This is a genomic window from Pseudomonas monteilii NBRC 103158 = DSM 14164 (genome assembly GCF_000730605.1).
Taxonomy (GTDB): domain Bacteria; phylum Pseudomonadota; class Gammaproteobacteria; order Pseudomonadales; family Pseudomonadaceae; genus Aquipseudomonas; species Aquipseudomonas monteilii.
In genome coordinates this window covers 1-110,013 of the sequence record NZ_BBIS01000002.1, presented here as the reverse complement: position 1 = coordinate 110,013, position 110,013 = coordinate 1, and the positions used below count along the sequence as shown (strand labels likewise).

103 protein-coding genes, 2 tRNA genes, 2 pseudogenes and 1 riboswitch are annotated in these 110,013 nt (G+C 63.1%); of the genes and pseudogenes, 51 read left to right on the top strand and 56 right to left on the bottom strand.

From position 1 onward, the window contains the following. Positions 1–130 precede the first annotated feature (130 nt). From PM2_RS00620 to PM2_RS00575, 10 genes are all read left to right on the top strand, one after another. Positions 131–1,030 carry a chemotaxis protein gene (locus PM2_RS00620; RefSeq protein WP_028699516.1) on the top strand — a complete coding sequence of 300 codons (900 nt, stop codon included), beginning with the start codon at positions 131–133 and terminating at the stop codon, positions 1,028–1,030. An 88-nt stretch (positions 1,031–1,118) separates the two neighbouring features. Continuing rightward, positions 1,119–1,430 (top strand): hypothetical protein, encoded by a 312-nt coding sequence (locus PM2_RS00615; protein WP_016713246.1) that lies wholly within the window; start codon positions 1,119–1,121, stop codon positions 1,428–1,430. Then, the gene (locus tag PM2_RS00610; protein WP_028699515.1) at positions 1,427–2,161 is read left to right on the top strand and encodes a YkgJ family cysteine cluster protein; all 735 of its coding nucleotides are present in this window, start codon (positions 1,427–1,429) and stop codon (positions 2,159–2,161) included. The genes PM2_RS00615 and PM2_RS00610 overlap by 4 nt, the downstream gene beginning before the upstream one ends. Positions 2,162–2,328: 167 nt before the next feature. Further along, positions 2,329–3,492: an efflux RND transporter periplasmic adaptor subunit gene (locus tag PM2_RS00605; RefSeq protein WP_016713248.1), complete on the top strand. Its 1,164-nt coding sequence runs from the start codon at positions 2,329–2,331 to the stop codon at positions 3,490–3,492. Next, the gene (locus tag PM2_RS00600; RefSeq protein WP_028699514.1) at positions 3,489–6,581 is read left to right on the top strand and encodes a multidrug efflux RND transporter permease subunit; all 3,093 of its coding nucleotides are present in this window, start codon (positions 3,489–3,491) and stop codon (positions 6,579–6,581) included. Before PM2_RS00605 ends, PM2_RS00600 begins: the two co-directional genes overlap by 4 nt. A gap of 9 nt (positions 6,582–6,590) precedes the next feature. Then, on the top strand, positions 6,591–7,265 hold the full coding sequence (locus PM2_RS00595; protein WP_012270545.1) for a heavy metal response regulator transcription factor: 675 nt from the start codon (positions 6,591–6,593) through the stop codon (positions 7,263–7,265). Next, positions 7,240–8,655 carry a heavy metal sensor histidine kinase gene (locus tag PM2_RS00590; protein WP_028699513.1) on the top strand — a complete coding sequence of 472 codons (1,416 nt, stop codon included), beginning with the start codon at positions 7,240–7,242 and terminating at the stop codon, positions 8,653–8,655. The genes PM2_RS00595 and PM2_RS00590 overlap by 26 nt, the downstream gene beginning before the upstream one ends. A 156-nt stretch (positions 8,656–8,811) precedes the next feature. Continuing rightward, positions 8,812–9,036, top strand: a complete 225-nt coding sequence (locus PM2_RS00585; RefSeq protein ID WP_016713251.1) for a hypothetical protein — start codon at positions 8,812–8,814, stop codon at positions 9,034–9,036. Between the two features lie 205 nt (positions 9,037–9,241). Beyond that, positions 9,242–10,576, top strand: a complete 1,335-nt coding sequence (locus tag PM2_RS00580; protein WP_028699512.1) for an OprD family porin — start codon at positions 9,242–9,244, stop codon at positions 10,574–10,576. 214 nt (positions 10,577–10,790) lie between these two features. Continuing rightward, positions 10,791–12,281 (top strand): sensor domain-containing diguanylate cyclase, encoded by a 1,491-nt coding sequence (locus PM2_RS00575; RefSeq protein WP_016713254.1) that lies wholly within the window; start codon positions 10,791–10,793, stop codon positions 12,279–12,281. Here the strand turns inward: PM2_RS00575 and PM2_RS00570 are convergent. Beyond that, positions 12,278–12,754, bottom strand: coding sequence for a ferritin-like domain-containing protein (locus tag PM2_RS00570; RefSeq protein WP_016713255.1), 477 nt, complete (start codon positions 12,752–12,754; stop codon positions 12,278–12,280). The genes PM2_RS00575 and PM2_RS00570 overlap by 4 nt on opposite strands. A gap of 203 nt (positions 12,755–12,957) precedes the next feature. On the opposite strand from PM2_RS00570, the gene PM2_RS00565 reads away from it, so the two are divergent. Then, positions 12,958–13,179, top strand: a complete 222-nt coding sequence (locus PM2_RS00565) for a DUF3820 family protein (RefSeq protein WP_016713256.1) — start codon at positions 12,958–12,960, stop codon at positions 13,177–13,179. A gap of 60 nt (positions 13,180–13,239) precedes the next feature. On the opposite strand, the gene PM2_RS00560 is transcribed toward PM2_RS00565, so the two are convergent. The 3 genes from PM2_RS00560 to ptsP are packed head-to-tail and all read right to left on the bottom strand — an operon-like array spanning position 13,240 to position 18,776. After that, entirely contained in the window at positions 13,240–14,979 is a 1,740-nt protein-coding gene (locus tag PM2_RS00560; RefSeq protein WP_028699511.1) for a PTS fructose-like transporter subunit IIB, read from the bottom strand. Continuing rightward, positions 14,976–15,923, bottom strand: a complete 948-nt coding sequence (gene pfkB, locus PM2_RS00555) for a 1-phosphofructokinase (protein WP_016713258.1) — start codon at positions 15,921–15,923, stop codon at positions 14,976–14,978. Before pfkB ends, PM2_RS00560 begins: the two co-directional genes overlap by 4 nt. After that, positions 15,924–18,776: a phosphoenolpyruvate--protein phosphotransferase gene (gene ptsP, locus PM2_RS00550; protein WP_016713259.1), complete on the bottom strand. Its 2,853-nt coding sequence runs from the start codon at positions 18,774–18,776 to the stop codon at positions 15,924–15,926. Positions 18,777–19,060: 284 nt separating this feature from the next. Here ptsP and cra point away from each other — a divergent pair, with 284 nt between their 5' ends. Beyond that, entirely contained in the window at positions 19,061–20,056 is a 996-nt protein-coding gene (gene cra / locus PM2_RS00545) for a catabolite repressor/activator (RefSeq protein WP_028699510.1), read from the top strand. A gap of 2 nt (positions 20,057–20,058) precedes the next feature. Then, positions 20,059–20,835 (top strand): TatD family hydrolase, encoded by a 777-nt coding sequence (locus tag PM2_RS00540; protein ID WP_028699509.1) that lies wholly within the window; start codon positions 20,059–20,061, stop codon positions 20,833–20,835. 63 nt (positions 20,836–20,898) lie between these two features. On the opposite strand, the gene ampE is transcribed toward PM2_RS00540, so the two are convergent. From ampE to PM2_RS00525, 3 genes are all read right to left on the bottom strand, one after another. After that, positions 20,899–21,729 carry a regulatory signaling modulator protein AmpE gene (gene ampE / locus PM2_RS00535; RefSeq protein ID WP_028699508.1) on the bottom strand — a complete coding sequence of 277 codons (831 nt, stop codon included), beginning with the start codon at positions 21,727–21,729 and terminating at the stop codon, positions 20,899–20,901. Next, complete coding sequence (gene ampD, locus PM2_RS00530; protein ID WP_016713263.1) at positions 21,726–22,298, bottom strand: 1,6-anhydro-N-acetylmuramyl-L-alanine amidase AmpD; 573 nt, start codon at positions 22,296–22,298, stop codon at positions 21,726–21,728. The genes ampE and ampD overlap by 4 nt, the downstream gene beginning before the upstream one ends. Before the next feature lie 88 nt (positions 22,299–22,386). After that, entirely contained in the window at positions 22,387–24,543 is a 2,157-nt protein-coding gene (locus PM2_RS00525; protein ID WP_028699507.1) for a DUF1631 domain-containing protein, read from the bottom strand. Positions 24,544–24,786: 243 nt separating this feature from the next. Here PM2_RS00525 and nadC point away from each other — a divergent pair, with 243 nt between their 5' ends. Beyond that, a complete protein-coding gene (gene nadC, locus PM2_RS00520) occupies positions 24,787–25,635 on the top strand; it encodes a carboxylating nicotinate-nucleotide diphosphorylase (protein WP_016713265.1) in 849 nt (282 codons plus the stop codon). Between the two features lie 60 nt (positions 25,636–25,695). Here nadC and trxB read toward each other — a convergent pair whose 3' ends face one another. Beyond that, positions 25,696–26,658, bottom strand: coding sequence for a thioredoxin-disulfide reductase (gene trxB / locus PM2_RS00515; RefSeq protein ID WP_028699506.1), 963 nt, complete (start codon positions 26,656–26,658; stop codon positions 25,696–25,698). A 331-nt stretch (positions 26,659–26,989) separates the two neighbouring features. Between trxB and cysZ the strand changes: the two genes are divergently transcribed. Beyond that, on the top strand, positions 26,990–27,718 hold the full coding sequence (gene cysZ / locus PM2_RS00510) for a sulfate transporter CysZ (RefSeq protein ID WP_016713267.1): 729 nt from the start codon (positions 26,990–26,992) through the stop codon (positions 27,716–27,718). A 39-nt stretch (positions 27,719–27,757) separates the two neighbouring features. Here cysZ and PM2_RS31965 read toward each other — a convergent pair. Both PM2_RS31965 and PM2_RS31960 read right to left on the bottom strand, forming a co-directional pair. Beyond that, a pseudogene (locus PM2_RS31965) lies at positions 27,758–28,174 on the bottom strand (methyl-accepting chemotaxis protein); the annotation flags it as partial. A 171-nt stretch (positions 28,175–28,345) separates the two neighbouring features. Then, positions 28,346–28,945: pseudogene (locus tag PM2_RS31960) on the bottom strand (PAS domain-containing protein); the annotation flags it as partial. Positions 28,946–29,252: 307 nt separating this feature from the next. Here PM2_RS31960 and PM2_RS00500 point away from each other — a divergent pair. Continuing rightward, on the top strand, positions 29,253–30,443 hold the full coding sequence (locus PM2_RS00500) for a glycosyltransferase family 4 protein (RefSeq protein WP_016713269.1): 1,191 nt from the start codon (positions 29,253–29,255) through the stop codon (positions 30,441–30,443). 64 nt (positions 30,444–30,507) lie between these two features. Here PM2_RS00500 and PM2_RS00495 read toward each other — a convergent pair whose 3' ends face one another. Beyond that, complete coding sequence (locus PM2_RS00495) at positions 30,508–30,990, bottom strand: glutathione peroxidase (protein WP_016713270.1); 483 nt, start codon at positions 30,988–30,990, stop codon at positions 30,508–30,510. A 145-nt stretch (positions 30,991–31,135) separates the two neighbouring features. Continuing rightward, positions 31,136–31,621, bottom strand: a complete 486-nt coding sequence (locus PM2_RS00490; RefSeq protein WP_016713271.1) for an FKBP-type peptidyl-prolyl cis-trans isomerase — start codon at positions 31,619–31,621, stop codon at positions 31,136–31,138. On the opposite strand from PM2_RS00490, the gene PM2_RS00485 reads away from it, so the two are divergent. Beyond that, positions 31,620–31,922 carry a DUF3565 domain-containing protein gene (locus tag PM2_RS00485; RefSeq protein WP_025754816.1) on the top strand — a complete coding sequence of 101 codons (303 nt, stop codon included), beginning with the start codon at positions 31,620–31,622 and terminating at the stop codon, positions 31,920–31,922. The two genes, PM2_RS00490 and PM2_RS00485, sit on opposite strands and share 2 nt — an antisense overlap. A 31-nt stretch (positions 31,923–31,953) precedes the next feature. Further along, entirely contained in the window at positions 31,954–34,041 is a 2,088-nt protein-coding gene (gene pta / locus PM2_RS00480; RefSeq protein WP_019098137.1) for a phosphate acetyltransferase, read from the top strand. A gap of 34 nt (positions 34,042–34,075) precedes the next feature. Here pta and PM2_RS00475 read toward each other — a convergent pair whose 3' ends face one another. The 8 genes from PM2_RS00475 to PM2_RS00440 form a co-directional block, all read right to left on the bottom strand. After that, a complete protein-coding gene (locus tag PM2_RS00475) occupies positions 34,076–34,798 on the bottom strand; it encodes a YiaD family glycine zipper/OmpA-like lipoprotein (RefSeq protein WP_016501466.1) in 723 nt (240 codons plus the stop codon). A gap of 109 nt (positions 34,799–34,907) precedes the next feature. Then, positions 34,908–35,552, bottom strand: a complete 645-nt coding sequence (locus PM2_RS00470; protein WP_028699505.1) for an MBL fold metallo-hydrolase — start codon at positions 35,550–35,552, stop codon at positions 34,908–34,910. 298 nt (positions 35,553–35,850) lie between these two features. After that, positions 35,851–36,543: a sensor histidine kinase gene (locus tag PM2_RS00465; protein WP_016713275.1), complete on the bottom strand. Its 693-nt coding sequence runs from the start codon at positions 36,541–36,543 to the stop codon at positions 35,851–35,853. Further along, entirely contained in the window at positions 36,540–38,147 is a 1,608-nt protein-coding gene (locus tag PM2_RS00460; protein ID WP_028699504.1) for a tetratricopeptide repeat-containing response regulator, read from the bottom strand. The genes PM2_RS00465 and PM2_RS00460 overlap by 4 nt, the downstream gene beginning before the upstream one ends. Positions 38,148–38,306: 159 nt before the next feature. Next, positions 38,307–41,024 (bottom strand): winged helix-turn-helix domain-containing protein, encoded by a 2,718-nt coding sequence (locus PM2_RS00455; RefSeq protein ID WP_028699503.1) that lies wholly within the window; start codon positions 41,022–41,024, stop codon positions 38,307–38,309. A 264-nt stretch (positions 41,025–41,288) separates the two neighbouring features. Continuing rightward, positions 41,289–42,653 carry a DUF1329 domain-containing protein gene (locus tag PM2_RS00450; protein ID WP_016713278.1) on the bottom strand — a complete coding sequence of 455 codons (1,365 nt, stop codon included), beginning with the start codon at positions 42,651–42,653 and terminating at the stop codon, positions 41,289–41,291. Positions 42,654–42,678: 25 nt separating this feature from the next. Beyond that, positions 42,679–44,565, bottom strand: coding sequence for a DUF1302 domain-containing protein (locus PM2_RS00445; RefSeq protein WP_016713279.1), 1,887 nt, complete (start codon positions 44,563–44,565; stop codon positions 42,679–42,681). Between the two features lie 332 nt (positions 44,566–44,897). Continuing rightward, positions 44,898–46,580: a fatty acid--CoA ligase gene (locus tag PM2_RS00440; protein WP_016713280.1), complete on the bottom strand. Its 1,683-nt coding sequence runs from the start codon at positions 46,578–46,580 to the stop codon at positions 44,898–44,900. Positions 46,581–46,799: 219 nt separating this feature from the next. On the opposite strand from PM2_RS00440, the gene PM2_RS00435 reads away from it, so the two are divergent. The 3 genes from PM2_RS00435 to PM2_RS00425 all read left to right on the top strand — a co-directional run bounded on the left by PM2_RS00435 (position 46,800) and on the right by PM2_RS00425 (position 49,671). Then, positions 46,800–47,765, top strand: a complete 966-nt coding sequence (locus tag PM2_RS00435; protein WP_016713281.1) for a 2-hydroxyacid dehydrogenase — start codon at positions 46,800–46,802, stop codon at positions 47,763–47,765. Between the two features lie 54 nt (positions 47,766–47,819). After that, positions 47,820–48,818, top strand: a complete 999-nt coding sequence (locus PM2_RS00430; RefSeq protein WP_028699502.1) for a methyltransferase — start codon at positions 47,820–47,822, stop codon at positions 48,816–48,818. Between the two features lie 40 nt (positions 48,819–48,858). Further along, a riboswitch (yybP-ykoY riboswitch) is annotated at positions 48,859–48,999 on the top strand. 90 nt (positions 49,000–49,089) lie between these two features. Continuing rightward, entirely contained in the window at positions 49,090–49,671 is a 582-nt protein-coding gene (locus PM2_RS00425; RefSeq protein WP_174442266.1) for a TMEM165/GDT1 family protein, read from the top strand. Positions 49,672–49,711: 40 nt separating this feature from the next. On the opposite strand, the gene PM2_RS00420 is transcribed toward PM2_RS00425, so the two are convergent. The 4 genes from PM2_RS00420 to PM2_RS00405 form a co-directional block, all read right to left on the bottom strand. Then, a complete protein-coding gene (locus tag PM2_RS00420; RefSeq protein WP_016713284.1) occupies positions 49,712–50,527 on the bottom strand; it encodes a M48 family metallopeptidase in 816 nt (271 codons plus the stop codon). Positions 50,528–50,616: 89 nt separating this feature from the next. Continuing rightward, on the bottom strand, positions 50,617–51,237 hold the full coding sequence (locus tag PM2_RS00415; protein ID WP_028699501.1) for an SOS response-associated peptidase: 621 nt from the start codon (positions 51,235–51,237) through the stop codon (positions 50,617–50,619). A 15-nt stretch (positions 51,238–51,252) separates the two neighbouring features. Next, the gene (locus PM2_RS00410; RefSeq protein ID WP_016713286.1) at positions 51,253–51,513 is read right to left on the bottom strand and encodes a putative signal transducing protein; all 261 of its coding nucleotides are present in this window, start codon (positions 51,511–51,513) and stop codon (positions 51,253–51,255) included. Next, positions 51,513–51,695: a CPXCG motif-containing cysteine-rich protein gene (locus PM2_RS00405; RefSeq protein ID WP_012270508.1), complete on the bottom strand. Its 183-nt coding sequence runs from the start codon at positions 51,693–51,695 to the stop codon at positions 51,513–51,515. Before PM2_RS00405 ends, PM2_RS00410 begins: the two co-directional genes overlap by 1 nt. 122 nt (positions 51,696–51,817) lie before the next feature. On the opposite strand from PM2_RS00405, the gene PM2_RS00400 reads away from it, so the two are divergent. Then, positions 51,818–52,987 (top strand): 1-acyl-sn-glycerol-3-phosphate acyltransferase, encoded by a 1,170-nt coding sequence (locus PM2_RS00400; protein WP_161751628.1) that lies wholly within the window; start codon positions 51,818–51,820, stop codon positions 52,985–52,987. A 35-nt stretch (positions 52,988–53,022) separates the two neighbouring features. Here the strand turns inward: PM2_RS00400 and PM2_RS00395 are convergent, their stop codons facing one another. After that, a complete protein-coding gene (locus tag PM2_RS00395; RefSeq protein WP_016713288.1) occupies positions 53,023–53,283 on the bottom strand; it encodes a hypothetical protein in 261 nt (86 codons plus the stop codon). Between the two features lie 159 nt (positions 53,284–53,442). On the opposite strand from PM2_RS00395, the gene PM2_RS00390 reads away from it, so the two are divergent. Then, on the top strand, positions 53,443–53,649 hold the full coding sequence (locus tag PM2_RS00390) for a hypothetical protein (RefSeq protein WP_003247353.1): 207 nt from the start codon (positions 53,443–53,445) through the stop codon (positions 53,647–53,649). Between the two features lie 65 nt (positions 53,650–53,714). On the opposite strand, the gene PM2_RS00385 is transcribed toward PM2_RS00390, so the two are convergent. Then, positions 53,715–54,299 carry a YajG family lipoprotein gene (locus tag PM2_RS00385; protein WP_016713289.1) on the bottom strand — a complete coding sequence of 195 codons (585 nt, stop codon included), beginning with the start codon at positions 54,297–54,299 and terminating at the stop codon, positions 53,715–53,717. A 145-nt stretch (positions 54,300–54,444) separates the two neighbouring features. On the opposite strand from PM2_RS00385, the gene PM2_RS00380 reads away from it, so the two are divergent. Both PM2_RS00380 and mqo read left to right on the top strand, forming a co-directional pair. Further along, the gene (locus tag PM2_RS00380; protein ID WP_016713290.1) at positions 54,445–54,678 is read left to right on the top strand and encodes a hypothetical protein; all 234 of its coding nucleotides are present in this window, start codon (positions 54,445–54,447) and stop codon (positions 54,676–54,678) included. Between the two features lie 600 nt (positions 54,679–55,278). Continuing rightward, positions 55,279–56,787: a malate dehydrogenase (quinone) gene (gene mqo / locus PM2_RS00375; RefSeq protein WP_016713291.1), complete on the top strand. Its 1,509-nt coding sequence runs from the start codon at positions 55,279–55,281 to the stop codon at positions 56,785–56,787. Between the two features lie 57 nt (positions 56,788–56,844). On the opposite strand, the gene PM2_RS00370 is transcribed toward mqo, so the two are convergent. From PM2_RS00370 to PM2_RS00355, 4 genes are all read right to left on the bottom strand, one after another. After that, a complete protein-coding gene (locus PM2_RS00370; protein WP_003247360.1) occupies positions 56,845–57,135 on the bottom strand; it encodes a PA4642 family protein in 291 nt (96 codons plus the stop codon). 68 nt (positions 57,136–57,203) lie between these two features. Next, positions 57,204–57,674 carry a hypothetical protein gene (locus tag PM2_RS00365; RefSeq protein WP_019099799.1) on the bottom strand — a complete coding sequence of 157 codons (471 nt, stop codon included), beginning with the start codon at positions 57,672–57,674 and terminating at the stop codon, positions 57,204–57,206. Positions 57,675–57,725: 51 nt separating this feature from the next. Continuing rightward, complete coding sequence (locus PM2_RS00360) at positions 57,726–58,199, bottom strand: WbuC family cupin fold metalloprotein (RefSeq protein ID WP_016713293.1); 474 nt, start codon at positions 58,197–58,199, stop codon at positions 57,726–57,728. Between the two features lie 2 nt (positions 58,200–58,201). Next, positions 58,202–58,759 (bottom strand): hypoxanthine-guanine phosphoribosyltransferase, encoded by a 558-nt coding sequence (locus tag PM2_RS00355; protein WP_016713294.1) that lies wholly within the window; start codon positions 58,757–58,759, stop codon positions 58,202–58,204. A gap of 161 nt (positions 58,760–58,920) precedes the next feature. On the opposite strand from PM2_RS00355, the gene upp reads away from it, so the two are divergent. Then, entirely contained in the window at positions 58,921–59,559 is a 639-nt protein-coding gene (gene upp / locus PM2_RS00350) for a uracil phosphoribosyltransferase (protein WP_011532223.1), read from the top strand. A gap of 2 nt (positions 59,560–59,561) precedes the next feature. After that, positions 59,562–60,836, top strand: a complete 1,275-nt coding sequence (locus tag PM2_RS00345) for a uracil-xanthine permease family protein (RefSeq protein WP_016713295.1) — start codon at positions 59,562–59,564, stop codon at positions 60,834–60,836. Positions 60,837–60,906: 70 nt separating this feature from the next. Here the strand turns inward: PM2_RS00345 and hemH are convergent, their stop codons facing one another. After that, complete coding sequence (hemH, locus tag PM2_RS00340; protein ID WP_016713296.1) at positions 60,907–61,920, bottom strand: ferrochelatase; 1,014 nt, start codon at positions 61,918–61,920, stop codon at positions 60,907–60,909. A 13-nt stretch (positions 61,921–61,933) separates the two neighbouring features. Beyond that, on the bottom strand, positions 61,934–62,839 hold the full coding sequence (locus PM2_RS00335; RefSeq protein WP_016713297.1) for a TIGR01777 family oxidoreductase: 906 nt from the start codon (positions 62,837–62,839) through the stop codon (positions 61,934–61,936). 187 nt (positions 62,840–63,026) lie between these two features. Between PM2_RS00335 and PM2_RS00330 the strand changes: the two genes are divergently transcribed. The 5 genes from PM2_RS00330 (at position 63,027) to PM2_RS00310 (ending at position 68,104) form a co-directional block, all read left to right on the top strand. After that, positions 63,027–64,013, top strand: coding sequence for an NAD(P)/FAD-dependent oxidoreductase (locus tag PM2_RS00330; RefSeq protein WP_016713298.1), 987 nt, complete (start codon positions 63,027–63,029; stop codon positions 64,011–64,013). Positions 64,014–64,113: 100 nt separating this feature from the next. Next, positions 64,114–65,082: a YbgA family protein gene (locus PM2_RS00325; RefSeq protein ID WP_028699500.1), complete on the top strand. Its 969-nt coding sequence runs from the start codon at positions 64,114–64,116 to the stop codon at positions 65,080–65,082. Continuing rightward, entirely contained in the window at positions 65,072–65,971 is a 900-nt protein-coding gene (locus PM2_RS00320; protein ID WP_028699499.1) for a MerR family transcriptional regulator, read from the top strand. Before PM2_RS00325 ends, PM2_RS00320 begins: the two co-directional genes overlap by 11 nt. Continuing rightward, positions 65,962–67,389, top strand: coding sequence for a deoxyribodipyrimidine photo-lyase (gene phrB / locus PM2_RS00315; protein WP_028699498.1), 1,428 nt, complete (start codon positions 65,962–65,964; stop codon positions 67,387–67,389). The genes PM2_RS00320 and phrB overlap by 10 nt, the downstream gene beginning before the upstream one ends. 13 nt (positions 67,390–67,402) lie before the next feature. Then, entirely contained in the window at positions 67,403–68,104 is a 702-nt protein-coding gene (locus PM2_RS00310; protein WP_028699497.1) for an SDR family oxidoreductase, read from the top strand. A gap of 16 nt (positions 68,105–68,120) precedes the next feature. Here the strand turns inward: PM2_RS00310 and PM2_RS00305 are convergent, their stop codons facing one another. From PM2_RS00305 to PM2_RS31105, 7 genes are all read right to left on the bottom strand, one after another. Beyond that, on the bottom strand, positions 68,121–68,639 hold the full coding sequence (locus PM2_RS00305; protein ID WP_033724065.1) for an acyloxyacyl hydrolase: 519 nt from the start codon (positions 68,637–68,639) through the stop codon (positions 68,121–68,123). Between the two features lie 106 nt (positions 68,640–68,745). Beyond that, complete coding sequence (gene murI / locus PM2_RS00300) at positions 68,746–69,543, bottom strand: glutamate racemase (RefSeq protein ID WP_016713304.1); 798 nt, start codon at positions 69,541–69,543, stop codon at positions 68,746–68,748. Next, positions 69,536–70,291, bottom strand: coding sequence for a molybdopterin-synthase adenylyltransferase MoeB (locus PM2_RS00295; protein ID WP_028699496.1), 756 nt, complete (start codon positions 70,289–70,291; stop codon positions 69,536–69,538). Before PM2_RS00295 ends, murI begins: the two co-directional genes overlap by 8 nt. Beyond that, complete coding sequence (prmC, locus tag PM2_RS00290; protein WP_028699495.1) at positions 70,285–71,115, bottom strand: peptide chain release factor N(5)-glutamine methyltransferase; 831 nt, start codon at positions 71,113–71,115, stop codon at positions 70,285–70,287. The genes PM2_RS00295 and prmC overlap by 7 nt, the downstream gene beginning before the upstream one ends. Continuing rightward, positions 71,115–72,197: a peptide chain release factor 1 gene (prfA, locus tag PM2_RS00285; RefSeq protein WP_016713307.1), complete on the bottom strand. Its 1,083-nt coding sequence runs from the start codon at positions 72,195–72,197 to the stop codon at positions 71,115–71,117. The genes prmC and prfA overlap by 1 nt, the downstream gene beginning before the upstream one ends. Next, on the bottom strand, positions 72,194–73,471 hold the full coding sequence (gene hemA / locus PM2_RS00280) for a glutamyl-tRNA reductase (RefSeq protein ID WP_028699494.1): 1,278 nt from the start codon (positions 73,469–73,471) through the stop codon (positions 72,194–72,196). Before hemA ends, prfA begins: the two co-directional genes overlap by 4 nt. 94 nt (positions 73,472–73,565) lie before the next feature. Continuing rightward, on the bottom strand, positions 73,566–73,712 hold the full coding sequence (locus PM2_RS31105) for a hypothetical protein (protein WP_016713309.1): 147 nt from the start codon (positions 73,710–73,712) through the stop codon (positions 73,566–73,568). A gap of 769 nt (positions 73,713–74,481) precedes the next feature. Here PM2_RS31105 and PM2_RS00275 point away from each other — a divergent pair. The 10 genes from PM2_RS00275 to PM2_RS00230 all read left to right on the top strand — a co-directional run bounded on the left by PM2_RS00275 (position 74,482) and on the right by PM2_RS00230 (position 83,751). Further along, positions 74,482–76,203, top strand: coding sequence for a tetratricopeptide repeat protein (locus tag PM2_RS00275; RefSeq protein WP_016713310.1), 1,722 nt, complete (start codon positions 74,482–74,484; stop codon positions 76,201–76,203). 4 nt (positions 76,204–76,207) lie between these two features. After that, the gene (gene lolB / locus PM2_RS00270) at positions 76,208–76,825 is read left to right on the top strand and encodes a lipoprotein insertase outer membrane protein LolB (protein ID WP_016713311.1); all 618 of its coding nucleotides are present in this window, start codon (positions 76,208–76,210) and stop codon (positions 76,823–76,825) included. 4 nt (positions 76,826–76,829) lie between these two features. Continuing rightward, the gene (gene ispE / locus PM2_RS00265) at positions 76,830–77,690 is read left to right on the top strand and encodes a 4-(cytidine 5'-diphospho)-2-C-methyl-D-erythritol kinase (protein WP_016713312.1); all 861 of its coding nucleotides are present in this window, start codon (positions 76,830–76,832) and stop codon (positions 77,688–77,690) included. A gap of 20 nt (positions 77,691–77,710) precedes the next feature. Then, positions 77,711–77,785, top strand: a tRNA-Gln gene (locus tag PM2_RS00260). Positions 77,786–77,833: 48 nt separating this feature from the next. After that, entirely contained in the window at positions 77,834–78,775 is a 942-nt protein-coding gene (locus PM2_RS00255; protein ID WP_003247410.1) for a ribose-phosphate pyrophosphokinase, read from the top strand. 118 nt (positions 78,776–78,893) lie between these two features. Then, positions 78,894–79,487, top strand: coding sequence for a 50S ribosomal protein L25/general stress protein Ctc (locus PM2_RS00250; protein ID WP_016713313.1), 594 nt, complete (start codon positions 78,894–78,896; stop codon positions 79,485–79,487). 79 nt (positions 79,488–79,566) lie between these two features. Next, on the top strand, positions 79,567–80,151 hold the full coding sequence (pth, locus tag PM2_RS00245; RefSeq protein WP_012270476.1) for an aminoacyl-tRNA hydrolase: 585 nt from the start codon (positions 79,567–79,569) through the stop codon (positions 80,149–80,151). 24 nt (positions 80,152–80,175) lie between these two features. Beyond that, positions 80,176–81,276 (top strand): redox-regulated ATPase YchF, encoded by a 1,101-nt coding sequence (gene ychF / locus PM2_RS00240; RefSeq protein ID WP_016713314.1) that lies wholly within the window; start codon positions 80,176–80,178, stop codon positions 81,274–81,276. Between the two features lie 202 nt (positions 81,277–81,478). Continuing rightward, the gene (locus PM2_RS00235) at positions 81,479–81,949 is read left to right on the top strand and encodes an OsmC family protein (RefSeq protein ID WP_016713315.1); all 471 of its coding nucleotides are present in this window, start codon (positions 81,479–81,481) and stop codon (positions 81,947–81,949) included. Positions 81,950–82,038: 89 nt separating this feature from the next. After that, positions 82,039–83,751, top strand: coding sequence for a SulP family inorganic anion transporter (locus PM2_RS00230; protein WP_016713316.1), 1,713 nt, complete (start codon positions 82,039–82,041; stop codon positions 83,749–83,751). Here the strand turns inward: PM2_RS00230 and PM2_RS00225 are convergent. The 7 genes from PM2_RS00225 to ycaC form a co-directional block, all read right to left on the bottom strand. Further along, a complete protein-coding gene (locus PM2_RS00225) occupies positions 83,748–84,758 on the bottom strand; it encodes a DUF2955 domain-containing protein (protein WP_016713317.1) in 1,011 nt (336 codons plus the stop codon). The two genes, PM2_RS00230 and PM2_RS00225, sit on opposite strands and share 4 nt — an antisense overlap. After that, positions 84,748–85,845: an HlyD family secretion protein gene (locus PM2_RS00220; protein ID WP_016713318.1), complete on the bottom strand. Its 1,098-nt coding sequence runs from the start codon at positions 85,843–85,845 to the stop codon at positions 84,748–84,750. Before PM2_RS00220 ends, PM2_RS00225 begins: the two co-directional genes overlap by 11 nt. Next, positions 85,842–87,356: an efflux transporter outer membrane subunit gene (locus PM2_RS00215; protein WP_028699493.1), complete on the bottom strand. Its 1,515-nt coding sequence runs from the start codon at positions 87,354–87,356 to the stop codon at positions 85,842–85,844. The genes PM2_RS00220 and PM2_RS00215 overlap by 4 nt, the downstream gene beginning before the upstream one ends. Before the next feature lie 13 nt (positions 87,357–87,369). Further along, positions 87,370–88,467 (bottom strand): AI-2E family transporter, encoded by a 1,098-nt coding sequence (locus tag PM2_RS00210; RefSeq protein WP_016713320.1) that lies wholly within the window; start codon positions 88,465–88,467, stop codon positions 87,370–87,372. A gap of 39 nt (positions 88,468–88,506) precedes the next feature. After that, the gene (locus PM2_RS00205; protein ID WP_019098864.1) at positions 88,507–89,703 is read right to left on the bottom strand and encodes a monovalent cation:proton antiporter-2 (CPA2) family protein; all 1,197 of its coding nucleotides are present in this window, start codon (positions 89,701–89,703) and stop codon (positions 88,507–88,509) included. Positions 89,704–89,739: 36 nt separating this feature from the next. Then, positions 89,740–90,558, bottom strand: a complete 819-nt coding sequence (ppk2, locus tag PM2_RS00200) for a polyphosphate kinase 2 (protein WP_016713322.1) — start codon at positions 90,556–90,558, stop codon at positions 89,740–89,742. 108 nt (positions 90,559–90,666) lie between these two features. Then, a complete protein-coding gene (ycaC, locus tag PM2_RS00195; RefSeq protein WP_016713323.1) occupies positions 90,667–91,287 on the bottom strand; it encodes an isochorismate family cysteine hydrolase YcaC in 621 nt (206 codons plus the stop codon). 227 nt (positions 91,288–91,514) lie between these two features. On the opposite strand from ycaC, the gene PM2_RS00190 reads away from it, so the two are divergent. The 4 genes from PM2_RS00190 (at position 91,515) to PM2_RS00175 (ending at position 96,284) form a co-directional block, all read left to right on the top strand. Then, positions 91,515–91,904, top strand: coding sequence for a YybH family protein (locus PM2_RS00190; RefSeq protein ID WP_028699492.1), 390 nt, complete (start codon positions 91,515–91,517; stop codon positions 91,902–91,904). Positions 91,905–91,997: 93 nt separating this feature from the next. Then, a complete protein-coding gene (locus PM2_RS00185; RefSeq protein WP_016713325.1) occupies positions 91,998–93,497 on the top strand; it encodes a purine-cytosine permease family protein in 1,500 nt (499 codons plus the stop codon). A gap of 13 nt (positions 93,498–93,510) precedes the next feature. Then, a complete protein-coding gene (locus PM2_RS00180) occupies positions 93,511–94,941 on the top strand; it encodes an aldehyde dehydrogenase family protein (protein ID WP_016713326.1) in 1,431 nt (476 codons plus the stop codon). Between the two features lie 125 nt (positions 94,942–95,066). Continuing rightward, positions 95,067–96,284 carry a DUF3422 domain-containing protein gene (locus tag PM2_RS00175; protein ID WP_016713327.1) on the top strand — a complete coding sequence of 406 codons (1,218 nt, stop codon included), beginning with the start codon at positions 95,067–95,069 and terminating at the stop codon, positions 96,282–96,284. A 28-nt stretch (positions 96,285–96,312) separates the two neighbouring features. Here PM2_RS00175 and PM2_RS00170 read toward each other — a convergent pair whose 3' ends face one another. The 3 genes from PM2_RS00170 to PM2_RS00160 form a co-directional block, all read right to left on the bottom strand. Next, complete coding sequence (locus PM2_RS00170) at positions 96,313–98,715, bottom strand: DUF3772 domain-containing protein (protein ID WP_028699491.1); 2,403 nt, start codon at positions 98,713–98,715, stop codon at positions 96,313–96,315. Between the two features lie 56 nt (positions 98,716–98,771). Beyond that, complete coding sequence (ada, locus tag PM2_RS00165; protein ID WP_016713329.1) at positions 98,772–99,824, bottom strand: bifunctional DNA-binding transcriptional regulator/O6-methylguanine-DNA methyltransferase Ada; 1,053 nt, start codon at positions 99,822–99,824, stop codon at positions 98,772–98,774. Positions 99,825–99,909: 85 nt separating this feature from the next. After that, entirely contained in the window at positions 99,910–100,536 is a 627-nt protein-coding gene (locus tag PM2_RS00160) for a DNA-3-methyladenine glycosylase family protein (RefSeq protein ID WP_016713330.1), read from the bottom strand. A 171-nt stretch (positions 100,537–100,707) separates the two neighbouring features. Between PM2_RS00160 and PM2_RS00155 the strand changes: the two genes are divergently transcribed. Beyond that, complete coding sequence (locus PM2_RS00155) at positions 100,708–101,223, top strand: sigma-70 family RNA polymerase sigma factor (protein ID WP_016713331.1); 516 nt, start codon at positions 100,708–100,710, stop codon at positions 101,221–101,223. After that, complete coding sequence (locus tag PM2_RS00150; RefSeq protein WP_016713332.1) at positions 101,210–102,166, top strand: FecR domain-containing protein; 957 nt, start codon at positions 101,210–101,212, stop codon at positions 102,164–102,166. Before PM2_RS00155 ends, PM2_RS00150 begins: the two co-directional genes overlap by 14 nt. Positions 102,167–102,173: 7 nt before the next feature. Here PM2_RS00150 and PM2_RS00145 read toward each other — a convergent pair whose 3' ends face one another. From PM2_RS00145 to PM2_RS00140, 3 genes are all read right to left on the bottom strand, one after another. Beyond that, positions 102,174–103,331, bottom strand: a complete 1,158-nt coding sequence (locus PM2_RS00145; protein WP_016713333.1) for an MFS transporter — start codon at positions 103,329–103,331, stop codon at positions 102,174–102,176. Positions 103,332–103,414: 83 nt separating this feature from the next. Beyond that, a complete protein-coding gene (locus PM2_RS31100) occupies positions 103,415–103,552 on the bottom strand; it encodes a hypothetical protein (protein ID WP_016713334.1) in 138 nt (45 codons plus the stop codon). A 100-nt stretch (positions 103,553–103,652) separates the two neighbouring features. Further along, positions 103,653–104,867: an MFS transporter gene (locus PM2_RS00140; protein WP_028699490.1), complete on the bottom strand. Its 1,215-nt coding sequence runs from the start codon at positions 104,865–104,867 to the stop codon at positions 103,653–103,655. Between the two features lie 190 nt (positions 104,868–105,057). Between PM2_RS00140 and PM2_RS00135 the strand changes: the two genes are divergently transcribed. Together PM2_RS00135 and PM2_RS00130 are read left to right on the top strand one after the other, a co-directional pair. After that, complete coding sequence (locus tag PM2_RS00135; protein WP_028699489.1) at positions 105,058–105,981, top strand: FecR family protein; 924 nt, start codon at positions 105,058–105,060, stop codon at positions 105,979–105,981. A 95-nt stretch (positions 105,982–106,076) separates the two neighbouring features. Continuing rightward, positions 106,077–106,153 (top strand) — tRNA-Met (locus tag PM2_RS00130). A 246-nt stretch (positions 106,154–106,399) separates the two neighbouring features. Here PM2_RS00130 and PM2_RS00125 read toward each other — a convergent pair. After that, complete coding sequence (locus PM2_RS00125) at positions 106,400–107,014, bottom strand: LysE family translocator (protein ID WP_016713337.1); 615 nt, start codon at positions 107,012–107,014, stop codon at positions 106,400–106,402. Positions 107,015–107,197: 183 nt separating this feature from the next. On the opposite strand from PM2_RS00125, the gene PM2_RS00120 reads away from it, so the two are divergent. Beyond that, the gene (locus PM2_RS00120; RefSeq protein WP_025754690.1) at positions 107,198–108,115 is read left to right on the top strand and encodes a LysR substrate-binding domain-containing protein; all 918 of its coding nucleotides are present in this window, start codon (positions 107,198–107,200) and stop codon (positions 108,113–108,115) included. On the opposite strand, the gene PM2_RS00115 is transcribed toward PM2_RS00120, so the two are convergent. The 3 genes from PM2_RS00115 to PM2_RS00105 all read right to left on the bottom strand — a co-directional run bounded on the left by PM2_RS00115 (position 108,055) and on the right by PM2_RS00105 (position 109,933). Further along, the gene (locus PM2_RS00115) at positions 108,055–108,630 is read right to left on the bottom strand and encodes a D-Ala-D-Ala carboxypeptidase family metallohydrolase (protein ID WP_016713339.1); all 576 of its coding nucleotides are present in this window, start codon (positions 108,628–108,630) and stop codon (positions 108,055–108,057) included. The two genes, PM2_RS00120 and PM2_RS00115, sit on opposite strands and share 61 nt — an antisense overlap. A gap of 65 nt (positions 108,631–108,695) precedes the next feature. Continuing rightward, on the bottom strand, positions 108,696–109,151 hold the full coding sequence (rimI, locus tag PM2_RS00110) for a ribosomal protein S18-alanine N-acetyltransferase (RefSeq protein ID WP_016713340.1): 456 nt from the start codon (positions 109,149–109,151) through the stop codon (positions 108,696–108,698). Then, on the bottom strand, positions 109,148–109,933 hold the full coding sequence (locus PM2_RS00105; RefSeq protein ID WP_016713341.1) for a hypothetical protein: 786 nt from the start codon (positions 109,931–109,933) through the stop codon (positions 109,148–109,150). The genes rimI and PM2_RS00105 overlap by 4 nt, the downstream gene beginning before the upstream one ends. Positions 109,934–110,013: the final 80 nt, after the last annotated feature.

The window sequence follows — 110,013 nt, the reverse complement described above, 5'->3', positions numbered from 1 at the left end:
GCGCGGGCGGCGCTCGGTCGAATCGACAACAACCAAACCAAGGCGAACCCATCAACTTCCATCACCACCCTAAAGCCATCCACCAAAGGGCCGATAACCGGTTATCCCCTCTTCCCCACCGAAGGTCACCATGGCCACGCAAAATGCCCGCGCGGACTCGCTGTCCCTGCTGCTGTTCACCCTGCGCAGCGGCAAGCTGATGGCAATCAACCTGCTCAAGGTCAGCGAGATCATCCCCTGCCCGCCGCTGACCAAGCTACCCGAGGCGCACCCCCACGTAAAAGGCGTGGCGACCTTGCGCGGCCATTCGCTGTCGGTCATCGACCTGTCCCGCGCCATTGGCGAGCGGCCCCTTGCCGACCCGGACGGCGGCTGCCTGATCGTCACCGAGATCAGCCGGTCGCGCCAAGGCCTGCATGTGCAGGGGGTCAGCTGCATCGTGCACTGCCTGAGCACCGACATCAAACCGCCGCCCTTTGGTTCAGGCAACCGCTCGTTCATCACTGGCGTAACCCGCGTGGACAACACCCTGGTGCAGGTGCTGGACATCGAAAAAGTCATCCATGCCATCGCCCCACCGGTGGCCGAGCCGCATCACGGCACCTTGAGCGAAGAAGACGCCAGCCTGCTGGCCGCCGCCAATATCCTGGTGGTGGACGACAGCCAGGTAGCCCTGCAGCAGTCGGTGCACACCCTGCGCAACCTGGGCATCGAATGCCACACCGCGCGCAGCGCCAAGGACGCCATCAATGTACTGCTGGAGCTACAAGGCACCGTGCAGGAGATCAACATCATCGTCTCCGACATCGAAATGAGCGAAATGGACGGCTACGCCTTCACCCGTACCCTGCGCGAAACCCCCGATTTCCAGCACCTGTACGTGCTGCTGCACACCTCGCTGGACAGCGCCATGAGCAGCGAAAAGGCAACCCAGGCCGGGGCCAACGCCATCCTTACCAAGTTCTCCTCACCGGAGCTGACCGATTGTCTGGTGGTGGCCGCGCGTACCGTGGTGTTCACCGAGCGCTGATATATTCAGCGACAACTTCCCCGGCTTGCCGCCGGGGGTGAGTCGGGCATAATTTGTGCCCCTCGTAAGAAAACTGCCGGAACCGCGTATGAAGTTTTTCAGCTCCATCCTGATCAGCTGCGCCCTTTTCAGCGGTATCGCACAGGCCTCCAGCAGCAAGGCCTGGAACGAGCAGCGCCAGCAGATGCTCAAGGCCTGCCTGGCCGCCAGCCAGTTCAAGGACGCCCACGCCCGTGGCAAGCTCGCCGAGTTCGATGACCAGGTGGGCATGAGCGCCCTGCTGATCGAAGGCGTCTACCCACAGAAGCACATGCAGCAGCGCACCGGCACGGAGTTGTGCCTGTACGATCGCCAGCACCAGCGTGCCTTTGTCAGCGAGTGGAGCCCGGAGGCCAAGTGACCGACAGCTTGCGATTCGGCTGTACCGGTTGTGGCAAGTGCTGCACGGGCCACCATGTACCGTTGACGCTTGATGAAGCGCGACGCTGGGCGGACGATGCAGGCCAGGTAGTGGTACTGATCGAGGCGTTCATCACTGACGGCCCCGGCATGCCGGCTGAACAGCGCGAGCATGTCATGCGCCGCTCCCATCCCGTGCACTGCGGCGACGCTGAAGCACGCGTGTCAGTAACCTTTGCCGCCTTCAACACCGGGCGCTGCCGCAACCTCGACGACAACGACCTTTGCACGATCTACGACCAGCGCCCGCTGGTCTGTCGCATCTACCCGGTAGAGATCAACCCACACATTCCGCTGCGCCCGGACAACAAGGACTGCCCGCCAGAAGCCTGGCAGCAGGGGCCGGAACTGATCCACGGTACGCAACTGGTCGATGCGGAGCTGGAAGCGCTGGTGCAAGCCTCACGGCAGGCCGACCGGGATGACATTGCTGCCAAGGTGGCGGTGTGCCAGGCGCTGGGCATGACCACCAGTGCCCTCAAGGGAAATGGTTTTACAGCTTACCTGCCGGATATGGGGGCGTTTGCCACTGCGCTGGCGCAGGTGCAGGGGGATGTCGGGGGGCAGTGGACCTTGCATGTGCAGGATGAGGCGCTGGTCGCGAGCTTGCAGGGGCTTGGATTGCACACCACCAGCGAAACCCCGCTTTACTACGCCTTTATTGGTTTCTAGGCCGGCATCTGCCCTGCACAAAATCTGAAGTCTGACGCTCCTACAGGGATCGCTGCGAAACTGACAGCGCTGTCAGCCAGCGGTCACGCTGCCGCCCCGGTCCGGGGGCTATAAGATTGAGTACAGACAACCGTTTTCCTCCCCCTCTGGCCAAGGTGCCCGCACCGATGCGACGTCCGTCCCGCTCTGTCATCTTCGCCGCCCTGGCGCTTCTTGTCCTGGTAGTAGCGGGCAGCTGGTACAGTCAGCGCCAGCCCGCACCCGCTGCCCGTGCGCAGGCGGCCATCCCCGTGCGCGTGGTCAGCGTCGCCCAGCAGGACGTGCCGCGGTACGCCAGCGCCATCGCGACAGTTCAGTCGCTGCACAGCGTCGAGGTGCGGCCACAAGTCGAGGGCGTGCTCACCCAGGTGCTGGTCAAGGAAGGGCAATGGGTCAAGGAGGGCGACCTGCTCGCCACCCTCGACGACCGCAGCATCCGCGCCAGCCTCGACCAGGCCCGCGCCCAGCTCGGCCAAAGCCAGGCTCAGATTCAGGTGGCCGGCGTCGACCTCAAGCGCTACCGCCTGCTCAGCAGCGATGACGGCGTATCCAAGCAGACCCTCGACCAGCAACAGGCGCTGGTCAACCAGTTGCAGGCCACCGTCAAGGGCAACCAGGCCGCCATCGCCAACGCTGAAGTGCAACTTTCCTACACACAGATCCGTTCACCGGTTACCGGGCGCGTCGGCATCCGCAATGTCGACCCAGGCAACCTGGTACGCACCAGCGATACCCAAGGCCTGTTCAGCGTCACCCAGATCGACCCCATCGCCGTCGAATTCGCCCTGCCGCAGCAGATGCTGCCAACCCTGCAAAGCCTGCTCAAGGCACCTACCCCGGCGCTGGTGCAGGCCTTCATGGACGCCGACGGCGACCGCAGCCTGCTCGGCGAAGGCCACCTGGCACTGATCGACAACCAGATTTCCGGCACCACCGGTACCGTGCGGGTAAAGGCCGAGTTCGACAACAAGGACGGCCACCTGTGGCCGGGCCAACTGGTCACCATCCGCCTGCGCACCGCCGTGGAAGAAAACGCCCTGGTGGTGCCGCCGCCGGTGGTTCAACGCGGCGTCGACGGGCACTTCGTCTACCGACTGGACGGCGACAAGGTCACCAGCGTGCCGGTGAAGGTGCTGTACCAGAACAGTGAGCTGAACATCATTGCCGGGGTCAAGCCGGGCGAGCGCCTGGTGCTCGATGGCCAGTCAAGGCTCAAGCCGGGCGCGCGGGTCGAGGTCACGCCTGATGCTCCCGCGCCGTCGGAAATGGCCGACCGCCGGAGCCAGCCATGAACACGCGCAACGGTGTTTCCGCCTGGTGCATCGACCACCCCATCGCCACCCTGCTGCTGACCTTCGCCCTGGTGCTGCTGGGGGCCATCGCCTTCCCACGCCTGCCGGTGGCGCCGTTGCCGGAGGCGGACTTCCCGACCATCCAGGTGACCGCCCAGTTGCCCGGTGCCAGCCCGGAAACCATGGCCTCATCGGTGGCTACGCCGCTGGAGGTACAGTTCAGCGCCATCCCCGGCATGACCCAGATGACCAGCAGCAGCGCGCTGGGCTCGACCACCCTGATCCTGCAGTTCACCCTCGACAAGAACATCGACACCGCTGCCCAGGAAGTGCAGGCGGCGATCAACACCGCCACTGCGCGCCTGCCGCAAGACCTGCCCAACCCGCCAACCTGGCGCAAGGTCAACCCGGCCGACAGCCCGGTGCTGGTGCTGACGGTCAGCTCCGACCAGATGCCCGGCAACGACCTCAGCGACTACACCGAAACCCTGCTGGCCCGCCAGCTGAGCCAGATCGACGGGGTGGGCCTGATCAACATCACCGGCCAGCTGCGCCCGGCAATCCGCGTGCAGGCGCAGCCCGAGAAGCTGGCCGCCATCGGCCTGACCTTGGCCGACCTGCGTCAGGCCATCCAGCAGACCAGCCTGAACCTGGCCAAGGGCGCGCTGTACGGCGAGCACAGCGTGTCGACCATCGCCGCCAACGATCAGCTGTTCCACCCCGAGGACTACGCGCAACTGATCGTCTCGTACCGCGATGGCGCCCCGGTACACCTGAAGGACGTGGCCAAGGTGATCAACGGTGCCGAAAACGCCTACGTCAAGGCCTGGTCCGGCGACCAGCCGGGGCTGAACCTGGTGATCTTCCGCCAGCCCGGGGCCAACATCGTCGATACCGTAGACCGGGTGCTGGCCGCCCTGCCCCGGCTGCAAGAGATGCTGCCAGCCTCGGTCGAAGTGTCGGTGCTGCAGGACCGCACCCAGACCATCCGCGCCTCACTGCACGAAGTGGAACTGACGCTGATGATCGCCGTGGCCCTGGTGATCGGGGTAATGGCACTGTTCCTGCGCCAGTGGTCGGCAACCATGGTGGTATCCAGCGTGCTGGGCGTGTCGCTGATCGCCAGCTGCGCGTTGATGTACATCCTGGGTTTCAGCCTGAACAACCTCACCCTGGTGGCCATCGTCATCTCCGTGGGCTTCGTGGTCGACGATGCCATCGTGGTGGTGGAGAACATCCACCGCCACCTGGAGGCCGGCGACGACAGCCGAACGGCGGCGCTCAAGGGTGCCGGGGAAATCGGCTTTACCGTGGTGTCGATCAGTTTCTCGCTGGTTGCCGCATTCATCCCGCTGCTGTTCATGGGCGGTGTGGTCGGGCGGCTGTTCAAAGAGTTTGCCCTGACCGCCACGGCCACCATCCTGATTTCGGTGGTGGTTTCGCTGACCTTGGCGCCAACCCTCTGCGCGCTGTTCATGCGCCGCCCACCCGGTGAACACAAAGGCGGCTTTGGCGAATGCCTGGTCGGGTGGTACGAAAAGGGCCTGAACCGCGCCCTCGCCCACCAGCGCCTGACCCTCGGTGTGTTTGGCGTGACCCTGGCGTTGGCGGTGGCCGGCTACGTGGCCATCCCCAAGGGGTTCTTCCCGCTGCAGGACACCGGTTTCGTTCTGGGCACCAGCGAAGCAGCGGCGGATGTCTCGTACCCGTCGATGATCGAGAAGCACCAGGCGCTGGCCAAGATCATCGGGGCAGACCCGGCCGTGCGCGCGTTCTCCCATTCGGTGGGCGTTACCGGCAGCAACCAGACCATCGCCAACGGCCGTTTCTGGATCGCCCTCAAGCCACGCGGCGAGCGCGATGTGTCGGCCAGCGAACTGATCGACCGGCTACGGCCCAAGCTGGCCCAGGTACCGGGCATTGTCCTGTACATGCGCGCCGGCCAGGACATCAACCTCAGCTCAGGCCCGTCCCGCACCCAGTATCAGTACGTGCTCAAGAGCAACGACGGCGAGGCCCTGAACCTTTGGACCCAGCGCCTGACCGACCGGCTGCGGGAAAACCCGGCGTTCCGCGACCTGTCCAACGACCTGCAACTGGGCGCCAGCGTCACCCGCATCGACATCGACCGCCAGGCCGCCGCGCGCTTCGGCCTGACCACCACCGATGTCGACCAGGCCCTGTACGACGCCTTCGGCCAGCGGCAGATCAGCGAATTCCAGACCGACACCAACCAGTACAAGGTGATCCTTGAACTGGATGCGCAGCAGCGTGGCAAGGCCGAGAGCCTCAACTACTTCTACCTGCGCTCGCCGCTGAGCAACGAGATGGTGCCGCTGTCGGCAGTCGCCCACGTGGCGCCGCCCAGCACCGGCCCCTTGTCGATCAGCCACGACGGCCTGTTCCCGGCGGCCAACCTGTCGTTCAACCTGGCCCCCGGCGTGGCCCTGGGCGATGCGGTGAGCATCCTCGACCGCACCCAGCGCGAGCTGGGCATGCCCGACTCCATCAGCGGCAACTTCCAGGGCGCGGCCCAGGCCTTCCAGAGTTCGCTGTCGAGCCAACCGTGGTTGATCCTGGCCGCGCTGGTGGCGGTGTACATCATCCTCGGCGTGCTGTACGAAAGCTTCGTCCACCCGCTGACCATCATTTCCACCCTGCCCTCGGCCGGCCTGGGTGCGCTGATATTGCTATGGGCCATGGGCCAGGACTTCAGCATCATGGGGCTGATCGGCGTGGTGCTGCTGATCGGCATCGTCAAGAAAAACGGCATCCTGCTGATCGACTTTGCCCTGGAAGCCCAGCGTCATCAGGGCCTGACGCCAGAGCAGGCGATTCATCAAGCGTGCCTGACGCGCTTCCGTCCGATCATCATGACCACCCTGGCAGCCTTGCTGGGCGCGGTGCCGCTGATGTTCGGCTTCGGCACCGGCGCCGAGTTGCGTCAGCCACTGGGCATTGCAGTGGTGGGCGGCCTGCTGGTGAGCCAGGCCCTGACGCTGTTCACCACCCCGGTCATATACTTGGCCCTGGAGCGCCTGTTCCACCGCCGCCAGGCTGCCCGTGCGGCAGCGCCAAGTGCCAGCTAGGACAAGACCATGCGTGTGCTGATCATCGAAGACGAAGAAAAAACCGCCGACTACCTGCATCGTGGCTTGAGCGAACAGGGCTTTACCGTGGACCTGGCGCGGGACGGCATCGACGGCCTGCACCTGGCCCTGGAGGGCGATTACGCGGTGATCGTGCTGGATGTGATGCTGCCCGGCCTGGACGGCTATGGCGTGCTGCGCGCCTTACGCGCGCGCAAGCAGACGCCGGTGATCATGCTGACCGCCCGCGAACGGGTCGAAGACCGCATCCATGGCCTGCGTGAGGGTGCCGACGACTATCTCGGCAAGCCGTTCTCGTTCCTTGAACTGGTCGCCCGTCTTCAGGCCCTTACCCGCCGTAGCAGCAGCCACGAACCGCTCCAGGTGCAGGTGGCAGACCTGTGGATCGACCTGATGGCGCGCAAGGCCACCCGCGCCGGCCAGCGCCTGGACCTGACTGCCAAGGAGTTCTCGCTGCTGAGCGTACTGGCCAGGCGGCAGGGTGAAATCCTGTCGAAGACAGCAATTGCCGAGCTGGTCTGGGACATCAACTTCGACAGCGATGCCAACGTGGTTGAAGTGGCGATCAAGCGCCTGCGCGCCAAGCTGGACGGGCCTTTCGACAACAAGCTGCTGCACACCATCCGAGGCATGGGCTATGTCCTGGAAAACCGTGCGGGGTAATTCCATTGCCCTGCGCCTGTCGGCGCTGTTCATCCTGGTAGCACTGGGCGTGTTCGTGTTGATCGGCTCGGCACTTTACCGCCAGGTCGACCACAGCCTGGACTTGCTGCCGCAAGCCGAACTCGACGCACGCTTCAGCGTGCTCGAATCCACCCTCAACCGATTCGGTACGCCAGACCACTGGGCCAAGATCAACAACAAGCTCAACCTGCTGAGCGAAGAAGACAAACGCATCCGCTTCTGGGTGGTCAGCAGCAACCCGGCCTACGAGTACGGCCACCCCAGCGAGCTGGTACGGGCGTTCGCCGAAGGCCCGCAGGGTATGCGCGACCTGCGCCTGCCCGACCGCCCCTACCCTTACAAGGTGCTGGTAAGCGAACTGCCAGCGCTGGGCGAGCGGCCACCGCTACGCTTTCTGATCGGCATCGACACCGAAACCTTCTGGCAGGCGCAGCACAGCCTGCTGGTGGCGATTGTCGGGTTGGCAGTGCTTGGCGTACTGCTGGCCTCAGTGCTGGGCTACTGGGTGGCGCGCATTGGCCTACGCCCGTTGCTGGCGTTGTCCAACGAGGCCCAGGCCTTGGCCCCGCCACGCCTGGACGGGCGCTTGAAGACCCACGCGCTGCCCCCGGAACTGGCGCAGTTTGCCGACGCCTTCAACGCTGCGCTAGACCGCGTGAGCCAGGCCTACTCGCGGCTGGAAGCCTTTAACGCTGACGTTGCCCATGAACTGCGCTCCCCGCTCACCAACCTGATAGGCCAGACCCAGGTAGCACTCACCCGAGGCCGCAGCGCCGAGCATTACTTCGAAGTGCTGCAATCCAACCTGGAAGAGCTGGAGCGCCTGCGCAGCATCATCAACGACATGCTGTTTCTGGCCAGTGCCGACCAGGGCAGCAAGGCCACTGCCCTGACCCAGGCCTCGCTGGCCGAAGAAGTGGCGACCACGCTCGACTACCTGGACTACATCCTCGAAGACGCGCAGGTCAGCGTGAACGTAAGCGGCGATGCCCACGCCCCCATCGAAAAAGCCCAACTGCGCCGGGCGTTGATCAACCTGCTGAACAACGCCGTGCAACATACGGCGCCACACCAGGTGATCCAGGTGCAGATCGATGCCGGGCCGGAGCAGGTCAGCATCGCTGTGAGCAACCCGGGGCCGGCGATTGACGATGAGCACCTGCCGTTGCTGTTCGAGCGCTTCTACCGAGTCGATGCGGCGCGCAGCAACAGCGGTGGGGGTAACCATGGGCTGGGGCTGGCCATCGTCAAGGCGATTACGCTGATGCATGGGGGTGAGGTGTTCGTGCGCAGTGGTGCAGGTGCCAATACTTTCGGTATCCGCTTGCCAGCGCTGAGGCCTGCGCGCTCGGTGCAGGACCGTGTCTAGGACGGGGGTTTGCGGCGAAAGTCCTATTGCTTTTCCATGGATCGTTACCTTTTGCGCAACAGTGCTTATCGCACTCAGGTCTGTTTCCAGTGCATTGAAAGGACTAACTTTACCCCCGTCCTCATTAGCACTTGCACCGCAAGAAGGTAGTTTCAAATGTCCAACAGTATGGGTATTGCCAGCGTCTTCATCCTGTCTTCCCTGTTGTTGTCGCCCCTGGCCATGGCCGAAGAATCCAGCGCTTTCGTCACCCGTAATGCAGAGCTCGCCGCCGTCCACCAAGAGGCCCGCGACGCTGTAGCTGCAAACAAGGCTGACGCCGCGAAAGACGCAAAACAGACAGCTTCCAAAGTTTCTGTCGATGCCAATGCCGACAGCTGATCAAGCGCTGTTGCTGCTCCCGATTTCCCTTGGCTACGCCATGGGCACCACCGGTGCCGATATGTTAGCCTTTTAAAGCCGCTGCCGATCAGCGGCTTTTTTTATGTGCTTTAACACTCAGCCCGGCTGTAATGTCTACTTATAAGAAAGACGCACATTCAAAAATAAAAACTGCCCCACCGTCACACCAAAGGAGCTAGTACCGGTGCCTTCCGCGTTTCTTTTTACCCCGCTGTTCATTGCGTTGACTGCAACGATCCCTTTCGCCGCCCAGGCAGATGAAGACAAGGCTGATGGCTTCATCGAAGGGTCGTCCTTCAACCTGCATTTCCGTAATGCCTACTTCAACCGCGACAACCACAACGCCGGCGTGCGCGACACCCGCGAGTGGGGCCAGGGCGCAGTCGCGCGCTTCGAGTCGGGCTACACCCCGGGTGTGATTGGCTTTGGCCTGGACGCCCATGCCATGCTGGGCCTTAAGCTCGACGGCGGTGGCGGCCATGCCGGCACCAGCATCCTGCCCGAGCACATCAAGGACGACGGCGAGCTGGGCGCTGCCCCGCACTCGTTCTCCACGGCTGGTGCTGCAGTCAAGCTGAAAGCCTTCGACACCGAGCTGAAAGCCGGTGACCTGTTCCTCACCAACCCGGTGATCGCTGGCGGCGAAACCCGCATGCTGCCGCAGACCTTCCGTGGCGTGAGCCTGACCAACACCAGCATCGACGGCCTGCTGCTCGAAGGCGGCCAGGTGAGCTTCACCCACCCGTACAACCAGAGTGGCCACCGCCGTATCGACACCTACTACGGCGCGCTGAACGAACACGACAAGAGCAAGCACCTGAACTGGGCCGGCGCGTCGTGGAGCGGTATCCCGAACATCACCGCCAACCTGTACGCCGCCGAGCTGAAGGACATCTGGAACCAGTACTACGCTGACTTCGACTACACCTATGTGGTCAACGACCTGGTCAGCCTGAACCCGGGCGTGCACTTCTACCACACCCAGGACACCGGCCAGGCCCTGCTGGGCAAGATCGACAACAACACCTACAGCGTTCACTTCACCGTCAACGCCGGGTTCCACAGCGTCACCGCCGCCTACCAGCGGGTAAACGGCAACACGCCGTTCGACTACATCAACCTGGGCGACAGCGTGTACCTGGACAACTCGCGCATGTACTCGGACTTCAACGCGCCGAACGAGCGTTCGTGGAAGCTGCAGTACAACTATGACTTCGCCGGGCTCGGCGTGCCTGGCCTGACCACCTCGCTGTCGTACTCACGCGGTGAAGCCGACCTGACCAAGGCGGTGCAGGACACCACGCACTACGACTATTACCGTGAAGATGGCAAGAACGCCATGCACTGGGAACGTGACCTGGACGTGAAGTACGTGTTCCAGGAGGGTGACCTGAAAGACCTGTCGGTGCTGGTGCGCTATGCCACCCACCGTGGTAGCCAGGGCTATGCATCGATCGACAGCAACAGCGACAACGATGAAGTGCGGGTGATCGTGGATTACCCACTGAACGTGTTCTGATCCCGTTTTGTAAGCTTCACACATCACTCCTGTGGGAGCGGGTTTACCCGCGAAGAAGGCACCGCGGTGTTCGCGGTTGAATCCGCTCCTACAGGGTCTGGTGTGAACCTGAAAATGCAGCACACCGTGATTCCGTCGGACAAATCTTGTCCGACAATCCGCGCTTCCCTAAAATGTCGCCGCCGCGAATGGCCCTGCCCACGCAGTAGCGAGCATGCCCACCCGATTACCGCGTTTCGCATTCCTCAGGTCGCACCCCGAGCTGACCCTCAATCTGGGCAGCTGCCTTGCCGTGCTCGCCATCGTCGCCATCGTCAGCTACTTGCTGGCGCGGGAACGCGATAGCGTCGAGCTGTCGGCCATTCGCTCGTCCAACAACATCGTTCAGTTGATCGAAAGCGACATCCTGCGCAACGCCGAACTCTACGATCAGTCCCTGCAGGGACTGATCTGGGCTGTCGGACGCAAGGAACTGCCGGAAATCCCCGGCCCGCTACGCCAGCGCCTGCTATTCAATGAAGCCTTCGTCGACCGCAAACGTGGAGATGTGCTGTGGCTGGACAAACAAGGCAACGTAGTGGGTGACTCCACCAGCAGCGTGCCGCGCAAGGCCAACTTCGGCGATACCGGGGTGTTCAAGGCGCATCAGAACAACGCCAACCTCGGTTTGCTGGTAGGCCCGCCGTTCAAGGCCAAACTGGGCGACCTGGACTGGTGTATCAGTTTCAGCCGGCGTATCTCTGGCCCCAATGGCGAATTCGCCGGCCTGGCGGCAGGGGCATTGCGCCTGTCGTACTTCAGCGAGCTGTTCCAGCGCCTGGACATCGGTGACGACAGCAGCATCAACCTGTTCAACACCGACGGGCAGTTGCTTGCCCGCCAGCCCTCGCGCACGCAAGACCCACTGATCGGCACCAACTATGCCGAGCGGCCCAACTTCAAGCGTATTCTCAGCGAACAGAGTGGCAACTTCACCGCACGCTCCGGGAGCGACGGCAACTCACGCATCTATACCTTTGCCCGTGTCGCGCAGTTGCCGCTGATCGTACTGGTGGTTCACTCGGCAGACGAGGTGTTCCAGTCGTGGCGACGTACCGCAATTCTGGTCAGCGTCGCTACCGGCGTGCTCTGCGTGGGCATTCTCTGGCTGACCCTGCTGCTGGGCCGCGAACTGCGCCGCCGCCAGGAAGCCGAGCAAGGCCTGGCAACCCTGGCTGCCACCGACAGCCTGACGGGTCTGGCCAACCGGCGCCGCCTGGACCAGGTGCTGCGCCAGGAATGGGCTCGCGCGCAACGCAACCGCAAGCCGCTGGCCGTGCTGATGGTGGATGTGGACCATTTCAAGGCGTTCAACCAGCGCCATGGCCATGCCGGTGGCGACCATGCTCTGCGTGAAGTGGCCAAAGCCATCGAAGCGTGCATCCGACGCCCGGCCGACCTGGCTGCGCGTTATGGTGGGGAGGAGTTTCAGGTGGTGCTGCCGGAAACCGACCTGGCCGGCGCCCGACTGCTGGCAGAGCGCATACGCGCCAGCGTCGAGGCGCTAGCGCCGTTTGCCGATGATGCCCACGCAGTAACGGTGAGCATCGGTATCGGCCTGTCCGGTACCCAGCACGACCTGGCCAGGGTGCTGGGTGCTGCGGACGAAGCGCTCTACCGGGCCAAGGCCATGGGCCGCAACCGGGTAGAGGGGCCTGAGGCTTAAGAACGGGCGCGGGCAGCGTTGCGCAGGGCCTTGACCTGGTCATGGTTGCGCTGCACGCCTTGCAGCTGTTTTTCCACCAGGCTGTAGGTCATGTCACTGGCGGTGCGGCCCAGTTTCACCAGCTTTTCGCGGGCTTCCTTGTAGGCTTTAAGCGCGTGGTCCTCGCCCCGCTCCACCTCGTTGAGTACCGCTTCTTCATCTTTGCCGGTGACCATCGACTTCAGGTTGACCCAGCCACGGTGCAGGTCGCCGCTGATGCTGGTGGAGGTTTCCGGGTCGCCGCCCAGGCGGCGCACTTCGCTTTGCAGTTCGCCTGCGGCATTGGCGCACTCGCCGGCACGCTGGACGAAGAACGCTTTCAACTCTGGGTTCTTCACATCATCGGCCGAGGCCTTGAAGCCTTTCTCGCCATCCTTACTGTACTCGATCAGGTCGTTGAGCACATCGATCACGTCTTTGTTGGGGTTGCTCATGGTACGAACTCCTTGACAGGTGATAGTCATCTGTAAAGGAGCAGTGTTCGTGCCAAGCCTTAATCAAAAAAGAAATCCATTATTTTCAATAACTTATGTAATTGAAGATGCACGCTGATGAGGGCGTTCTGCATGATTGCCGCTTGGGCGCTCGTGCAGATTGCAGTATGGTCGGCGCTTTTCCACACCCAGGTGCATCGAAGATGAAGCCGGAAACCCTCGAACTGCTGGTGACCCGGACCATGCCGTTTGGCAAGTATCAGGGACGGATCATTGCCGACCTGCCGGGGGACTACCTGGCGTGGTTTGCGCGCAAGGGCTTTCCGGCGGGGGAGCTGGGTGGATTGCTGGCGTTGATGCACGAGATCGACCACAACGGGTTGGGTGATCTGTTGGTGCCGTTGCGGCAGAAGCATCGGCGGTGACCTGCTCCGGCCTCTTCGCGGGCAAGCCCGCGAAGAGGCCAGTAATGCCTCCAGAAGTCTCTAGCCTTTTACGGGTGCCACCGCCAACTCCACCCGCTCGCTCTTCTTGATCACCGCATACACCACCGCCGTCACCAGGCTACCCGCCACAATCGCCAGCAGGTAAAGCAGTGCATGGTTGATCGCATTGGGAATCAGCAGCACGAACAAGCCGCCATGGGGCGCCATCAGCTTGCAGCCGAAGTACATCGACAGCGCCCCGGTCAATGCGCCACCCACGACACTGGCCGGAATCACCCGCAGCGGGTCTTTGGCTGCAAACGGGATCGCCCCTTCGGAGATGAAGCACAGCCCCAGCGCCAACGCCGCCTTGCCTGCCTCGCGCTCGCTCTGGGCGAATTTGCGCCGGGCCAGGAAAGTGGCGATACCAAGGCCTATAGGCGGCACCATGCCGGCGGCCATGGTCGCCGCCATCGGTGCGTAGCTCGACGACGCCAGCAACCCCACCGAGAAGGCATAGGCGGCCTTGTTGATCGGCCCGCCAAGGTCGACGCACATCATGCCTCCCAGCAACAGCCCCAACAGGATGGCATTGGTGGTGCCCATGCTGTCGAGGAAGTGCGTAAGCCCTTCGAGCATGGCCGCCACCGGCTGGCCCACCACGTAAATCATCACCAGGCCTGTGAACAGGCTGGCCAGCAGCGGAATGATCAGGATCGGCTTCAGCGCTTCCAGGCTGGTGGGCAGACGCGCCCAGCGGGCAATGGCCTTGGCGCTGTAACCGGCAAGAAAGCCCGCGACGATGCCACCGATGAAACCGGCCCCCAAGGTGCTGGCCAGCAGGCCACCGATCATGCCCGGCGCAAGCCCCGGGCGGTCGGCGATGGACCAGGCGATATAGCCCGCCAGCAGCGGTACCATCAACTTGAACGCGGCCTCGCCGCCGATCTGCATCAACGCCGCCGGCAAGGTGCCCGGTTGTTTATACGCCTCGATGCCGAACACGAACGACAGGGCAATCAGCAGCCCACCGGCCACCACCATGGGCAGCATGAACGACACCCCGGTCAGCAGGTGCTTGTACACACCGGTCTTCTCGCCCTTTGTCGTACTGGCAGCCGCTGCGGCATCGGCGCTGCTTTGCACTTTGGCTTCGACCAGGGCCTTGTCCAGCGTGGCGCGGGCTTGCTTGAGGGCGATGCCAGTGCCACAACGGTAGATCCGTTTGCCGGCAAACCGCGCAGTAGGCACTTCGATGTCAGCGGCCAGCAGCACCACATCCGCCTCTGCGATGGCCTCGGCTGACAAGGGATTGCGCGCCCCGACCGAACCCTGGGTTTCGACCGTGAGTTGGTAGCCCATCTGTTGTGCCGCTTGCTGCAAGGCTTCTGCGGCCATGAATGTGTGCGCGACGCCGGTCGGGCAAGCAGTGACCGCAACGATTCGCGTGACAGCGCCGCCAACAGCGACTGGGGCGTCTGATGCCGCCACCAACGGCTGGGCATTGGCTGCTGCCTCATCGAGGAAGCCTTCACGGTCGGCCAGCGCCTGGGAGGGTGTGCTCTGGTACACGCGCTTGCCGACGAAGCGGGCCAGGTCCACTGCGCCAGTGCTGACTACCAGCACCCAGTCGGCCTCGGCGATCTGCTGCGCACTCAGTTGCCGCTCGGGGTGCCCAGCTTCCTGCACTTCGACGCTGGTACTCCAGCCACGCCGCTGGGCAGCGGCGGACAACAAACGTGCGCTCAGCACACTCGACACCTGGCCGTTGGGGCAGGCGGTGACAATGGCAATGTTCATCGGCAACCCTCTTGTTGTTCTGTCAGTTGCACGGCCGCTTCCAGACGCGCCAGTTGCTCGCGGTCACGGATGCCGAAGCCAACCTGGGTGACGGCCTGGGCGGCAATCGCGGTGGCACGGGTCAACGTCTGCGCAGGCAGCTCGCCCTGCAGCAGGCCATGGACCATGCCGGCTACCAGCGAATCCCCCGCCCCCACCGTGCTGGCGACCCGCACCTTGGGTGGGCTTGCGTGTACGGCCAGATCGCGGGCGAACCAGCTGACCCCTTGCTCACCTGCAGACACCACCACATGTTCGACGCCGCTGGCCAGCAGGTGCTCGGCGGCTGCACGTTGCTGCGCCGGGTTATCCACAGCCAGGCCGAGTACCTCGCCCAACTCTTCGGTATTGGGCTTTACCAGCCAAGGCGCGCTTTGCAGGCCCGCACGCAAGGCTTCGCCGCTGCTGTCCAGGGCTACCCTGAGGCCTTGGGCCTTCAGTTGGTCAAGCAACTGGCGGAACCATTCGGCACTGATGCCACGCGGCAGGCTACCGGCCACCACCACCGCATCATGGCCTGGGGCGACCTGTTCCAGGCGGCGCAGCAACGCACTACGCGCCGCCTCATCGACCTCTGGGCCCTGGCCGTTGATATCGGTGACGCGGCCATCGGCCTCGACCAGCTTGATGTTGCTGCGGGTTTCGCCCGGCACGCGAACAAAGCAGTCGGCAAAGCCTCGCCACTGGATCAGTGCTTCGAACGGCTGCAGGTTGTCCTGCCCGAGAAAGCCGCCGACGGTCACGCTGTGCCCCAGGTCGGCCAATACCTGGGCAACGTTCAGCCCTTTACCCGCTGCGTGGCTTTGTTGTACCTGGCTGCGGTTGACTTGCCCCGGGCGCAGGGTGTCCAGGCCGATGGTGATATCCAGCGCCGGGTTCAGGGTGAGGGTGAGGATCTTGGCCATTCAGGAACGCTCCACCAGCGCGCGAACCGCCGCAGCGCTGTCTTGTTGCAGGGCCTCGCGCGCCAGGGCGCGGGCCGTCTGGTGATCGGCCTGGCGAACCAGAGCCTTGACTTCGGCGATGCTGCGCGCAGACACGCTGAGCTCGTCAACGTCCAGCCCCAGCAGCACAGGCACCGCCTGCGGGTCGGCCGCCAACTCGCCGCACACGCCTACCCACTTGCCATGGGCATGGGCGGCGCGCACGGTCATGTCGATCAGGCTGAGCACGGCCGGGTGCAGGCCATCGGCCTGGGCCGAAAGGCTTGGGTGGCCACGGTCGATGGCCAGGGTGTATTGGGTCAGGTCGTTGGTGCCGATGCTGAAGAAGTCCACTTCACGCGCCAGTTGCGGCGCCAGCAAGGCCGCCGAGGGCACTTCGACCATGATGCCCAGTTGCAAGTCGGCCACGGGAGTTTCTGCACGCAAGCGCTCGACCATGGCCCGCGCCTCGCGCCACTCGTGTACCTGGCCAACCATTGGGAACATGATTCGCAGCGGGCGATTGTCGGCAGCCTGCAACAAGGCACGCAGTTGGTCTTCCATGATCTGTGGGCGCTGCAAGGTCAGGCGTACGCCGCGCACGCCAAGGAAAGGGTTTTCTTCGGCGGCGATCGGCCAGTACGGCAGCGGCTTGTCACCGCCGACATCGAGGGTGCGCACCACCAACGGGCGCCCGTCCAGGCCATCGAGCACGCGGCGATACTCGGCTTCCTGGGTCGCCACGTCCGGGGCCTGGGGGTGTGCCATGAAAATCAGTTCGGTGCGTAGCAGGCCGACGCCTTCGGCGCCCTGCTCCACCACCTTGGCGATGCCGTTGCTGTCCCCAATGTTGGCGAACACCTCGACAGCGTGGCCATCACGGGTCACGGCGGGTTCGAGGCGATTGGCCCAGGCGGCCTGCAGGCGTTGCTCGCGGGCATCACGCTCGGCCAGGGCGCGTTGCAATTCTTCTTTCGGCGGCGCCACGTTGACCACGCCGCGCTGGCCATCGAGCAACAGTGGCGTGCCGGACTCAAGCAGCAGGACCGCTGCCCCCGCGCCAACCACTGCAGGAATGCCCAGCGCACGGGCGACGATGGCACTGTGGGCAGTGGCGCCTCCTTGAGCGGTAACGATGCCGGCGACCCGGCTTGGGTCCAGCCGCGCCACATCGGACGGGCCGACTTCGGTCATCACCAGTACGTAAGGTTGCTCCGGCTCAACCTGGGCCTGCACACCGCACAATTGCGCCAGCACGCGGCGGCCGATGTCGCGCAGGTCGGCAGCGCGTTCGGCCAGCAAGGCATCGTGCAACGCCTCTTGCTGACGGGCTGCGGCTTCTATTACCGCCATCCAGGCTGCCGCAGCACTTTCGCCTTGGGCAAGGCGTTGTTCGACATCGTCGGTCAGGGCCGGGTCGGCGAGCATTTCCTGGTGGGTGACGAAGATCTCGCCAATGGCTTTGTCGCTACGCTTGACCAAAGCCTGCAGATCGCTGTCCACCGCCGCTATGGCCTGACGCAGCTTTTGCCGCTCCAGAGCACTGGATTCGCCACGTAGCGGATAATCGAACTCACGCTCGACACACACATGCGCCGGGCCGCTGGCAATGCCGGGGGCAGCGCCCACGCCCTGGATACGGCTACCGGCCACGGGGGCTTGCAGCACGTCGGCCGCAACGCTGGCAACGGGTGTTGCACGTTGCGCCAGCGGCTCTACCTCTTCGCCCAGGCCCTGTTCGATGGCCGCCAGCAGCACCGGCAAGGCATCGGCGGCGATGCCCGGTTCGGCCACCAACTCCAGCGTCTGGCCACGGCGAGCGCCGAGGCTGAGCAGCTTGCTCAGGCTCTTCACTGACACCGCCGGCTGCGCACTGTCAACCACGCGCACGCGGAGCTCGCCCTCGAAGCCTTTGGCCAGTTGCGCCAGCACCTTGGCCGGGCGCGCATGCAAGCCATGCGGGTTGGCCAGCACGATGCGCGCACTGGGCCAATCTGATGGCGCCTCGCCCCCCAGCACTTCCAGTACCGCACGGCTGCTGGTGGCCTGGTAGAGCATTTGCCCACGCCCCTCGATCAGCACTTCGCACAGGCGCTCAAGCAAGGCCTGGTGGGCAGCGCCGAGGCTGGCCAGGCAGAACAGGCCGTTGAGCGGCTGGTCACGGTAACGCAGTGGCTGCTGCGGGGTGATGAAGGCCAGGCCCGGTTGGCGCACCTGACGCTCGCTGTGCAGCCACCACAGGCCCTCGCCCAATGGCAGCGGCTCGGCCTGCTGCAGCACGGCGGCAAAACCGCTGTCGACACAGTCGGCACGCTGCAGCAGGCGGGCACCCCGCCATGCCAGTTCGTCGAAATCCTCAGCGGGAACGTTCAGGCCGACCAACTGCGCATCCAGCGCCAGTTCCTGAGGCGCACCTTGCAGCAACTTGAGCAGCGCTTCGGCAGAGCTGGCCCGGCGTAGTGCTTCGGCCAGGTCGGTCTCACCCAGGGCACGGGTGAGCAGCTGCAGCAGGCGCAGGTGTTCATCGGAGCGTGCAGCAATGCCAATGGCCAGGTAGACCATTTGCCCATCACCCCAGTCTACGCCCTCGGGAAACTGCAACAGGCGCACGCCGGTGGCATGCACTAGATCGCGGGTTTGTGGCGTGCCATGGGGGATGGCGATGCCCTGGCCAAGGAACGTTGAGCCTTGGGCCTCACGGGCCTGCAGCCCTTGAAGGTAACCCTCGGCGACCAGGCCGTCAGCGACCAGACAGTCCGCCAGCAGGCACAAAGCCTCGGCCTTGTCGGCGGCCGTCTGGCCCATGGCTATCTGCTCCTTGGCGAGCTCGAGCATGACCTTCTCCTTTTGCAGTTCCCGGTCGGGTACTGGAGTATTGTTGTGAAATTCACATGAAGGGCCAGTTCAACAGCCTTGCACAGATGGCGGCCGAGGCAGAAAATTCGGCGGCTGAAACGTTTAATCTGACCAGACGGCCACGTTACTCGATAATCTGCCCGGTAAAAAGCCCCATCCTGTCGGACAATTGCGACAATGGTCGTCTGCGCGTGATGCCTGCGCTGGGTCAAAATGCCCGGTCCGGCATTACAGCCAGCCCCGGAAATAACAAGGAAAATTCGGTGAAACTCAGCGATATCGCCCGCCTGGCCGGTGTGTCCGTGACCACAGCCAGCTATGTCATCAACGGCAAGGCTGAACAGCAGCGCATCAGCAACACCACCGTCGAGCGCGTGCGTGCAGTGGTCGAAGCCCATGGCTTTACCCCAAACCCACAGGCCGCTGGCCTGCGCAGTCGGCACACCCGCACCCTGGGCTTCATTCTCCCGGATCTGGAGAACCCCAGCTACGCCCGCATTGCCAAGCAACTGGAGCAAGGCGCCCGCGCCCGTGGCTACCAGTTGCTGATCGCCAGCAGCGACGACCAGCCCGACAGCGAGCGCCAGCTGCAACAATTGTTCCGTGCCCGCCGCTGCGACGCGCTGTTCGTCGCCAGCTGCCTGCCACCGGAAGACGACAGCTACCGTGACTTGCAGGACAAAGGCCTGCCGGTGATCGCCATCGACCGCCGCCTGGACCCTGCGCACTTCTGCTCGGTGATCAGCGACGACCGTGATGCCAGCCGCCAACTGGCCGCCAGCCTGCTCAGTGCCGCCCCGCGCAGCATTGCCCTGATCGGCGCCCGCCCTGAGCTGTCTGTCAGCCAGGCGCGTGCCGGCGGCTTCGACGAAGCGCTGCAAGGCTATGCCGGTGAAGTGCGCCGCTATCAGGGTGAAGCGTTCAGCCGCGAGTGCGGCCAGCGCCTGATGCAGCAGCTGATCGACGACCTGGGCGGCCTGCCGGATGCCTTGGTGACCACCTCGTACGTACTGCTGCAAGGGGTGTTCGATACCCTGCAGGCGCGCCCTGCCGATTCGCGCCAGCTGCAGCTGGGCACCTTTGGCGACAACCAGTTGCTCGACTTCCTGCCGCTGCCGGTCAATGCCATGGCCCAGCAGCATGGCCTGATTGCCGCCACCGCGCTGGAGCTGGCGCTGGCCGCCATCGAGGAAAAGCGCTACGAGCCGGGTGTGCATGCCGTTGGTCGTACCTTCAAGCAGCGCATCACTGCAGCCTGACCATGCGCCTGATCGACACCCACACCCACCTGGACTTCCCCGACTTCGACGCCGATCGCCCGCGCCTGCTGGCCAATGCGGCGGCGCTTGGGGTGGAACGTATGGTAGTGCTGGGGGTGTACCAGGCGAATTTCCAACGGGTGTGGGACCTGGCCTGCACCGATCAGCGCCTGTTCGCGGCACTCGGCCTGCACCCGGTCTACCTCGACCAGCACCGCCCGGAGCACCTCGTTCAGTTGCGCGAATGGCTGGCACGCCTGCACGGCGATACGCGGCTGTGCGCCGTGGGTGAATTTGGCCTGGACTACTACCTTGAAGACCTGGACAAAACCCGCCAGCAGGACCTGTTTGAAGCGCAACTGCAGATGGCCTGCGACTTCGAACTGCCTGCGCTGTTGCATGTACGCCGCAGCCATGCGCAGGTGATTGCCACGCTCAAGCGCTACAAGCCGGCGCGGGCGGGGGTGATCCATGCGTTTGCCGGCAGCTACGAAGAGGCCCGCGAGTACATCAAGCTGGGCTTCAAGCTCGGGCTTGGCGGTGCCGCGACGTGGCCACAGGCACTGCGGCTACGCAAGACCCTGGCGCGGCTGCCGCTGGAGAGTGTGGTGCTGGAGACTGATGCGCCAGATATGGCACCGGTGATGTACCCGGGGGTGCGGAACAGCCCGGAGCATTTGCCGGAGATTGCCGGGGCGTTGGCCGAGGTAATGGGGATTGATGTCGGGGAGCTGGCTGAGGCTAGCAGCCGCAATGCTTGCGAGTTGTTTGGCTGGTAGATGTTTTGCTGCCTGTCATGGCCTCTTCGCGGGCGCGCCCGCGAAGAGGCCAGCCAATTCAGTTCAGACCAGCACTGTCCACAGCGCAAACCCGGCATACCACAGCACCGCACAACGCAGCAGCAGCTCCCACAGGCTGTCCAGCCGCCCCAACCCACGCTGGCTGTCTTCATCGTCGGGAATGTCATCGGCAATGCGCCCGACACGGGCCACCAGGTGCCCGGCACTGATGTGCCAGTTGAGCACCTCGTGCAACATCACCCGGGTGACCGAGAGGAAGTTGCCCACCAGGGCAAAGCTCAACGCCAGTACCCGCACCGGCAGCCAGTCCATGATGTGCCGCAGCTGTTCGGCCCGCGCCTTCAGCGCAGGCTGCTTGCTGTGCTCACCGCACAGCGCCAGCAGGCGATAAGCCAGCGCCGCCCCAGGCCCCAGCACGAAATACCAGAAGATCACCGCGAAAAAGCCCTGGTACACCTGCCACAGCAGGTTGCCCTGCACCCTTACCAGCAAGCTGTGCGGCTCGTCGGCGGCCAGGCCCAGGTCACGCTCTGCAACATGCAGCGCCGCCTGGTCATCACCTCGCCGCCAGGCATCGCGGAACGGCCCAAGCGAGGCCTTGGCATCACCACGGCCCAAGCTATAGACCAGCACCAGCAGGTGCATCGGCAAGGCCAACAGCCCATACGCCACCGGCTCCAGCACATGCAGCAGCAACACCAGCAGCATTACCGGTGCCAGCACCAGAATGGCCAGCGTCCACCACGGGTGTACTTTGCCGCTGCGCTCCAGGCGCACCAGTTCGCCAAGGAAGAACCCGTCGCGCTGCACGCGGTGGCGCAGGGCCGAGAACTTCTCGACCCACAATGCCAGCAACAACACCAGAAAACTCATGCCTTGTCCTCTTTGTACAACAACGCTTCGCGGTACCGCTGCCAATCGAAGGACGGGCCGGGGTCGGTCTTGCGTTGCGGAGCAATGTCGCTGTGGCCCTGGATGCGACCCAGGTCGATGGCCGGCCAGGCGCTACGAATGTGCCGGGTAAGCCGTTCCAGCACGGCGTACTGGGCATCGGTGTAGGCCAGGTCGTCAGTGCCTTCCAGTTCGATACCGATGGAGAAATCGTTGCAGCCTTCACGCCCGTCAAAACACGAAACGCCAGCGTGCCAGGCGCGATCGAGCAACGACACGAACTGGGTCACCGCCCCGTCACGCTCGACGAACAGATGCGCCGACACGGTCAGGTGCTTGATGCTGTCGAAGTAAGGATGCTCATCGGGGTCCAGGCGATTCTGGAAAAACTGCTGGACCTTGCCGGTGCCAAAACAGGCTGGCGGCAGACTGATGTTGTGGATCACCAGCAGGGAAATCGATTCGCCTTCAGGGCGGGCATTGAAGTTCGGCGAGGGGCAGTGGGTGATTCCGGTTCCGTGAAACCAGCCAGTGGCACGGTCCAATTGCATGGGGTAGATCCTGAAAACGCCGTGAACAGGTCAACAGTATGCCCTGCGCTCAACACCGTTTGCATGTGAATGATTGTAATGTTGCCGCCTACTGCACCCAAGGTTGCCGCAACCCATCGATCACCGCCTCCAGCGCCCGCTCGAACAACAAACCGTCATCCAGCATCCGTACGTCACCTCGGTGCAATGCCTGGGCCAGGGCGGTGCTGTTCCACTCACGCACTTTCATGCCGGTACGGTTGGCGAATACCAGCCTGTCGTTACTACCGACGTGCGCCACCAGTTTGCAACGCAGCGGTTCGCCGTCATCCATGACTTCAACCCAGCTGCCGATGCGCAAGCGCTGCACGTGCTGCAGCGTTGCCGCCTTCCCATCGACAAATTGCCGCGGTGCACAGGCCGGTTCTTCGGCCATCGCCAGCACGATGTCCTCGTCCACCAGCACTTCGGCAAAGGGCTTGTCATGGCCAGCCGGTAGCTCAGTGCCCGCACAGGCATGCAGGTGCAACTGCTCCAGTTGCAGGAAGAATTCTCGGGTTGCTGCCGAATCCAGCGCCACGCTGGCCAGGCCATCGCGCAGCGCCTTGAGCAGGCCCGGCACCTGCTGCAAAAGTGCTTGCGGCTCATGCCCCGGGGTGATGCTGGCCAGTAGCGCATCCACAGTTTGCAGGGCATCGCGCCAGCCCTGGGAGGCTTCACCCTGCTTCAGCCAGGCCAACTGCAGTACCTGGCTCCAGGCTTGCACCAGCATTTGCACCACCACCAGGGGCAATACCCGACCGCGCAGGCGCTGGTTGAGCACCTGCTGCACCTGGTGCCGCGCCTGCAAGGCACGGGCACGCCCCTCTTCGGCGTCGCGGGTGCGCTGTTCAAGCAACTCGTTGCGCCGCCGTTCCTCTTGGTTGGATGCAAGAAAATCATCGAGAAGCTCGGCAAACAGACCAGCATCTTCGGCAAAATCATTGAGCAGGCGCTGGACTGTGCATTCTACCCGCAGGTGAAGGCTGTCACGCAGGCCTTCGCTGCCGCACGCCCAGCCAATGGCCGCGCCCGCAATCTCGTTGATCAGCCGGCGCCCCGGGTGGCTGGCCCGACTGAACAGCCCCTTGTCCAGCAATGCTACCTTGAGCAAGGGAATATGCAGGCGCGCAAGCAGTGCGCGCAGGCTGGCGGGCAGGTTGTCATCACGCTGGATGAAGGCGAACACCAGGCCGACCAGGTTGATCACGTCCTCATCGTCCACGGCGATGCGCCGGCGCGTGCCGCTGCGCACACTGACCCGCAACAGCAGTTGCTCAAGCTGCTGGCCGAGCTCGAAGTCATCTGCCTCGTGAGTTGCGGGTACATAGTGTTGCAAGTGCGTCAGCAGGCGTATCAGGTCGGCCGTGCTGATCGGCTGGGCAGCAGCCACCGCCTGCAATCGCGGTGCGAACTGCCCGCGCAGCGGGGCCAGCAAGGTTTGCAATGAGGCGAAATACGCTTGCCCTGCCGCGTCTGCCCCAACGTCCTGGCCTTGGCTCAACGGCCCTCGTCGTGTGCGCAAGCGCCTGTCTTCGACGCGCCGGCGCGGTGCCGGCTGCAACTCCGGCAGTACACCGGCTGCGGCCAACAGCTGGTTGGCGTCGGCATAGAGGATGTCGGCATCACGCAGCACATAGCGCTCGAACAGCTTGAGCAGCACCAGCTTGACCCGTAAACCAACCCCCAGGTTGCGCCCGGCGTCCAGGAAGTACCCGCACAAAGCGGCCGGGCCCAACGGGTTGTGCTGCTCATGCAGGGGGCGATCGAGCAGCGCCTGCAAGCGCAGGCCCAGTTGCTGCAGGCCAATACCATCGCGTGACAGCACCCGCGCAACCATGCCTTCCATGGCCGCAGCCCGTTCCCGTTGGGCCTTGCTCCGCAAGCTGCCCGGTTCGGCCAGATGCGCCAGCGGGTCGGGCTGGCCGATGCGCGCGAAAGTGTCATGGAAGGTATCAAGAAAGCCGCGTTCGATGCTTTTGCGCTTGAGCCTCAGATCACGCATGGCTTCGAAGTACAGATGCTGGTCATAACGGTCGAAGGCCTTGTCAGCCATTTCGAAGAGCGTGTCATCGGCGTTGTCGAACAAGTCCTGCAAGCCTTGACGCAACTGCAAGGCGGACTTGTCGCGCACCTGCAGCAACAATACCGGAAGGCAAGGAAGAGGCGTGCGCCCCCCTCGGTCGATGGCAGCCGCCAAGGGCACCACCTTGCCTTCTTTCTGCATCCTGGACTCCTTGCAGGGTGTCTTGCCCGACAGGGGCTGATAATCGTCAAAGCTATGACGCCAAATACTGGGCGCTATTATCGGTAAAAAATCGCATCGCTGCCAGCGCCGTTTCGCCGACCGGTGAATGACCCGAATGGGCTTGAATGGCTCACGATGCCCGACCAACGGACTTCGCCAAGGCGGCTGTACACACCGGCCCCCTGCCCTATAATCGCGGGCATCTAGCTAGTGGAGCCGAACATGCCGAACCTACGCCTCGCCGACCTGACCGCTGAAATCGAAGCCAATGTGCGCCGTGCACTGTTGGAAGACATCGGCAGTGGCGATATCACCGCGCAGTTGATCCCGGCCGAGCGCCTCGCCAAGGCGACCATCATCACCCGCGAAGACTGCGTGATCGCCGGCACCGCCTGGGTCGACGCCGTTTTTCGTCAGCTCGACCCACGCGTGGCGGTGCACTGGCAGGTGGCGGACGGTGAGCGGGCGACTGCCAACCAGCCGCTATTCCACCTGGAAGGCCCGGCCCGTTCGCTGCTGAGCGGTGAGCGCAGTGCGCTGAACTTCCTACAGATGCTGTCGGGGGTGGCCACCCGTGCGCGCTTCCTGGCCGACCTGGTGGAAGGCACCCAGGTGCGCCTGCTGGACACCCGTAAAACACTGCCGGGCCTGCGCCTGGCGCAGAAGTACGCGGTAACCTGTGGCGGCTGCGACAACCACCGCATCGGCCTGTACGACGCGTTCCTGATCAAGGAAAACCACATCGCTGCCAGCGGCGGCGTGGCCGAAGCCGTGGCCGCTGCACACCGTATTGCGCCAGGCAAGCCGGTTGAGATCGAAGTGGAAAGCCTGGATGAACTGCGCGAGGCGCTGGCCGCTGGCGCGGACATCATCATGCTTGATGAGCTGAACCTTGAAGAAATGCGCGAAGCAGTGCGCATCAACGCGGGCAAGGCCAAGCTGGAGGCCAGCGGTGGGGTCAACGAAACGACCCTGCGTGTGATTGCTGAAACCGGCGTGGACTACATCTCGATTGGTGCCATGACCAAGGATGTGAAGGCGGTTGACCTGTCGATGCGCTTAAGCCTGTAAGCTGGTTGCGGGCAATAAAAAACCGGCTTTTCAGCCGGTTTTTTTAGGGGTGTTATCCAATCACAACGAGGCGTTGGCCAGGCCGTCCAGATAACGCTCTACGTCCAGAGCAGCCATGCAGCCAGCGCCGGCCGAGGTAATTGCCTGGCGGTAAACGTGGTCAGCCACGTCACCTGCAGCGAACACACCCTCAACGTTGGTGGCAGTAGCGTTGCCTTCACGGCCGCCGTTGACCACCAGGTAGCCGTCTTTCAGGGTCAGCTGACCTTCGAACAGCGAGGTGTTCGGGGTGTGGCCAATGGCGATGAACACGCCGTCGACCTTGATTTCGTCGCTGCTGCCGTCGTTGTTCTTCAGGCGCGCACCGGTCACGCCCATGTTGTCACCCAGCACTTCGTCCAGGGTGGCGTTGAGTTTGAGCTCGATCTTGCCTTCTGCCACACGAGCGTTCAGCTTGTCGACCAGGATCTTCTCGGCGCGGAAGGTTTCGCGACGGTGTACCAGGGTCACCTTGCTGGCGATGTTGGCCAGGTACAGCGCCTCTTCCACGGCAGTGTTGCCACCGCCAACCACGGCGACCGGCTTGTTGCGGTAGAAGAAACCGTCGCAGGTAGCGCAGGCCGAAACGCCCTTGCCCATGAAGGTTTCTTCCGACGGCAGGCCCAGGTAACGGGCGCTGGCACCGGTGGCGATGATCAGTGCGTCGCAGGTGTACTTGCCGCTGTCACCCTGCAGGGTGAACGGCTTGTTGGCCAGGTCGACGGCATTGATGTGGTCGAAGACGATTTCGGTTTCAAAACGCTCGGCGTGCTCTTGCATGCGCTGCATCAGGGCCGGGCCGGTCAGGCCGTGGGGGTCGCCCGGCCAGTTGTCGACTTCGGTGGTGGTGGTCAGCTGGCCACCGGCCTGCATACCGGTGATCAGCAGCGGCTTGAGGTTGGCGCGGGCAGCATAGACTGCGGCGCTGTAACCGGCAGGGCCGGAACCGAGAATGATGACGCGCGAATGACGTACTTCAGACATGTCGAACTCCTGTCGAGCGGGCCGCACGGGCCGGCATCGGTGTACCGGCTGCGCCAGCTGGAAATTTAAAACGGACCCACGCAGCACTTGGGGAAGGCTACAACACGCAGGCCCGAAAAGCGGAAAGTTGAGCGCACTGTAGCGAGGTCGCAAAGATTAAGGAAATATCCTTAGACAATCCACCTCATAGGCATCGTCTATGCTGCGATTTCATCGATAAATACGCCCCCGGCGCTTTTGTTACATCCCGTTTCCCACCCGCAACCCGCCTTCCGTCGGCGCGGCAAACTCGGTAAGGTCAGCGCGTTTTCCTTCTCTGCGGAGTACCTCGATGCAAGCCCCTGTCCTCTCTGGCCCCCAATACCTGCGCGAAGGCCTGAAACTGGTGCTGAGCCCCAACCTGCGGTTGTTCGTGCTGCTGCCGTTGGCGGTCAACCTGCTGCTGTTCGGTGGCCTGATCTACTTCGCCGGCCACCAGTTCGGCCTGTGGCTGGACGCGCTCATGCCAACGCTGCCGGACTGGCTGAGCTTCCTCAGCTACATCCTCTGGCCGCTGTTCGTGGCCTTGCTGCTGCTGATGGTGTTCTTCACCTTCACCCTGGTGGCCAATATCATTGCCGCGCCGTTCAACGGCTTTTTGGCGGAAAAGGTCGAGGTGGTGGTGCGCGGCCAGGATAACTTCCCCGCGTTCAGCTGGGGTGAGCTGGTGGCCATGGTGCCACGCACTTTCAGCCGCGAAATGCGCAAGCTGGGCTACTTCCTGCCACGGGCTATTGGCCTGTTCATCCTGTCGTTCATCCCGGTGGTGAACGTGGTGGCCGCACCACTGTGGCTGATGTTCGGGGTATGGATGATGGCCATCCAGTACATCGACTACCCGGCCGACAACAACAAGATGAGCTGGCAGGACATGCTCGCCTGGCTGCGCAGCAAGCGCTGGCAGAGCCTGGGCTTTGGCGGGATTACCTACCTGGCGTTGATGATCCCGGGGGTGAACGTGCTGATGATGCCGGCGGCGGTGGCCGGGGCTACGTTGTTCTGGGTGCGGGAGCGCAACTGACCCCCGCCCCATCAGATCAATCCTTGCCTAGCCGGGGCTTCACTGCCCCAACCGGCTGGAAAACTGCCCCACCACATCCACCACCCGTTTCGCCCCGTCCTGGATCTCGACAATCACGCTGCCCGTCTCGTCAGCCAGTGCCAGCCCCTGCTCGGCCTGGCGCTTGCTGGTGTCGATGATCGCCACCGCCGCCTGCGCCAGTTGCTCGTTCTGCTTCACCACCCGGGCGATTTCCTCGGTGGCGGTGCTGGTGCGCGAGGCCAGTTGACGCACTTCGTCGGCAACCACGGCAAAACCCCGCCCCTGTTCGCCGGCACGGGCCGCCTCGATAGCGGCATTGAGCGCCAGCAGGTTGGTCTGCCCGGCGATGTCGCTGATGGTCTTGATGATGGAGCCGATTACCCGCGACTGGGTATCCAGCGCCTGAATGCCCTCGGCCGCCTCCTGCATCGAGGCCTCCAGGCCGCGCATCACGCTGACGGTCTGGGTAACCACATCGGTGGCCTTCTGGGCGCTGACATCGGTACCCAGCGAGGTGTTGTAGGCAACATCTGCTGCCTCGGCCACCGCCTGTTCCTGGTTGACCTGGTCGGTAATCACCGTGGCGAACTTGACCACTTTGTACAGCACGTCATGGGCGTCGAAGATCGGGTTGTACGAGGCCTCCAGCCAGATCACCCGCCCGTGGGCGTCGATGCGCTTGAAGCGCTCGGCAACGTATTCGCCACGGCGCAGCTTGTCCCAGAACGCCTGATAGCCGGCCGAATTGGCCTCTTCCGGCTCGCAGAACATGCGGTGGTGCTTGCCGCGAATCTGTTCCAGGCGATAGCCGACGGTGGCCAGGAAACGGTCATTGGCAGTGAGGATGGTACCGTCCAGGTCAAACTCGATAACGGCAGTCGAGCGCATCAACGCCTTGATCAGGCTTTCATGCTCGCGCGAGGTCTCGATGGTGCGCGTGAGGTCGCTGGAATGCAGGGTGAAGTACTTGATACGCCCTTCGCTGTTCTTGACCGGCTGCAGGATCGAGCGCAGCCAGGCTTCCTGACCATTGCCGCGCAGCAGGCGGAAGGCACCGTTCAGGTGCTCGCCACGGGTGATCGCGCTTTTCATGCGTTGGTAGAAATCCAGCGACTTCACATGCGCGGGGACGATGTCCTCAATGTTGCGTCCAAGCAATTGTTCGGCACGGTAGAGCATCTCGCTCTCGAAGTTGCCGTTGACCATCTCGATCCGTCCCTGAGGGTCGAGTTGAAGTACCAACATCTCGCTGTCGAGGCTACTCTTGACCTGTTCGATGGACATCAGGTCTTCGCGCAGCTGCCGGATTTCTTGCTTGAGCTTGTTGTTGAACATCATCGCTCTCCTGGAGCGCATTACGTAGTCGAATGCATCTGCATCGGCTGCCGCCTGTACCTTCTTGAGTGCCGCACCAGGAAATATTCAAAAAGGCGCAAGCGCCGGCGGTCGGGCGTCATCTGGATGTCACATGACCGTCACATTGGCGCAATCCAGCAGGCGGAAACTTTTTGTCATGAATACACCCGCCCTACGCATTACCCTGGTCAGCGAAACCTTCCCACCCGAAATCAACGGTGTGGCCAATACCCTTGGCCGCCTTAGCGAAGGGCTGCGTCAGCGCGGCCACGACGTTGAGGTGGTACGCCCGCGCCAGGCCGGTGAAACACCGGCGCACAACGACCCAAACCTGATGTTGTGCCGTGGCTGGGCCCTGCCCGGCTACCCGGGCTTGCAGTGGGGCGAGGTGTCGATGCACAAGCTGATGCGCCGCTGGCGCCGGCAACGCCCGGATGTGCTGTACATCGCCACCGAAGGCCCGCTGGGGCTCAGTGCCCTGCGCGCAGCCCGGCGCCTGGGGGTGGCGGTGGTCAGTGGCTTTCACACCAACTTCCCGCAGTATTCCGGCCAATATGGCCTGGGTTTGCTGGCGCGCCTGCTCACCCACTACCTGCGCTGGTTCCATCGGCGTACAGCGATCACCCTGGTGCCCAGCCTCAGCCAGCGCCTGGAGCTTGAGCGCCGTGACTTCGAACGCCTGGAGCTGCTGGCCCGGGGGGTCGATGCCTGCCTGTTCAACCCGGCCCGGCGCAGCCAGGCGTTGCGTGAGAGCTGGGGACTAGGCCAGGACGATATCGCCGTGCTGCATGTCGGGCGGCTGGCGGTGGAAAAGAACCTCGGGCTACTGCGCCCGTGCCTTGAGGCATTGCAGAAGACTTATCCACAGAAACGCCTGCGCCTGATCCTAGTGGGTGACGGGCCACAGCGTTCAGCACTCCAACAGCAGGTGCCGGATGCGGTGTTCTGTGGCGCACAGCGAGGTGAGGTGCTGGCCGAGCACTATGCCAGCGGTGACCTGTTTCTGTTCCCGAGCCTGACTGAAACCTTTGGCAATGTGGTGCTCGAAGCCATGGCCTCGGGGTTGGCGGTGGTTGCCTATGACGAGGCTGCCGCTGCGCAACATATTCGTCATGGCCACAGCGGAGCACTGGCCATGCCGGGGGACCAGGCAGCGTTTGTGGATGCGACTTGCTGGCTGCTGGAGGAGGAGGAAACGTTGCGCCGGGTACGCCTGAATGCGCGACAGCATGCAAGCCGTCAGGGGTGGCCGGCGATTGTCGAGCAGTTTGAGGGGTATCTCTATGGTGCTTGCAAGCAAACCGGTACTGCGACTGGGCGTTCTGCTCAATATGTGCAGCGCCTGTGAGATCTAGCGCCGCGCGGGCGGCGCTCGATCTCACAGGCGCCGAAGATATCGCGGCAGGCCGCCTTCAAACCAACGCCTTCTCGATAGCCTGCACCACCGCCGGATCATCCGGCGCCGTACGCGGTGAAAAGCGCGCCAGCACCCGCCCATCCTTGCCCACCAGAAACTTCTCGAAATTCCAGGTGATGTCGCCCGGGAACTCGGCTCCTTCACCCGCCAGCAGGCGGTATAGCGAATGGCGCTGCGGCCCGTTGACCTCCAGCTTGCCCCCCAGCGGGAAGCTCACCCCATAGTTGAGGCTGCAGAAATCCTGGATTTCCTTTTCGCTGCCTGGCTCCTGCCCGGCAAACTGGTTGCACGGCAGGCCAAGCACGTTGAAGCCCTTGTCCTTGTAAACCTGGTAGAGGTTTTCCAGGGCCTTGTATTGCGGCGTGAGCCCACACTTGGAAGCGACGTTGACCACCAGCACCACTTGGCCCTTGAACGGGGCCAGGGGCAGCTCTCCGCCGTTCAGTGCGTCCAGTTTCAGGTCGTGAAATGCACTCATGATGACATCCCCTCTCAGGTTCCCGGTTGCCGCACAGGCAAATTCCGCCCACTAAAAAGGCGCTCGTCCAAACCGTCCACCTCCCGAAGGAAGGCAAATCGGCTTGCCCGAGCGCCTGGCGACTTTCTGAGCTTAGCGCAGAAAATCAGTGGTGATGGCCACCTTCACCGTGGATGTGACGGTGAGCGATTTCTTCGTCGCTGGCGTCACGTACGTTGACCACCTTGACCTGGAAGGTCAGGCGCTGGCCGGCCAGCGGGTGGTTGCCGTCAACGGTGACGTCGTCGCCGTCGACGTCGCGGATGGTGACGATCTGCATCTGGCCGTCCGGCGCCGAAGCGTGGAACTGCATGCCCACTTCCAGCTCGTCGACGCCTTCGAACAGGCTGCGGTTCAGGGTGCTGACCAGCTCCGCCAGGTATTCGCCGTAGGCGTCTTCCGGCTCGATGGAAACGTTCAGTTCATCACCGGCCTGCTTGCCTTCCAGGGCTTTTTCCAGGCCCGGGATGATGTTGCCGGCACCGTGCAGGTAAACCAGCGGCGCGCCACCGGCGGAGCTGTCGATGGTCTCCCCGGCGTCGTTGGTCAGGGTATAGTCGATGGAGACAGCCTTGTTGGCGGCGATCAGCATGGGGCAAGACCTTTTGCAAAAGAATGTAGAGCGCACAAGTGTAACGAAGCCATCGTCCGATTGCGAACGTGCTGCGGACGAGCAGCGGCCCATCAGTCGGATCACCGGCTTCCACCAGGACGAAGAAGGCCACTGGGTGGCCGAACTGTCCTGTGGCCATACCCAGCACCTGCGCCACCAGCCACCGTGGCAGGCACGCCCCTGGGTGCTCGACCCGGCCCAACGCGCGCAGCACATCGGCCAGCCTTTCGCATGCGGCTGGTGCGCACAAGGGGCCGATAGCGCTACCCTTGGCCGTTAATTTCTTGCACCGCTTATTTCGAGAAGCACGCATGCAGACATTTTTCATTGCGCCGACCGACTTCGGTGTCGGCCTGACCTCCATCAGCCTGGGCCTGGTGCGCACCCTGGAGCGCGCGGGCCTTAAGGTCGGCTTCTTCAAGCCGATCGCCCAGCCCCACCCGGGTGACACCGGCCCCGAGCGCTCTACCGAACTGGTGGCCCGCACCCATGGCATCAAGCCCCCGGTGCCCCTGAGCCTGGCCCAGGTCGAGCGCATGCTCGGCGATGGCCAGCTCGACGAACTGCTCGAAGCGATCATCCGCCTCTACCAGCAAGCCTGCGTCGGCAACGACGTGGTGGTGGTCGAAGGCATGGTGCCCACGCGCCATGCCAGCTACGCGGCGCGGGTCAACCTGCACCTGGCCAAGAGCCTGGATGCCGAGGTGATCCTGGTGTCGGCCCCGGAAAACGAAGTGCTCAGCGAACTGTCCGGCCGGGTCGAGCTGCAGGCCCAGCTGTTCGGCGGCCCACGCGACCCAAAAGTGCTCGGTGTCATCCTCAACAAGGTGCGCACCGACGAAAGCATGGCCGACTTCGCCACCCGCCTGCGCGAGCACTCGCCCCTGCTGCGCGGCAACGATTTCCGCCTGCTCGGCTGTATCCCCTACCAGCCTGAATTGAACGCCCCACGCACCCGCGACGTGGCCGAGCTGCTCGGTGCCCAGGTGCTCAATGCCGGCGACTACGAGCAGCGGCGCATGAGCAAGATCATTATTTGCGCACGTACCGTGGCCAACACGGTGCCGCTGCTGACCTCGGGTACCCTGGTGGTCACCCCGGGCGATCGCGACGACATCATCCTTGCCGTCAGCCTGGCGGCGATCAATGGCGTACCACTGGCCGGGTTGCTGCTGACCAGTGACAGCAAGCCCGACGCGCGCATCCTCGGCCTGTGCCGCGGCGCGCTCCAGGCTGGGCTGCCGATCCTGTCAGTCAGCACCGGCTCGTACGACACCGCCAACCAGCTCAATTCGCTAAACCGCGAAATCCCTGTGGACGACCGCGAGCGCGCCGAGTTCATCACTGACTTTGTCGCCAGCCACCTCGACGCCGCCTGGCTGCACCAACGCTGCGGCACCCCGCGTGAAATGCGCCTGTCGCCAGCCGTGTTCCGCTACCAGTTGATCCAGCGGGCGCAGCAGGCCAACAAGCGTATTGTCCTTCCCGAAGGCGCCGAGCCGTTGCTGGTGCAGGCTGCGGCCATCTGCCAGGCCCGTGGCATTGCCCGCTGCGTGCTGCTGGCCAAGCCCGAGGATGTCGACGCCGTGGCGCGCGCCCAGGGCATTACCCTGCCGCCTGGCCTGGAAATCCTCGATCCCGAGCTGATTCGCGGGCGCTATGTAGAGCCCATGGTCGAGCTGCGCAAGAGCAAGAACCTCAACGCGCCAATGGCCGAGCAGCAACTGGAAGACCCGGTAGTGATCGGCACCATGATGCTGGCCCTGGACGAAGTGGACGGCCTGGTCTCGGGCCTGGTGCACTCCACCGCCAACACCATTCGCCCTGCCCTGCAACTGATCAAGACTGCGCCGGGCTCAAGCCTGGTGTCGTCGGTGTTCTTCATGCTGTTCCCCGAGCAGGTGCTGGTGTACGGCGACTGCGTGATGAACCCGCATCCGAGCGCTGCCGAGTTGGCAGAGATCGCCCGGCAGAGCGCCGACTCGGCGCAGGCCTTCGGCATCGCACCACGGGTGGCGATGATCAGTTATTCCAGCGATTCAGCCAGCGATGAGGAAGTGGAGAAAGTGCGCGAAGCAACACGCCTGGCACAAGGCGCAGCGCAGGCGTTGCTGATCGATGGGCCATTGCAGTACGACGCGGCGGCCAACCCGGCGATTGCACGGGACCTGGCGCCGGGTAGCCCGGTGGCCGGGCGTGCCACGGTGTTCGTGTTCCCCGACCTGAATACCGGCAACACCACGCACAAGGCGGTGCAACGCAGTGCTGACGGGGTGAGCCTTGGGCCGATGCTTCAAGGGCTGCGCAAGCCGGTGAACGACCTGCCGCGCGGGGCTCAGGTTGACGATATCGTGCATACCATTGCCCTGACGGCGATTCAGGCCAGCGTGGTGCGCTAGAAGCAGGGGGCTGCTTTGCAGCCCCGGCGGTCAATCAGGGATACTGCTGAACCTGGCCTTGCTGCTGGTCATACTGCTGACCCGGAATCGGCTTCAGGTTCACTTCCACGCGGCGGTTCTGCGCACGGCCATTGGCGTCGGCGTTGCTGGCGATCGGCTGGTCCGGGCCCATGCCACGTACCGAGATCCGCGAGGCATCCACACCCTGCGAGGTCAGGTAGGTGCTGACCGCCTGCGCACGGCGCTGGGACAGGTCCATGTTGTGCTGGCGGCTGCCGGTGCTGTCGGTGAAACCGACCACTTCGATGGTGTTCTGGTTGAACTGCTTGAACGAACCGGCCAGGTTGTTCAGCGGCGAGTAGAAGCTAGGGGCGATGTTGGCCGAGTCGGTGGCGAAGGTGATGTTGCCCGGCATGATCAGCTTGATCTGGTCACCCTGACGTTGCACTTCCACGCCAGTGTTGGCCATTTGCGCGCGCAGCTCTGCTTCCTGCTTGTCGGCGTAGTAGCCGTAACCGGCAGCGGCAGCACCCACCGCAGCAGCGCCGATCAGCGCACCCTTGCCACGGTTGTTATGGTCGATCGCGGCACCGGCGATGGCGCCGGCCAGCGCGCCCAGGCCGCCGTACTTGGCGGTCTTGCTCATCCCAGTGGAGCCCTGCGCCTGACCCTGGTTGTCATAAGGGTTCTGGCCGGCACAGCCGGTCATCAGGGCAGCGGCAGTTGCGACGATAATCAGACGACGCATGGTGAACATGGACAAGCTCCTACTGAAATTCATAAATGCGGCAGATCTCGAATGGATCTATGCCAGCCTTGGATTGCATCGGCAACGAAAAATTCCATGAAAGTGCCTTCATGTGCCATCAGGCACGTACGAAGGGGTTTTCGCGCATTTCATCGCCCAGCCGAGTATCGGGTCCGTGGCCGGTGACCACGATGGCCTCTTCGTCCAGCCGGTACAACCGCTCCTTGATGGAATGCACGATTGCCCGCTGGTCCCCACCCCACAAATCGGTGCGGCCAATGCCCCGGCGGAACAGGGTATCGCCGGCAATCAACAGCTTGGCATCGGCGAACCAGAAGCTCATCGAGCCCGGGGTATGGCCTGGCGTATGCAGGGCCACGCCACAGCCGCAGGCCAGCTCTTCATCATCGCCCAGCCAACGGTCGGGGGCAGGCACTGGCGTGTACGGTACCCCGAACATCTGGCACTGCATCTCCAGGTTGTCCCACAGTACCTGGTCGTCCTTGTGCAGGTGCAAGGTAGCGCCGGTCAGCTCCTTGAGCTTGCCCGAGGCGAGGAAGTGATCGAAGTGCGCGTGGGTGTGGATGATGCTTACCAGCGTCAGGCCATGGGCCTGCAGGCGCGCCAGGATCTTGTCCGGGTCACCGCCCGGGTCGACGACGATGGCCTTTTTGGTCAAGGGGTCGCCGACCAGGGTGCAATTGCATTGCAGGGGGCCTACGGGGAAGGTTTCGCGGATGAGAGTGGTCGGGGCAGTCTTCATGGAGGGCCTGTCTTGGACGCTGCAGCGCCTGTGAGATCGAGCGCCGCCCGCGCGGCGCATCGCGAGCTGGCGCTCGCTCCTACGTTTGTTTCGGGCCAATTGTACCAGTGAGATTCGCGCGCGCCCCCTCTGGCGCATACGTTGATACCGTGTCGTATGAAAAAAGGCGGTCGCGCGCGACTGTTACAGGCATAACTGTCCCGAAACAAACGTAGGAGCGAGCGCCAGCTCGCGATGCGCCGCGCGGGCGGCACTCGATCTGAAGGGCGCTAAAAATCCAACGCCATGCCCTGCTGGCCTAAGGCAAGAACAACCTGAACAACCCGCCCCCAAGCGCCCCGCCATTGGAAATCTCGATCCGCCCGCGCACCCCGCCGCTTTCATGCAACGCCGCAATCCGCGCCGCAAAGTAAAGCCCCAGGCCGGTACTGCCGCTGGTCGAATCGATGCCCTGGATGTACTCCTCCTGGCGCTCGAGCATGTGCTTTGGATAACCCGGGCCGTCATCGTTCACGCAGATGGCCAGTTGGTTGTCGGCCTCTTCGATCGTGATCAGCAAAGCGTGCCCGGCATAGCGGGTGGCGTTGGTGATGACGTTGGCGATCACCGAGGCCACCAGTTCGCGGTCGAAGAAACCCAGCGGGTTGTCGGTGTCGATGCGCCAGGTGGCGAGGATGTCGTTGTGCTTGAGCACTTCCTGGTGCGCCGCCAGCTGGGCTTCGATGAAGTCGTCCAGCTCATGGTAGTCCGGGCACACCGGCAGCTGGTTGATACCCAGTTTATAGAGCCCCAGCAGTTGCACCAGCATGCCGTTGAGGTGGCGAAACTCATGCTCCATGATGCCCTGCTCGGCACCACCGCGCAGCTCTTCGGGCAGGCGTTCAACCCACTGATTGTGGGACTGGATCAGCGCCGACAACGAACTCTTGAGGTCGTGCACGGTGGAGGCGATCACCGTGGAAAAGTCCAGCCCCTGATTGTCTTGATTCATGCGCCGAACACTCGGATGTGCAGTTTGCGGTAACGGTCATAGCGATTGTCGCTGGCAGGGATACCGGCCACGCTGGTCAAGGCGTCCTGGCATTCCTGCATGATCGCGGGCTGAGGGTTGTCACCGCCAATACGCAGCAGCGCCTGGGCGGTGTTGAGGGCGATGCTGATGTTCTTCGGCTGCATACCCAGCGCCTTGCGGAACAGTTGCAACGCCTCGCCAAGCTGCCCTCCCTGGTAACTGCGCACACCCTGGCGATTGAGGGTGACCGCTTCGGTAATGGCGTTGAGCACGCTGGGGTCGTCCGTCAGCTTGCCCACTTTCTCCATGACCTTAGGGTCATCGCCATAACTTTCCACACAGCTTTTCAGCACGCCGATGGCGGCGGCATCCTGCCCCATTGCCTGCAGCTGCGCGGCAACGGTCAGGGCCGAATCGACCGAGAAAAACTGGTTCATCTTGGCCAGGCGCTGGATCGCCTGCTCGGTCAGCTTGGCCGCCGTTTCCGGGTCGCCCGCCTGCTGCAGACTGGCGGCTTTCATCATCCGCGCACGCACCTGCAAACCCTGGTCTTCGGGGTTTTCCTTGGCCACTTCGCTGAGCGTGGTGTTGATCTCGACCCGGGTACGGGCGTCCAGGCCAAAGCCTGCATTCTTGCTCATCAGGGCCTGCACCAGGCCCAGGTTGTTTTCGGCGTCCTTGTAGCGCGAGCTCTGCCCTTGGTTCACCGCATGGCGGAACGCCTTCGACGCGCTTTCGAAGTCTTCGTTTTCCAGCGCCAGCTTGCCCAGTGTCGACTGCCGACGCACCGACAGTGGCGACAGGCGTACCGCCTCTTCCAGCAGGTTTTGCGCACGTCGGGTATCGCCCTGAGCCACCAGCACTTCGGCCATACCGTCGTAAAGCCCTGGCATGATCGGGAACGCCTTGAGTGCCTGCTCGTACACGCCCTGGGCCTGGGCATTCTGGCCACGCTTGTGCATCAGGGCGCCCAATGCAGCGTACACCCACGGCTGCGGGCGACTGGCCAGGATGGCTTTGAGGAATTTTTCCAGCTCCTCGAAGCGGTTGAGGTTGCGCAAGGCATCGGCCCGGTAGCGCAGGCACAGTGGTGCCAGGCGCGGGTCTTTCTTGCACAGCTCGGCACAAGCTGCCAGCACTTCGGCCGGGCGACTGCGGTCCAGGGCCTGCAGAATCGGCTTGAGCAAGGTCTTGCGCTGATACAGCTTCTCGACGCGCTGGGCCAGGCCAACCCGGTTGAACGGTTTGGTCAGGTAGGCATCGGGCTCGTGCTCGATGGCACTGAGGACAATGGCCTGGCTGCTCTCGGCCGTGACCATGATGAACACGCACTCATGGCTGATGTGCTTGTCGATGATCAGGTCTTCGAGCACCTGCTGGCCGTTTTTCTTGCCATCACCCAGGTGAAAATCCTGCAGGATGAAGTCATAGCGCTTCTGTGCGCACATGCGCAGCGCCTGCTCGCCGCTGTCAGCGGTGTCCACGTCGCGCACGCCCAACTCGCGCAGCATTGAACGGGTCGACGTGCGAAAGTCGGTAAAGTCGTCGACGATCAGAAAGCTTTTTTGCCCGTACTGCAGCATCAACACGACCTGCCTTGGAATGATTGAAAAATCGCGCGAGGCGATGCCACCGATCGCTGTATCGGCAGCTGGTCGGGAAAGATGAGGGTAGAGCTTTGGCGGCCACAAACCATGGCCTCAGGCCATCACTTTAGCGGGCAATGACCTGCAGGACCAGCATCACGCCAGCAACCCCAGGGATTTGGCCTTGGCCACCGCCTGCGTACGCCGCTCGACGCCCAGCTTGCTGTTGATGTGGCTGGCGTGGGTCTTGACCGTGTGCAGGGATATGAACAGCCGCTCGCTGATCTGCTGATTGGAACAACCCTGAGCGATCAGTTCGAGCACTGCCAGCTCACGGCCACTCAACGCCTCGCCGCTGCCCGTGCTGGCGCTTGGCAGCGGTGGCAGGCGTTTGAGCAGTTCGGCCTGAACCGCGCACGCGGCACCTGCCTGCAGTTGCTCGTGAAGCCATTGCGGGTGTTTTTCCAGCAGCGGCTGGAACGGTTGCAGCACGCCGCCACGGGCGGCCTCAAGCAAGCCTGGCAGCAACTGCGCGGCCTGCGCTTCGCGGCCTTCGGCCAGCAGCAGAGAGAGCCATTGGCAAAGAGCGCTGACGGTGAGCATCATGCCGCCACTGGCCTGCCCGCGCTCGACCAGGCTGGCCAGACGTTGCACGGCGTCGTCGCCGCGTAACTGGATGCGCTCGAGCAGCGCCTGCTGCAGCGCAATGTGCAACGGCAGCAGTGGGTGGAACTCCGGTGCTGCCGCTGGCTGCTCACCGCCGTAGGTCTGGCCCAGGCGCAGCAGCCACGACTCGGCCAGGTCGGTGCGCCCCTGGGCCAGCCACAGTTCGCATTTGACCAGGGTAATCATGGCCAGGTAGTAGACCGGGGGCACGTCCCAGATATGCATCAGGCGCTCAGCCTCGGCCAGTTCGGCAAAGGCCTCGGCAAAGTGCCCTTCCCGCCCATCGAGCGTGGCGATCACGCAATGGCCGATGAGCACACTGATGTCCCGGCAGGCCCGCGCCTCGCCCAGCCCCGCGCGCAACCGCGCACGGCCCTGGGCAGGCTGCAGGCGCGAAACCAACAGATAGCCTTCGTAAAGGGTCAGGCGTGCGCGCACGGCATACAACCGCTGTGCCGAAAGCCCTTGCAGGCGTTGCAGCCCTTGGCGCACTTCGTCCAGCGCCCGCAATACTTCGCCACGGGCGTGCAGTACACGCGCCCGGTCGTAATGGGCCAAGGCCTCGAACAACGGGTTGCCGACTCGCTGGGCCAGTTCCAGGGCTTCTCGGTTCCAGCCGCGGGCCCGCCAGAAATCACCATCGGCGATGGCCAGGTTGGACAGCGTCGACAGGCACACCAGGCGCTGGCCATAGCGCTTGCTTGGCAGGCTCTGCAGCGCTTCGCTGCAATAGGCCAACGTGCGCTCACGGTCACCCCGGCCTCGGGCAATCACCCCACTCAGCGCCAGCCACTGGGCCAACATCGACTTTTGCGCGGTCGCCGAAGGTGCGGGCAGGAAGCGGCTGAGGTAGCCGGCAAGCTCCTCGGCCGCGTCCAGTTGGCAAGCCAGGCCCAACGCCCAGCTGTACAGCACAATCAACCTTGGCGTGCTGATCAGCAGGCTGTCGGGCAAGTCCATCTTCCAGCGCAGCAACATGCCGACGTTCTGTTCGGCCAGCAGTTGCTCCTCGGACAGGCTCTGCACCAGGTCGGCGGCAACATCAAGGTGGCCGGCACGCAAGGCCTGCTCCACCGCCTCGTCCAGCAGGCCCTGGGCTTCGAACCAACGGCTCGCCCGCAAGTGCAAGCCGGCCAGCGGTTCGTTGGCCTGGCGACTGCGCAGCAAGTCGGAGAACAAGTGGTGATAACGGAACCAGTGGCCGTGCTCGTCCAACGGCACCAGAAACACCTGGTGCGCCTGCAGGAAACGCAGGATCTCGGCACTGTCGTGGCGAATCCGCACGGCATCGCAAAGTTGGGCGCAGAAACGCTCCTGGCACGCGGTTTCGTACAAGAAGGCCTGCACATCGGCGGGCAGCATGTCGATGACTTCTTCGAGCAGGTAGTCGCGAATCAGCCCTTCGCCACCATGCAGCGCCTGGGGCAAGGCCTGCTCGTCGGCACTGTCGCTGGCCGCCAGTTGCCAGAAACGCAACCCGGCCACCCAGCCATCACTGCGCTGGATAAGGTTGTCCAGGGCCTGGCCGCGCAGGCCCGTGGGCTGGCGACCGAGTACCGCCAGCGACTCTTCGGCGGTAAGGCGCAAATCCTGTTCGTTCAGCTCGACCAGCTGACGCGACAGCCGCAGGCGCGCCAGGTGCCAGTCCGGGCGCTGGCGACTGGTAACCAGCAACACCAGGCCGGCCGGCAGGTGGTTGAGGAAAAACTGCAGGCAACGGTCAAGTACAGGCCCTTGGGCCAGGTGGTAATCATCCAGTACGAGCAGCAACGGTGTATCCGCTTGCAGGTACAACGCCAGCTCGTCGAGCAGGCCGTCAAGCCACTCTTCGAAGGCGAACGGCTGATGGCGCTGGCGCATTTTCAGCAAGCCCATGGCCTGACCACCCAGGGCCGGGCAGTATTGCTGCAGCCCTTCGAGCAGGCGCTCAAGGAAGCGGCCTGGGTCTGCATCTCGCTGGCTCAGGCCAAGCCACAGGCTGCGCCAGTGTTCAGGCAGTGCCTCGCAAAACTCGATGGCCAGGGAGCTTTTGCCGAAACCCGCCGGGGCGTTGACCAGCAGCAGGCGAGCGCCGAGGCCGGTGTACAGGCGCTGGCACAGGCGCGGACGCGGCACATGCCCCTCCGGCAGGGGGGGCCGAAAGAAACGCCCGTCCAGCAGGCCCAGGGCCTGGCTGGCGAATCCATGCGTACGGGACAAGTCTGTCATGGCCGGCTCGTTCTGGTTGGAAGACTACGGCGATATGGATGCTTGCGAGACTAGCCGGTAACGCAGCGCATTTGAAGATGATGGGCGCATTTGCCCCGGGAAAGACTGCGACAAAAAGCGACAAGGCTGATGGACAGCGGCTGGTGCGGGGGTTTGGGTGGGTATTCAGCAGGTTTATAGCCTGCCCGCGAAGAGGACAGGGCAGGAAAATAGAAACGCCCCGGCAGGCCGGGGCGTTCTGGGGATCACACGGAGTCTTTCAGGTTACCGAATACCCGACTGACGCAGCGCTGCTGGCTGGAAGTCAGCCTTGCTGGCACTGAAGCCGAAGTCGTAGGCACGCTTCTCTTCGTTCTTCATGCCCAAGGCCAGGTAACGACCCGACTGCAGGTCGTAAATGGCCTCCAGGGTGTACCAAGGCACCTCATTGTTGTAATACGGCTGGGAATGAGCTTCGGAAACGCGCCACAGCTGGTTGCGACCGTCGTACTGGTCGATCACCGCCGCCTGCCAGGTGTCTTCGTCGATGTAGAAGTCACGCTTGGCATAGATGTGGCGCTGGCCTGGCTTCAGGGTCGCGACCACATGCCACACGCGGCGCAGCTCGTAGCGGGCAAGGTCCTGGTTGATGTGCCCGGCCTTGATGATGTCGGTGTACTTCAGCTTGGGGTCGTCCAGCTTGAAGGCGTTGGAGGCGATGTACAGCTCTTTCTTGCCTTCCAGCTTCCAGTCGTAGCGGTCTGGCGCACCGTTGAACATGTCCAGGTTGTCGGAGGTACGCAAGCCATCGGCAGCGGTACCCGGGCCGTCATACGACACCTGCGGCGCCTGGCGCACACGGCGCTGGCCGGCGTTGTAGATCCACGCCTTGCGCGGTTCCTTCACCTGATCGAGGGTTTCGTGCACCAGCAGCACGGTACCGGCCAGGCGCGCAGGCGCGGTCACTTCCTGCTTGAAGTAGAACAGGATGTTGCCCGGGTTGTTCGGGTCGTAATCCTTCATCTTGTCGCGGAAGACGAACTGGTCGGAGAAGTACACTGGGTTGAACGAGCCGTTCTGCTGTGGCGTGGCCTGGGTTACCAGGCGGCTGACACTGCCCCCCCGGTAGCGGGTGATGTGGTTCCAGATCACCTCCAGGCCGCTTTTGGGGATCGGGAACGGCACAGCCGTGCGGAAGTTGTTCAGGCCGTTGCCGCCTTCCACCAGGGTGGTCTTGGTGGCGTTTTCCTTGATGGCCGCAAACACATCGGCCGGGACGGTTGAACCGCGATGGGTTTTGAATACCGGGATCTTGAAGGTGTCCGGGTAACGCTTGAGCATGGCCAACTGGCCCGGCGAAAGCTTGTCCTTGTACTGGTCGGCGTTCTGCGCGGTGATGGTGAACAGCGGCTTTTCACTGCCATACGGGTCGGCCAAAAAGCCCTTGCTGTCGACGCTGCCCGCACTCTTCGACAGCGGCTCCCACGGGCCGATCGAGCCATCGGCGTTGCCGGCCTTCTCGGCGCCCATCGGGGTCAGGGTACTGCCCAGCTTGGCCGCCTCGTCGGCGGATACCGCAGCCATCACGCTGGTCGCCAGCAGGGACAGGCCCAGTACACCGGCTTGCAGCAGACTTCTGGTCTTGTTCATGTCGTGTCGTCCTGGATCTGTGTGCTTAGAAGTTCACGCCGAAGCTGAGCGCGACGAAGTCACGGTCATCCACAGTGGTGTACTTGCCATCGAAGAAGTTGGTGTACGACAGGCTCGCCGTGTAGGTGTTCTGGTACTCGGCGTCCAGGCCCAGGCTAACTGCCTTGCGGCCCTCCTCGAAGTTCGCACCAGGGCCTGGCGAGTAGCCAGACACGTCATGCGACCAGGCCACGCTCGGCTTCAGGTTCACCCCGGCGAAGACGTCGTTGTAGTCCCAGATGACGCGGGCGCGGTAACCCCAGGAAGTGCTGGTGGTGTAGCCGTCGTTCTCGCAGTTGCGGTTCAGGTTGGCAGTGGATGCCCCCGCACCAGCGCCTGCGATAGTGCTGGCATTGAGCGCCTGGCAGGTGTCTGCGCCACCAGTGGATGGCAATGGACCAGGGCCGAACACCGGGTCACGACCGTAACGCGTGTCGTGTGCGTTCTCCAGCCCGCCGACATGGGTGACACCCACTTCACCCACCACGGTCATCCGGCTGGCGCCCATCACCTGGTCGAAGAAGTGCGTCAGGGTGGTCTGGAATTGAGTGATCTCCTTACGGCGATACCCGTGCAGGTCTTCCCCTGGCGTACCGGTCAGCAGCGAGGCGTTGGTCAATGCACCGCCAATCGGACGCACACCCGCGAACAGGATATCGGTGGTATTCAGCTGCACCGGGGCATTCGGCCGGTAGCTGATTTCGCCGCTCCACGCGGTGCCGGTGGGCAATGTGGTGGAGAAGCTCAGGCCATACAGGCGGATATCTTCCGGGTATTCGACGAAATACTTCGAGTTACCCGCGACGATCAACGGCGCCAATGCACGCAGCTGCGCCGGCAGCGCGCTCAGCCCGGCAAATACCGAAGGCGAGGCGCCGGTGGCGCTGAAGATCGGCGCACGGCTGTGGTAGTTCATGAAATAGGCGCCAAATTCAGTGTCGAGCGGTTCGAACATGTAGCGCATGGCCACACCGAACTGGCCACTGTCCCGGGCGTCGCGGTCGGCGCCGCGCGCCACCATCACACCTTCTTCATTGATGTTGACGCCACGGGTGGCGAGGAACTGCTGGGCCGCAGCCGGCACTGTGCGGCTGCTGTTGAGCACACGCAGGTTGTCGGTACAGCCGTCGGCGATGATGTCCGGCTGAGAGAAGAAGGTACCGCAGTTGTCGACAACCGTCTGGTCCCACTCGATCTGGTAGAAGGCTTCGGCCGACAGGTTGTCGGTCAGGCTTTGCGAGATGTAGAACATGTTGACCGGGATCAAGCCTTCCTTGATCTCCGCCCCTGGGCGGCGGAACGCCGATACGTCGATGGGGTTGATCGAGTTGATGCCGCCGCCGATGAAGGTACTTTCGCCCCAGCTCACCACCTGCTTGCCAAGGCGCACAGAGCCAGGCTGATCAGCGATGGAGTAGTTGTGGTACACGAAGGCGTCGAGCAACTGGGCGCCGGACGACTTGGCGCCTTCCTTGCGATTGGAGTCGCTAATGTCCTTGAACTCGCGGCTTTCGTCCTTGAGTTCGAAGTCATACCAATACTTGCCGCGCACGAACACACCGGTATCGCCGTACTTGAGCTCCAGGTCATGAATACCCTTGAAGATCTTGGAGAAGGTTTCGCCCTTCTTGAAGTTCAGGTGGCCATCGTCGGAGGTCTGAGACAGGCCCTTGCCGCCGTTGTTGACACCGATCAGGTTCTTGTTGGGGTTGGCCGTCGACCAGCTGGCGCCGATGGAGAGCGAGGAGTCGAACTGGCCTTCGATTTCACCAATGTTGAAGCTGACAGCGAAAGCAGGACTTGCGAGCGTGGAAGCAAGGCTGACGGCCAGGGGCAACTTGGCCCGGCGCCAGAACAGGTTTGCAGATTTCATCGACGCTACTCCATGTACTTTTTTGTTATGGCAGTGAGTCCTTTCAAGAACGGCCCGAGCGACCGGTTTGCAGGTTTGCACCTGCGACGACACGGCTTGCGCGTGTCGCCCTCCCCCATTCCTGAAAATCCCCTGGCCCCGACTATAGCCAGCAAGGCACAGGCGCTTGATCCCTCTAAAGTGTGATTTGCGCTCCATGCCGCCAACTCGCTGCACTGTTATCCCGGTTGCGGGCTGGCAGTGCTAAAGGATGGCGCATTTCAGCCGTTTGGCAAGGCGTGAAGGCCTCTAGCGTGCGGGTCGCGTTCTGGCGTTCGCGACCCGCACGGCGGTTACAGGGTGGAAAGGAAGGCGCTGTTGCTGGCTTGCCACTGGACGATGTCCTGGCGGATGCGTTTCTTGTCGAGCTTACCGACACTGGTCTTGGGAACTTCAGTAACAACGGCGATCTGGCTAGGAATCGCCCACTTGTTGATGTGCCCTTGCTCGACGAACGGTTTGAGGTGTTCCTTGAGCGCCTTGGCATCGATGGCCTGGCCGTCGCGCACCACCAGCAGGGCAAACGGGCGCTCGCCCCACTGCGGGTCGGCCACTCCGACCACCGCCACTTCACGTACGGCCGGGTGGCGGCTGATCAGGTCTTCCAGATCGAGTGAGGAAATCCACTCGCCACCGGTCTTGATCACATCCTTGATACGGTCACGGATGTCGATGTAGCCCATGCCGTCGAGGGTGGCGACGTCACCGGTGTGGAGCCAGCCGCCCTGCCACAGCTCCTCGCTCTTCTCCGGCTCCTTGAAATAACCCATGGTCAGCCACGGCGCACGCAGCACCAACTCGCCCTGGGTCTCGCCATCCGAAGGAAGGAAGTTGCCGTCGCCATCGACAATCGCCGCTTCGACCAGTGGCACCGGCACGCCGGCCTTGATGCGGTAGGTGATGCGCTCGTCTTCGCTACCGGCCTGCAGTTCGTCGTTCAGGTGCGCGGCGGATATCAGCGGGCAGGTCTCGGACATGCCGTACGCTGCGGTTAGCTGGATACCCCGGGCCAGGGCTGCCTGGTACAACGAGCGGTTGAGCGCGCTGCCGCCGATGATGATCTTCCAGCCGCCGAAGTCCTGGCCCTGCGAGGTCGGGCAGTTGAGCAGCATCTGCAGAATGGTCGGCACACAATGAGAGAACGTGACCTTCTCCTCGCGCCACAGCTTGACCAGCATGTCTGGCTCGTAGCGTCCCGGGTACACCTGCTTCATACCGAGCATGGTGGCGGCGTAGGGGATGCCCCAGGCATGCACATGGAACATCGGGGTAATGGGCATGTACACGTCGTTGCTGCCCAGCAGGCGCACGCTGTCGATACTGCCGGTGACCGAAGCCTCGGCCAGCGTGTGCAGCACCAGTTGCCGGTGGGTGAAATACACGCCCTTGGGGTTGCCGGTGGTGCCAGTGGTGTAGAAGGTGGTGGCCACCGAATTTTCGTCGAAGTCGGGGAAATCGTAGTGCGGGCTGGCAGCGGCCAGCAATTGCTCGTATTCACCCACCAGATTGGGTAGCTCGGCGGCCTTGTCCGGGCCATCGGTCAGCAACAGGGTCTTGTCGACGGTGGTCAGCTGCCCGGCAATACCCTGGTAGAGGCCGACGAAGTCGCTGTTGACCAGCACCACGCGGTCTTCGGCGTGGTTCATGGTGTAGAGGATCTGCTCGGGCGACAGGCGCACGTTGATGGTATGCACCACCGCACCGATCATCGGGATGGCGAACATGCATTCCAGGTAGCGGTGGCTGTCCCAATCCATCACCGCCACGGTATCACCGGCCTTTACTCCGGCCTCGGTCAGCACATTGGCCAGGCGTGCAATACGTTCGTTGAGCTGTGGATATGTCAGCCGCAACTGGTCGCGATAGACGATTTCACGGGTCTTTTCATAGCGGCTACCGGACATCAGCAGGCGCTTGATCAGCAGTGGGTAGGCGTAGGCGCCCTCGGCGGGCTTGATGATGCGGGTCTGCAACATGGGTATCCCTTTTCTGAAAAGCGAGCCGGACAAGTCTGACAACTACTGTAGTGCGGCAATGTGACGGCTAAATCAGCCGAAGGAATGATTTGCGAGCCGAAGGTATGAGTGGCAGGCGTTGACGGGCAGTAACCCCGGGCTAGACACTGCGCCTGTAAACGCGGGCGTGCCCGCGAATGGCCATAACACCAATACCCCGCCCTGCCACCGGAGCCCCCCATGCCCAGCCCGCGTCGCGCCGTGTTTCTCGATCACCAGTCCCTGGACCTTGGCGACCTCGACCTCTCGCCCCTGAAGCAGCAGTTCGATGAATTCGAACTGTTCGCCGCCACCCGTCCCGACCAGGTGGCAGAGCGCCTGCAAGGCGCGGTCGCCGTGGTCAGCAACAAGGTAATGCTCGACGCCCCCTCCCTGGCCGCCAACCCGCAGCTCAAGCTGATCCTGGTGGCCGCCACCGGCACCAACAATGTCGACCTGGCAGCGGCGCGCGCCCAAGGCATTACCGTCTGCAACTGCCAGGGTTACGGCACGCCGTCCGTCGCACAGCACACCCTCGCCCTGCTGCTGGCCCTGGCCACCCGCCTGTGCGACTACAACCAGGCCGTAGCCGACGGCCAGTGGGCCAAGGCCAGCCAGTTCTGCCTGCTGGACTTCCCCATCGTCGAGCTGGAGGGCAAAACCCTCGGCCTGCTCGGTCACGGCGAGCTCGGCGGCGCGGTGGCGCGGCTGGCCGAAGCCTTCGGCATGCGCGTGCTGAGCGGGCAGATTCCCGGCCGCCCGGAGCGTGACGACCGGCTGCCGCTGGACGAACTACTCCCGCAAGTGGACGCCTTGACGCTGCATTGCCCACTGAACGAGCACACCCGGCATATGCTCGGTGCCCGCGAATTGGCCCTGCTCAAGCCCAATGCGCTGGTGGTCAACACTGCCCGTGGCGGCCTGATCGACGAACAGGCGTTGGCCGACGCCCTGCGCCAGGGCCACTTGGGCGGCGCGGCCACCGATGTGTTGAGTGTGGAGCCGCCGGTCAACGGCAACCCGCTGCTCGAACCGGGCATCCCACGCCTGATCATCACCCCGCACAGCGCCTGGGGTGCGGTAGAGTCGCGCCAGCGTATCGTCGGCCAGCTCAGCGAGAACGCTCAGGCCTTCTTTGCCGGGCAGCCACGCCGCGTGGTCAGCTGAGCCCGGCGCCCGCCTCTGCTACACTGCGCCACTTTTTTCCAGGAGGCGTCGTCCATGGACCCGCGCAGTGAAGTGTTGCTCCGCCAGGCAGAGCTGTTCCAGGGGCCGCTGCTGATCGCTGGCGCCCCCGCCGACGGCCTGCTCGCCCAATTGCCACAGGCCAAGGCCTGGACTTGGCATGCCGGCGATCACGCCATGCTCGACAGCCGCTTCGCCGGCCGCAGCCATTACGGGGTAGAGCCGCCTGAAATGGCATTCGACAGCGCCGTGCTGTTCCTGCCCAAGTCCCGTGAGCTGGCGGCCTACCTGCTGAATGCCCTGGCATCGCGCCTGGCCGGCCGTGAGCTGTACCTGGTCGGCGAAAAACGCGGCGGCATCGAAGGTGCGGCCAAGCAACTGCAAGCCTTTGGCAAACCGCGCAAGCTCGACAGCGCCCGCCACTGCCAGCTGTGGCAAGTGACCATCGAGCACGCCCCCGATGCCAAGCCGCTGGCAAGCCTGGCCGAGCACTTCGAGCTGGCGCTGGAAGACGGCCCCTTGCAGGTGGTCAGCCTGCCGGGCGTATTCAGCCACGGCCGCCTCGACCGCGGTACTGCCCTGCTGCTCAAGCACCTCGACGGCCTGCCAGGCGGCCATGTGCTGGACTTCGGCTGCGGCGCAGGGATATTGGGCGCCACGGTCAAGCGCCGTTATCCACAAAGCCGGGTAACGCTGCTGGATGTGGACGCCTTCGCGGTTGAGGCCAGTCGTCTGACACTGGCTGCCAACGGCCTGGAGGGTGAGGTGATCAGCGGTGATGGCATTGATGCGGCACCTGCCGAGCTGAGCCTGATTCTGAGCAACCCGCCGTTCCATACCGGGGTGCACACCAATTACCAGGCCTCGGAGAACTTGCTAAAAAAATCTGCCGTTCATCTGCGAAAAGGGGGCGAAATGCGCTTGGTCGCCAACAGCTTCCTGCGCTACCAACCGCTGATCGAAGGGGCACTTGGCAACTGCCAGGTACGCGACGAGGCCGACGGCTTCCGTATCTACCAGGCAACCCACGGATAAAAAACAGCGCTTGCCGAAAGCGTTTTGCCTAGGCAGAATCCGCACCGTCCTAGGGGAGTAGTCTCCCGCGAGCGCACTGCTCGCCCGGTACGCGTCAACATACTTGGTCCACAGACCATGGCGCGTGCGACCCACCATGCCAGCCTGCATGGAGAGATCCGCGTAGACGGATCCAGGGTTTGACAAGACCTATGACACGCACACCTTACCCGGGGCGGGGAGGCTGTACGTGTCATAGCCGTGTCGACCCGCCCCCGTAGGAATCCTGATGCTGGAATCTCTGTTGGTCCCCACCGCTATCGTTGCCTTGGCCGAAATCGGCGACAAGACGCAACTGCTCGCTCTCATTCTTGCTGCCCGCTTCCGCAAGCCTTGGCCGATCATCGCCGGCATCATCGCCGCCACCCTGGCCAACCATGCTGCAGCCGGTGCCGTGGGCGCATGGTTCGGCAGCTTCTTCAGCGACTCGGCCCTGCACTGGATCCTGGCCGCGAGCTTTACCGCCACCGCGCTGTGGACACTGGTACCGGACAAGATGGATGAAGACGAAAACCCCGCACGTCGCTTCGGGCCGTTCCTGACCACGCTGATCGCGTTCTTCCTGGCCGAAATCGGTGACAAGACCCAGGTTGCAACCGTGATGCTGGCTGCGCAGTATCCGCACCTGATCATGGTCATTATCGGTACCACGCTGGGCATGCTGATTGCCAACGTGCCGGTGGTTCTGGCGGGTAACTTCGCGGCAGACAAGCTGCCACTGACGCTGATTCGTCGCCTGGCGGCCACGGCGTTCTTCGTGCTGGCGATCGTGGCCGTCTATTCGGCGATGAAGGCCAGTGGCTGGGTGGGATAACAGCAAAGGCGGGGCCGCGTTGCGGCCCCGGGTTCTGCAACTACTGCTTGGCAGCCTGGTACAGCGGCATCACCTTCGGAATCGCTGCCTGCAGCGAAGCGATACGGCTTTCAGAAGCCGGGTGAGTGCTCATGAACTCTGGTGGCGCGCCTTCGGAAGCCTTGCTCATCTTGTTCCACAAGGTGATCGCGGCATTCGGGTCATAACCCGCACGGGCCGACAGTTCCAGGCCGATCAGGTCGGCTTCGTTCTCGTTGGCCCGGCTGTTGGGCAGGGTCATGGAGTAGTTCACCACGGCATCGGCCATGGCCATGCTGCCCTCACCCAGGCCCAAGAGGGCACCGGCACCCTGACGGGCCATTTGCACGCCATAGGCCTTGGACATCGCCTCACGGCTGTGCTCACGCAGGGCGTGGGCAATTTCATGCCCCACCACGGCGGCAATTTCCGCATCGGTGAGCTTGAGCTGATCGATCAGCCCGGTGTAGACGATGATCTTGCCGCCTGGGCCGCAGTTGGCGTTCAGTTCGTCGCTTTTGATCACGTTGACTTCCCAGTTCCACTGCGCGGCATCCGGGCGGAACTTGGGCGCCTGGGCGATCAGGCGGTTGGCGATGACCTGCACGCGCTTGGCATCGGCGCTGGACTTGTCGAGCACACCCTTGCTCGACGCTTCGCCCAAGGTCTGCTGGTACGACTGGGCGTACATCTGGTTGACCTCATCGGTCGAAAGCATGCTGAACATGTACTGCTGGCGCTGCACGCCGACAGCACCACCGCTGGTGGTGTTCACCGCCTGGCAGCCGGCCAGCAGGATGCCAGTACTCAACAGGCTGACAACAAAAGACTTACGCATGAAAGCACTCCCTATCCACATGCGGCGTATCCTAGGCCGACTCGCCTGTGGCTGCCATAGCCGCAGGGAAGATTTTATCGACCAGCGCATCAGGCTGGAGTCAGGCACTCCGGCGCATCCAGCTTCGGGTCATTGACGAAATTGGCCAGGGCCCGCTCGCGCAGCTGTGCCGCAGGGCTGGCCAGCAACTCGTGCAAGCGGGTAACCGGCGTATCCGGGTCGAGCCAGGCGGCCTGCCCCGCCTCATCCAGTATCAGCGGTCGACGCTGGTTCATGGCCGCCTGGGTCACCACCGCACAGCTAAGCCACACCTGATCCTGCACGGGATAGGCCTCCCACACAGCAGCAAAGTACAGCGACGAGCCCTCCCCCGGGGTCAACCAGTACGGGCGTTTACGCACGCTGCCACGCCACTCGTAAAAGCCGTTGGCCGGCATCAGGCAGCGGCGCTGGCGAAACGCCTCGCGGAACATGGGTTGCTCGGCCAGCGTTTCGGCGCGGGCATGGGCGGGGGTGCGGGACAGGTCGGTAAGCCAGGCCGGGGTCAGCCCCCAGCGCGCCTTGGCCAGTTGCTGCTGGCCGTCGAGCTGGCGCTGGATCAGCACCGTGGCACCGGGAGCAATGTTCCATTGGGCCGGCTGGCCTTCGGGAAAACCAGGCAGGCAGGCCAGCGCCTGGGGCCAGCGAAACAGGGCGTAACGTCCACACATGGGCGAATTCAGAACCTAGCAGATCAAGGTACCGGGGAAACTCTCCGGTTCGTCGCCAACCAGTGGCTGGGCATCATTGTACGCATCGATCAGCCGCCGTGCGTACTCGGCCTGCTCATCCGCTACCGCAAGCCCCAGCAAGCCTTGCATCGGCAACTCGCCCACACCGCCCATCAGGTCACGGCCCACCAGTTGCACATCGACACCCTCACTGGCCAGCATTCCGATCAGCATTTCGGCTTCGAGCAGGCTTTCAGGTTCATAGATCCGCCGCATCAGTCGTTCTCACCGAAGACATCCAGCATCCACTCCTCGCCATGAACCTGCAGTACGAAGCGGATAGGCTTGCAGCATACCTGGCAGTCCTCGATGTACTCCTGATCGCCGCCGGACAGGTCCACCGTGGTTTCGACTTCTTCGCCACAATAAGGGCAATCGTAGATCGCAGTTTCCAGCATCGCGGCCTCCGGGGTGACTTATGCGTATAATTGCCGGTCTGTTTACAGGGCCAGTGTGTGTCCGAGCCGTTTTTCGGAGCCCGCCCCTACCTTATTACCCTAGCCGTTTCCAACAAGAGAGCATGATGGGCGAATTCGATGCCATCCGACCGTACGACGACGCTGAGGTCCCTGCCGTTCTGGCACGCCTGCTCAGCGACCCGGCATTCCTCGATATCCTCACCCACTTCCGCTTCCCGCGTGCGGCCGGTGCTCTCGGCTGGTTGCTCAAACCGCTGATTGCCCGCCGCCTGCGCAAGGAATTCGCCGGCGTCACCTGCGTTTCCACCTTGCAGGACAAAGTCGAGTACTACGTCGACCAGACTATCGACCGTGCCACCGACGGCGTCACCTATTCCGGCGTGGAGCAGCTCAAGGCCGGCACTGCCTACCTGTTCCTGGCCAACCACCGTGACATCGTCATGGACCCCGCCTTCGTCAACTACGCGGTGTACCACGCCGGCCTGCCCACGCCGCGCATCGCCATTGGTGACAACCTGCTGCAAAAGCCCTTTGTCAGCGACATGATGCGCCTGAACAAAAGCTTCATCGTTCACCGTTCGATCAGCGGGCGCCGCGAGAAGCTGGCGGCTTACCAGTTGCTCTCGGCCTACATCAACCACTCGATCCGCAACGATGCCACCTCGATCTGGATCGCCCAGGCCGAAGGGCGGGCCAAGGACGGTGACGACCGTACCGACTCGGCGATCCTCAAGATGTTCCACATGAGCCGCAAGGACGAGCCGTTCGGTGCAGTGATCCAGAGCCTTAACCTGACGCCCGTGTCGATCAGCTACGAATACGACCCGTGCGACCAGGCCAAGGCCCGCGAGCTTTACATCCGCGCCACCACCGGCACCTACAAGAAGGCGCCGGGCGAGGATGACAACAGCATCGCCAAGGGCATTACCGGCTACAAGGGCCGGGTGCATATCAACTTCGCCCCACCGGTGACCGAATACCACGAGGATACCAAGCAGCTGGCGGCGGAAATCGACCGGCAGATCCTGGGTGGCTACCGGCTATTCCCGGTGCATTACCTGGCGTATGCGATGTGGGAGGGCAAGGACGAGGCCCTGCAGGTGCCGAGTGCCGAGAAAGTGTTCCCGGCCGATGAGTTGGCCAAGGCCAAGGAAGAATGGCAGCGCCGCCTGGATGCCTGCCCTGAAGAGCAACGGCCTTACCTGGTGTTGCAGTATGCGACGCCGGTGCGTAACCAGTACCAGGTCAGGCAACAAGCGCCGGTCGCCTGATAGATTGCTGGGGGCTGCTTTGCAGCCCCCATTGCTCAGACCCAGGTGCTGAACCAGGACAGCAGCAACGCCATCGCCAGGCACGAGAAACCGAGGATATAGAAGTACTTCGGCACTCGAAGGTCGAACGCGTCCACAATCCCCTCATCCACCGCCATGTATTCACGGGTCTCGGCATCACGCCGCCGAGCACTGTGCAGCAGCAACCCACCCGGACACGTCAGCAGCAGCGCCAGCAGGTTGATCCACTTGGCGGGGTGGGCGGACAGAAACCCCCAGAGCACTTGCAAGGACATCAGGCGACCTCGGTGTGAGCAGCAACAAAGGCCCGCATTTTACCCAAGTCGCACCCGCGTACCCGTCCTGGGCGACAAAGTGTCATTAAATTTCATCTGTCATTAGCTCGTCATCAGAACAGGCCACCCTATCGGCCTTTCATGACCCGGAGCTTGTTCATGTTGCACGCCGAAAACCAGGACCGCCTTTACCTCGTCGCCCAGAGCGATGAACAACAGGCGCTGATCGATGGTTTTGCCATCAACGTGCAGGACCGCCAATGGCTCGTCTACTGTGCGCTAGGTGGGCATGTGCACGAAGACTTGCCCGAAGTGGATGCCGGAACCGGCTTCAGCTTGCTGGATTTCCACATAGAAGCGGCTTGAACCTGTACAGACAAAAAAAACCGCTGCCTGGCACCCAGGCAGCGGTTTTTTTTATTGCTGAGGGCTTACTGCCCCAGCACCTGCCCGATGGTCGGGTCTTTGAACATACGGGTCAACGCATCGCTCAGCACATCACCCACCAGTTGGGTGTTGGTGTCCTGGTTCGGCGCCATGCCGAAACGCTGATCCAGCGAAGCACCGTAACGGCCGCTGTAGCTGCGGCCGCCGTTACGCACGTCGGCACGGAAGGTGGCGCCGATGGTGGCTTCGGTCACGTACAGGTTGTCTTTGGGCGATTGGTATTTCAGCTCGGCCAGGGTCACGGTCAGCTGCGGTGCGTTATAGGCATTTGGCGTCGGGGTGAAACCGAGCAGGCGCACGGCAGCTTCGGCCTGGGCTTGCAGCTTGGGCACCACGTCGTTACCGCTGACGCTGATGGTGCTGGTTTCGGGGTACATGCCACCACGGGTACCCAGGGACTGCGAAGCCCGGCCGTCAACCACCCGGACCACCACCGGCTGGCCATGGCCGACCGGCGTGAGCTGGGCCTTGAGCGTGGGTTGCGGGTTGAGTTGTTGCGGGCTGTGGGCACAACCGACCAGGCTGAGGCTGGCCACGGCGATCAAACCGAACAACAGACGTTGCAACATGCGCGTTTCTCCAGAAAATGCGGCTAAGGCGCACAGTATACCTAGGCACGCATCGACCAGTCATCGGTCCGGCCCGCTTGTCACAATCGTTTCATGGCCTCGCCCTTATCCTCGCGCCAAGCCCTCACGCAAAGGACTCCTCGTCATGGCCTCGCTCTGGACGCTGCTCTTCCAACGCCCGCGCCACCATGCCTATGCCCGCCTCGATGCCCACGGCAAATGCGTGGCCTTCAAGCAATGCAGCCAGGCCCCCAACGGCAGCGACTGGGTCCAGATTGGTGAAACCCGGTTGGCCTGGCTGGGCCACGAACTGCCTGCCGACGCCCGGGTTTGCGCCCGCGCAAGCCGCCGCTGGCACCAGCGCATCCTCGCGGCCTGACAAACGCTGCAATAAAAACCACGAATGGCGACATTTCTGCCCGCGACATCGCTATAATCTCCCCCCGATTATAAGGACGTCTCCTGATCGGGCCCCGCACTCGCCGATTGACCCCGGCAACTTCACCGCTTCGCCCACAGAGAGCCTTCCACTCAGGTCTTGCATCGGCTGTCGTGCCTGCTTTTCCGGCCCTTCACACTGCATGAACCTGCGGGTTGCCATCGCGCAGTCCCCCTTTGAGGTTCACGTCTCCAAAAGAGCGTGAAAAAACGGTTTTCACAACTTCACAAGAGTGTGGCGAGCAAATGAACAGTCTGGCATGTGCAAAAGCGGCAGATGTGTCCCGAACAGCCCTGAACAGGCGGCAAATGCGCTCATCCCGTATGAGTGTCTGAACCGTTCCATAACGCACGCACGACACCTTGACCATAAGTCGAATTGCCGCACCTGTGGCAAACGGCGTTCAATACCCGAACCCGAAGACTGATTGGCGGTGTCCGCGGAAGTTGCAAGAACTGCGAAAAGTCGGACATGGCGACCCTGGCGAACCCAGGTCCTATGCTGTCAATTAGGTAGCTGTAGATTGTGGAGACGCGTTAAATGGCGCAGAACGAATCGGTTGATGTGGTACTGGTAGGCGCGGGCATCATGAGTGCCACCCTGGCCGTACTGCTCAAGGAGCTCGACCCGACCCTGAAGCTTGAGGTCGTCGAGGCGATGGACTCCGGAGCCGCGGAAAGCTCCAACCCCTGGAACAACGCAGGCACCGGCCACGCCGGTCTGTGCGAGCTTAACTACACGCCCCAGGCCGCAGATGGCAGCATCGACATCAAGAAGGCCGTGCACATCAACACCCAGTTCGAGGTTTCGCGCCAGTTCTGGGCTTACCTGAGCAAGAAGGGCAACTTCGGCTCGGCACGTGCGTTCATCAACCCTGTCCCGCACCTGAGCTACGTCGAAGGTGACAAGGGTGTTTCCTTCCTCAAGAAGCGCTTCGAGCTGCTCAAGCAGCACCATGCCTTCGCCGACATGGAATACACCGAAGACAAGGCCGTGATGAACGACTGGATGCCGCTGATGATGCCTGGCCGCCCGGCCGACCAGCACATCGCCGCTACCCGCGTGGCCAAAGGCACCGACGTCAACTTCGGCGCCCTGACCAACAAGCTGCTCAAGCTGCTGGGCGACTCGCAGGACGCACAGGTCAAGTACAGCAAGAAGGTTGTCGGCCTGCGTCGTAACGGCAGCGGCTGGACCGTGAGCATCAAGGACGTCAACAGCGGCGGCAGCCGTGAAGTCGACGCCCGCTTCGTCTTCCTCGGCGCCGGTGGCGCGGCCCTGCCGCTGCTCCAGCTGTCGGGCATCCCGGAAGGCAAAGGCTTCGGCGGCTTCCCGGTCAGCGGCCAGTGGCTGCGTTGCGACAACCCGGAAATCGTCAAACAGCACCAGGCCAAGGTCTACAGCCAGGCCGCCGTAGGCGCCCCGCCGATGTCGGTGCCGCACCTGGACACCCGTGTTGTAGACGGCAAGACTTCGCTGCTGTTCGGCCCATACGCTGGCTTCACCACCAAGTTCCTCAAGCACGGTTCGCTGATGGACCTGCCGCTGTCGGTACGCATGGGCAACATCGGCCCGATGCTGGCCGTGGCCCGCGACAACATGGACCTGACCAAGTACCTGGTCAGCGAAGTGATGCAGTCGATGGAGCAGCGCTTGGAAGCCCTGCGTCGCTTCTACCCGCAGGCCAAGGCCGAAGACTGGCGACTGGAAGTGGCCGGTCAGCGTGTGCAGATCATCAAGAAAGACCCGAAAAAAGGCGGCGTGCTGCAGTTCGGTACCGAGCTGGTCTCGGCCCAGGACGGCAGCCTGGCCGCACTGCTCGGCGCATCGCCAGGTGCTTCGGTTACCGTGTCGATCATGCTGGAACTGATCGAGCGCTGCTTCCCCGAGCAGGCCAAAGGTGCCTGGGCTGCCAAGCTCAAGGAAATCTTCCCGGCGCGTGAGAAGACGCTGGCGACCGATGCCGCTCTGTACCACAAGATCAGTGCCGACAACGACGTGGCGCTGGACCTGGTGGAAAGCAGCCCGGCAGCCAAGCATTACGCTTAATGCCGGCCTGAAACGAAAAAACGCCCCTCGGGGCGTTTTTTTGTGCCTGGGCCGTTATCAGCCGCGGGCTTTATCGATGATCTCGATGTACTCCGGCGCATTGCGCTGGTCGGCTATCTGCTCGACGAAGGTCTTTCCGTGCTCGTCCTTGCCATCCAGGTCCAGGCCCGCTTCGACGAAGAAGCCGACAAAGCGCTCGAAGTCATCGACGCGCAGGCCACGGTAGGCCTTGACCAGCTTGTGCAGCGACGGCGAGGTCACGCCATCGGCCGGCTCGAACTGAAGGAACGACTTGATGTAGTCGTCGCTGATTTCGTCACCGATTACCTGTTTCTTGTCTTTACGCATTGCCGACTCCAACTGGACCATCACGGAATTTCGAAGGCCGGCAGTGTACCCCTCGCCGGCCGCGTGCCTCAACGCGTACGTACGGTACCGGTGTGCAGGTCGGCCCAGATATGGCCGTTGTTATAGGTCAGAAACTGCACATACAGCGTTTCGTTGCGCAGCAGGTCCATGATCACCCGATAGTCGCTGACCGGGTAATTCAGGCTCAGGGTGCGGGTTTTTTCGTCATACACGGGCTTCTTCAGGCTCTTGGCCGCCTCACCGTCGAACGTCAGCAGCACCTGGGCAATGGTCGCGCCCTTGCTCAGCGGCTTGCCTTTCAGGCGCACCTGCAACGACGACGTGATCGGGATCGGCTGCTGATCGGACTGGCGCTGGGCACCCACCACCACGGAGTAGTCGGTCACTTGCAGCAATTGCTGGCCGGTCGGCGCCTCCTGGCGTAAAGACAGGTCGTCAGGTGGCAGGAACTGACTGTGCAGCGGTGCGGCGGCAAGTGGCAGGCTGACTGCCAGCAGGAGGGGAAGAATCGCACGCATGTGAGGCTCCTTGTATGAAGGAGCACTCTAGCATGCCGTGTGCAGGCACTATCAATCGAACTGCGCGCGCATCCAGGCCTGGTACTCGGCGACACCCTCTTCGCCTTCACGCGGCGCCCAGTGCGCATGCTCGCCCTCGCCCACTGGCCGATAAGGCCCGGCCTTGCATTCGAACAGCATGCTGTCGGGCTCCAGCACCACCAACCCGTGGTACGTGCCTGGTGGCAGGTCCACTCCCAGGCAGTCGCCGCCCGCCTGTAGCACCCGCTTGGCGGTTACCACGCCCTGCTCATTGAAAATCAGCAAGCCCAGGCGGCCCTTGAGCACGATCAGGGCCTCAGCCTTGTCGTCGCTCAGGTGGCGGTGCGGCGGAATATAGGTATTCGGCTGCAGCCCCACCGCCATGCGGTGGCAAGGCTCTTCCATCTCATGGAAGTTGTGATGCTGCCGCCCGCGCGGGTTGGCGGCAGCCTTTTCGGCCAGCCCGGCGAACAGCGATTGGTCGATGAACGCAGGCTGGCGCATGGTCACAACCCCTTGACGGCGAAGATGCCGTTGGCGTTGCGCCAGTAGCCTTTGTAGTCCATGCCGTAACCGAAGATGTAGCGGTCGACGCACGGCAGGCCCACGTAGTTGGCCTTGAGGTCCGGGCTGGCCTTGCGGTCGTGGTCCTTGTCGATCAGTACCGCCGTGTGCACCGAACGCGCGCCGGCATGCTTGCAGAACTCGATGATGGCGCTGAGGGTGTGGCCTTCGTCGAGGATGTCATCGACGATCAGCACGTCACGGTCGATGAACGACACTTCTGGTTTGGCCTTCCAGAACAGCTCACCGCCGCTGGTCTGGTTGCGGTAGCGAGTGGCGTGCAGGTACGACGCTTCCAGCGGGAACTGCAGGTGGGTCAGCAGTTTGCCGGCGAAGATCAGGCCACCGTTCATCACGCAGAACACCACCGGGTTCTTGTCGTGCAGGTCTTTGCAGATCTGCTCGCCGACGTTGGCGATGGCCGCTTCGACTTCAGCTTCGGTGTACAGGCAGTCAGCTTCACGCATGACTTGACGGATATGCTCGAGATCGGCGGACATGGCGCTCTCCGGTGGGGCATTTTGGAAAAGCGGGCAAAGGTACGCATCCGCTCGTCACAGATCAAGCATTTATGGACTAACGTCCAGAATGACCAGACGACAGCACAGGCTGAATAGATTAATCTAGCGCGGTTTTTTTGCCCGCCTTTCGGAGCCCCCCTATGCCCACTCGTGAGATCCGCCATCCGCTGATCCGCCACAAGCTCGGCCTGATGCGCCGTGCCGATATCAGCACCAAGAACTTTCGCGAACTCGCCCAGGAAGTCGGCGCGCTCCTGACCTACGAAGCCACCCAGGACCTGCCACTGGAAACCTACGAGATCGACGGCTGGTGTGGCAAGGTGCAAGTTGAAAAAATCGCCGGCAAGAAAATCACCGTAGTGCCTATCCTGCGCGCCGGCATCGGCATGCTCGACGGCGTGCTCAGCCTGATCCCGGGCGCCAAGGTGAGCGCCGTCGGCGTTGCCCGCAACGAAGAAACCCTGGAAGCCCACACCTACCTGGAAAAACTCGCGCCGGATATCAACCAGCGCCTGGCCCTGATCATCGACCCGATGCTGGCCACCGGCGGCTCGATGGTCGCCACCATCGACCTGCTGAAAAAGGCCGGCTGCAAAGAGATTCGCGCCATGGTGCTGGTTGCCGCGCCAGAAGGCATCGAAGTGGTGGAAAAAGCCCACCCGGATGTGCAGATCTACACCGCCTCGATCGACCAGCGTCTGAACGAACACGGCTACATCGTGCCGGGCCTGGGCGATGCCGGTGACAAAATCTTCGGCACCAAGCAAAAGGACGCCTGACCATGCAGGACGGCTTCAACGACCCGCTCTGGCGCCAGGTCGTTTCGGGCGCGCAGATGCTCTTCGTGGCATTCGGCGCGCTGGTGCTGATGCCATTGATCACCGGCCTCGACCCGAACGTCGCGCTGTTCACCGCCGGCATCGGCACCCTGCTGTTCCAGCTGGTCACCGGCCGCCAGGTACCGGTGTTCCTGGCCTCCAGCTTTGCCTTCATCACTCCGATCATCCTCGCCAAAGGCCAGTTCGGCCTGGCCGAGACCATGGGCGGCGTGATGGCCGCAGGCTTCGTGTACACCTTCATGGGCCTGATGGTGAAAATCAAAGGCACCGGGTTCATCGACCGCATGCTGCCGCCGGTGGTGATCGGCCCGGTGATCATCTCCATCGGCCTGGCCATGGCACCGATCGCTGCCAACATGGCAATGGGCAAGGCCGGTGATGGCAGCGTGCTGCTGCCGTACAAGACCGCCATGATGATCTCGATGCCGGCGCTGCTCACTACGCTGATCGTCGCCGTGTTCGGTAAAGGCATCTTCCGCCTGGTGCCGATCATTGCAGGTGTGCTGGTAGGCTTTGCCCTGTCGTTCGCCTTTGGCGTGGTCGATACCGCCAAGATCGCCGCTGCACCGTGGCTGGAGATTCCCAACTTCACCGCACCGGCGTTCAACTGGCAGGCCATCCTGTTCATCGTCCCTGTTGCCCTGGCACCGGCGATCGAGCATATCGGTGGGGTAATCGCGGTCGGTAGCGTGACCGGTCGTGACTACCTGAAAAAGCCTGGCCTGCACCGCACCTTGCTGGGTGACGGCCTGGCCACTACCGCAGCCGGCCTGTTCGGCGGCCCGCCCAACACCACCTACGCCGAAGTGACTGGCGCGGTGATGCTGACCAAGAACTACAACCCGAAGATCATGACCTGGGCGGCGGTCTTCGCCATCACCCTGGCGTTCATCGGCAAGTTCGGCGCGCTGCTGCAAAGCATCCCGGTACCGGTGATGGGCGGCATTCTGTGCCTGCTGTTCGGCTCGATCGCGGCAGTGGGCATGAACACCATGATCCGCCACAAGATCGACCTGGCCGAAGCCCGCAATCTGGTGATCGTGTCGGTCACCTTGGTGTTCGGTATCGGCGGCGTGCTGATCGGCAGCGGTGACGGCCCGGATGACTGGGGCCTGAAAGGCATCGCCCTGTGCGCCATCGTGGCGATTGCCCTGAACCTGATCTTGCCGGGCAATGATGGCTGGAAGCACAAGAAGCTGGATGATCAGTTGCCGTGATCCGGCTTTAACCTGATCTGGCCTCTTCGCGGGGTTGTCCGCGAAGAGGCCGGTTCAGGCAACCATCAGATCAGGCTTTTTCGCACATCCCCGCCAACACCCTTACCCACTCAGGGTGATCATTCAGGCACGGCACCAGCACCAGCTCCCGCCCGCCGGCCTCGACAAACTGTTCGCTGCCACGCATGCCGATCTCTTCCAGCGTCTCGATGCAATCGGCCACGAACGCCGGGCACATCACCAACAATTTCTTCACCCCTGCCTTGCCCAGCTCATCCAGCCGCGCTTCGGTATAGGGCTCGATCCACTTGGCCCGCCCCAACCGCGACTGGAACGACACCGACCATTTGCCATCCGGGATGCCCATCTTCTGCGCAAAGGCCTTGGCCGTGGCCAGGCACTGCCCGCGGTAGCACACCGCACGCATCTCGGCGCTGGCATCCTTGCAGCAGTCGGCTGCCTGGAAATCGTGTTTGCCGGTCGGGTCCAGCTTCTTCAGGTGCCGCTCCGGCAAGCCGTGGAAGCTCAGCAACAGGTGGTCGTAATCCTGCTCCAGGTACGGACGCGCGCTGGCGGCCAGCGCCTCGATGTAGTCCGGATGCTCGTAGAACGGTTGCAGCACACGCATCTGCAACGGCAACCGACGTTCATTGACCGTCTGCCTGGCCAGCTCGACCACAGTGGTCACCGTGCTGTCGGCGAACTGTGGATAAAGCGGTGCCAAGGTCACCTTGCGTACACCCTGGGCCGCCAGGCGCTCCAGCACGTCTGGCAGGGCCGGCTGGCCATAGCGCATGGCAATTTCCACCGGGCCGTGGGGCCAGTGTTCGACCATGGCAGCCTGCAGACGACGGGTCAGCACCACCAGCGGCGAGCCCTCCTCCCACCAGATCGAGCCATAGGCATGCGCCGACTGCTCCGGGCGCTTGATCAGGATCAGCGACACCAGTAGCCGCCGCACCGGCCAGGGCAGGTCGATCACGTACGGGTCCATGAGGAACTGGTTGAGGTAACGGCGTACATCGGCCACCGAGGTGGAGGCCGGGGAACCCAGGTTGACCAGCAGCAGGGCGTGATCGGTCATGCAGCATCCTATGTCAGAGGCGGCTGGACAAGTTGTCCAGGGCCGATTGCAGATCGTTGAAGCGGAAGGTGAAGCCAGCCGCCAACAAGCGTACCGGGCGTGTCCGCTGGCCACCCAGCAGCAAGGTCGACAGCTCGCCCAGGCCAGCCTTGAGCAGCAGCGCCGGCACCGGCAGCAACGCCGGCCGATGCAAGGTGCGCCCCAGACACCTGGCGAACTCGCGGTTGCGCACCGGCTCCGGGGCGCAGGCATTATAGGGACCGCTGGCATCCTTGTGCCGCAAAAGAAAATCAATCAGGGCGACCTGGTCGTCTATATGGACCCACGGCATCCACTGCCGACCATCGCCCAAAGGCCCGCCCAGCCCCAGCTTGAAGGGCAGGCGCAGCCGCGACAAAAAGCCGCCATCGCTGGCCAGCACCAGCCCAGTTCGCACCAGCACCACGCGGATGCCCTGTGCCTGGGAACGCAGGGCCGTTTCCTCCCAGGCAATGCATAACTGGCTGGCAAAATCTTCGCGCACCGGCGGTGATGCCTCGGTCAGCTCGCGCTCACCACCATCACCGTACCAGCCAACCGCAGAGCCGGAGATCAGCACGTCTGGTCGCTGCTCGCGGGTACCCAGCCAGCTCAGCAACTGCTCGGTCAGGGTAACGCGGCTGGCCCACAGCAGGTTACGCCGGGCCGCCGTCCAGGGCCGGTCCGCAATCGGCGCGCCGGCGAGGTTGATCACTGCATCCAGGTGATCGTCCGCTTCCAGTTGCTCCAGACGGGCAATGCCACGTACACCAGTGCCACACATTTTCGGCACTTGCTCAGGGCGCCGGCTCCACACCGTCAGGCGATGGCCTTGGCCAAGCCAGTGCTGGCAGAGGTGCCTGCCTATCAACCCGGTGCCGCCTGTCAGCAATATATGCATGGCTGTGTCCTCGCAGAATGCGGCGGTGGTCTATTTTTAACATCAAGGCACTTTTTTGACCCGACGCTCTCGGATAAACATAGGCTAACCTGCCCGCCAAAGCGGAATAACCTTATACAAAAATTCTGGATTGTACAGGTTTGCCTGACAGCGTAGTCTGCTTACAGCAAGGTTTGAAGAGGCCATCATGACAGTACCTATCGCCATCATCGGGGCCGGTATCGCCGGCTTGTCAGCTGCCCAGGCCTTGCAGAAGGCGGGGCAATCCGTGCATTTGTTCGACAAAGGCCACGGCAGTGGCGGTCGCATGGCCAGCAAGCGCAGCGAAGCCGGCGCACTCGACCTCGGCGCGCAGTATTTCACCGCCCGTGACCGGCGTTTCGTCGAGCAGGTACAACAGTGGGTCGCCGCTGGCTGGGCCGAGCAGTGGAAGCCGCAGCTGTACAACTACCGTGACGGCGAACTCACCCCCTCTCCCGACGAGCAGACGCGCTGGGTGGGCGTGCCCCGCATGAGCGCCATCACCCGTGGCTTGCTCAAGGATGTGACGGTGAACTTCGGCTGCCGCATCACCGAGGTGTTCCGCGGCAAACAGTACTGGCACCTGCAGGACACCGAAGGCTGCAGCCATGGCCCCTACAGCCGCGTGGTGATCGCGGTACCGGCACCGCAGGCCACGCCGCTGCTGGCTGCTACCCCAAAACTGGCTGCCGTGGCCGCTGGCGTGCAGATGGAGCCCACCTGGGCCGTCGCCCTCGCCTTCCAGGCGCCGCTGGATACGCCGATGCAAGGCTGTTTCGTGCAAGACAACCCGCTCGACTGGCTGGCCCGCAACCGCAGCAAACCCGGCCGTGACGAACAACTCGACACCTGGGTGCTGCACGCCACGTCTGACTGGAGCCGGCAACACCTCGACCTGCCCAAGGAAGAAGTGATCGAACAGCTGTGGGGCGAGTTCGCCGAGCTGGTCGGCTGCGTGGTGCCCGCACCTACCTTCGCCCTGGCCCACCGCTGGCTCTATGCACGCCCCAGCAGCAACCACGAATGGGGCGCGCTGGCCGATGCCGACCAAGGCTTGTACGCGTGCGGCGACTGGTGCCTTTCCGGGCGCGTCGAGGGCGCCTGGCTCAGCGGCCAGGAAGCGGCACGGCGACTGCTCGAACACTTGGAATGATGTAGCGCTATACAAAAATAATGGTTTGCATAACTTCAGGGCTGTGCTGGAATAAACCTGTACAAGTTTTTTGCCATGTACAGGTTTACTGGAGACAGCCATGCACGACCCTTTCACCCACAGCAAGCCGCGTATCGCCATCAGCGCCTGCCTGACGGGCCAAAGCGTGCGCTATAACGGCGGCCACAAGGCCTCCGACCTGTGCCTGACGCAGCTAGAACAACATTTTGACTGGCAGCCGGTGTGTCCGGAAGTGGCCATCGGCCTTGGCGTTCCGCGTGACCCTATCCGCCTGGTAGGCAACCCCGAAACTCCCGAAGTGGTCGGCACCCGTAACCCCGGCATGGACCTGACCGGCCCGCTGCGCACGTACGGCGAACAAATGGCCGACGAACTCGACGACATTTGCGGCTACATCTTCATGCAGAAATCACCGTCTTGCGGGCTGGAACGGGTCAAGGTCTACCAGGACAACGGCCACCCGGCCCTCCAGCGAGGACGCGGCGTCTACGCCCAGGCGTTCTGTGTGAAACGCCCGGACCTACCCGTGGAAGAAGAAGGCCGCCTGCACGACGCCGTGCTGCGAGAGAACTTCATCAGCCGCGTGTATGCCTACGCCGACTGGCAGCGCCTGCTGGCCGAAGGCCTTAGCCGTGGCGCGCTGGTGCGCTTCCATTCGCGTTACAAATACCTGGTGATGGCCAACAATCCCCAGGCCTACCGCACCCTCGGGCGCCTGCTGGGTAGCATGAGCCGCGATGACGACCCGCAAAACATCGGCCCGCGCTACTTCAGCCAACTGATGCAGGCCCTGCGTCGCTGCGCCAGCCGCGGAACCCACAGCAACGTGCTGCAGCATCTCTGCGGCTATTTCAAGGACAGCCTGACACAACAGGACAAAGCCGAACTGCAGACGGTCATCGGCCAGTATCAAAAAGGCGTGGTACCGCTGGTGGTGCCACTGACCCTGCTCAAGCACCATTTACGCAACCACCCTGACCCCTACCTACAGCAGCAAGCGTACCTGCAACCGCACCCCGAAAACCTGGGCCTGCGCAATGCCGTCTGAAACCTTGTTGCCCATCGGTGAGCTGGCCCGTCGCACCGGCGTCAATCCGGTCACCCTGCGCGCCTGGGAACGCCGATATGGCCTGCTCAAGCCACAGCGCACCGCGAAAGGGCACCGCCTGTACCCGCTGGAACAGGTCGAACGGGTCGAAGCCATCCTTGCCTGGCTGCAGCGGGGGGCCTCGGTAGGGCAGGTGCGCGAGCTGCTCGACAAACCCTCCAGCACTGCGCCCAAAGGCGACTGGCAGGCCCGGCAGCTCCAGCTGATCGAGGCTATCGCCAACCTGTCACAGCGTGCCCTCGACCACCAGCTCAACCAGGCAATGGCGCTGTACCCCGCTGTTACCCTGTGCGAACAATTGCTGCTGCCACTGCTCGACCTGCTCGACCTGCGCTGGCGCAATTACTTCAACGCGCAACTGGAGCAGGTGTTTTTCCACAGCTGGCTACGCAGCAAGCTCGGCGCCCGCGTGTACCACGACAACCAGTTGCTGCAGGGCCCGGCCGTATTGCTGGTGGAAGACGGTGAACGTACTTTCAGCCCCGGTTTATGGCTATGCGCCTGGTTGTTCACCAGCAACGGTTTTCCGGTAGAAGTACTGGAACACCCGGTCACCGGCCCGCACCTGCAACGTGCCGTAAGCACGCTCGCCCCGCGTGCCGTGCTTCTGCACCTGGGGCCACGCTTTGATGGCAAGGCACTGCAACGCGCCCTGCACAACCTGCCCGTGAAAACCTTGGCCGGTGGTGCGACGTTGGTACTGCATGAAGCGCAGCTGCGTGCCCTGGAGCTGCCAGACCTCGCCCTGTTCGACACCCCTCAGGCGGCATTGCGCTTGCTTCAAGCCCATGACCGCCAGCCTGAAGAGACGCCTGCACCATGCATTTGACCTGGCTGCGCAGTGACCTGCGCATCAATGACAACACTGCGCTCAGCGCCGCCAGTGAACGCGGCCCGACCATCGCCCTGTGGCTTGTCAGCCCCGCCCAGTGGCTGGCCCACGACGACGCTGCCTGCAAAGTCGACTTCTGGCTGCGCAACCTGCGCGACGTGCGCCAGTCGCTGGAAGGCCTGAATATTCCCCTGCTGATCCGCAGCATCGACACCTGGGAGCAGGCACCACAGGCCGTGCTTGAGGTATGCCGCCAGCATCAGGTGGCGAGCGTTCACTGGAATGAAGAGTACGGCATCAACGAAAAGCGCCGTGACGATGCCACCCGAGCCCTGCTGGAAAAGTCGGGCATTCAGGCACACAGCCACCTCGACCAGCTGTTCTTCCGCCCGGGCACAGTCCTCACTCGCAGCGGCGACTACTTCCAGGTTTTCAGCCAGTTCAAAAAAACCTGTCTGGAGCTCCTGCACCGCAGCCTGCCAGCCATGGCTCACCGGGTTAAACAGCAAGCGCCCCTGCAGATCCAGAGCGACCCGATTCCGCAGCATGTGGAGGGTTTTGAAAAGCCCGAGCGCGCCCTGCAAGCACATTGGCCGGCGGGTGAAGCCGAAGCGCAGGGGCGATTGTCTCGCTTTCTCGATGAAACCATTGATGACTACCAGCAACTGCGTGACCTGCCAGCCAAACCCGGCACCAGCCAGCTTTCGGCCTATCTGGCCGCGGGGGTGATCTCGCCGCGCCAGTGCCTGCACGGTGCCCTGGCCAGCAACCGGGGCGAGTTCGACAGCGGCAGCGCCGGCGTGCAAACCTGGATCAACGAGCTGCTGTGGCGCGAGTTCTACAAGCACATCCTGACCGGTTACCCACAGGTCTCTCGCCACCGCGCCTTCCGCGCGCAAACCGAAGCGTTGCCTTGGCGCGATGCACCGGCAGATCTGGAAGCCTGGGAACAGGGCCGTACGGGTTTCCCGATCATCGACGCCGCCATGCGCCAGTTGTTGCATACTGGGTGGATGCATAACCGCCTGCGCATGGTGGTGGCCATGTTCCTGAGCAAGAACCTGCTGATCGACTGGCGCAAGGGCGAGCGCTACTTCATGCGCCACCTGATAGACGGCGACCTGGCCGCGAACAACGGCGGCTGGCAGTGGAGCGCGTCTACCGGCACCGATGCAGTGCCCTATTTCCGCATCTTCAACCCGATTTCGCAGTCGCAACGTTTCGACCCACAGGGGCGGTTCATTCGGCACTGGCTGCCGGAATTACGTGACCTCGACGATAAAACCATCCATGAGCCCGTGAAACACCGAGATCTTTTTGATAATAATTTGTATCACTGTCCCATGGTGAATCTCAGCAGCAGTCGCCAGCGTGCACTGGAAGCCTTCAAGGGCCTACCACGTCGGCAGAATTAGAGGGTACAACGTCTTGACTGACTCACGCAGTTTTTGGGTTACAGGCGCCAGCAACGGATTAGGTCTGGCTTTGGTGGAACGCTTGCTCGAACAGGGCCATTGCGTTGCCGCCAGTGCTAAGGAAAGCGATGAACTGAACGCCTTGGCGGCACAGCATGGGCGGCGCTTCTTGCGCCTGCCCTGGCAGTTGCATGCCGATGGGCAAGCGGCAGATGCGTGCCAGCAGATATGCCATGCCTGGTGCTCGCTGGATGGCCTGATCCTCAACGCCGGTACCAGCGACTACCTGGATGCCCCACTGGCGGGCAGCGATGTGTTCGAGGCGATTGTCACCAGCAACCAGGTGGCGGGCGAACATAGCCTTGCCAATGCGCTGCCTTTGCTGTTGAAAGGCGAATCACCGCAGGTGATGGCCATTTTCAACCGGTATTCGGCGCTGCAGCTGTATGCACCAACCCAGGTGAGCGCTGGCTGGAACAACATGCCGCAATGGATGCGTGAACAGCGCAAGACGCTGAAAGGCCAAGGGATAGACGTTACGGTGGTCAGCCCCCAATCGCTGAAAACACCCGTGACGCCGGCGCAAGCCATACCGGAGGAATGGACGCCGCGGCGTGCGGCTGAAGAACTGCTGCGGCGGTGGCCACAGAGAGAGCCAGAGCTGGTGCTGGAAACACTTGATCTGAGCAGTCTATGGCCGCTGCCACGTAGCTAGACGGCTAACGTGCCAGCTACAGCGCCATGCGGTAATGCAGGCTGTAGCTCTCTACTCCATCGTTGGGCTCTTTGATACCCGCGTTGGAGTAGTGAATGGCCCGCACGCCGATCTCATGCCCGCCAGCAAAGCGCAAGCCAAAGCCGATGCGGTCTTCGAACTGGAATGCCGAGCCCAGCTCGTTGCTTTCCAGTTCGGTGCTGGAAAACGCTGCCACACCGATCCCGGCTTCGATGTAGGGCTTGACCGACGCCCCGGCAAACTCATAAACGAACACTGGCGCGAACGAAAGGCTGTGGTTGCTCGCCGTCTCGTCGCCATCCCAATAGGTGTAGGCCCCATCCCAATAGCCGGTCAGGCGGCCAACGCTGGTCTGCCACCAACTGGCATCCCAGTTTGATTGCAGTCCCAGCCGGTAGACCATTGTCGAGTCACCGGTCTGACCTACCGAAAAGGAAATATCGGCTGCCTGCGCCGACAGTGCTTGCCCCAGAGTAAAAGCGGCAGCCGCCGCTAAGCCGAGCAGTTTCTTCATGAGAAACATCCTTCTTCCTGATGCTGTTATTAATGCCTGCCTCATCTCAGGCAAAGCGGTAGAGCGCGACAGTGGAACGATAGTTCAGCTAATTTTCACGTTTTTTTCACAACGCAAAGCTTTGCACATCGCCAGACTTATGCCACAGCATCGGTAGGATATTTCTGAGGGTTTGCGGGTCGGCGCTGGTCCAGAAGCGGGTATCCCGGGCCGGCCCATCGGCCAGCAGGTCATTCGCGCCCAGCAGCCGCTGCAACTGGCGCGCCACCGCGGCGCCGGTGTCGATGATGGCCACATCGGCTGGCACCATGCCGGCCAGCAACGGGCGCAGGAAGGGGTAATGGGTGCAGCCCAGGATCAGCGTGTCGCAGCCAGCGGCCAGCAACGGCTGTACATAACCTTGCAACAACTGGCGCACTGCCGGGCTGGCCAGGTCGCCGGCCTCGATCAACTCGACCAGCCCCGGGCAAGGTTGGGTGATGACCTGTACGTCATTGGCAAAACGGTCGAGCAAGGCGGCGAACTTGGCGCTTTGCAGGGTACCGGTGGTGGCCAGCACACCGACCACGCCCGAGCGCGTGGCGGCGGCAGCGGGCTTCACCGCCGGCTCCATGCCCACCAGCGGCCAGGTCGGGTACAACTCGCGCAGGTCGGCCACCGCCGCCACCGTGGCGGTATTGCAGGCCAGTACCATGGCCTTGGCGCCCTGTTCATGGAAGAACGCAGCAATGCGCCGGAGACGCTCACGGATATAATCTGGCGACTTCTCGCCGTAGGGTATGTGGCCGCAATCGCCCACGTACAGCAGCGTCTCGTTGGGCAGCAGCCGCTGGATCTCGGCGAGCACCGACAAGCCGCCAACCCCGGAGTCCATTACGCCGATTGGCGCCGAACGCTCAGCCATCGCGCTTGCCGCAGACTGCACAGGCCGGGTCGCGCTTGACCCGCAATTCGCGGATGCGCGTGCCGAGAGCATCGATCAACAGCAAGCGGCCGACCAGCGGCTCGCCGAACCCGGCCAGTAGCTTCATCGCTTCCAGCGCCTGCAAGCTGCCTACCAGCCCCACCAGTGGGCCGATCACACCGGCTTCGCTGCACGTCAGCTCGGCTTCGCTGCCATGCCCGTACAGGCAGTGGTAGCAAGGGCTGTAGTCACGTCGCGGGTCGAACACCGACAACTGCCCTTCCAGGCGGATCGCCGCGCCGCTGACCAGTGGCTTGCCAGCCGCAACACACGCGGCGTTTACCGCCTCGCGGGTACCGAAGTTGTCGGAGCAATCCAGTACTAGGTCGACCGCCGCCACGGCGGCAGCGAGCGAGCCCTCGTCCAGTGCTTGGCGGTGGGCAACCAGGCTGATTTCCGGGTTGATCGCCTCCAGGCGCTGCAAGGCCGAGTCGACCTTGCTCATGCCGACACTGGCACTGTCGTGGATGACCTGGCGTTGCAGGTTGGTGAGGTCTACGGTGTCGAAGTCGGCCAGGTGCAGCTCACCCACCCCGGCGGCGGCCAGGTACAGGGCAACTGGCGAGCCAAGGCCACCGAGCCCGACGATCAGCGCCTTGCTCTGCTTGAGCCGCAACTGGCCATCGATGTCGATCTGGGCCAGCAGTACCTGCCGGCTGTAACGCAACAGTTCCTCATCACTCAGCATGGCAGGCGCCCCAGGGTAATGCGTTGATGGCCGCCCAGGTCCGTGCGGCTGGTAACCTCGATAAAACCGTGTTCCGCCAGCAAGGCGCGTACCGCTGCTGCCTGATCGTAGCCATGCTCCAGCAACAACCAGCCCCCCGGCAACAGGTGCGCAGGGGCCTGGGCGGCGATCACGCGCAGGTCGTCCAGGCCATCGACGCCAGCGACCAGCGCACTGCTGGGCTCGAAGCGCACGTCACCGGCCACCAGGTGCGGGTCTGCAGCTGCGATGTAGGGCGGGTTACTGACAATCAGGTCAAAACGCTCGCCGACCAGGCTGTCGAACCAGTGGCTTACCCGCACCTGGGCATTAGCCAGGCCCAGGCGCTGGCGGTTGCGCTCAGCCAGGGCAGCGGCTTCCTCTACCCGGTCAACCGCAGTCACCTGCCAGGCCGGGCGATCACTGGCCAAGGCCAGGGCAATCGCGCCCGTACCGGTGCCCAGGTCCAGCACCTTGGCTGGCGAGGCGGGTTGCAGTTCGAGGGCCGTCTCGACCAACAGCTCGGTGTCTGGCCGCGGGATCAGGGTATGCGGCGCCACTTCCAGGTCGATTGTCCAGAAGCCCTGCTGCCCGAGGATGTAAGCCACCGGCTCGCCACCACGGCGGCGCTGCAGGTAACCCGCGTAAGTCTCGGCATCTTCGCTGCTGACGATACGCTCGGGCCAGGTGTGCAGGTAACTGCGCGACTTGCCGATGGCAGCCGCCAGCAGCAATTCGGCATCCAGCCGTTCGGTGGGCGATTCGGGCAACTGCGCGTTGCGCAGCAGGCTGGCGATGATGGTCATCAGTCCCCCAGGGCGGCCAGTTGATCGGCCTGGTATTCGGCCAGTAGCGGTTCGATCACCGCCTCTACGCCACCACTGAGGATGTCGTCCAGCGAATACAGGGTCAGGTTGATGCGGTGGTCGGTCACCCGGCCCTGTGGATAATTGTACGTGCGGATGCGCTCGGAGCGGTCGCCAGAGCCCACCAGCAGCTTGCGTTCGCTGGCGATGGCATTCTGTGCTGCGCTGGTCTGCATGTCGTTGAGCTTGGCCGACAGCCAGGACATGGCGCGAGCCCGGTTCTTGTGCTGCGAACGCTCTTCCTGGCATTCGACCACGATGCCGGTAGGCAAGTGAGTGATGCGGATGGCCGAGTCGGTCTTGTTCACGTGCTGGCCACCGGCGCCGGAGGCACGGTAGGTGTCCACGCGCAGGTCGGCCGGGTTGATTTCGATGGCGGCCTGTTCGTCCGGCTCGGGCAGCACCGCCACCGTGCATGCGGAGGTGTGCACACGACCCTGGGATTCGGTCTCGGGTACACGCTGGACGCGGTGAGCGCCCGACTCGAACTTGAGCTTGCCGTAAACGTTTTCACCCTCGACACGGGCGATGATTTCCTTGTAGCCGCCGTGCTCGCCTTCGTTCTCGGACAGAATTTCCAGGCGCCAGCCGCGCTTTTCGGCGTAGCGCGAGTACATGCGGAACAAGTCGCCAGAGAAGATCGCCGCCTCGTCGCCACCGGTGCCGGCGCGGATTTCGAGGAACACGTTGCGACCATCGTTAGGGTCTTTGGGCAGCAGCATGCGTTGCAGCTGCGCCTCCAGCGTCAACAGTTGCTCCTTGGCTTCACGCACTTCTTCCACGGCCATTTCGCGCAGGTCCGGGTCACTGTCCTTGAGCAGCGCCTGGGCGCCTTCGAGGTCGTCCTGCACTTTGCGCCACTCTTTATAAGCAGCGTAGACCGGCTCGACCTCGGCGTACTCACGGGAATACGCGCGAAAGCGTGTCTGGTCGGAAATGACCTCGGCGTCACCGAGCAGGGCGGTGAGTTCTTCGAAGCGGTCCTGGAGGATTTCCAGTTTGTTCAGCAGCGACGCTTTCATTGCGGGGATTTGTCCGTGGAGCCCTCGTTGAGGGCAAAGAGTTCCTGGGCCATGGCCAGCGCATCGAGGCGGCCCTCGGCCGAGAGCTTTTTCAACTGCACGCTGGGCGCATGTAGGAGTTTGTTGGTCAGGCCCCGGGCCAGTTGGGCCAGCACGTCTTCGGGGTTGCCGCCGTTCGCCAGCAGGCGCAGGGCTTTTTGCAGTTCTTCGTCGCGCAGGCGCTCGCTTTGCTGGCGATAGGCCTTGAGCACATCCACCGCAGCCAGTTCACGCAGGCGCAGCATGAAGTCTTCGGCGCCCACCGACACCAGCTCTTCGGCGGCCTGGGCCGCGCCCTGGCGGCTCTTGAGGTTTTCCGCCACCACATCGTGCAGGTCATCGACAGTGTACAGGTAGACATCGTCCAGTTCGCCGACTTCAGGTTCGATGTCGCGCGGCACGGCGATGTCGACCATGAAGATCGGCTTGTGCCGGCGCTGCTTGAGCGCACTCTCGACCGCGCCTTTGCCCAGGATCGGCAACTGGCTGGCGGTGGAACTGATGACGATGTCGCTGTTGGCCAGCTCCTGGGGGATGTCGGCCAGCAGCACGGCATGCGCACCGAACTGCTCGGCCAGCGTGCTGGCGCGCTCCAGGGTGCGGTTGGCCACGACGATACGACGTACGCCCTGCTCGTGCAGGTGGCGGGCGACCAGGGTGATGGTTTCGCCGGCACCGATCAGCAAGGCCTGGCTGCGACCCAGGTCGGCGAAGATCTGTTTGGCCAGGCTGACCGCGGCAAACGCCACCGAAACCGGGTTTTCGCCGATTGCAGTGTCGGTACGCACCTGCTTGGCGGCGCTGAAGGTGGCCTGGAACAGGCGCCCGAGCAGCGGGCCGACGGTACCTGCTTCACGCGCCACGGCGTAGGCCGACTTCATCTGGCCGAGAATCTGCGGCTCACCGAGTACCAGCGAGTCAAGGCCCGAGGCCACGCGCATCATATGCCTCACGGCATCGTGCTCTTCGTGCACGTAGGCGCTGGCGCGCAGCTCGTCGAGGCTGAGGCGGTGATAGTCGGCCAGCCATTGCAACACGGCGTCGGCGGACAGGTGGTCCTGCTCTATATACAGCTCGCTGCGGTTGCAGGTCGACAGGATCGCCGCTTCGCGGCTGGATGTCAGTCGGCAGAGCTGCTGCAGGGCGTCTACCAGCTGCTCTGGGGTAAACGCCACGCGCTCGCGTACGTCTACCGAGGCAGTCTTATGGTTGATACCAAGTGCAAGAAAGGCCATGCAAGGTCGCTGGTTGTGACGGGAAGCCGATAATTGTCCTCTTTCGCAGGTTTTTGGACAACCACCGTTCGCTATTGCGCTGATAGCGCTGCGGCTATCGCCGCGTCCAGGCCAGCATCAGCGGTAATTTCACCCCTCCCCCGCTTTTGATCTGGCTTTTGATCTGGCTTTTGATCTTGATCTTGATCTTCGCGACTTCAGGAGGCCGAACGCAGGCCTTGCGGAGGGAGGTGACGGGCATGGATGCCCGTCAAGCGCTGGGCCCCAGGATGGGGCCTGCAGCGCGGTCCTCCCGGGAGCAAGGCCGGAGTGAGGGAACCCCGGAGCGCAGCGTAGGGGCCGGATGATGGGAGCGCAGCGTTTTTTGGTTACTTTTTGCCGCGTTTGGCAAAAAGTGACTCGCCGTAAGGGCGAAAAGGTGAGTATGCGTCGCCACCGCATACGGACTTATCGCTATATAAAAACCATCGCTTAAGCTTTTCGCTTTTCGCTTTTAGGCGTGGGCATCAACAACACAGTAAACATTCATTCTCGAAGGTGGCGCTCAGTCACCTTTCCGCCCTTACGGCGGGTCCCTTTTTGTCGTGGCAAAAAGGAACCAAAAACCGTCCGCTCCCATCATCCGGCCCCTACGCTGCGCTCCGGGGTTCCCTCGCTACGGGCTTGCTCCCGGGAGTACGCGCTGCAGGCCCCATCCATGGGGCCTCAGCGCTTGACGGGCATCCATGCCCGTCACCTCCCTCCGCAATCCCTCCGCTCGGCCTCCTGAAGTCGCAATCTACAGCGCCTGAACTATCGCGCGCTTAGAAGCAAAAGCTGAAGCAAGAGCAAGAGCAAGAGCAAGAGCAAGAGCAAGAGCACTGGATCGTGTTGGCAGGCTCTGCGGCGAACCACGCAGGCGCTGCGCGGTCTGCATAAGCGAAGCGCAGCTTCATACCTTCGCAGGTGGGTTTGCCACCGCGCTTGTGTCATCATGCTCCGACCGCCGGTGAGTCCTTCTAAAGCCTTCTATGAACAAACCATACGCATTGCTGCTTGCCTTCGCCCTGCTTCAGGGCTGCCAGAGCCTGGCCCCGCAAAAGGCCGAGCCTCCCGTCGCCGAGGCCGCAAAGAGCGAGGCCCAAAAGCCCGTGGTGTATGGCTCGTTCAAGCAGGACACACTCTATAGCCTGCTGGTCGCAGAGCTGGCCGGCCAGCGCAACCGCTTCGACATCGCCCTGGCCAACTACACCGACCAGGCTGCCAAAACCCAGGACCCTGCGGTTTCCGAACGTGCCTATCGCATCGCCGAGTACCTCGGCGCCGATGAGCCATCGCTGGAAAACGCCCTGGTCTGGGCCCGCAACGACCCGCAAAACCTCGACGCCCAACGCGCCGCCGCCATCCAGCTGGCCCGCGCCGGCCGCTATGACGACGCCATGGCCTATATGGAAAAGGTGCTGCAGGGCCAAGGCGACACCCACTTCGACTTCCTCGCCCTGTCTGCCGCCGAAACCGACCAGAGCACCCGCGATGGCCTGCTGCAAAGCTTCGAGCGCCTGCTGGTGAAATACCCGAACAACGGCCAGCTGGTGTTCGGCAAAGCGCTACTGCTGAATCAGGACGGCAAGGCCGAAGAGGCACTGGAGCTGCTTGAGTCGCACCCGGCGCAGAACGGCGAAATCGCCCCGATCCTGCTGCGCGCCCGATTGCTGCAGACTTTGGACCGTGGCCCGGAAGCCCTGCCACTGCTGCGCAGCGCTATCCGCGACAACCCGGATGACAAGCGCCTGCGCCTGACCTACGCCCGCACCCTGGTCGAGCAAGACCGCATCGCCGATGCCAAGGGCGAGTTCCTCAGCCTGGTCCAGCAGTACCCTGACGATGACGAACTTCGTTACTCCCTGGCGCTGGTGTGCCTGGAGAACAAAGACTGGGATGAAGCCGAAGGCTACCTGCAGGAACTGATTGAGCGTGACAGCAACGTCGACGCCGCGCACCTGAACCTGGGCCGCATCCGGGAAGAGCGCCACGACCCCGCAGGTGCCCTGCGCGAATACGCGCTGGTCGGCCCTGGCCCCGATTACCTGCCCGCGCAACTGCGCCAGGCCGATATCCTGATTGCCAACGGCCGAGGCACCGACGCTTCGCGCCTGCTCGCCGAAGCCCGCGAAGCCCAGCCGGACCTCGCCATCCAGCTGTACCTGATCGAGTCGGAGAGCTACAGCAACAACAACAAGGACGCCCAGGCCAACCAGGTGCTTCAACAAGCCATCCAACGGTACCCGGACGACCTCAACCTGCTGTACACCCGCGCCATGCTGGCCGAAAAACGCGACGACCTGGCACAGATGGAAAAAGACCTGCGCGCCATCATCACCCGCGAGCCAGAAAATGCCATGGCCCTGAACGCCCTGGGTTACACCCTGGCCGACCGCACTACCCGCTACAGCGAAGCCAAGGCGCTGATCGACAAGGCCCATCAGTTGACCCCGGACGACCCGGCAGTGCTCGACAGCCTGGGTTGGGTCAACTATCGCCTGGGCAACCTCGACGAGGCCGAAACCTACCTGCGTCAGGCCTTTGCCAACTTCCCAGACCATGAAGTGGCCGCCCATCTGGGCGAAGTGCTGTGGGCCAACGGCAAGCGCCGCGAAGCCCGCCAGGTGTGGGCCAAAGGCTTCGAAGCCCAGGCCGACAGCCCCATCCTGCGCAAGACCCTCCTGCGCCTGACCGGATCCGAGACCCTTTAACGCCATGTTCCTGCGCCATTGCATCACCTTCACCCTGATCGCCCTGCTGGCCGGTTGTGCCGGTTTCGGTAGCCGCGAGGCCCTGCAGGGCCACGGCAACCCACAACAGTGGCGCGCCCATAAAGAACAACTGAGCAGCCTCGATGGCTGGCAGATCAACGGCAAGGTCGGCATCCGCGCACCGCGCGACTCCGGCAGCGGCACGCTGTTCTGGCTGCAGCGCCAGGACTACTACGACATCCGCCTTGCCGGCCCGCTGGGCCGTGGTGCCGCACGCCTGACCGGCCGGCCGGGTGGCGTGGTACTGGAAGTAGCCAACCAGGGCCGTTACGAGGCCACGAGCCCCGAAGCTTTGCTGGAAGAGCAGCTTGGCTGGCAACTGCCGGTGTCCCACCTGGTCTGGTGGGTACGCGGCCTGCCCGCCCCCGACAGCAAGAGCAAGCTGACCCTGGACGGTGACAGCCGTCTGGCCAGCCTCGACCAGGACGGCTGGCAGGTGCAGTACCTGAGCTACACCGAGCAGAACGGCTACTGGCTGCCCGAGCGCCTGAAACTGCACGGCAAGGACCTGGACGTGACCCTGGTGGTCAAGGACTGGCAGCCACGCCAGCTGGGGCACTGATCACATGCAAACGCTCACCCTGCCCGCCCCGGCCAAGCTCAACCTGTGGCTGCACATCATCGGCCGCCGCCCAGATGGGTACCACGAACTGGAAACTGTGTTCCAGTTTCTCGACCATGGCGACGAACTGAGTTTCGCCCTGCGTGACGATGGCGTGATCCGCCTGCACACCGAGATTGAAGCTGTACCGCACGACAGCAACCTGATCGTGCGCGCCGCCCGCAAGTTGCAGGAGCAATCCAGCACCCCGCTCGGCGCCGACATCTGGCTGACCAAAGTGCTGCCCATGGGTGGCGGCATCGGTGGTGGCAGCTCGGATGCCGCCACCACCCTGCTTGCCCTGGCCCACCTTTGGCAGCTCGACTGGGACGAAGACCGACTGGCCGCACTGGGCCTGAGCCTGGGCGCCGACGTACCGGTATTCGTGCGCGGCCATGCGGCGTTCGCACAGGGCGTGGGCGAACAACTCACCCCGGTAGACCCGGAAGAACCCTGGTATGTCGTGCTGGTGCCGCAAGTGTCTGTCAGCACAGTAGAAATTTTTTCACATCCACAGTTGACACGTGATTCACTCCCCCTTAAGATGCGCCCCGTTCCCAAGGGAAACAGTCGAAATGACTGCCAACCGGTGGTAGAGCAGAATTACCCAGAAGTTCGCAATGCATTGAATTCACTGGGAAAATTCACTGAGGCTCGACTAACCGGCACTGGAAGTTGTGTGTTTGGGGCCTTCCCAAGCAAAGCCGAAGCTGATAAAGTTCTGGCCCTTCTTTCAGCGACCCAAACAGGGTTTGTGGCGAAAGGAAGCAATGTTTCGATGTTGCATCGCAAGCTGCAAAGTCTGGTCAAGAAGCCGAGCGCATAAGCGTTCGCAGCAACAGATACAGGGGCGTCGCCAAGCGGTAAGGCAGCAGGTTTTGATCCTGCCATGCGTTGGTTCGAATCCAGCCGCCCCTGCCATTTTCCTTATACTCATCCAGGTATACCCTCAGCCTTCAGGTACTGCGCGTGTCCAAGATGATGGTCTTTACGGGGAACGCTAACCCCGATCTGGCTCGGCGTGTCGTACGTCAGCTGCATATCCCTCTCGGTGACGTCTCTGTCGGTAAATTCTCCGACGGTGAGATCAGCACTGAGATCAATGAAAATGTTCGCGGTAAAGACGTTTTCATTATTCAGCCGACCTGTGCCCCGACCAACGATAACCTGATGGAACTGGTAGTGATGGCCGACGCCTTCCGCCGCTCCTCAGCATCCCGAATCACCGCCGTGATTCCTTACTTCGGATATGCCCGCCAGGACCGCCGTCCGCGTTCGGCACGTGTAGCCATCAGCGCCAAAGTCGTCGCTGACATGCTCACTGTCGTGGGTATCGACCGTGTTCTCACCGTCGACCTGCACGCTGACCAGATCCAAGGCTTCTTCGATATCCCGGTCGACAACATCTACGGCTCGCCCGTACTGGTTGACGACATCGAAGACCAGCGTTTCGAGAACCTGATGATTGTCTCCCCGGACATCGGTGGTGTCGTGCGTGCACGTGCAGTCGCCAAGTCCCTGGGTGTCGACCTGGGTATCATCGACAAACGCCGCGAAAAGGCTAACCACTCCGAGGTTATGCACATCATCGGCGACGTCGAAGGGCGCACCTGCATCCTGGTAGACGACATGGTCGACACCGCCGGCACCCTGTGCCACGCGGCCAAAGCCCTGAAAGAACACGGCGCTGCCAAGGTTTACGCCTACTGCACGCACCCTGTCCTGTCGGGCCGCGCGATCGAGAACATCGAGAAGTCGGTACTGGACGAGCTGGTGGTGACCAACACCGTTCCGCTGTCCGCCGCTGCTCAAGCCTGTGACCGTATCCGCCAGCTGGATATCGCACCGGTTGTCGCTGAAGCGGTACGCCGCATCAGCAACGAAGAATCGATCAGCGCGATGTTCCGCTAAGCGGAACACGTGTTGATGTGAAGCGCCCCGCCCCAACATGTGTTGGGGCGGGGCTTTTTTGCCATCCCCGTTGGCGCTGGTCGCAAACGCCCTCGGGGGGCTATTTTGGAGAAGCAAAATGACTGATTTCATCCTGAACGCCCAAGCGCGTACTGACCTGGGGAAAGGTGCGAGCCGCCGCCTGCGTCACTCGCTGAGCATCCCAGCCGTTGTCTACGGTGGCGATAAAGAAGCTCAATCCCTGACCATCCTGGCCAAGGAAATCACCAAGCTGTTCGAAAACGAAGCTGCCTTCAGCCACGTTATCGAGCTGAACGTTGACGGCGTTAAGCAAAACGTCATCATCAAGGCCATGCAGCGCCACCCAGCCAAGCAGTTCATCATGCACGCCGACTTCGTTCGCGTTGTTGCTGGCCAGAAACTGACCGCTGTTGTTCCAGTGCACTTCATCAACGAAGAAGCACCGGTCAAGAAAGGCGGCGAGATCTCCCACGTTGTTTCCGAGATCGAAGTTTCCTGCGAAGCCAAAGACCTGCCTGAGTTCATCGAAGTTGACCTGGCCAACGCCGAAGTCGGCACCATCATCCACCTGTCGGACCTGAAAGCTCCGAAAGGCGTAGAGTTCGTTGCTCTGGCCCACGGTGATGACAAAGCTGTTGCCAACGTTCACGCTCCACGCGTTGCTCCAGAAGCAGAAGGCGCTGCCGAGTAATCTACTCGCACGCCGGCGTTGATCGGGTTACAGTGCCGCGCGCCCTGTAACCCACCAACTCCAAGGAAGAGCCCCTGACGTGACCGCCATCCAGTTGATCGTCGGCCTGGGTAACCCCGGCCCCGAATACGAACAGACCCGGCATAACGCAGGGGCTCTTTTCGTTGAACGCATTGCCAGCGCACAGCGTGTTTCGCTGACCGCTGACAAGAAATATTTCGGCCTGACGGCTAAGTTCAGCCATCAGGGCAACGACGTTCGTTTGTTGATCCCCACCACCTACATGAACCGTAGCGGCCAGTCCGTGGCGGCCTTGGCCAATTTCTTCCGCATCAAGCCGGAAGCGATCCTGGTGGCGCACGACGAACTCGACCTGCCTCCGGGCGTTGCCAAGCTCAAGCGCGGCGGCGGCCATGGTGGGCATAACGGCCTGCGCGACATCATCGCGCAGCTCGGCAACCAGAACGACTTCCACCGCCTGCGGCTTGGCATCGGCCACCCGGGCGACGCCAAACTGGTCTCCAACTTCGTCCTGGGCCGCGCGCCACGCGCCGAGCAGGAGAAGCTCGACGCCAGCATCGATTTTGCCCTCGGCGTGCTGCCGGACGTGCTTGCCGGCGACTTCGCCAAGGCGATGCGCGAGCTGCACAGCCAGAAGGCCTGATTTCCTTTAGAGAGGGGAATACCCATGGGTTTCAATTGCGGCATCGTCGGCCTGCCCAACGTCGGCAAGTCCACCCTGTTCAACGCCCTGACCAAGTCTGGCATCGCGGCGGAGAACTTCCCTTTCTGCACCATCGAGCCAAACAGCGGCATCGTGCCGATGCCCGATGCGCGCCTGAATGCGCTGGCTGAAATCGTCAAGCCAAACCGCATCCTGCCCACCACCATGGAATTCGTCGACATCGCCGGCCTGGTGGCGGGTGCGTCGAAAGGCGAAGGCCTGGGCAACAAGTTCCTCGCCAACATCCGCGAGACCGACGCCATTGCCCACGTGGTGCGCTGCTTCGAAGACGAAAACGTGATCCACGTTTCCAACAGCGTCGACCCCAAGCGTGACATCGAGATCATCGACCTCGAACTGATCTTCGCCGACCTCGACAGCTGCGAGAAGCAACTGCAGAAGGTTGCCCGCAACGCCAAGGGCGGCGACAAGGAAGCCCTGGCGCAGAAGGCTATCCTGGAGCAACTGATCCCGCACTTCACCGAAGGCAAGCCAGCGCGCAGCCTGATGAAGAACATGAGCGCCGAAGACAAGGCGGTCATCCGCGGCTTCCACCTGTTGACCAGCAAGCCGGTGATGTACATCGCCAACGTGGCGGAAGACGGTTTCGACAACAACCCGCACCTGGACGTGGTCAAGGCCATTGCCGAGGAAGAAGGCGCGGTGGTGGTGCCGGTGTGCAACAAGATCGAAGCGGAAATCGCCGAGCTGGACGACGGTGAAGAGAAGGACATGTTCCTCGAGGCCCTGGGCCTGGAAGAGCCTGGCCTGAACCGTGTGATCCGCGCCGGTTACGAGCTGCTGAACCTGCAAACCTACTTCACTGCCGGCGTGCAGGAAGTACGTGCCTGGACCGTACGCGTAGGTGCCACCGCACCACAAGCCGCTGGCGTGATCCACACCGACTTCGAAAAAGGCTTCATCCGCGCTGAAGTGGTGGCCTATGACGACTTCATCCAGTTCAAGGGTGAGAGCGGTGCCAAGGAAGCCGGTAAATGGCGTTTGGAAGGCAAGGATTACATCGTCAAAGACGGCGACGTGATGCACTTCCGCTTCAACGTCTAAGCGGTAGCCTGCTGTAACCACAAACCCCTTGAGGCTTACGCTTCAAGGGGTTTTGTTTTGCCCGGCCCCCAGCACCAGGCTCAGGCCCTCGGTCATGTGCAGGCGGGCATTGAGGTGCTGGAGGCCCTGCCCGCCATCGACAGTACAGGAAGCGCTATAGTCGGCGTTGCCCGCGATGGGCTCATGGGTTCAAGGAGGACAGATGAAAGAACACCAGTACGAAGTGCAAGTGACCTGGACCGGCAACAAGGGTGACGGTACGTCCAGCTATACCGCCTATGCACGCGACTTCAACGTTGAGGCCCCCGGCAAGGCTGCCTTGGCCGGATCGGCAGACCCCGCCTTTCGCGGTGACCCACAACGCTGGAACCCGGAAGACATGCTGGTAGCATCGCTGTCGGCCTGCCACAAGCTCTGGTACCTGCACCTGTGTGCGGTGAATGGTGTAAATGTGCTGGAGTACGTCGACAAACCACTGGGGCGCATGGTGGAGGGCGATACACAGAGGAAGGGTCGCTTCACTCAAGTGCTACTGCGCCCGCAAGTGACCATCAGTGCGAACTCGGACCGGGAGATTGCCTTGCGTTTGCATGAGGATGCGCACCATGAGTGTTTTATTGCCAACTCGGTGAACTTCCCGGTTGAATGCGCAGCAGTGGTGACGACTGTATAGATGGATTGAGATTGAAGGGGCTGCTGCGCAGCCCCCCATCCCAACATCTAAGCTGTGATTGAGTCCCCTCCTCCCCCAGAGCCCGCACCATGCCCGAACCCACTCGCTTCGACTGGCAACGCTGGTTACCCGGCCTGGTCACCCTGCTCCACTACAAGCCAGCCTGGCTGGCCAAGGACATCGGCGCCGGCCTGGTGCTCACCACCATGCTGGTACCCGTGGGCATTGCCTACGCTGAAGCGTCCGGCGTCCCCGGCATCTATGGCCTGTATGCCACCATCATCCCCTTGCTGGCCTATGCCCTGTTCGGCCCCAGCCGCATCCTCGTGCTGGGCCCGGACTCGGCACTGGCCGCGCCGATCCTGGCGGTGGTGGTGCAGTACGCCGCCAGTGACCCGCAGCGGGCAATCGCCATCGCCAGCATGATGGCGCTGGTCGCCGGGGCGTTCTGTGTGATTGCCGGGCTGCTGCGCCTGGGCTTCATCACCGAGTTGCTGTCCAAGCCGATCCGCTATGGGTACATGAACGGTATCGCCCTCACGGTGTTGATCAGCCAACTGCCCAAGCTGTTCGGCCTCTCGGTGGACAGCCAAGGACCGCTACGAGATATCTGGAACCTGATTCAGGCCTTGCTTGCCGGCCAAGGGCATTGGCCAAGCTTCATGGTCGGTGGTGGCAGCCTGGTGCTGATCCTTTTGCTCAAGCCCCTCAAGCGGGTACCGGGCATCCTCATTGCCGTGGTGCTGGCCACGCTGGCGGTGAGCCTGCTGGGGCTCGACCAGCAAGGCGTGAAGGTGCTCGGCGAGTTGCCCCAAGGGCTGCCCGGTTTTGTCTTCCCCTGGGTCAGCGACATCGACCTGGTGGAGGTGCTGCTCGGTGGCATCGCGGTAGCGCTGGTGTCGTTCACCGACACCAGTGTGCTGTCGCGCTCCTATGCCGCCCGCCTGAAAATGCCGATCAACCCGAACCAGGAAATGTTCGGCCTGGGTATAGCCAACCTGGCTTCGGGGCTGTTCCAGGGTATTCCGATCAGCAGCAGTTCATCGCGCACGCCAGTGGCCGAAGCGGCAGGCTCGCAAACCCAACTCACCGGTATTATCGGCGCGCTGGCGGTAACCCTGTTGCTGCTGGTGGCGCCCAATCTGATGCAGCACCTGCCCAACAGTGCCTTGGCCGCCGTGGTGATTGCTGCCGCACTGGGCCTGTTCGAGTTCACCGACCTCAAACGTATATTCCACATGCAGCAGTGGGAGTTCTGGCTGTCGTTCACCTGCTTTGTCGGCGTAGCCGTATTTGGCGCTATTCCAGGTATCTGCATCGCCGTGGCCATCGCAGTGATAGAGTTTCTGTGGGACGGTTGGCGGCCGCACCATGCGGTACTGGGCCGGGTGGATGGTACGCGGGGCTACCATGATGTGCAGCGTTATCCACAGGCCCGACGCATTCCAGGGTTGGTGCTGCTGCGCTGGGACGCGCCGCTGTTCTTCGCCAACGCCGAGCAGTTCCAGAGCACAGTGATGGCGGCAGTGGACGCGTCGCCTACACCGGTGCAGCGGTTGATCATCGCGGCGGAGCCAGTGACCAGTATCGACATCACTTCGGCCGACATGCTGGCCGAGCTGGACCGGGCGCTGGAAGCACGGGGGGTGGAGTTGCAGTTTGCCGAGATGAAGGACCCGGTGAAGGACAAGATGCGGCGGTTCGGGTTGTTCCACCATATGGGGGAGAATGCCTTTCATCCAACGGTGGGCGCGGCGGTGGATGCCTATCTGGATGAGAGCGGAGTTGACTGGCAACCCTAGGCAGCCCGAACCCGGCGCCGATCAATCCAGATCAGCATGGCACTGGCATACACCGACACCGCCAGAAACAGTGCCATGCGCACCGCAAACGCCTTGTACACATCCTGCCCGCCAGCACTGTCCTGCACCGACTGCCCCAGCAGGATCAACAGGGTCGTCAGGCAGCTCACCCAGTACGCCGGGCTCTGCCGGTTCTGCACCACCTGATACAGCCGCCGCGCCTGCCAGAGCGCGAACAGCAGCACCCACAAAAAAAACATCCACAGGTGCACGAACAGGCTCAACGCGCCCCACATCAGTATCGCCAGCAACCCGGCGAGCAACGTTGAGCCAACCAGCTCACGGCTGGCGTGCCGCGCGCGGGTTTCGCCGGCCTGTTGCCCCACACTCACTGCCTTCATGATCAGCGGCATGTACTGGTCCGGGGCAATCAGCGCCAGCAGGAAGGCCGGCATCACAATCAACGTGGCGCGCAACGCTACCCAGCTGACATGCCCGCGCCCCAGCAGCGGCGGAACCGGCTGTGCCGGCGCATTGGCAGGTTCGGGAAACAGCACATGGGCCAAGGCCGTGCCCAGCACCGCAAGCAACATGCCTTTGGCCAGCGCTTCGACCACCGAGAGGGCCAAGGTGAAGTCGCTGGTACCCGCAGCAGCAATCATGGTCAGGCCGACTATCAGCAAGTTGGCCAGCAGGCCGTTGCCGCCCATCAAGGCATAGCGCAACGTGAGAAAAACGCCCACGCCCACCAGCAACACTCCGCTGACCGGGGCGTGACGCAACAGTGGAATCAGCAATAACCCGCTGCCACACGCGAGCAGCACCAGTACCGCCAAGGCGGGTGCCGCGCGCAACGGCAATGGCTGGCTACGCATGGCCAGCAACAGCACGGCGAACACCGGTGCCAGGATCGGCACGGGCAGGCCGATGCCGAAGCTGACCACCAGGCACAGCGCCACGCCCCAGGCCAGGCGCAGGGCCCGCAGGCGGCGCAATTCAATAGGCATACGACAGCCAGCTCATCAGCCACATGAACAACCTGCCCGGCAGGTTCAGCGGGTTGCCTTCGCCAGGCAAGGCCATGACCTCGGCCTGGCCACCAACCCGCAGCACGGTTTTGTCCTGAAGTTGGTCGCGCTCAAGCTCGACAATCACCGGGAAGCGCTGTGCCGAACGCAGCCACTCGCGGCTGTTCTGAACGGTCGGCAAAGTACCCGGCGGGGTGCCCTGGCCCACGCTCACGCCGTAGCCAATGCTGCGAACACGCCCCTTCAACACGGTACCGGGCAGCGCATCAAGCACCACCAGCACCGGGGTGTCGGGGCGCAGGCGGCCGAGGTTGTTCTCGGTCATGTCGGCACTTATCCACACGTCGTGGATACTGATCAGCGTCATCATCGGGCTGCCAGCCCCGACATAATGCCCAACGTCAGTGCGCAGGTCGGTGATCAGGCCATTCGCATCAGCGCGCACCACCGTGCGCGCCAGGTCAAGCCGTGCCTTTTCGACATTGGCCGCAGCACTGCGCAGCTGGGCGTTGTCCTCCTGCGCCCCGCCCTGCTGCTCACGGGCCCGCTCCACCTCCGCACGGGCCGCCGCCACCTGGCTGATGGCCTGGTCGCGGGTAGCCTGGGCGCCTTCCAGGCGACGTACCGATACTGTGCCGGGGTCCTCATCAATCAGGCGCTTGAGGCGCTCGGCGTCCTGCCGGGCCTTGCGTGCGTTGGCCTCGGCGGCCACGAGCGCGGCCTGGGCCGAGTCGATGCCGGCGGTACTGGCGCCGATCTGACGGCGCACGGTTTCGAGGTCGGCTTCGGCGCGGGCCAAGGCAATGCGGTACTGTTCCTGATCGAGCTCGAACAGCACATCGCCCTGGCGCACCTCCTGGTTGTTGCCGACTGCGACACGCTTGATCTGCCCGGCCACTTCGGCGGCCACCGGAACCACGTACGCCTGCAGGCGGGCCTGCTGGGTGTACGGCGTGAAGCGGTCGGCCAGCAAGTACCAGAGCAGGCTCACGGCTATCAGCAGCAGCACCCAGCGCATGCCGCGATCAGGGGCTGGCGGGGGGGGCGTAGGCGTGCTGTCGCTCATTGCTTTTCACCTTGTGCATGTGCGGTGGGGGCTGGCTCGTCGAGCAGCTCGCCCCAGTCGGTGCGGTGCTGCATGTGCTGGCGGGTGGCCGGGTCGATCGGTGCGCGGCGGGCATCCCAGCCACCGCCCAAGGCCTTGTACAAGGTCACAAGGCTACTGACTGCGTTGCCACGGCTGACCAGGTAACCGTCCTGTTGCTGCAACAGCAGTTGCTGGGCATCGAGCACGCGCTGGAAGTCGGCAAAGCCTTCGCGGTACTGCGAGCTGGCCAGGTTCAGCGAACGCTGCGCAGCCTGCGAGGCCTGGTCGCGAATGGTTGCGCTCTGCAGCGAGCGGACAAGCCCGCTGGCGGCATCGTCGGCTTCGCGGGCCGCTTCGCGCACGTTTTGCTGGTACAGCTCGATCAGTTGCTGCAAGCGGGCATCCTCTACGCGCACGGCATTCTTGCGCCGGCCATAGTCGAACGGGTTCCAGATCAGGCTAGGGCCAGCAGCCAGGTCGAAGGTGTCGGGCAGATGACTGGCGGATAAAAAGGTCCAGCCAATGCTGCCCAGCAGGCTCAGCTGTGGATAAAGATCGGCCTCGGCAACCCCAACCAGCGCCGACTGCGCCGCCACCGCCTGCTCGGCGGCGCGGATGTCCGGGCGGCGCTGCAAGAGGTTGGCCGGTACGTCCTGAAGCACCGCGCGGTCTGGCAATGGCAGCTGGCCATGGCCGGCCTCCAGCTGCGGCAGCGGCCCGGGCGGGCGGCCCAGCAGCGAGCACAGCACGTTGCGCAGCGCGTTGAGCTGGTTTTCGAACTCGGGGATGGTGGCCAGGGTCGCCAGGTATTGGGTGCGCGCCTGCTGCCAGTCGAGCTCGTCATTTTCGCCGTGGCGGAACAACCGGTCGGTGATCTCCAGACTACGCGCCTGGCGCTCGGCGTTCTCGCGCGCGATATCCAGCCGTGCCTCGGCGGTACGCAGGGCGAAGTAGGTGTCGGCCACTTGTGCACGCAACAGCAGCATGGCATCGGCGTAATTGGCCTGGGAAACGAAGTAGGCCGCATCTGCGCTTTCGATGGCGCGGCTGAAGCGCCCCCAGAAGTCAATTTCCCAACCGATGTCGAAGCCCACGCTGGATTGCCAGAACACCGAGTCACGCGCTGCTGCAGCGCCGGACTGGTCTTGTTTCAGGTACAGGCTCTGCGCGCTCAACTGTTGCAACTGTGGATAACGCCCGGTCTGCACGATGGCCAGCTGGGCACGGGCTTCGGCGATGCGCAGGCCCGCCACGCGAAGGTTGGTGTTGTTGGCATCGGCCTCGGCAATCAGCGCGTCCAGCATTGGGTCGGCGAACACCGTCCACCAGCGGCGCAGGTCGGGCGCCACAGCGTTGCGTCCTGCCTGCTCCAGCAAAGGCGTGCTCCAGCCGGCCAGCCAAGGGGCCTGGGGCTTTTCGAAATCCGGGCCAACCTGGGTGCAGCCGGCCAGCACTAGCAGCAGCCCCAGACCATAGCCGTACTTGGGCATGGCAACCCCTGGCTCAGGCAGCAGGTGGTGCCGGTTGCTCCGGCACCTGCAGTGCAACCCATTGCCAGAACAACACGTAGGTGACGCCAAGGATCACCGGGCCGATGAACAAGCCGATGATCCCTTTGACCACCATGCCGCCCAGCGCCCCGATCAGCACCACCGGCATCGGCACGTCCACCCCTCGCCCCAGCAGCAGCGGCTTGAGCACGTTGTCGGCCAGCCCGGCAACGAAGGTGTAGATGGCAAACACGATGGTCGCGGCGGTAAAGCCTTCGACGTTGAACACATAGATGATCACCGGCAACGTGACAAGGGTAGCGGGCGCCTGGGCAATCCCCAGCATGAGGATGACGATGGCCAGCATGCCGGCCCCTGGCACCCCTTTGACCACGAAGCCGACGCCGATCAGCAACATCTGGATGAACGCAATGCCGATCACACCCTGGGCCACCGCACGAATGGTCGCGGTGCATAACTTGGCCAATGGCTTGCCCCGCTCCTCACCCGATACCCGCATGGCGATACGCTGTGCCGCGATTTCACCACGGTCACCAAAGGCCATGATCACCCCGGAGATGATGATCGCACCAATGAACAGCAAAAAGGCCCCCCCGGCACTGGCCGCAGCACCCAGCACCGTGCGCCCGGCGCCCTTGAGCTGGGGCATCCACTGGTTCAGCACACTGGCCATGTTTTCGGAGGCCGCCAACCAAAGGGCATGCACCTTCGGCCCGATCAGTGGCCAGGCCGCCACGGCGTCAGGCGGGGTCGGCACGCTCCAGGCTCCGCTTTTGAGCAACGTCACCAGGCTGTCCACCGATTCGCCGATGGACATCACCACCAGGTAGATCGGCACCAGCAGCACCACCAGTACCAACACCACCACCAGCGTCGCCGCATACCCCTGCTTGAGGCCGGTACGGCGCTGGAGGCGACAATGCAACGGGTACAGGGTGACCGCCAGGATAACCGCCCACAGCATCAGCTCCAGAAATGGCTGGAACACCTGAAAGGCAAAGATCACCAAGGCAGCCACCAGGCCGGCTTTGATCAGCACATCGAGCAAACCCCGCGACAGGGCGCTGTCCAGCTTGATACCCGGTTGCATGCTTCACCTCCGAACATTCAGTTCGTCATGTGCCACGGTTCAGTCACTCGTTTCCGGGGTTGCCTGTACGGGGCTGGCGTCTCGTAACTGCCGCGCCAAGGCCATCATCACCAGCGGTACCACCGCCATCGACAAGGTAATGGCCAGCACCAGCACGTCATGCACCTGCCGAGTCAGCACCTGATGCTCCAGCGCCAGCTTGAACACCACGAAGGCAAACTCGCCACCCGAGGCCAGCACCACACCCAGGCACAACGCCTGGGCCTTGTTGAGCCCGCCAACCGTACGCCCGAGGCCATACAGCAAGGGCAGCTTGATGGCGACCAGCAACACGGTCAGGCCTAACACCATCAGTGGCATGCCAAACAGCAGGCGCAGGTCGGCACTCATGCCCACGCCAACGAAGAACAGCCCCAGCAGCAGGCCTTTGAGCGGCTCGATCTGGGTTTCCAGTTCGTGGCGAAATGGCGACTCGGCCATCAGCACGCCGGCCAGAAATGCACCCAGTGCCATCGACACGCCCACGTGCTCCATCAGCCAGGCGGTGCCCAGCACCACCAGCAAGGCCGTGGCCGTCGACAGCTCGGGCAAGCCCGAACCCACCGTCCACTTGAATACCGGGGTCAACAGATAGCGACCAAAGACAATCAGCACGCCTATGCCGACAGCCACTGCCAGCAGTGGCCAGGCCCCTTCGTCGGCGGTGCTGACATCGCCCCCGAGCAGCGGCACCACGGCAATCAAGGGGATGGCGGCAATGTCCTGAAACAGCAGGATGGCCACCGCCAGGCGACCGTGCGGCTTGCCCAGGTCCTTGCGCTCGGCCAGTACCTGCAAGCCAAAGGCGGTGGACGACAGCGCCAGGCCCAGGCCTAGCACGATGGCAGCGGGTTTCGATTGGTCGAACAGCCAGTACGCCAGCAGCCCAAGCAGCACCGCAGTCAGCCCCACCTGCAAGCTGCCGACGCCAAACAGCGCCCGGCGCATGGTCCACAGACGCCGGGGTGAGAGTTCAAGGCCAATCACGAACAGCAGCATGACCACGCCCATTTCCGACAGCCGCGCCACGTTGTCCGGGTTGTCGAGCAGGCCGAACACCGAAGGACCAATCAGGATACCCGCCAGCAGGTAACCCGGTACCGCCCCCATTTTCAGGCGCTGTGCCAGTGGTACCAGAAGCACCACGGCCAACAGGAACACCACCGTCGCCTGCAACAGGCTGCCGTCATGTGGCATGAGCTCGTACCTTCGCAGCTCCCCGCAGGGAGGGGGTCAGAAGCGTTCTTCAACGACCTTGAACGGATAGGCCACAGCCTTGTACTTGCCGATCTTGCCGCGTTTGGGCAACTTCACCAGCTGGTCGCGGGTGATGTCCTTGTAGGGAATGCGGCCAAGCAGATGGCTGATGATGTTCAGCCGGGCGCGCCGCTTGTCGTTGGAATGGGCCACGAACCACGGTGCCCAGGCGGTATCCGATGCCTGGAACATGTCGTCGCGCGCCTGGGTGTAATCATCCCAGCGGGTGTACGACTTGAGGTCCATCGGCGACAGCTTCCACAGCTTGCGGCCATCATTGATGCGGTCCTGCAGGCGCCGGGTCTGCTCTTCGGCGCTGACTTCAAGCCAGTACTTGATGAGGATGATCCCCGACTCGACCATGACCTTTTCGAACACGGGCACACCGGTCAGAAACTTGTCCACTTGCTCGTCAGAGCAGAAGCCCATGACCCGCTCGACCCCGGCGCGGTTGTACCAGCTGCGGTCGAAGATCACCACTTCGCCCGCAGCGGGCAGGTGGCCCAGATAGCGCTGCAGGTACATCTGGGTTTTCTCTCGCTCGGTCGGTGCGGGCAGTGCCACCACGCGGAACACCCGTGGGCTGACACGCTCGGTGATGGCCTTGATGGTGCCACCCTTGCCGGCACCGTCACGGCCTTCGAAGACGATGCACACCTTCAGGCCCTTGGCAACCACCCACTCCTGTAGCTTCACCAGCTCTACATGCAGGTGTTTGAGCGCTTTTTCGTAGGCCTTGCCGCCCAGTTTTTCTGGCATTTCCTGGGTGGGTTTCTTCCTGGACGGCTTCGACATGACACTCTCCTGAAGGGGAATGAAGAGTCAGTATGGTCGATTCATGACGGTTTGCCGCTTCGCTTGCCGGCTGAGAGGGGGCTGCGGTGCAGCCCCCCCAAAAAAAACCTACTTGGCCAACGTGTTGTAGCTGGTCATCAGGTTGCGGTAATCCGGAATATGGTTGGAGAACAGGGTCCCCAGCCCTTCAATGTCATTGCGCCAATCACGGTGCAGCTCACAGGCCACGCCGAACCACGTCATCAACTGTGCACCGGCAGCCTCCATGCGCCGCCAGGCGGAGTCGCGGGTGAGTTCGTTGAAGGTGCCAGAGGCGTCAGTGACGACGAACACCTCGAAGCCCTCCTCCAGTGCCGACAGTGCCGGGAAGGCCACGCACACTTCGGTGACCACACCGGCAATCAGCAGCTGCTTCTTGCCAGTGGCTTTTACCGCCTTGACGAAGTCTTCGTTGTCCCAGGCGTTGATGTTGCCGGGGCGTGCAATGTAGGGGGCGTCGGGGAACTGCTCTTTCAGTTCCGGCACCAGCGGGCCGTTGGGGCCAGTCTCGAAGCTGGTGGTGAGGATGGTCGGCAGCTTGAAATATTTGGCCAGGTCGGACAGAGCCAGCACGTTGTTCTTGAAGCGGTCGGGGTCGATATCCCTTACCAGCGAGAGCAGGCCGGTCTGGTGGTCGACCAGCAGCACCGCAGCGTTGTTCTTGTCCAGGCGCTTGTATTCGAAGGCCATGGGGGATCTCCTTGCTTCAGCGGGTTGGGAGTATCAGCGTAGGCAAGGATGCAGGACTGCAGAGGCCGTCGGTCGGGTTGCCTGGCCGCTCCCTTCCGCTTTAAAAGGAAGCTCTGCCATCACTTCACAAATTCCTGAACTGATTATTTGCCGCCAGCGATTTTTCCCCTCGCCAACCGCCACCAGAATCGCTTCACCATAATCACAAAAACCGTGAGGCCACTCCCGTGGACCAGACTCTCCAGGTACGGCAGGCGGCCGCCGACCTCGTCGCCGCGTTTGCCAGCAACGACACCGCCCGCTATTTCGCCTGCTTCAGCGAAGACGCCACCTTCCTCTTCCACACCTTGCCGCAACCGCTGCTGTCGCGCCGTGCCTACGAAGACCTCTGGGCCCAGTGGCAGGTCGAGGGTTTTGCCGTGCTCGCCTGCGAGTCGGGCAATGCCCAGGTGAGCGTGCAAGGTGATGTGGCGATCTTCATGCACGATGTGGCCACCCATATCCGCATCGCCGGTGAAGTACACCAGTTGAGCGAGCGCGAAACCATCGTGTTCCGCCGCCACGGCGAACAGTGGCTGGCCTGCCACGAACACCTGTCGGTCGTATCGCCGGCCTGATCACCTTTTTACGCGGCCCTGCCGCCCTGCCATCGCACCCACAAGAAGGCCCGCGCACTGCGCAGGCTACAACAACCGCGCTGGAGCATCACCATGAGCCACTCGACCGGTATCGAGACCAACGGCGTCGAACAGATCCCCGACGATCAACGCGACGCCTCCCCGCTGGACCTGTTCCGCCTGATCTTCGGCGGCGCCAATACCTTCGCTACCGCCGTGCTGGGCAGCTTCCCGGTGCTGTTCGGGCTGTCGTTCCAGGCAGGTGTGTGGGCAATTCTGCTCGGCGTTACCGTGGGCGCGCTGATCCTTGCACCCATGGGCCTGTTCGGGGCACTGAACGGCACCAACAACGCGGTGTCTTCAGGCGCACACTTTGGCGTGCATGGGCGTATCGTCGGCTCGTTCCTGTCGCTGCTGACGGCGGTGGCGTTCTTCTCGCTGTCGGTGTGGAGCTCGGGCGATGCGTTGATCGGCGGGGCCAAGCGCCTGGCCGGCCTGCCGGAAACCGACCTTACCCTGGGCCTGGCCTACGGCCTGTTCGCGGTGCTGGTGCTGGTGGTGTGCATCTTCGGCTTCCGCTTCATGCTGTGGGTCAACAAAATTGCCGTGTGGGCGTCGAGCCTGCTGTTCCTGCTGGGTATCGTCGCCTTTGCCGGGCCGTTCGATGCCGGTTACGCCGGCAGCGTCAACCTGGGCCAGGCGGGCTTCTGGGCAGCCTTCGTCGGTGCAGCGATCCTGGCCATGAGCAACCCGGTGTCGTTCGGCGCCTTCCTGGGCGACTGGTCACGCTACATCCCGCGTGAAACGCCCAAGGCGCGCATCATGCTGGCCGTGATTGCCGCCCAGGGCGCCACACTGATTCCGTTCCTGTTCGGCCTGTGCACGGCCACCCTGGTTGCAACCCAGGCACCGGACTACATCGCCGCCAACAATTATGTAGGTGGCCTGCTGGCCGTGGCCCCAACCTGGTTCTTCCTGCCGGTGTGCCTGATTGCGGTGATCGGCGGCATGTCCACCGGCACCACGGCGCTATATGGCACCGGTCTGGACATGTCCAGCGTGTTTCCGCGCTTGCTCAGCCGCGCCGGCGCCACGTTGCTGATCGGTGTACTGGCGATCGGCTTCATTTTCGTCGGCCGTTTCACCTTCAACCTGGTGCAGAGCGTGTCGACCTTTGCGGTGCTCATCATCACCTGCACCAGCCCGTGGATGGTGATCATGATCCTCGGCCTGATTACCCGCCGCGGCTTCTACCACGCCGATGACCTGCAGGTGTTCACCCGCGGCCAGCGTGGTGGCCACTACTGGTTCCTGCATGGCTGGAACTGGCGCGGCATGGGGGCGTGGATCCCCAGCGCAGCGGTCGGCCTGTGCTTCGTCAACCTGCCGGGGCAGTTCGTCGGCCCGCTGGGCGACCTGGCCGGGGGCATCGACCTGAGCCTGCCGGTCACCCTGGGGCTGGCTGGCGTGCTGTACCTGCTGCTGCTCAACCTTTTCCCTGAACCTGCTGGTGTGTATGGCCCTCAAGGCCCGCGTTGGGTGCGTTGCAAAAGCACCACGCACACGCCCGTGACCACTGCCGAAATGGCCTGACTGGAAACCGACCATGACCACTTCCCACTATATCGCCGGCCGCTGGGTCGAAGGCCAGGGCAGCGACTGCATCAGCGTCAACGACCCTGCGCTGGGGCAACCGTTCGCTGAATTCATGGCTGCCAGCGTTGCCCAGGTCGACCAGGCCGTGGCCGCCGCCCGTAGCGCCCTGCCCGCCTGGAAAAGCACCGGCGCCAGCGAGCGTGCAGCCTTCCTGCGCGGTTTTGCCGAACAGCTCGGGCAGCGCCGCGAAGCGCTGATCACCTTGCAGATGCGCAACAACGGCAAGCCGCGCCATGAGGCCGAAATCGACCTGGACGACGCCATCGCCACCTTCACTTACTACGCCGAACTGGCAGAACAGCTGCCTTCGAAGAACCGTGATGTGCCACTGGCCGCGCCAGGCTTCACTGCCCGTACCCGCCTGGAGCCGGTGGGTGTAGTCGGCCTGATCGTGCCGTGGAACTTCCCGCTGGTGACCAGCGCCTGGAAGCTCGCCCCGGCCTTGGCCGCTGGCTGCACCGTTGTGCTCAAACCGTCGGAAGTCACCCCGCTGATCGAGCAGGCCTACGGCCAGATCGCCGATGCCCTGGGCCTGCCGGCTGGCGTGTTGAACATCGTCAACGGCAAGGCCGAGACTGGCGCTGCGTTGAGCAACCACAACGGCCTGGACAAGCTGTCGTTCACTGGCAGCAACAGCGTCGGCAGCCAGGTGATGCGCAGCGCTTCGGCGCAGTGCCGGCCAGTCACGCTGGAGCTGGGCGGCAAGTCGGCGATCGTGGTGTTCGATGATTGCGATGTGGACCAGGCAGTGGAGTGGATCGTCGCCGGCATCACCTGGAACGCCGGGCAAATGTGCTCGGCCACTTCGCGCCTGCTGGTGCAGGACGGTATTGCCGATGCGCTGCTGCCGCGCCTGCAAGCGGCACTGGAAAACTTGCGGGTGGGTAACCCGTTGACCGAAGAAGTCGACATGGGCCCGCTGACCAGCCAGGCACAATGGCTAAAGGTGGCCAGCTACTTTGCCACCGCACGCGAGGAGGGTTTGCAGTGCCTGGCCGGTGGCAAGGCGCTGGACCGGGACGGCTGGTTCGTCAGCCCGACGCTGTATGCCGATGTGCCGAAAGACAGCCGCCTGTGGAGCGAGGAGATCTTTGGCCCGGTGCTGTGTGCACGGCGGTTTGCCAGCGAGGAACAGGCGATTGCCGAGGCCAACGACAGCCGCTTCGGGCTGGTAGCCACCGTCTGCTCCGCGGACCTGGAACGTGCCGAGCGCGTGGCCGATGCGCTGGAAGTTGGCCATGTATGGATCAACTCGGTGCAGGCCGTGTTCGTCGAAACCTCGTGGGGCGGCACCAAAGGCAGCGGGATCGGCCGTGAGCTGGGGCCGTGGGGGTTGTCGGCCTACCAGTCGGTCAAGCATGTGACGCGGTGCCTCGGCTGATATCGCAAGGGGCCGCGTTGCGGCCCTTTTCGCGATACAAACCCTCGCCCGCGTGACTTTCCCCTCCCCCCGCAAAGTCCCACTTCCTGGTACCCCCACAATCACAACACCAGGCCGGACCACCCATGCACCCTCAACGCACCGCCTTGCACAACGAACTGCACGCCCGCCCGTCGCTGTACTTCGACGGCCCGGCGCATGTCTTCCACCTGGCCCTGCTCGGCGGTGATGCTGCCTGTGCGGCCCTGCTGCAACGCTGCTGCCCGGATGCCCTGGACACTACGGCAGCCCAAGGCATCACCCGCCTGGACGGCCACCCGTTCAAGTGGGAACGGCACACCGAGTTCTTCACCCTGACACTGGTAGTGCCCTGCACGGCTGCCGATACCGATTGGCAAGCCCTGCCACCCGTGCTGGCCGAGGCCATCGCCCCGCAGGCGGCACAGGTGATCAACGCCGTGCAGGTGCTGGTACGCGACGAGCAAGGCCTGGATCTGCCCCAATACGGTTTCAAAGACCCCTGCGGCTCGTGCGTCGGTGGTGGCGATGCGGTGGTATGGAGTGACTTCCGCCTGACCGAGGACGGCACCAACCGCTTCCTGTTCATCAACCGCCGCCTCAATGCCTACCGCCAGGGCCGCATGATCCGCCGCCTGCTGGAGATCGAGACGTACCGCATGATGGCCTCGCTGACCCTGACCACGGCCAAGGCGCTGAGCCAGGAGCTGGATGCCTTCGACAAAACCCTGGTCACCCTATCCGAGCGCAGTGCCGGGGGTGAAGGGCATGACTCCAAAGGACTGCTGGAAGCCATTGCCCACCTGTCACGCCAGGTTGTAAGCCGCACGGTAAAAACCCGCCACCGCTTCGGCGCCACCCAAGCCTATGCACAACTGGTGTTCGAACGCCTGGGCGAACTGCGGGAGAGCCATGTGGGGGACTGCCAGCGTTTGGGGGTGTTCATCGAACGTCGGTTCAAGCCGACCGTGCGCTACTGCGCGGCCACCGAGCAGCGGCTGGAACAATTGGCGAAGAACGTGGCGAACCTGGGCGACTTGCTGCAGGCGCGGGTGCAAGTGGAGATGGAAGAACAGAACGCCGGCATTCTGCGCAGCCTCAATGCCCGGGCTGATGCCCAGGTAAAGATCCAGCGGGCGGTGGAGGGGCTGTCGATCATCGCCATCACCTACTACTTGCTGAATCTGTTCAAGCTGCTGTATGGCGGGCTGAATGTGCTGGGGTTGGGGCTGACGGCGCGGGATGGGTTGTTGGCCATGGCGCCGCCAGTGTTGTTGGTGTTGCTGGTGATTTTGCTGCGGATCAGGCAGGCCAAGCAGCATTGAGGTCGGGGGCGCTTGGCGCCCCCGCTCTTTACACCGACTCGTCAGCGGGGCGAGCGCCCTCTTGCACCAGCACCATGCTCTGTGGCGATGACAGGGGAATGCCTTCGTCGCGCAACCGCCCGAGAATGGTGAACAGCAGGTCACTGCGGGTACCCGATACCTGTCGCGGCCCGGCTACATAACCGCTCACGCCAATCACCATTCCGCTGCTGGTCAGGTCCTTGAACGACACCGAAGTGGCCGGCGCATCCAGAATCGCCTCATGCTCGTCGTATGCCGCCAGCAGCAGCTCGCGCACACGGTTGGCATCGGTTTCCAGTGGCAGCGTCAGGGTAATGCTGACCACACCCAACGCATTGCCCATGGTCACGTTGCGCACGTTCTGCGAAATGAACTGCGAGTTGGGCACGATCACCGTCGAACGGTCCGACATCTGGATCTCGGTGGCGCGCACGTTGATGCGGCGGATATCACCCTCGACACCTGCCAGGCTAACCCAGTCGCCCACCTTTACCGGGCGCTCAGTCAGCAGGATCAGGCCGGAGATGAAGTTCTGCACGATTTGCTGCAAACCGAAACCGATACCGACCGACAGGGCACTGACCACCCAGGTCAGGCTGGTGAGGTTGATGCGCAAGGTCGACATCACCAGCATGGCCAGGAACAGGAAGCCCAGATACCCCACCAGGGTCACCAGCGAGGCGCGCATGCCGGCGTCCATGTCGGTTTCCGGCAGCAGGCGATCGCTCAGCCAGCGCTTGACCACGCGAATAGCGAACAGGCCACCGAAGAAAATCGCCAGGGCCAGCAGAATGTCCTGCGGCACGATGTTCAGGTTGCCGAGCAGCTTGCCGCCGGTGCCGTCCCAGTCGCCCAGGCTCAGCAACAGTTCGCTGGGGCTGGTGCCCGATGGCATCAACACCAGCAACAGCGCCAGGAACAGCACGATGGTGCGGCCGATGCCGGCCAGGATGGTGCTGGCCTGTGCCTGATGGCGCGGCGCCAGGCCCAGGGTAGAAGCCAGAGCCAGGCCACCGGGCTGACGCGGCGACAACAGGGTTTCGCACAGGTCGCCAAAGAACGTGGTCAGCAAGTAGGCACAGGTGACGACCAGGCTAACCCACAGCAACTTGGCGGTGAGGAAGTAGGCAAGCGTCAGGTAACCGGCGAGCAGCGCCAGCAGAATCAACGACAACCAGATGACCATTACAAACGGGATCAGCCCGGCCAGGCCCGTGGGGCGCTCCAGGTCATGCTTGCGCAGGGTGCGGCGGTAACGCAGCAACGCGCCGGCAAAGATGAACGCCACCACCAGCGCGGTCAGCCCGTTGACGGCCACCGTCAGCGCCAGGCTGGCGCCGATCACGCTGTTCATGCGCTCCATGGTCATCATGACCATCAGTGCCAATGCCAGCACCTTGGGGAACCAGCCCAGTGCACTGGCCACTTCGTCGGGGATCGGCGGCAGCCGCCAGGACGGGCGCTGCAACATCAGCATGGCACGGCCCAGGCCAGTGATGAAGGCACTGAACACCACCAGGGCGAGAATGTGGTTGGTCAGGCTGGCGATATCGCTGCCCAGCTCGGCGCTGCTCTCCAGCCCCCAACGCAGCAGCGAAACAGAACCGGCGATGGTGCCCAGGGTTGCCAGGCTGACGCCCAGGGCCAAGGCGCTGCGGCGAAGACGGCCCTCAGGTAACCAGCCCACCATGGCGCTGGCCAGCAACCGCTCAAGCACGCGCCGCACCAGAGTCCAGACCAGAATCGCCGCGACCAGGCTGGTAATGAACAGCCAGCGGTTTTCGGCGCTGAAGGCACTGCTGATGGCATCGGCTGCCTCGCCGCGCAGGTCACGCAGGCGCGCCACGTCGTCCTGGGTGGGGCGGATGATGCTTTGCCAGAACGCCGGGCTCAGTGGCGAGGCCGCACGGCTGGTGATCTGCGAGTTGAACTGACTGCGGCGCAGGTTGACGATTTGCGTGGACAGGTCGCGTGCTGACTGGGTCAGCTTGGTGGCCTGATCCTGCTGGGCCACCAGCGCCTTTTTTTCGGCCTCCAGGGCTTTGCGCTGCTGGGTCAGGGTGGCGGCCTCGTCCGGCTGGACCGGGCCAATCACCTTCAGCTTGTCGTCGAGCTTTTCCACATCGGTGGTGCGCTGCGCACTCAATGCGTCCGCCTGGCGCTGCACCTGCATCGCGGCCAGGCGCAATTGCGACAGCAGGTCGTCGTTGGCCTCACTGGTGACGCCCTGACGGACCTGATCCAACCGTTCGCTCAGTTGCTCGATGCTGGCGTTTTCATCCAGCGCTGGCGCTTCGGCTGCCGCCAGGTTGGACAATGGCGTGGCCGGGGCCGACCACGCCGGACTGGCAAGCGCCAACAGCAGGACCATAAGGCCTGCGCAATAACGGGCAAGGCTGACACGCCTCATCGAATATTCCTCTTTACAACTCGATTTGGCGGAGGATTCTACGCGGCTTCAAGCCATCAGGAGAGTGCCGTCTCTCGTTTGAGTAGCTGCTGTTTGCGCTCGACGCCCCAGCGGTAGCCGCTGATGTCGCCGTCCCGACGCACTACCCGGTGGCACGGGATGGCCACGGCGATGTGGTTGGCCGCGCAGGCCATGGCGACTGCGCGCACCGCTTTGGGCGCACCGATGCGCTCGGCGATGTCGGTGTAGCTGACCCGGCTGCCAGCCGGCACCTCGCGCAGGGCCTGCCACACCCGCTCCTGAAACGCCGTGCCCTGTACATCCAGCGGCAAGGTCAGGCCCAGCGCCGGGGCTTCGACGAAGCCCACCACTTCGGCAACCAGCTGTTCGTAGGCGCTGTCGCCGCCAATCAGAAGGGCTTTGGGGAACTGGTCCTGCAAGTCTTGCAACAGGGCCTCGGGATCGTCGCCCAACAGAATCGCGCAGATCCCCTTCTCGCTTTGGGCCACCAGGATCGCGCCCAGTGAACACTGACCGATGGCGAAATGGATCGTTGCCCCGGTGCCGCCAGCACGGAATTGCCGGGGGCGCATGCCCAGGCGCTGACCGGCGCTTTCGTAGAAGCGGCTGTTGGAGTTGTAGCCCGCGTCGTAGATGGCGTCAGTGACTGAACGCTCACCGTCTTCCAGGTGCGCACGCACACGCCGGGCGCGGAAGGCGGTGGCATAAGCCTTGGGGGTGACGCCGGTTTCAGCCTTGAACAAACGGTGCAGGTGGAAGGGGCTGACGGCCAGTTGCGCACTGAGCTGGTCGAGACTGGGTGCAGGGTCGCTGGCTTCGATCAGGCGGCAGGCACGGGTGACCAGTTGACTGTGGCGGGTGGCGCTGGCCTTGCTTATACAACGTTTGCAGGCGCGGTAACCGGCCGCTTCGGCGGCAACGGGGGTGTCGTAGAACTCGACGTTGCTGCGCTTGGCCATGCGAGACTTGCAACCGGGGTGGCAGTAGACGCCGGTGGTGCGCACGGCGTAGACGAAGTGGCCGGTGGCAGCGGTGTCGCGGGATTCTACAGCGTGCCAGCGTTGGTCGGGGGTGGTGTAGGCGTTCATCTTTGATTTCCGAGTATGTGGTTGCTTGTACCGGCCTCTTCGCGGGTAAACCCGCGAAAGGGCAGGCACAGGCAGTGCAAAAGCCTCAGGCCCGCCACAGGTACCAGGCCGCCACGGTACGGTATGGGCGCCAGCCGCCACCCAGCGAGCGCATCTGCGCAGGCGTTGGCGCCTTCTCCAGCCCCTTGAGCCGTCGATAGCCCTCACGCACACCAAAATCGTCCACTGGCAGAATGTCCGACCGTTCCAGGCTGTAGATCAGCAGCATCTCCACTGTCCAACGTCCTACCCCACGCAATGCCACCAAGCGCTCGATCAGGGCTTCATCAGCCATGGCCAATGCCTCTTCCCGCGTCGGCACCAGGCCCTCCAGCCGGGCCTGGGCAATGCCCTGCACCGTGGCCATCTTGCTTGCCGAAAACCCACAGGCGCGCAGGGTATCCGGGCTGACAGCCAACAGTTGCTCAGGTGCCGGGAACGCAACCTGCGGGAACAGCGCCAACAACCGGCCAAGGATCGCCTCTGCGGCGCGGGCATGCAGCTGCTGGTAGGCAATCGCCCGCACCAGTGCCTCATAAGGCTCACGCCCCGGCGTGGCCTGGTGCAGACACGGCCCGGTCGCCGCGACGTGCCGCGACCAGTCCGGATCGAGCGCGGCAAAGTAATCGGTGGCCTCGCGCAAGGCCTGCGGCGAAAGGTCGGCCAGAATCATGGCACCTCCATCAAGTCGATTGCAGGTCCAGCTTAGCGCAGCCGTTCATCGGGCAAACGCCGGTTCTTGCGCGGCTAATTCCTGGCATACCATTGCTCCACGCCATGATCCCCGCATAGAATTGAGAACAATTCACAATCGCACACATCAAGGGACTGGGCCTTCGCTACGATGCAGATCAACGACACGCTCAAACCGGCCGAGGTCGCTCTGCTGTACCAGTCCCACCATGCCTGGCTGCGCGACTGGTTGCGTAGCCGGGTTGGTTGCGGCGAGCATGCCGCCGATCTGGCTCAGGATACCTTCGTACGTTTGCTGCGCGCCCGCCAGGTGTCGCCGCTGAAAGAGCCACGCGCCTACCTCAGCAGCATCGCCCGTGGCCTGATGATCGACCAGTTCCGCCGGCGCGCACTGGAGCGGGCCTACCAGGAAAGCCTTGCGCACTTGCCCGAGGCTGAAGTGCCCAGCGAGGAAGACCGGTTGGTCATCCTCGATGCCCTGGAGCGCCTGGACCGTGCCCTGCACCAGTTGAAGCCGCGTGTACGCCAGGCGTTTCTGCTGGCCCAACTGGACGGTTTGAGCATCGTGCAGATCGCGCAGCAGTTGGACGTATCCCGCGCCACCATCGAGCGAGACCTGGCCAAGGCCCTGGGCGTCTGCTACCGGTTGCGCTATGCCGACACCTGACAGCGCACCCGCGCAGGCACAGGTCGACCAGGCGATCGACTGGCTGGTGAAACTGCGCTTCGACCGCCCCAGCGCACATACCGAGCAACAGTTCCGGCAATGGCTGGCCAGCCACCCGCACAACCCGCTGGCCTGGCAGCGTGTCAGCCACCTCAGTGACGAGATGGCTGCGTTGCCCAAGGACCTGAGCCGGCGGACCCTGGAGGGCGGCCAGCGCCAACGCGTCAGCCGCCGAAACCACCTTAAGTTGCTGGGGCTCTTGGCCGTGGGCGGCAGCCTGGGCTGGGCCGCACGCGAACCGTTGGGCTTGCCACAACTGTTGGCCGACAGCAGCACCGCCACAGGTGAACGACGCCAATGGCAAGGCAGCGACGGCAGCCGCATCCAGCTCAACACCGCCAGCGCCATCGACTTGCGCTACAGCGCAGCGCAGCGCCGACTGGAACTGATCCACGGCGAGGTCAGCCTGGACAGCAACCCGAATGACAACCGACCGTTCCGTATCGACACCCGTGTCGGCCCGCTGACCACACTCGGCAGCCAGCTGTTGCTGCGCGAAAACAGCCAGGGCCTGCTGCTGTCGGTGCGTCGTGGCGAAGTTACGCTGTTCCCCTCCTCCGCCTCTGCGCGGCAAATCGAGCAAGGCGAAACCTTGCAGATCGGGGCAAATGGCAGCATCCACGCAGTGACGCTGCACAGCGACCCCTGGGGCTGGACCGACGGTGTACTCAGTGTGCGGCAGATGCCATTGGCCGAGTTTGTCGCCGAACTCGGCCGGTACCGTCCAGGCCTGTTGCGCTGCGCGCCTGAAGTGGCAAGCTTGAAAGTGTCTGGCACCTTTCAGCTGGCTGACACCGAGCAGGTCCTGCAACTGCTCACTCGCAGCCTGCCTGTGCGGGTCGACTACCGGACGCGCTTCTGGGTAAACGTCGGCGCAGCCTGAAAGGTCATCACTGCGCCACAGCGCGTATGCGCCCCGCACGCCGGTACGACTGCCTGGCAAAACACACGAACAACCCGGCCATCAGCGCCAGCGCCATGGGCAAGCCATGTGGCGCCACATTCATTGCCGCGCCACTGAGCAGCGGCCCGATCAGGCTCCCCACGCCCCACAGCAACCCTACGCTGGCGTTGGCAGTGACCAGGTCCTGGCCTTTGAAGCGCTGCCCGATCAACACCAACGCCAAGGTGTAGATACCCCCTGCCACCGCGCCCAGTACCACCAACAGCGGCCACAGCAGCCAGGTGAGGTTCAACAACCAAGGCAGGCCGATGCCGATCGCCATCGCCACCAGCCCGCACACCAGGTGCAGCCCGGTGCGCTCCACCCGGTCGGCTAGCCAGCCCAGCGGCAACTGGAACAGCATATCGCCAGCAAACACCACAGTCACCATCAGCGCCGCGATGCCCACGGCAAACCCATGGCTGGTGGCATACACCGGCAACAGCGACAACACCACGGCATCGAAGAACGAAAAGAACAGCACCGCCACGCACAGCGCCGGCGCCACACGGAAGAACCCGGCCAAGCCAAAGCTCTTTTCGCCCTCTTCATGTTCGACATGGTCGTTGGGCACGGTCAGCACGATGCACAGCAGCGCCAGGCCATAGCAGGCGGTGACCACCCCGGTGATCCACGGGCTATCGGCACCCAGCACCGCCAGCATGGCCGGGCCGAGCACCTGAAAGCCAGTGAAGCTGGTGGCATACAGGGCCATGATCTTGCCGCGGTTGTGCTCCGGGCACAGCTCGTTGACCCACGACTCGCCGAGGATGATGGCGATCCCCATGCCGAGCCCGAGGCCCAGGCGCAGCAGCGCCAGCAGCCACAGCGAACCGAATGCCGGCTCGAGCAAGGCAATGCTGACCGTGCATAGGCTGAAACACAGCAAGTAAATGGTGCGCCGGGTGAGGTGACGGCAGCAGGCATCGACCAGAAACGCCGAGAGCATCATGCCCGCAGCAGGGACGGCCGAGATGATGCCAATCTCCAGGGTGCTCGCCCCCGCTTCATGCAGGCGCAACGACACCAGCGGCAAGCTGGCCCCCAAACTGAAACCCACGACCGAAACGGCGAACAACAGGCCCGCCAGCAAACGCATGTTCATGTACCACTCCTTGCAAACCGAAAAGACGTGCAGACACAGGCGCGCACGCCAGATTGGCGAGCGACGCAAAAGCGCAGATCAGTTCAGGCGAGGTGTGGCGAGAAGGTGAAGGCAAAAAGCACGCTGCGGCGGCGCTTGAGCACCGTGTCGCTCGGCCACGCACGACGCAAGGCCTGGAAGGCAGGCTGACGGGCGTTTGGCAGGGACTGGGTACGGCGCATTGCTTTGACTACTACGCAGGTGGTTGGAAAAAGAGGCGGCACTCTAGGCCAAGGGTGTCAGGTCGTCAATCGTCGGGGCTGCAACGCAGCCCCAGGGATATCAGCGTTTATCCGTAGACGGCAAGAACACCGCCAACAAGCCGAACAACGGCAGGAACGAGCACAGCCCATACACATATTCGATACCGCGCAGGTCCGCCACATACCCCAGCAGCGCCGCACCAATGCCGCCGAAGCCGAACATCAGCCCGAAGAAGATTCCGGCGATCATGCCCACGCTGCCCGGTACCAGCTCCTGCGCATACACCACGATCGCGGAAAACGCCGACGCCAGGATAAAGCCGATCACCACGCTCAACACCGTGGTCCAGAACAGGTCTGCATACGGCAGTGCCAAGGTGAACGGCGTCACGCCCAAAATCGAGAACCAGATCACCGCCTTGCGCCCGATGCGGTCACCGATCGGCCCGCCAAAGAACGTGCCGGCCGCCACCGCGCCGAGGAACAGGAACAGGTGCAGCTGCGAGCTGGCCACCGACACATCGAACTTTTCGATCAGGTAGAAGGTGAAGTAGCTGGTGAAGCTGGCCATGTAGAAGTACTTGGAGAACACCAGCAGGCCCAGAACGATCAGCGCCGCGATCACCCGGTTGCGCGAGATGCCGTGGGTGGCTTGCACCGCCTTGCGCGCCTTGGCCTGGTTGAGGTGCTCCTTGTACCAGCCACGCAGCATCAAGGTGACGCCAAAGAAGAACAGCGCGGCCAGGCCGAACCAGGCGACGTGGGTCTGACCGAATGGAATGACGATGGCCGCCGCCAGCAGCGGGCCCAGGGCCGAACCGGTGTTGCCGCCCACCTGGAAGGTTGATTGGGCCAGGCCGAAGCGCCCGCCAGAGGCGAGGCGTGCAATACGCGAGGTTTCCGGGTGGAACGTCGATGAGCCGATACCGACCAGCGCCGAGGCCAGCAAGATCATCGGGAAGCTGCCCACAAAGGCAAGCATCACGATGCCCACCAGCGTGCACAAGGTGCCCATCGGCAACAGGTTCGGTGTCGGCCGGCGGTCGGTGAAAAAGCCGACCCAGGGTTGCAGCAACGAAGCGGTGATCTGGAACGTCAGCGTGATCAGGCCGATCTGGGCAAAGCTCAGGTCGTAGTTGGCCTTGAGCATCGGGTAGATCGCCGGCAGCACCGACTGGATCAGGTCGTTGATCAGGTGCGCCAGGGCGCAGAAACCAATGATGCGCATCACCAGCGGCGTGGCTTGGTTCGCCGTTGCGTTGGTGGACGCGGTGGAGGCACTACTGATGGCCATTTGCCTAAATCTCCGTCCTTAGGTTTGGGATCCGATTATCAGGAAACAAATAGATACATAGCTACCTTTTTTATCCCCCTTTGCGACGCACTTGAAAATGGTTCTCAATATAATTAGCATCCTTGACCCATACCCCTGTCATCGTTGGGCGAAACGGCCCCTATCGTGAGCAGACCTACCCATGAGCCCGATGCCCGCCATGCAACTGCAGCCCGACCCACAGCAGGAAGCGCTGGAGTGGTTTTCGCTATTGCACCAACCCGGCTGTGATGAAGCCCAGCGCCAGGCATTCGCGGCCTGGTGCCAGGCCCCCGAAAACGCTCGCGCCTACGCCGAGCTGGAAACGTGCTGGCAGCAGTTGCAGCCACCACCCGCCCGCCCCCGCCCACGGCAGGTCACCGTGCGCCGCAGTCACCTGGGCAAATGGCTGGCACTGGTGTTCCTGCTCGTATTAAGCGCCGCAGCCTACCTCTACTGGCCGCTGATGCAGCGCCTTGCCAGCGAGTTGCACACCGACGTGGGCGAACGCCGCAGCACGCGTCTGGCAGATGGCACCACGCTTAACCTGGACAGCGCCAGCGCCATGAACGTCAACCTGCGCGGCCGCACGCGTCAACTGCACTTGGTGCAGGGCCAGGTGTACCTGGAGGTTGTGCTCGATGGGCGGGCGATGGAAGTGGAAGTGGGCAACGCACGCATCCAGGTGTTCGGCACCCGCCTGCAGGTCGCCCGCCATGCAAATCATGATGAACTCGTGCTACTCAGTGGCAAGGCCCTGGTCACCCAAGGGGGGGATCAACGCATGGTCTCGGCGGGTGAGCGGGTTACCTTTGATGACATGCGTATCAACCCGGTGCAGAAAGCCGACCTGAAAACCGCCGACAGCTGGCGCAACGGCCGCCTGAAAGCCACCGACATGCCTTTGGGGCAGGTGCTGGAGCGCCTTGCCGGGTACCAGGGGCAACGCCTGTGGATGATGGATGAACAAATGGCCCATCGGCGCGTAAGCGGTGATTTCAACCTCGACCGGCCACAGGAGAGCCTGCAATCCCTGGCTGCGGCCCAGCATTTGCAGCTTCAGGACGTGCTCGGCCACTGGCTTGTGGTGCGCTGAAACCGTGCCCGGCCGCTAAGTTTTTGAAAGCGTGCAAATTTTTTTTGAAATGAGTGTTGACAGGGGGGGCGTTCAAGAGAATAATGCGCGCCATCGGCTACATAGCTCAGTTGGTTAGAGCATAGCATTCATAATGCTGGGGTCCGGGGTTCAAGTCCCTGTGTAGCCACCAAACAAGACGAAGGGCTTACCGCAAGGTAAGCCCTTTTTCTTTGCCTGCGAAAAAGTTAGCGCCGGGCAATACCCTCACTTGCAGCCAAGGCCGCCCCTGCTGCAACTACAGCGCCAGAGCCAATGCCACGATCACGATCAGGGCTATCGCTTTCAGCCCCTGACTCGACAGGCAGTGGTTGCAGATAAAAAGCGCGCTGGCTGCAGGCGCCTGCCATGGCCATCACCCCGTCATGCAATCGACACTTCACCGTATGCCGGTTACGGCTACCGCAAGGCCAAGCCCGATCAGCGCCAGGCCTATGGCACGGTCCACCAGCATTTGCCGTTCGATCATGGCCTTGCGCAGTGCCGTACTGGAGAAGAACACCGCCACCAGGCTGAACCACAGCCAATGGGTCAAGGACATGAACGCGCCGTAGGCGAAATCCAGCACCAACGGGCTGTTGGGCTGGACGACCTGGGTGAACGCACTGATGACAAACAACATGGTCTTGGGGTTGAGGGCGTTGGTCAGAAAGCCCGACCGCAGGGCTTGCAGCACGCCACCATCGGCTTGCCCTACACCCTCCAGGCTGATGCGCCGCGTATTGGTCAATGACTGGTAACCCAGATAGATCAGGTAACCCGCACCCAGCACTTTCATGGTGAAGAACAAAGCCGGGCTCTGGCTGATGAGCACTGCAATGCCCAACACCGTGTACAGCACATGCACCTGCACTCCCAGCGCAATGCCCACGGCAGCGGCCAACCCGGCCCTTCGGCCCTGTGCATAACTGCTGCGGGTGACCATGGCGAAATCGGCGCCTGGGCTGATGACGGCGAGCAGGGTGAACAGGGCGACGGCGATGAGTTCGGTCATGCGGGTGGCTCTCGATAGGCGATGAAAATGCACAGAAGGGATGATTATCGAGCGCTTATAGGTGGGGAAAAATCGATTTATAGTGAGACATATCTGACAGTTTTTCTCACAGAGGTGTTTTGCCAGTACTGGCCTTTTCGCGGGCACGCCCGCGAAGAGGCCGGGCCTGAAAACATGCAAGCCATGAAATTGCCGCCCTTGAACGCTTTCCGCTACTTCGACATCGCCGCCCAGACCGAAAGCTTCGTGCGCGCCGCCGAGCACCTGCACGTCACCCACGGCGCCGTCAGCCGCCAGGTACGCCTGCTTGAAGAACACCTCGGCGTGGACCTGTTCGAACGCCGTAACCGGGCCATTTTCCTCAGCCCAGCCGGCCGCGCCCTGCAGGGCACCACCCAGGCGATCTTCGAACAGCTCGAAGGCGCCGTGCAGCGCTTGCAACAACAGGCCCGCGACAATGTGCTGGTGCTGTCCTGCGAGCCGACCATCGCCATGCGCTGGCTGATCCCGCGCCTGCCTCGCTTCCATGCCGACCACCCCGACCTGCAGTTGCACCTGGTAGCCGCAGGCGGGCCGCTGGACTTCGCCCGTAGCGGTGTCGACCTGGCAATCCGCCGCGACGACTTTCACTGGGATAACCAGCTGTACAACCAGAAAATCTGCGACGAATGGATCGGCCCGGTGTGTCATCCCACCGCCCCCAATCAGCTGAACGGCCAGCGCCTGCTGCACAGCACCACCCGCCCCGGCGCCTGGCCCACCTGGTTACGCCTCAGCGGCCAGCAGGCGCGGCATAACGAACGCAGCGACTACGAGCACTTCTACCTGTCGATCCAGGCCGCCAACGCCGGCCTGGGCGTGGCCATGGCCTCAGCCCTGATGGTGCGCGACGAACTCGACAGCGGGCAGTTGCAGGCACCCTTCGGTTTTGTGCGCGATGGCTCGGCCTACCACTTGCTGAGCCCACAACCGGTCGAAGACGGCGGAAAGCGCCAGCGTTTTGCCGAATGGGTCACAAGCGAATGCCAGCGCTGCCTGGCTCACCTGGGCTTGATGCAGAACGACGAGCCGGCGCTGCCATCGCCGCCCCAGGTGCGATAGCCGGCGGTATCCACATGGATACGCCCGGACGGGTAGCGCCCCAGGCCCATGTTCCAGGCCTGGCCATACTGCTGCCAGAAGCGGCACAGCGGGTTGGGATCAGCCCAGGCCGGCAACAGGATATCGACGGCGAAGGCGCGGGTATGGGCACTGTTGGCAGCACCACCCGCGCAGGTATTCAGGCGTGGGTTGCGGTAGGCGGAGACCACTTCGAACTGGCGCAGGATGCCTTGGTCATCAAGCGTCTTGATCAGCGAAAGGGTCGAACGTACAGCCGCCCAGTTGCTGGCAGGCGGCACGGCAAAGGGAGACGCCTGGCACAGCTTCCAGTCCGAAGCCGAGCGCAGCAACTGGTGGATAGGCACTACGCCGTAAAGGCGGGCATCCACCAGCATTTCACGGAAAGGCCGGGTTTGGTGGTCGCCAGCCCATTGGGCGAACATCCACAGGTCGCGTTCGTCGGCGTGTGCTGCACCAACAATCAGCAGGCCCGCCACCAGAAGCCGTTTTTTCATCCTTTATCCATCCGTGCATAGAGAACAAAGAAAACCAGGCCAAAGGTGGTAGCGGCTATGCTCGGTCAGTCCTCAAGCAGGGTGCACGCCATCACCAGCGCGTCTTCACGCCCCCCGGCAACCGGATAATAGTCGCGGCGGCGGCCGATTTCGTTGAAGCCGTAGCGCTCATACAAACGATAGGCGGACTGGTTGCTGGCACGCACCTCCAGGAAGCACTCGCGACCATTGAGCTGGTAGGCCCGGGCCATCAGGTGCTCCAGCAAACGCAGGCCCAGGCCACGGCCCTGGTTTTCAGGTTTGACGGTGATGTTGAGCAGGTGCGCCTCGTCGATGATCACGTTGATCACGCCATGGCCTACCTGCTGCTGGCCGTCGAACATCAGCCAGATTTCGTACGATTTGAGCGCATCCTGAAAGATCCCGCGGGTCCAGGGATGACTGAAGGCGGCATATTCGATCTTAAGTACGGCATCCAGATCCGCCTCGGTCATCGGGCGGAAACTGATCGATTCACTCATTCAACGCTCTTCCAGCGCGCCATCAGCTGGCGCATGGCTTTCCAGACGTCCGCCTTGCGCTGCGGCTCGTCCATCAACAGTTCAAGGCCCGGCAGTGCCCAGGCGTCGCCCAGGCCGTCGAGCGTCAGGGTTTGGTAATAGGCTTCGACGTCGGCATTGGCGGCAAAGCGCAGCGCCGGCAGGCCGATCAGCCACAGGCAGGTGCTCGGGGCATCTTCGAGGCGTGCCTGGACAAAGCCCCGGACAAAATCGCGCGCGGCTTCAGGCCCCTGGTCCATGTTGCCTCGCACCAGCAACGGCCAGCGCACCGGTTCACCGATGATCTGCGGGGCGTCAGGCAGGCCGGCGGCGCGCAGCATGTCTTTGAGCAGCAGGTAGGATGGATCGCGGCTCTGGAACGGCTGGCCGGTGGCCAGTTCGACCAGCAGCAGGCAACTGCCGGCGCGCAGCAGTTGCAGCGAGAAACGCGGGGGCGGCACGGGGGCCGGCCGTGGCGGTGCGGGCTGTTCCTCGGCCTCGACAGGCTTGGCAGCCGGTTTGGGCGCACTGCCCGGGCGCGGGATTTCGATTTTTGGCCGCTCGCCGGAGCGAGCCTGAGGGGCGGCGGGCGCAGTATTTGCAGCCGGTGCCGGCCTGACCTCGAAATCGATGTCCTCGACCGGTGCCACCGGCAGCAGCAGCTCGGGCCGCGACGGTGCGGCGAACGGCAGTTCGGCGCGCGGCAGCCAGTGCACCACTTGCATGGCGGAAAGGTAGGCGCGGCGGCGGGGTTCGGTCAGCAAGGGGCGGGTATCCGGGGGGCGAAAACAAGTGGGCATTCTAACGTGTACGCCTTGGTTTTTGCAGCGCCTATCAGACCGAG

What these genes read in the sequence shown, in the direction of transcription:
- PM2_RS00620 (WP_028699516.1), top strand. Translation starts at nt 131, where the DNA reads ATGGCCACGCAAAATGCCCGCGCGGACTCGCTGTCCCTGCTGCTGTTC.
- PM2_RS00615 (WP_016713246.1), top strand. Translation starts at nt 1,119, where the DNA reads ATGAAGTTTTTCAGCTCCATCCTGATCAGCTGCGCCCTTTTCAGCGGT.
- PM2_RS00605 (WP_016713248.1), top strand. Translation starts at nt 2,329, where the DNA reads ATGCGACGTCCGTCCCGCTCTGTCATCTTCGCCGCCCTGGCGCTTCTT.
- PM2_RS00600 (WP_028699514.1), top strand. Translation starts at nt 3,489, where the DNA reads ATGAACACGCGCAACGGTGTTTCCGCCTGGTGCATCGACCACCCCATC.
- PM2_RS00595 (WP_012270545.1), top strand. Translation starts at nt 6,591, where the DNA reads ATGCGTGTGCTGATCATCGAAGACGAAGAAAAAACCGCCGACTACCTG.
- PM2_RS00590 (WP_028699513.1), top strand. Translation starts at nt 7,240, where the DNA reads ATGTCCTGGAAAACCGTGCGGGGTAATTCCATTGCCCTGCGCCTGTCG.
- PM2_RS00585 (WP_016713251.1), top strand. Translation starts at nt 8,812, where the DNA reads ATGTCCAACAGTATGGGTATTGCCAGCGTCTTCATCCTGTCTTCCCTG.
- PM2_RS00575 (WP_016713254.1), top strand. Translation starts at nt 10,791, where the DNA reads ATGCCCACCCGATTACCGCGTTTCGCATTCCTCAGGTCGCACCCCGAG.
- PM2_RS00570 (WP_016713255.1), bottom strand. Translation starts at nt 12,754, where the DNA reads ATGAGCAACCCCAACAAAGACGTGATCGATGTGCTCAACGACCTGATC.
- PM2_RS00565 (WP_016713256.1), top strand. Translation starts at nt 12,958, where the DNA reads ATGAAGCCGGAAACCCTCGAACTGCTGGTGACCCGGACCATGCCGTTT.
- PM2_RS00560 (WP_028699511.1), bottom strand. Translation starts at nt 14,979, where the DNA reads ATGAACATTGCCATTGTCACCGCCTGCCCCAACGGCCAGGTGTCGAGT.
- pfkB (WP_016713258.1), bottom strand. Translation starts at nt 15,923, where the DNA reads ATGGCCAAGATCCTCACCCTCACCCTGAACCCGGCGCTGGATATCACC.
- ptsP (WP_016713259.1), bottom strand. Translation starts at nt 18,776, where the DNA reads ATGCTCGAGCTCGCCAAGGAGCAGATAGCCATGGGCCAGACGGCCGCC.
- PM2_RS00540 (WP_028699509.1), top strand. Translation starts at nt 20,059, where the DNA reads ATGCGCCTGATCGACACCCACACCCACCTGGACTTCCCCGACTTCGAC.
- ampE (WP_028699508.1), bottom strand. Translation starts at nt 21,729, where the DNA reads ATGAGTTTTCTGGTGTTGTTGCTGGCATTGTGGGTCGAGAAGTTCTCG.
- ampD (WP_016713263.1), bottom strand. Translation starts at nt 22,298, where the DNA reads ATGCAATTGGACCGTGCCACTGGCTGGTTTCACGGAACCGGAATCACC.
- PM2_RS00525 (WP_028699507.1), bottom strand. Translation starts at nt 24,543, where the DNA reads ATGCAGAAAGAAGGCAAGGTGGTGCCCTTGGCGGCTGCCATCGACCGA.
- nadC (WP_016713265.1), top strand. Translation starts at nt 24,787, where the DNA reads ATGCCGAACCTACGCCTCGCCGACCTGACCGCTGAAATCGAAGCCAAT.
- trxB (WP_028699506.1), bottom strand. Translation starts at nt 26,658, where the DNA reads ATGTCTGAAGTACGTCATTCGCGCGTCATCATTCTCGGTTCCGGCCCT.
- cysZ (WP_016713267.1), top strand. Translation starts at nt 26,990, where the DNA reads ATGCAAGCCCCTGTCCTCTCTGGCCCCCAATACCTGCGCGAAGGCCTG.
- PM2_RS00500 (WP_016713269.1), top strand. Translation starts at nt 29,253, where the DNA reads ATGAATACACCCGCCCTACGCATTACCCTGGTCAGCGAAACCTTCCCA.
- PM2_RS00495 (WP_016713270.1), bottom strand. Translation starts at nt 30,990, where the DNA reads ATGAGTGCATTTCACGACCTGAAACTGGACGCACTGAACGGCGGAGAG.
- PM2_RS00485 (WP_025754816.1), top strand. Translation starts at nt 31,620, where the DNA reads ATGGGGCAAGACCTTTTGCAAAAGAATGTAGAGCGCACAAGTGTAACG.
- PM2_RS00490 (WP_016713271.1), bottom strand. Translation starts at nt 31,621, where the DNA reads ATGCTGATCGCCGCCAACAAGGCTGTCTCCATCGACTATACCCTGACC.
- pta (WP_019098137.1), top strand. Translation starts at nt 31,954, where the DNA reads ATGCAGACATTTTTCATTGCGCCGACCGACTTCGGTGTCGGCCTGACC.
- PM2_RS00475 (WP_016501466.1), bottom strand. Translation starts at nt 34,798, where the DNA reads ATGTTCACCATGCGTCGTCTGATTATCGTCGCAACTGCCGCTGCCCTG.
- PM2_RS00470 (WP_028699505.1), bottom strand. Translation starts at nt 35,552, where the DNA reads ATGAAGACTGCCCCGACCACTCTCATCCGCGAAACCTTCCCCGTAGGC.
- PM2_RS00465 (WP_016713275.1), bottom strand. Translation starts at nt 36,543, where the DNA reads ATGAATCAAGACAATCAGGGGCTGGACTTTTCCACGGTGATCGCCTCC.
- PM2_RS00460 (WP_028699504.1), bottom strand. Translation starts at nt 38,147, where the DNA reads ATGCTGCAGTACGGGCAAAAAAGCTTTCTGATCGTCGACGACTTTACC.
- PM2_RS00455 (WP_028699503.1), bottom strand. Translation starts at nt 41,024, where the DNA reads ATGACAGACTTGTCCCGTACGCATGGATTCGCCAGCCAGGCCCTGGGC.
- PM2_RS00450 (WP_016713278.1), bottom strand. Translation starts at nt 42,653, where the DNA reads ATGAACAAGACCAGAAGTCTGCTGCAAGCCGGTGTACTGGGCCTGTCC.
- PM2_RS00445 (WP_016713279.1), bottom strand. Translation starts at nt 44,565, where the DNA reads ATGAAATCTGCAAACCTGTTCTGGCGCCGGGCCAAGTTGCCCCTGGCC.
- PM2_RS00440 (WP_016713280.1), bottom strand. Translation starts at nt 46,580, where the DNA reads ATGTTGCAGACCCGCATCATCAAGCCCGCCGAGGGCGCCTACGCCTAC.
- PM2_RS00435 (WP_016713281.1), top strand. Translation starts at nt 46,800, where the DNA reads ATGCCCAGCCCGCGTCGCGCCGTGTTTCTCGATCACCAGTCCCTGGAC.
- PM2_RS00430 (WP_028699502.1), top strand. Translation starts at nt 47,820, where the DNA reads ATGGACCCGCGCAGTGAAGTGTTGCTCCGCCAGGCAGAGCTGTTCCAG.
- PM2_RS00420 (WP_016713284.1), bottom strand. Translation starts at nt 50,527, where the DNA reads ATGCGTAAGTCTTTTGTTGTCAGCCTGTTGAGTACTGGCATCCTGCTG.
- PM2_RS00415 (WP_028699501.1), bottom strand. Translation starts at nt 51,237, where the DNA reads ATGTGTGGACGTTACGCCCTGTTTCGCTGGCCCCAGGCGCTGGCCTGC.
- PM2_RS00410 (WP_016713286.1), bottom strand. Translation starts at nt 51,513, where the DNA reads ATGCGGCGGATCTATGAACCTGAAAGCCTGCTCGAAGCCGAAATGCTG.
- PM2_RS00405 (WP_012270508.1), bottom strand. Translation starts at nt 51,695, where the DNA reads ATGCTGGAAACTGCGATCTACGATTGCCCTTATTGTGGCGAAGAAGTC.
- PM2_RS00400 (WP_161751628.1), top strand. Translation starts at nt 51,818, where the DNA reads ATGATGGGCGAATTCGATGCCATCCGACCGTACGACGACGCTGAGGTC.
- PM2_RS00395 (WP_016713288.1), bottom strand. Translation starts at nt 53,283, where the DNA reads ATGTCCTTGCAAGTGCTCTGGGGGTTTCTGTCCGCCCACCCCGCCAAG.
- PM2_RS00390 (WP_003247353.1), top strand. Translation starts at nt 53,443, where the DNA reads ATGTTGCACGCCGAAAACCAGGACCGCCTTTACCTCGTCGCCCAGAGC.
- PM2_RS00385 (WP_016713289.1), bottom strand. Translation starts at nt 54,299, where the DNA reads ATGTTGCAACGTCTGTTGTTCGGTTTGATCGCCGTGGCCAGCCTCAGC.
- PM2_RS00380 (WP_016713290.1), top strand. Translation starts at nt 54,445, where the DNA reads ATGGCCTCGCTCTGGACGCTGCTCTTCCAACGCCCGCGCCACCATGCC.
- mqo (WP_016713291.1), top strand. Translation starts at nt 55,279, where the DNA reads ATGGCGCAGAACGAATCGGTTGATGTGGTACTGGTAGGCGCGGGCATC.
- PM2_RS00370 (WP_003247360.1), bottom strand. Translation starts at nt 57,135, where the DNA reads ATGCGTAAAGACAAGAAACAGGTAATCGGTGACGAAATCAGCGACGAC.
- PM2_RS00365 (WP_019099799.1), bottom strand. Translation starts at nt 57,674, where the DNA reads ATGCGTGCGATTCTTCCCCTCCTGCTGGCAGTCAGCCTGCCACTTGCC.
- PM2_RS00360 (WP_016713293.1), bottom strand. Translation starts at nt 58,199, where the DNA reads ATGCGCCAGCCTGCGTTCATCGACCAATCGCTGTTCGCCGGGCTGGCC.
- PM2_RS00355 (WP_016713294.1), bottom strand. Translation starts at nt 58,759, where the DNA reads ATGTCCGCCGATCTCGAGCATATCCGTCAAGTCATGCGTGAAGCTGAC.
- upp (WP_011532223.1), top strand. Translation starts at nt 58,921, where the DNA reads ATGCCCACTCGTGAGATCCGCCATCCGCTGATCCGCCACAAGCTCGGC.
- PM2_RS00345 (WP_016713295.1), top strand. Translation starts at nt 59,562, where the DNA reads ATGCAGGACGGCTTCAACGACCCGCTCTGGCGCCAGGTCGTTTCGGGC.
- hemH (WP_016713296.1), bottom strand. Translation starts at nt 61,920, where the DNA reads ATGACCGATCACGCCCTGCTGCTGGTCAACCTGGGTTCCCCGGCCTCC.
- PM2_RS00335 (WP_016713297.1), bottom strand. Translation starts at nt 62,839, where the DNA reads ATGCATATATTGCTGACAGGCGGCACCGGGTTGATAGGCAGGCACCTC.
- PM2_RS00330 (WP_016713298.1), top strand. Translation starts at nt 63,027, where the DNA reads ATGACAGTACCTATCGCCATCATCGGGGCCGGTATCGCCGGCTTGTCA.
- PM2_RS00325 (WP_028699500.1), top strand. Translation starts at nt 64,114, where the DNA reads ATGCACGACCCTTTCACCCACAGCAAGCCGCGTATCGCCATCAGCGCC.
- PM2_RS00320 (WP_028699499.1), top strand. Translation starts at nt 65,072, where the DNA reads ATGCCGTCTGAAACCTTGTTGCCCATCGGTGAGCTGGCCCGTCGCACC.
- phrB (WP_028699498.1), top strand. Translation starts at nt 65,962, where the DNA reads ATGCATTTGACCTGGCTGCGCAGTGACCTGCGCATCAATGACAACACT.
- PM2_RS00305 (WP_033724065.1), bottom strand. Translation starts at nt 68,639, where the DNA reads ATGAAGAAACTGCTCGGCTTAGCGGCGGCTGCCGCTTTTACTCTGGGG.
- murI (WP_016713304.1), bottom strand. Translation starts at nt 69,543, where the DNA reads ATGGCTGAGCGTTCGGCGCCAATCGGCGTAATGGACTCCGGGGTTGGC.
- PM2_RS00295 (WP_028699496.1), bottom strand. Translation starts at nt 70,291, where the DNA reads ATGCTGAGTGATGAGGAACTGTTGCGTTACAGCCGGCAGGTACTGCTG.
- prmC (WP_028699495.1), bottom strand. Translation starts at nt 71,115, where the DNA reads ATGACCATCATCGCCAGCCTGCTGCGCAACGCGCAGTTGCCCGAATCG.
- prfA (WP_016713307.1), bottom strand. Translation starts at nt 72,197, where the DNA reads ATGAAAGCGTCGCTGCTGAACAAACTGGAAATCCTCCAGGACCGCTTC.
- hemA (WP_028699494.1), bottom strand. Translation starts at nt 73,471, where the DNA reads ATGGCCTTTCTTGCACTTGGTATCAACCATAAGACTGCCTCGGTAGAC.
- PM2_RS31105 (WP_016713309.1), bottom strand. Translation starts at nt 73,712, where the DNA reads ATGCCCGTCACCTCCCTCCGCAAGGCCTGCGTTCGGCCTCCTGAAGTC.
- PM2_RS00275 (WP_016713310.1), top strand. Translation starts at nt 74,482, where the DNA reads ATGAACAAACCATACGCATTGCTGCTTGCCTTCGCCCTGCTTCAGGGC.
- lolB (WP_016713311.1), top strand. Translation starts at nt 76,208, where the DNA reads ATGTTCCTGCGCCATTGCATCACCTTCACCCTGATCGCCCTGCTGGCC.
- ispE (WP_016713312.1), top strand. Translation starts at nt 76,830, where the DNA reads ATGCAAACGCTCACCCTGCCCGCCCCGGCCAAGCTCAACCTGTGGCTG.
- PM2_RS00250 (WP_016713313.1), top strand. Translation starts at nt 78,894, where the DNA reads ATGACTGATTTCATCCTGAACGCCCAAGCGCGTACTGACCTGGGGAAA.
- ychF (WP_016713314.1), top strand. Translation starts at nt 80,176, where the DNA reads ATGGGTTTCAATTGCGGCATCGTCGGCCTGCCCAACGTCGGCAAGTCC.
- PM2_RS00235 (WP_016713315.1), top strand. Translation starts at nt 81,479, where the DNA reads ATGAAAGAACACCAGTACGAAGTGCAAGTGACCTGGACCGGCAACAAG.
- PM2_RS00230 (WP_016713316.1), top strand. Translation starts at nt 82,039, where the DNA reads ATGCCCGAACCCACTCGCTTCGACTGGCAACGCTGGTTACCCGGCCTG.
- PM2_RS00225 (WP_016713317.1), bottom strand. Translation starts at nt 84,758, where the DNA reads ATGCCTATTGAATTGCGCCGCCTGCGGGCCCTGCGCCTGGCCTGGGGC.
- PM2_RS00220 (WP_016713318.1), bottom strand. Translation starts at nt 85,845, where the DNA reads ATGAGCGACAGCACGCCTACGCCCCCCCCGCCAGCCCCTGATCGCGGC.
- PM2_RS00215 (WP_028699493.1), bottom strand. Translation starts at nt 87,356, where the DNA reads ATGCCCAAGTACGGCTATGGTCTGGGGCTGCTGCTAGTGCTGGCCGGC.
- PM2_RS00210 (WP_016713320.1), bottom strand. Translation starts at nt 88,467, where the DNA reads ATGCAACCGGGTATCAAGCTGGACAGCGCCCTGTCGCGGGGTTTGCTC.
- PM2_RS00205 (WP_019098864.1), bottom strand. Translation starts at nt 89,703, where the DNA reads ATGCCACATGACGGCAGCCTGTTGCAGGCGACGGTGGTGTTCCTGTTG.
- ppk2 (WP_016713322.1), bottom strand. Translation starts at nt 90,558, where the DNA reads ATGTCGAAGCCGTCCAGGAAGAAACCCACCCAGGAAATGCCAGAAAAA.
- ycaC (WP_016713323.1), bottom strand. Translation starts at nt 91,287, where the DNA reads ATGGCCTTCGAATACAAGCGCCTGGACAAGAACAACGCTGCGGTGCTG.
- PM2_RS00185 (WP_016713325.1), top strand. Translation starts at nt 91,998, where the DNA reads ATGAGCCACTCGACCGGTATCGAGACCAACGGCGTCGAACAGATCCCC.
- PM2_RS00180 (WP_016713326.1), top strand. Translation starts at nt 93,511, where the DNA reads ATGACCACTTCCCACTATATCGCCGGCCGCTGGGTCGAAGGCCAGGGC.
- PM2_RS00175 (WP_016713327.1), top strand. Translation starts at nt 95,067, where the DNA reads ATGCACCCTCAACGCACCGCCTTGCACAACGAACTGCACGCCCGCCCG.
- PM2_RS00170 (WP_028699491.1), bottom strand. Translation starts at nt 98,715, where the DNA reads ATGAGGCGTGTCAGCCTTGCCCGTTATTGCGCAGGCCTTATGGTCCTG.
- ada (WP_016713329.1), bottom strand. Translation starts at nt 99,824, where the DNA reads ATGAACGCCTACACCACCCCCGACCAACGCTGGCACGCTGTAGAATCC.
- PM2_RS00160 (WP_016713330.1), bottom strand. Translation starts at nt 100,536, where the DNA reads ATGATTCTGGCCGACCTTTCGCCGCAGGCCTTGCGCGAGGCCACCGAT.
- PM2_RS00155 (WP_016713331.1), top strand. Translation starts at nt 100,708, where the DNA reads ATGCAGATCAACGACACGCTCAAACCGGCCGAGGTCGCTCTGCTGTAC.
- PM2_RS00150 (WP_016713332.1), top strand. Translation starts at nt 101,210, where the DNA reads ATGCCGACACCTGACAGCGCACCCGCGCAGGCACAGGTCGACCAGGCG.
- PM2_RS00145 (WP_016713333.1), bottom strand. Translation starts at nt 103,331, where the DNA reads ATGAACATGCGTTTGCTGGCGGGCCTGTTGTTCGCCGTTTCGGTCGTG.
- PM2_RS31100 (WP_016713334.1), bottom strand. Translation starts at nt 103,552, where the DNA reads ATGCGCCGTACCCAGTCCCTGCCAAACGCCCGTCAGCCTGCCTTCCAG.
- PM2_RS00140 (WP_028699490.1), bottom strand. Translation starts at nt 104,867, where the DNA reads ATGGCCATCAGTAGTGCCTCCACCGCGTCCACCAACGCAACGGCGAAC.
- PM2_RS00135 (WP_028699489.1), top strand. Translation starts at nt 105,058, where the DNA reads ATGCCCGCCATGCAACTGCAGCCCGACCCACAGCAGGAAGCGCTGGAG.
- PM2_RS00125 (WP_016713337.1), bottom strand. Translation starts at nt 107,014, where the DNA reads ATGACCGAACTCATCGCCGTCGCCCTGTTCACCCTGCTCGCCGTCATC.
- PM2_RS00120 (WP_025754690.1), top strand. Translation starts at nt 107,198, where the DNA reads ATGAAATTGCCGCCCTTGAACGCTTTCCGCTACTTCGACATCGCCGCC.
- PM2_RS00115 (WP_016713339.1), bottom strand. Translation starts at nt 108,630, where the DNA reads ATGAAAAAACGGCTTCTGGTGGCGGGCCTGCTGATTGTTGGTGCAGCA.
- rimI (WP_016713340.1), bottom strand. Translation starts at nt 109,151, where the DNA reads ATGAGTGAATCGATCAGTTTCCGCCCGATGACCGAGGCGGATCTGGAT.